The organism is Arthrobacter sp. TMS2-4 (assembly GCF_054511075.1).
The window spans coordinates 340,580-455,922 of the sequence record NZ_JBTNDI010000001.1 but is presented as its reverse complement, the minus strand read 5'-3'; the positions used below and the strand labels follow the sequence as shown (position 1 = coordinate 455,922).

The following is a 115,343-nucleotide window of genomic DNA, read 5'->3' as shown; positions in this document are numbered from 1 at the left end:
GGAAGGCAGCGGTCCGCGTTTAAGGGGGTCCGCGGCGTCCGACGGGGCAGGCAGTGCGCCACCGTGGTCGGAATCGGCGTCCACGACTCGCCCGGAATCGGCTCCGGGCAGCGGGTGGGCATGAGGGGAGGGTGCACCGGCATCGAGCCGGCCCCTGGAAGGACTGTCCATAAGGCTCCCAGTTTACGTGCCGGGCCCGCGACCGGCGGACGGAACCGGCCACGGCACCCCGTGTTCTTCGCTCACAGCGCAACGGCCGGTCTGTGGTCCCGGGCGCGCGGGCGCCCGGGACGGGCCGTCACCAGCTCTGCGGGAGGGGGCGCCCCTCCTCGTAGCCGGCGGCGGACTGCACGCCGACCACGGCACGCTCGCGGAACTCGGCCAGCGTCGTCGCCCCGGCGTAGGTCATCGAGCTGCGGACCCCGGCCGTGATCAGGTCGAGCAGGTCCTCGACACCGGGCCGCGCCGGGTCGAGGTACATCTTCGAGGTCGAGATCCCCTCCTCGAACAATCCCTTGCGGGCCCGCGCGAAGACGTCGTCGCTCCGGGTCCGGTTCTGCACCGCCCGGGCGGAGGCCATGCCGAAGCTCTCCTTGTAGCGGCGTCCGCTGCTGTCGGTCTGCAGGTCGCCCGGGCTCTCGTAGGTCCCGGCGAACCAGGAGCCGATCATGACCTGGCTCGCGCCGGCCGCGAGGGCCAGGGCCACGTCGCGCGGGTACCGCACACCGCCGTCGGCCCAGACGTGGGCGCCGAGCTCCGCCGCTGCCTGGGCGCACTCGTGGACGGCGGAGAACTGCGGGCGGCCGACCGCGGTCATCATGCGCGTGGTGCACATGGCACCGGGGCCCACGCCCACCTTGATGATGGACGCCCCGGCGGCGACGAGGTCGCGCACCCCCTCGGCGCTGACCACGTTCCCGGCGACGATCGGCACCGTCGGGTGCAGGCCGCGGACGACGGCGAGTGCGTCGAGCATCTTCCGCTGGTGGCCGTGGGCGGTGTCGACGACGAGGACGTCGACGCCGGCGTCGAGCAGCGCCGCCGCCTTCGCCTCCACATCACCGTTGATGCCGACGGCGGCCGCCACCCTGAGCCGGCCCCCGGCGTCGAGCGCGGGCTCGTAGATGGTGGAGCGGAGTGCCCCGGTGCGGGTGATGACCCCCTGCAGCGCGCCGTTCCGGACCACGGGCGCCAGCGAGACGCGGGATCCGTCGAGGTCCTCGAAGGCCTTCTGCAGCGCCGCCGCGGGATCGGCGTCGAACATCGACGCCTGGAACGCGGCGGGCGCCGGTCGCATCACCGACTCCAGGGAGGCGAAGCGGTCCACCTCCTCGCAGTCGTCGGCGTCGACCACGCCGACGCACCCGCCGGTGTCGTCCGTGACGAGGACCGCTCCGTGCGCGCGCTTGTGCATGAGGTGCAGCGCATCCACCACGGTGTTTCCCGGCTGGAGCTGCAACGGGGTCTCGAACACGGGGTGGCGGTCCTTGACCCACGAGGTGACCTCGGAGATGACCTCGACGGGGACGTCCTGCGGCAGGACCCCGATGCCCCCGCGCCGTGCGATGGTCTCGACCATGCGCCGCCCGGTGACGGCCGTCATGTTGGCCACGACGAGGGGAATCGTGGTGCCCGTGCCGTCGTCCGAGGAAAGGTCGACATCGAAGCGGGAGACGACCTCGGACGCGGAGGGAACGAGGAAGACATCCGAGTAGGTGAGGTCGGTGGCGGGCGGGTTGATGAAGCGCATGGTTCTCCTTGATAGACAGCCGCAGAAAGTCTAGTGGGTGCGGCCCGGCTGATTGGATTGTTCGTTACTCCTGTCACTACACTTGGACAGGGTCTGGGCACGGCTTCGCGCCGATCCTGCAGACCGCAGAGCGCTCACGGCGATTCACGGAAGAGGCGTATACCAAGTGCCAGAACAGACCAGCCACCGTTTACCTGAGGAATTCGGCGGAAACGAGTGGCTTGTTGACGAGCTCTACGAGCAGTTCCAGCGCGACCGCCACTCGGTGGACCGCAAGTGGTGGGAGCTCTTCGACTCGTTCGATGCCGAGGGCACGCCGTCCGGCAACAGCAAGCCCGCCGCAAACGCACCGGCCGACAAGGCCGCGTCGCCGGCCGTCACCAAGCCGGCCGCTCCCGCACCGGCCGGACCGCCGTCCGTAGCCCCGTCCGGCGGGAATCCCCCCACACGCGAGCTGCCGGTCGTGGACGCGCAGGCCGCAGCACCGAAGGCCTCCGGGGAGTCCCCCGCGAGCAGCCAGCAGAGCGGGAAGCCTCCCGTTGCCAACGAGCCGGCGAAGAAGCCCGACTCCTCGCGGGAGGACAAGCCCGCCACGAAGCCCATCCCCGCCCAACTCCCCGCCTCGGACCGCACCGCCGAGATGGACGAGAACAAGGTCAGCGTGCTGCGCGGCCCGGCGAAGGCCATCTCCACCAACATGGAGGCGAGCCTCAGCGTCCCGACCGCCACGAGCGTCCGGGCCATCCCAGCGAAGCTGCTCATCGACAACCGCGTGGTGATCAACAGCAACCTCGCCCGTGCCCGCGGCGGCAAGGTGTCCTTCACCCACCTCATCGGATACGCGATCATCCGCGCGCTCGCGCAGTTCCCCTCGCAGAACGTCTACTACGACGTCGTCGACGGCAAGCCGTCCGCGGTGCAGCCCGCGCACGTGAACTTCGGCCTGGCGATCGACATGCCGAAGCCGGACGGCACCCGCTCACTCGTGGTGCCGAACATCAAGAAGGCCGAGACCATGAACTTCTCGGAGTTCTGGCACGCCTACGAGGACCTCGTGAAGAAGGCGCGGGCCGGCAAGCTCGGCGCCGACGACTACGCCGGCACCACGGTGTCCCTGACCAACCCGGGCGGCATCGGCACGGTGCACTCCGTGCCGCGCCTGTCCAAGGGCCAGGCCTGCATCATCGGCGCGGGCGCCCTCGAGTACCCCGCCGAGTTCCAGGGCTCGAGCGAGAAGACGCTCGCGAAGCACGCCATCAGCAAGACCATCACCCTGACCTCGACCTACGATCACCGCGTGATCCAGGGTGCCGGCAGCGGCGAGTTCCTGCGCATCATCCACCAGCTGCTGCTGGGCGAGCAGAACTTCTACGACGACATCTTCGAATCGCTGCGCATCCCCTACGAGCCCGTGCGCTGGAGCGCGGACATCCAGGTCGATCCGATGGACCAGATCAACAAGGTGGCCCGGATCCAGCAGCTCATCCATGCCTACCGCGTGCGCGGCCACCTCATGGCCGACACCAATCCGCTCGAGTACGTCCAGCGCAAGCACGCCGACCTCGACATCCGCACGCACGGCCTGACCCTGTGGGACCTCGACCGCGAATGGCCCACCGGCGGGTTCGGCGGCCAGCCGACCCTCAAGTTCCGCGACATGCTCGGAGTGCTCCGTGACGCCTACTGCCGCACCACCGGCATCGAGTACATGCACCTGCAGGACCCCGAGGAACGCCAGTGGTTCCAGGACGAGCTGGAACACCCGTACTCCAAGCCGAGCCGCGAGGAGCAGCTGCGCATCCTGCACAAGCTGAACTCCGCCGAGGCGTTCGAGACGTTCCTGCAGACGAAGTTCGTGGGCCAGAAGCGATTCTCCCTCGAGGGCGGCGAGTCCCTGATCCCGCTGCTCGACGCCGTGATCTCCGGCGCGGCCGACGACGGCCTCGACGAGGTCGCGATCGGCATGGCACACCGCGGCCGGCTCAACGTGCTCACCAACATCGCCGGCAAGACCTACGCGCAGGTCTTCCGCGAGTTCGAGGGCACGCAGGATCCGCGCTCGGTCCAGGGCTCGGGCGACGTCAAGTACCACCTCGGCACCGAGGGGACGTTCACGTCCGACGCCGGCAACGAGACCAAGGTCTACCTCGCAGCGAACCCGTCCCACCTCGAGGCGGTGGACCCGGTCCTGGAGGGCATCGTCCGCGCCAAGCAGGACCTCCTGGACCAGGGTGGCACCTTCCCCGTCCTGCCGATCCTCATCCACGGCGACGCGGCCTTCGCGGGCCAGGGCGTCGTGGCGGAGACCCTCAACCTGTCGCAGCTGCGCGGCTACCGCACCGGCGGCACCATCCACGTCATCGTGAACAACCAGGTCGGCTTCACCACGAGCCCGACGTCGTCGCGCTCCTCCGTGTACTCGACCGACGTCGCAAAGATGGTCCAGGCGCCCATCTTCCACGTGAACGGTGACGACCCCGAGGCCGTGGTCCGTGTGGCCCAGATGGCGTACCAGTTCCGGCAGCGGTTCAACAAGGACGTCGTCATCGACATGGTCTGCTACCGCCGGCGCGGCCACAACGAGGGCGACGATCCCTCGATGACGCAGCCCATGATGTACAACCTCATCGAGGCGAAGCGCTCGGTCCGCAAGCTGTACACCGAGGCCCTGATCGGCCGCGGCGACATCACGCAGGAAGAGGCCGAGCAGGCCCTGCGCGACTACCAGGAACGCCTCGAACGCGTCTTCGCCGAGACGCACGCGGCGCAGACCTCGCCCATCCCGGTCATCGCCAAGGACCCGCAGGCGGTGTCCGACCTCGAGCGGCCCTACGCGCAGCAGTCCGACGGCGATACCGCCGCGGCACCACAGACCGCGATCAGCACCGGGACGCTGGCACACATCGGAGCGGCGCACACTGCGATCCCGGACGGCTTCACGGTCCACCCGAAGCTCAAGGCACTGCTCGACAAGCGCGAGCAGATGTCCCGTGAGGGCGGGATCGACTGGGGCTTCGGTGAGATCGCGGCCTTCGGCTCACTCCTGCTGGAAGGCGTCCCCGTCCGGCTCGCGGGCCAGGATTCGCGCCGTGGCACCTTCGTGCAGCGGCACGCCGTCTTCCACGACCGCGCCACCGGGAACGAGTGGCTGCCGCTGGACGACCTCGGCGAGGACCAGGCGAAATTCTGGATCTACGACTCCCTGCTGAGCGAATACGCGGCCATGGGCTTCGAGTACGGCTACTCGGTCGAACGTCCCGATGCCCTCGTGATCTGGGAGGCGCAGTTCGGTGACTTCGTCAACGGCGCGCAGACCATCATCGACGAGTTCATCAGCTCGGCGGAGCAGAAGTGGGGACAACGGTCCTCCCTGGTCCTGATGCTGCCCCACGGCTACGAGGGACAGGGTCCCGACCACTCGTCCGCCCGCATCGAACGCTTCCTGCAAATGTGTGCGGAGGAGAACATGGTCGTCGCCAACCCGAGCACCGCCGCCTCGCACTTCCACCTGCTGCGCCGGCACGCCTACACACGGCCGAGGAAGCCGCTGATCATCTTCACACCCAAGCAGCTCCTGCGACTCAAGGCCGCTGCGAGCTCGGTGGAGGACTTCACCCAGGGCACGTTCCAGCCGGTCATCCCCGACACGCTCGAGACTCCGGGGAAGGACGTCGAGCGGGTCATCCTCGTCTCGGGTCGGCTCTACTACGACCTGCTGGCCTCGCGCCAGAAGCTCGACGACGGCAGGACGGCCATCGTGCGCGTGGAGCAGCTCTACCCCCTGCCGGTGGAGGAGATCCGCGCCGCCCTGGACACCTACCCCGGGGCGGAGATCGTCTGGGCGCAGGACGAGCCGGCCAACCAGGGGCCGTGGCCCTTCATCGGGCTCAACCTCCCGCAGGAGCTCGACCGGCCCCTCCGGCTCGCGTCGCGTCCCGCCTCGGCCTCCACGGCGACGGGTTCGGCCAAGAACCACGCCAAGGAGCAGGAACTCCTGGTCAAGCGGGCGTTCGGCCGGGACTAGCAAGCCATCAGTATGATGTCGGGTGGGGCTCGAGGCCCCACCCGATGTCTTTAAGGGCCTGTCAGCGGCACGTCCGGGCAGCCATGCACCTTCGACGAGTACACCGAGGAACCAGTGGAACAACGCAAAATCCGGCTAGCAGCAGTGGGCGACGAACTCCTCGCAGGGCTCGGTGATCCGCGGGCCCTCGGCTGGCTCGGTCGCGTGATGGCGAGGACCAGGCCCGACAACGTGTCGGTCGAGGCCTACAGCCTGGCCGCCCCCGGCGAGGGAACCGAGGCCCTGGCGAACCGCTGGCTGCAGGAGGCCGGGCGCCGCTTCGCCGACGGCTGCGACAACCGGCTGGTGATCGGCCTGTCCGACCGCGACCTCGACCTCGAGCTGTCCACGGCGAGGAGCCGCCTCAACCTGGCGAACATCCTCGACGGCGCCTCGCAGTCGAGCGTCAAGGCGCTCGTCGTCGGACCTCCGCCCGGGCTCGACGCCGAACGCAACCGCCGGCTCGCCGACCTCTCCGCCGCCTTCGGCGACGTCACCACGCGCCGCAAGCACGTCTTCGTGGACACCTTCACCCCGCTGCTCGCCCACGAGCAGTGGCGGCACGACCTCGCGGCGAACGGCGGGACACCGGGCCAGGCCGGGTACGGCCTGATGGCCTGGCTCGTGCTGCACCGCGGCTGGTTCCAGTGGCTGGAAGTACCCGCGCCAGAGTAGGGCACGCGAGAGCCGAAGAGGCCCCGGGACACGCTGTCCACGGGGCCTTTTCGCTTGTTCAGGGCCCTTATGTTTCACCGGGGTAACAAATGGGTTAGACACGCCTTACTGAGTGTCTAGAGGCAACGATCTGTGGCTATGCTGTGCGAGTGTGATTGCCGTCACTACAGCAATCCGCCTCGTGGGACCTATCTCCGTCCCTCGCGCCCAGCACAGTAAGGACTATCGAATGCGTAATAAGCGCACAATGTCGCTCGCCGCACTGTCCATCGGAGCGCTCATGCTGAGCGCCTGTGGATCGGCGGGTGGGACGGCTGAAACCCCGGCGTCCGAGAATGCCGAGGAGAACCTGGCATCGACGATCAACATCGCGATCAGCCAGGCTCCGACCGGCTACAACGGCAACACCGCCGCCACGAACGCCGTCTACAACACCTACGTGGACAACCTGACCTCGAGCGGATTCGCTGACTTCACGGCGGCCGGGGAGCTCGTCCCCAACGAGGACTTCGGGACCTACGAGAAGACCAGCGACGATCCGCTGACCGTCAAATACACCATCAACGAAGATGCTGTCTGGTCCGACGGAACGCCGATCGACTACGACGACGTCCTGCTCAGCTGGGCGAGCCGCTCGGGAACCTTCCCCAGCGGTGAGAAGGACCCCGAGACCGGCGCGGAGAGCGACCTCTTCCTCGCCGCGTCCACCAACGGCTTCGACCAGATGGAGATGATCGAGGGCGAGCCCGGCGACAAGGAGTTCGAGGTCGTCTTCGCCGAGCCCTACGCCGACTGGGAGGCCCTCTTCGGAGCGGGTGGCTTCATGCCGGCCCACATCGCCGCCGAGCAGGGCGGCCTGTCCGTCGACGGTGACGGCGCCGAACTGGTCGAGGCCCTCAAGGCCAAGGACACTGCCGCCCTGGCACCCGTGGCCGAATTCTGGAACACCGGCTGGAACTACGAGGCAGACCTGCCCACCCTGCCGGACACGGCCCTTCTCCCCGCCTCCGGTCCCTACAAGCTCGACAACGCCACAGAGGGCACGCTGACGCTCGTCAAGAACGACCAGTACTGGGGCGAGGAGCGCGCCGGCAAGACCGACACCATCGTCTTCAAGACCATCGTCGACGAGGAGGCCGTCCAGGCCCTTCAGAACGGTGACGTCGACGTCATCGATCCTTCCAGCCCCACCGTCGACACGAAGGCGGCCCTCGAGCAGATCGGCGAGACCGTCACGGTCGACACCGGCACGTCGCTCACCTTCTCGCACATCGACCTCGACCAGCGCCCGGGCGCCGTCTTCGAGGACCTGCGGGTCCGACAGGCCTTCCAGGCCTGTGTCCCCCGCGCTGACATGGTCGACAAGTTCGTCACGCCGATCGATCCCGAGGGCACCGTGATGAACCTGCGCGAGTACCAGCCCGGACAGCCCGACTACGACACCGTCCTCGAGGGAGCGCCCGCCGCGCAGGGCGACGGCACTGCCGACATCGAGGGCGCCAAGGCCCTCCTCGCGGAAGCCGGCAAGACCGAGCCCGTCAAGGTCAGCCTGATGTTCGCCTCGACGAGCCAGCTGCGCGCCGACATGGTCGCACTGGTCAAGGACTCCTGCGACAAGGCCGGCTTCGAGATCATCCCGCAGCCCGAAGCCGAGTGGTCCTCCAAGCTCTCGCAGCCCGGCGCCTGGGATGCCGTGGTCTTCGGTTGGGCGGGCTCCGGCCTCGTCGCTTCCGGCCAGTCCATCTACGTCTCCGACGGAGAGCAGAACTTCGGTGGCTACGCCGACGAAGAGGTCGACCGCCTCTGGGATGAGATCGCCTCCAGCACGGACGCCGAGCAGGTCGTCCCGCTGAAGACCGAACTCGAGCAGCGCCTCGCCGAGACGCAGTACAACGTGGTGCTCTACGCGAACGCCGACATCATCGGCCACTCCTCGAAGCTCGAGGGCGTCGAGATGAACCCGACGCAGACCGGCATCACCTGGAACGCCTACGACTGGACGAAGCAGAACTAGTTGCTTCTGCCGGCCGACGCATGAGGACGGGCAGGCCCTCGGGCCTGCCCGTCCCTGTGCCCGGCGCTGCTATGTCCTGCACCGCTTCCTAGGAGCCCCCACGTGTTCTACTTCATCGCCAAGAGAACGATCATCTCGTTCTTCATCATGCTCGCAGCGACCACGCTGATGTACTTCCTCACCATCTCGTCGGGCGATCCCTTCGAGGACCTCGGTGAGACGAGCGGCCCCGAGAAGGCCGCCACGATCGCGGCCCGTACCGCCGCCATGAACCTCGATGTCCCGCCCATCCCCCGCTACTTCCTGTGGCTGCAGGAAGTGGGCCACTGCCTCGTCCCCGGCGGTGTGGGCTGCACGCTCGGCATGGACCGCACCGGCGCCGCCGTGCTCCCCCAGCTCGAGAACGCCATGGGATCGACGCTGCGCCTCGTCGTCGTCGCGACGATCCTCGCGCTCATCCTCGGCGTCGTCGTCGGCATCGTGACGGCGATCCGCCAGTACAGCACCTTCGACTACTCCGTCACCTTCATCTCGTTCCTGCTGTTCTCGCTGCCGCTGTTCTGGCTCTCGACGCTGCTGAAGCAGTACCTCGCGATCGACCTGAACACGTGGCTGGCGAATCCGCAGTTCTCGTACCTGGCGATCGCCCTCATAGGGGTGGTCTCCGGCGTCATCTGGGCCGTGGTCGTCGGAGGCGACCGGAAGCGGCGTCTGAGCACCTTCGGCATCGCCGCCGCGGTAACCGCCGTCGCGCTCTACCTGCTGCTGGTCACCGGCTGGTTCGTCAGCCCGGGCCTCGGGGTCGTCGGCATGCTCGTCTCCGCCGCGGGCATCGCCGTCCTCTGGACGGCTCTCCTCGCGGGCTTCCGTCGGAAGCGCGTTCTCAACGCCGCGCTCGCCGCCGCCGGCGTCAGCTTCGTCGGCTACCTCGTCTCACTCTTCCTCTTCGAGGATCCGAACTGGCTCGTGGTGCTGGCACTCGTGGTCGTCACGGCGGTGCTCGCATACGTCGTCGCCGGCGTCGTCGGTGGACCGTTCCGCGCACAGGCAGCGAAGATCGGAGCGGTCATCGCGGTGTCCGTGAGCCTCCTGGTCGTTCTCGATCGCCTCCTCCAGGCGTACCCGACGCTGTCGGCCAAGTCCGGCGGGCGGCCCATCCCGACCACCGGGTCGCAGTCGGCCAACCTGGAGGGAACGTTCTGGGAGATCAACCTCGACTACGCGCTGCACCTGATCCTCCCGACCATCGCGCTGACGCTCATCTCCTTCGCCACCTACACCCGGTACACGAGGGCAAGCCAGCTCGACGTCATGAACCAGGACTACATCCGGACCGCACGCGCCAAGGGCCTCAGTGAGCGGACCGTGCTCGTGAAGCACGCCTTCCGCAACGCGATGATCCCCATCACCACCCTGATGGCGTTCGACTTCGCCGGCGTCCTGGGCGGCGCAGTCATCACCGAGCAGGTCTTCGGCTGGAACGGCATGGGCAAGATGTTCATCGACGGCATCAACAACGTGGACCCCGGACCGGTGATGGCCTTCTTCCTGGTCGTCGGCACCGCGGCCGTGCTGTTCAACATGCTGGCCGATATCGCCTACGCGTTCCTCGACCCGCGCATCACCCTGAGCTAGGACCAACACCATGAGTGAGAAGAAGTTCGAACCCAACGACTCGCGGGCATCGGCCGAGTTGTCCGAGATGACCCTGCAGAGCCAGGACACCGACATCGTGACCGCCGCCCCCACCCGTGAGCAGACGGACCGCATCGGGACCACGGCCGCCAAGAGCCAGGGGCGCCTGATCCGCGAGCGGTTCTTCCGCCACAAGGGCGCGCTGGCAGGTATCACCCTGCTGGTGATGATCGTGATCCTCGCCTTCAGTTCCATCGGCTTCGCCGGCATCCCCGGCTGGTGGAACAAGGAGTACGACGTCCTCGCGGCACGCTTCAACGAGGGCCGGCCCACGCTCACGCTGTGGCCGTTCAGCCTCGGCGAGCATCCGTTCGGGCAGGACGTCCTCGGCCGTGACTACTTCGCGCTGACGATGCGTGGGACCCAGACCTCGCTCATCATCGCCTTCATCGTCGGGCTGGTCGCGATGGTGATCGGCACCACCGTCGGTGCGATCGCCGGCTACTTCCGCGGCTGGACCGAGGCGTTCCTCATGCGGATCACCGATGTCGTCATCACCATCCCCACTGTCGTCATCGCCGCAGCGGTGGCCGGGATCGTCGCGAAGGCGGGCATCATCCCCTTCGCCGTGTTCCTCGGCGTCGTCACGTGGACCGGACTGGCGCGTCTCGTGCGCGGGGAGTTCCTGTCCCTGCGCGAGAAGGAGTTCGTCGAATCGGCGAAGTCCGTGGGCGCGAGCTCGTTCCGCATCATCTTCCGCCACATCCTGCCGAACACCGTCGGCGTCATCATCGTCTCGACGACGCTCGCCATCTCCGGGGCAATCCTGCTGGAGACCGCCCTGAGCTACCTCGGGCTCGGCGTCGTCGCCCCGGACACCTCGCTCGGCAAGGCCATCAACGACAACCGCTCCGCCCTCACGGTCCGGCCGTGGCTGTTCCTCTGGCCCGGCGCGTTCATCATCGGCATCGCGCTGGCCGTCAATTTCATCGGTGACGGCCTGCGCGACGCATTCGATCCCAAGCAGACAAGGGTGAAGCAGTAATGAGTTCCAGTACCGTCACCATCACGGACGAACAGGCACCCCCCGTCAACGGCCCGATCCTCGCGGTCGAGGGCCTCGGCGTCGAGTTCAACGTGGACAACGAGTGGGTCATGGCCGCCGAGGACGTCTCCTACGAGATCCACCCCGGCGAGATCCTCGCGATCGTCGGCGAGTCCGGCTCCGGCAAGAGCATGTCCTCCATGGCCCTGCTCGGCCTCCTCCCCCGCAACGGGCGCGCGCACGGCAGCGCCAGGATGCTCGGCAAGGAACTCATCGGCGCGCCGCAGAGCACGCTCCGGCGCGTGCGCGGCAACGAGATCGCGATGATCTTCCAGGAGCCCATGACCGCGCTGAACCCGGTGCTCACCGTGGGCGAGCAGATCCGCGAAGCCGTCGAGCAGCACACCGAGCTCTCCCCCGCCCAGGCGAAGAAACGCTCCATCGAACTCCTGCGCATGGTGGAGATCCCGGAGCCGGAGCGCCGCTACGACAACTTCCCGCACCAGTTCTCGGGCGGCCAGCGCCAGCGGGCCATGATCGCCATCGCGCTGGCCAACGACCCGATGCTGCTCATCGCCGACGAGCCGACGACTGCGCTCGACGTCACCGTGCAGGCCGAGGTCCTGGACCTCCTTCGCAAGCTCAACAAGCGGCTCAACAGCGCCGTACTCCTGATCACCCATGACATGGGAGTGGTCGCCGATCTCGCCGACCACGTGGTCGTCATGGAGCGGGGGCGGATCGTCGAGGCCGCGCCGACGGCACAGCTGTTCGCCGCCCCGGCAGAGGCCTACACCCGGCAGCTCCTCGGGTCGGTGCCCCACCTGGGCTCGAAGGTGGGAGGTGTCCTCACGGACGTCGAGGTCGTCGACGGGCACGTGAGCATCCACGAGGAGTACGCCGCGCAGGCCCTGCGCACGCGGGAGTCGCATACCGCGTCCGGCGTCGTCCCGGCGCTCGAACTCGTCGATGTGGACATCGAGTACCCCGGGCGCTTCCGTCAGCCCGCCTTCAAGGCGGTCTCGGGCGTCTCGCTCACCATCAACCCGGGCGAGGTCCTGGGCCTCGTCGGGGAGTCGGGCTCCGGCAAGTCGACGATCGCACGCGCCGTCACCGGCCTGATCAAGACGTCCGGGGGTACGGTCAGCATCGGCGGCACGGACATCACGAAGCTCAGCGCCCGGCAGCTCCTGCCGCTGCGCAAGCGCTTCGCGATCGTGTTCCAGGATCCCGCAGCATCCCTCAACCCGCGCATGTCGATCGGGGAGAGCATCGGGGAGCCCCTGTTCCTGCACGAGAAGCTGAAGCGTGCGGAACTGGATCAGCGTGTCGCGGCGCTGCTGGAGGACGTGCAACTGCCGGTCGCCTTCCGCAACCGGTACCCGCACGAGCTCTCCGGCGGCCAGCGCCAGCGCGTCGGGATCGCCCGCGCACTGTCGCTCCAGCCCGACCTCCTCGTCGCGGACGAGCCGACGTCGGCGCTGGACGTGTCCGTGCAGGCGAAGGTCCTCGACCTGCTGCAGGAACTGCAGCGGGAGCGGGGCTTCGCGTGCCTCTTCGTCAGCCACGACCTCGCCGTCGTCGAGCTGCTGGCCAGCCACATCGCGGTGCTCAACAAGGGCGTGCTCGTCGAGCAGGGCAGCACGGAGCAGATCCTGAAGTACCCCCGCGATCCGTACACGCGCCGTCTGCTCGCAGCGGCGCCCGTGCCCGACCCGGCGGAGCAGGCGGTCCGGCGCCGGCAGCGCTCGGCCATCCTGGCGGCCGGCGTGTCCGAGTAGCCGGACCCTGCACGACGACGAAGGACCCCTCCTTTCTGAACTGCTCTCCGGAGGGGTCCTTCGTCGTGGGGCGGGGCCTCCGCTCAGTGGCGGAAGACGATCTTCCCGAAGAGGTCGCCGTCGAGCATGCGCCGGAACCCCTGCGCGGCGTCGTCGAGCGGGAGGACGGCGTCGATGACGGGCCGGACGCCGGTGGCCACGAGGAAGCGCGTCAGCCGGACGAGCTCGTCCCGCGTGCCCATGGTGGAGCCCAGCACACGCAGCTGCAGGAAGAAGACCCGGTTCAGGTCCGCGGAAGGGGCCGCGCCGCTCGTCGCGCCGCACGTGACCACGGTGCCGCCCGGCACGAGGGACTTCAGGGAGTGCGCCCAGGTGGCCTCCCCCACGGAGTCGAAGACGACGTCGACGCGCTCGGGCAGGCGCGCCCCGGCGTCGAACGCCTGCTCGGCCCCGAGGTCGAGGGCACGCTGCCGCTTCTCCCCGCTGCGGCTCGTCGCCCATACCCGGTAGCCGGCCGCCGAGGCGAGCGCGACCAGGGCGGAGGCGACCCCGCCTCCAGCCCCCTGGACGAGCACCGTGGAGCCGGGCGACGCGGGAGAGACCGTGAACAGCATGCGATACGCCGTCAGCCACGCCGTCGGCAGGCACGCCGCCTCCTCGAAGGACAGCTCTGCCGGCTTGGGCACCAGGTTGCGCGCAGGAACCCAGACGTAGTCGGCCATCGTGCCGGGGTACCGCTCGGAGAGCAGGGAGCGCTTCGGGTCGAGGGTCTCGTCACCGCGCCAGCCGTCCGAGGAGACCACACCGTGCACGATCACCTCGTTGCCGTCGTCGTCGATCCCGGCGGCATCGCAGCCGAGCACCATCGGCAGGCTGTCCTCCGGCAGTCCGACGCCCTTCAGGGACCACAGGTCGTGGTGGTTGAGGCAGGAGGCCACGACCTTCACCCGCACGAAGCCCTCAGGAGCCGCGGGGACGTCGAGGTCCCCGACGGTGAGGCCGGCGAGGGGCGTGTCCGCGGACTGGGTTGCGGCGTAGGCAGCGCGCATACATAAGCTCCTTCGATCATGGATGGTTCCCCAATCCTAGGCGGCGGCCCTGTTTAGGTGGCGCCCGTCGCCGTGTGGGAGACTGGGGTGCAGTTCTGCACTGTATACAGTGCCTGAAGAAGAAGGAGGCAGCCATGAGCAAGCGAGCACGCAAGCGTCGCGACCGGAAGCGTGGTGGCGCGAACCACGGTAAGCGCCCCAACACCTGAGTCCAGGCGTACACGGCGTCCCTGCTGTTCGGGGATGCACCGACAGAGAACCTCCGGCCCCTGAGGGTGCCGGAGGTTCTCTGTCTATCGGGCTCTGCGTCGGCTGCTCAGTGGTCCACGGTCTTGAGGTGGCTGATCCGGTCCAGGATGCTCGCCTTCAGGGTGGACGGCGCCACCTCGGTGCAGGACCGCTTCACGACCGACCGGATGACGCACTCGAGGTCATGCTCCTCGGCGCACTGGGGGCAGTCGTTCAGGTGGTCCTTGATCTCCACGAGGTCCTGGTGGGACAGCGCACCGTCCAGGTACTCGTACAGCCGCTCGATCCTCGCATCGGCGCAGTCGCCCATGTTCCCGCAATCGCTCATTTCTCCATCTCCTGTTCCTTACCCTTACCCTTCGCCCCCGCTGCGACCGTGGCCTTCGTGCCAGCTCCGGTGCTGACACCCAGCCCCCGGTCGCGCGCATATTCCGCGAGATGCTCGCGGAGTAGCTTGCGGCCGCGGTGCAGCCGGGACATGACCGTCCCGATCGGCGTGTTCATGATTTCCGAGATCTCCTTGTACGCGAAGCCCTCGACGTCGGAGAAGTACACCGCGAGCCTGAACTCCTCGGGGATCGCCTGCAGCGCGTCCTTCACGTCCGAATCGGGCAGGTGGTCGAGCGCTTCGACCTCGGCCGAGCGGAGCCCCAGGGAGGTGTGCTCGGCCGCCTTGGCCAGCTGCCAGTCCTCGATGGTGTCCGAGTGCGACTGGAGGGGCTCGCGCTGCCTCTTCCGATAGAGGTTGATGTAGGTGTTGGTGAGGATGCGGTACAGCCACGCCTTCAGGTTCGTGCCCGGCTTGTACTGGTGGAAGGCAGAGAACGCCTTGGTGTAGGCCTCCTGCACCAGGTCCTCCGCGTCGCTGGGATTGCGGGCCATGCGCATGGCGGCCGAGTAGAGCTGGTCGACGTACTGCATGGCGTCGCGTTCGAAGCGCGCCTTGCGGTCCGCTTCCGACTCCGTGGACACGTCCAACTGTGCATCTTCTGCCGGGCTGCTGCCTGCGGGGGCTGTGGTATCCATCGAGCGAAAGTCTACGCGCCCCTGCTGTCGCGACGCCGTGGTGTCAGCCCGCCTGGGAGAGGTCGACAACTGGAACTCCGGTCTCTCGGCCGTCGCGGTCCGTGCCCCTGCCATCCGAATTCCTCTCACCGTCCTGCTGTCCGTTACGCCTGTTCCAACCCGTCGCCGCATCCCCTTATTCCTGTCCGTTCTCCGGTCCGCGACCAGCGTGCCGCCCCGGCGCCGTCCGCAACCCACCCGCCGGCCCGGGTCGAGGATCGTGCCCGGTGGGAGGGCATGCAAAACTAGAGCCAGCGTGCTTCGTACTCGAAACCCATGTCCGGCCGACGCGCCGGCACCCAGGAGGCAGTCATGACCCTTGTCCGCGTAATCGCCCGACCCCTGATCGCCAGCAGCTTCGTCGTGAGCGGCGTCGATCGGCTCCGCACGGCGGGTGCCACGGCTCCGCAGCTCAAGCCCGTCCTGTCCGGCGTCGCGAAGATGGTCCCGTCGGCGGGCGCGATCACCGGCAACGAGAAGCTCGTGGGCCAGGTCCTCGGCGCCACCCAGGTCGGCGCGGCCGTGCTCCTCGGCATCGGCCGGTTCTCCCGGCTGGCGGCGCTGCTGCTGACCGTCACCACCACGGTAAACGCGCTCGTCGACTACCGCTCCGCGGATTCGTCGACCCCCGAGGGCAAGAAGGCCCGCCGCTCCCAGCTGCTCAAGAACCTCTCCCTGATCGGCGCCGTCCTGCTCGCCGCCGTCGACACCAACGGACGCCCCGGCATCGCCTGGCGCGCCGAGCACCTCGCGACGGACGCCCGGAAGCAGCTGAAGAAGGCGGACAAGGCCGTCCGCAAGACCGCGTCCGACGTCGTGGGTTCCTAGGCTCCATGGCAGCGACATCAGGCGGGGCGCCCCACCGGACCGGGTGGAAGGCACCCCGCCTGACCCGTCCCGTGGACGCGGACCTCTCGGTCCCCGGCTCCAAGTCCCTCACCAACCGCTATCTCGTGCTCGCGGCCCTCGCCGACGGCCCCTGCCGCCTGCGACGGCCCCTGCACTCGCGTGACTCGGCCCTCATGATCGCCGCGCTGCGCGTCCTCGGCGCCGTCATCGAGGAGGTCCCCGGCGACGGCGACTTCGGCCCCGACCTCCGCGTGACCCCCCTGCAGAGCGGTGCGTCGGCGTCCCGCGCGGTGGACTGCGGCCTCGCGGGCACCGTCATGCGCTTCGTGCCCGCGCTGGCGGGCCTGGTCACCGGCACCACCACGTTCGACGGCGATCCGCACGCGCGTCGCCGCCCCATGGGCAGTATCATCGACGGCCTCCGCGGTCTCGGCCTGCGGATCGACGACGGCGGCGCGGGGGCCCTTCCGTTCTCCGTCCACGGAGAGGGCCAGGTGCGCGGTGGCCGCCTGGTCATCGACGCCTCCGCGTCCTCCCAGTTCGTCTCGGCGCTCCTGCTCGTCGGCGCGCGCTTCACCGACGGGCTGCACCTCGAACACGTCGGCAAGCCCGTGCCCAGCCTCGACCACGTCCGGATGACCGTCGAGACCCTCCGGGCCGTCGGCGTCGCCGTGGACGACTCCGTGCCGAACCACTGGCGCGTCTCCCCCGGCCCGGTCGCCGCGTTCGACGTCGCCGTGGAACCCGACCTCTCCAATGCCGGCCCCTTCCTCGCCGCCGCCGTCGTCACGGGCGGCACCGTCCGCGTACGGAACTGGCCGGAGGGCACCACGCAGGTCGGTGACGCCTGGCGGCGCATCCTGCCCCAGATGGGCGCGACCGCGGACCTCCGCGGCGGCGTGCTCACCGTCACTGGCGGCCCGACGATCACCGGCGGGACGTTCGCCGATACCTCGGAACTCGCGCCCACCGTCGCCGCGCTCTGCGCGCTGGCCACGACGCCGTCGACCCTCACCGGGATCGCCCACCTCCGCGGACACGAGACCGACCGGCTCGCGGCGCTCGTCACGGAGATCACCAACCTCGGCGGGGACGCCGAGGAGACGGCTGACGGCCTCCTCATCCGACCGGCTCCGCTCCATGGGGGCCTGTTCAGCACCTACGACGACCACCGGATGGCCACCGCCGGCGCGATCATCGGCCTCGCCGTGGACGGCGTGGAGGTCGAGAACATCGGCACGACGGCCAAGACGATGCCGGAGTTCCCCGAGCTGTGGGCCGCCGTCGTATGCCCCGCGGGCGAGCCTGCGTCCGACGGTGAGCCGGCCGCCACTGCGCCCGTGGCCCGGGCATGAGCGAGGCCGGCACCCGCCGCGGCTCGCGGGCCTGGGACGAGTCCGACGTCCGGATCCGCCCCAACAAGAAGGGGACCCGCCCCCGCACGAAGAACCGCCCCGCCTACGAGGACGCCGTGACGGGACGCGTCGTGACGGTCGACCGCGGTCGGTACACCACCGTGGTCGACGAGGGTACGCCCGACGAGCGGACGGTCATCGCCGCCCGGGCGCGCGAGCTGCGCCGCAACGCCGTCGTCGCCGGGGACCTCGTGGCCCTCGTGGGTGACCTCTCGGGCGGCCCGGACTCCCTCGCGCGCCTCGTGCGCATCGAGGAGCGGACGACGGTCCTGCGCCGGAGCGCGGACGACACCGACCCGGTGGAGCGCGTGGTGGTCGCCAACGCGGACCAGCTCGTGATCGTCGTCGCCGCCGCCAACCCCGAACCGAGGACGGGCTTCATCGACCGGGCGCTCGTCGCCGCCTACGACGCCGGGATCGAACCCCTGCTGTGCATCACCAAGGCCGACCTCCGCGACCCGGCCCCCCTGCTCGCCAACTACGAGCACCTGGACCTGCGCGTCATTATCAGCGGGACGGACGAAGGCACCGGCATCGCCGCCACCTCCGACGACGGCGAGTCCGCGCAACTGTCCTCCGCCGCCGTCGACGCCCTGCGCGAGGAGCTCGACGGGCAGGTGAGCGTCCTCCTGGGCCACTCCGGGGTCGGCAAATCCACCATGGTCAACGCGCTGACCGGGTCCACGCGTGCCACCGGCGGCGTGAACGCGGTGACAGGCAGGGGACGGCACACGTCGTCCTCGGCACTCGCGCTGAAGGCCGCCGACGCCGCCCCCGGCACGTGGATCATCGACACCCCCGGCATCCGGTCCTTCGGGCTCGCGCATGTGGAGGCGGACAGGATCCTCAAGGCGTTCCCCGACCTGGAGCCGGGGACCGAGCGCTGCGAACGGGGCTGCCGGCACGACGACCACGCCGTCGGATGCGGCCTCGACAGCTACGTGGCCGAGGGACTCGCGGGCGACTCCGGGCCGGTGCGCCTGGCGTCGCTGCGCCGTCTGCTCAGCGCAGGGACAGCCGACGCGCGAGGCAGCTCACATGACGCCAAGGAACTCGGACACCAGTGATCGGCCCGATCACTGGTAGGGTCGATCCTGTTGTTGTTTGCGCATTACATCTCTAAGCCTTGACCCTCCACCTGGAGTTCGACAGCTTTTTTGATAAGCGGGTAACGAACTGCACGATGAGCCCCGAACGTCGGGACGCTCTCACCTGGTAAGGAAATCTCAATGGCTACTGGCACTGTGAAATGGTTCAACGCCGAAAAGGGCTTCGGCTTCATCGCTCCCGAGGACGGCGGCGCTGACGTGTTCGCCCACTTCTCCGCGATCAACTCGAACGGCTACCGTTCCCTCGAAGAGAACCAGAAGGTCAACTTCGAGACCACCCAGGGTCCCAAGGGTCCCCAGGCCGAGAACATCACCGTTCTCTGATTCTTCCGACACCGCCTGGCGGTGACGGCCGGAAAGCCACCGTGCGGCGCAAGCCCCCGGTGGCTTTCTGCTGTTCCGGGCCACTCCCCGCGCCCCGCACGGGATGCGCCCACCGAGACGATAGGTTGAACGGTATGAGTTTCACGCAGGGCTACAACGACGACCTTCGTCTCGCCCACATCATGGCCGATTCGGTGGACGACCAGACGATGTCGCGTTTCAAGGCGCTCGACCTGCGGGTGGAGACCAAACCCGATCTCACTCCCGTGACCGACGCCGACAAGGGCGCGGAGGAGGCCATCCGCGGGCAGCTCTCCCGTGCCAGGCCCCGGGACGCTGTCCTCGGCGAGGAGTTCGGCAGCACCGGGTCCGGCTCACGCCGCTGGGTGATCGACCCGATCGACGGCACCAAGAACTTTGTGCGCGGCGTCCCGGTCTGGGCCACGCTCATCTCGCTCGTCGACGACGGCAAGCCCGTCGTCGGCCTGGTCAGCGCCCCCGCGCTGGGCAAGCGGTGGTGGGCGGCCCAGGGCACCGGCGCCTACACCGGGAAGTCCCTCGCCGCCGCCCAGCGCCTCCGGGTCTCCAACGTCTCCCGCCTCGAGGACGCATCGCTGTCCTACTCCAGCCTGTCCGGCTGGCGGGACCGCGGGACGCTCGCCGAATTCGTGAACCTCACGGACCGGGTGTGGCGCACGCGCGCCTACGGGGACTTCTGGTCCTACTGTCTCGTGGCGGAGGGCGCGGTGGACATCGCCTGCGAGCCGTCACTGAACCTTTACGACATGGCCGCGCTCGTGCCGATCGTCACCGAGGCCGGCGGCCGCTTCACCTCCCTCGACGGCGAGGACGGACCCCACGGCGGCAACGCCCTCGCAACCAACGGCACCCTGCACAGCGAAGTGCTGCGAACCCTCAACCCCGATGTGGATGACCTGCTCTAGCAGCGGGTGCCGCACCCTGGACCCCGCACGGTGAAGGGCGGGCCCCGGCTCGCCGAGGAACGCCGCAGGGACCTGGCCGCCGCCTACCTGTCGGGGGCCGGCCGGTACGACCGTGTCCGCCCCGGCTACCCTGCCGTCGTCGCCGACTGGATCACGCCTCCGGATGCCCCCCACGCCGCCGACCTCGGGGCCGGCACCGGCCTGTTCTCGGAACTGCTCGTAGCGCGTGGACTCGCCGTGACGGCGGTGGACCCCTCCGAAGACATGCTCGCCGTCCTCGGGCAGCGGTTGCCCGGGCTGCCCACGGTCCGGGGCACGGCCGAGGAGTCGCACCTCCCGGATGCCTCCATGGATCTGCTCACCCTGGCCCAGACCTGGCACTGGTGCGATCAGGCCGCCACGGTCCGGGAGGCCGGCCGGGTCCTGAGGCCGGCAGGCCGGCTCGCCCTGCTCTGGAACCAGCTCGACGTCTCGATCCCGTGGGTGCACCGCCTGTCCAGGATCATGCACGCCGGCGACGTGTTCTCGCCCTCCTACCGCCCCTGGTTCGGGGACGCGTTCGACGCCCCGGAGGAGCTGGTGGTGCACTGGACCCAGGAACTGGACGTCGCCGGCGTCCTCGACCTCGCACGGTCCCGGAGCTACTACCGCCGGGCGGCGCCCGCGCTGCAGGCCCGCGTCGAGGCGAATCTGCGGTGGTACCTCACCGACTATCTCGCCTTCGCCCCGGATGCGTCGCTCCGGCTGCCGTACTACACCCACGCCTGGCGGGCATCCCTCCGGACGACCTAGATTTCGCCATGCCTAAACGTTAGATTTAGGCATGCCTCAAATTCTGCGGCGCGCTCGCCTCCTGGCAGTGATCCTCTCGTGCCTCGCCCTCGTCGTCGTGACGACCGGTTGCGCCCGGCAGACACCGGCATCATCCGCCACGGACGACCGACCGCTCGTGCTGACCACCTTCTCGGTCCTCGCGGACCTCGTCGACACCGTCGGTGGCGGGCACGTCCGGGTCGAGTCGATCACCAAGGTGGGAGCGGAGATCCACGGGTACGAACCCACGCCGTCGGACCTGGTCCGGGCGCAGGACGCCGACCTCATCATCGACAACGGCCTGGGCCTCGAGCGCTGGTTCGAGCGGTTCCTGAACTCCGTCGACGCGCCCCACGCGGTCCTGTCCGACGGCGTCGAACCCATCGACATCCGGACCGGCGACTACCGCGGCCGGGCGAACCCCCACGCGTGGATGTCCCCCATCGCCGCGCAGACCTACGTGGACAACACCGTCGATGCCCTCTCGGGGCTCGCACCGGAGCACGCCGCCGACTTCGAGGCGAACGGCCTCCGACTCAAGGCCGACCTCGCCGACCTGCTGGCCGACTTCCGGGAGGACCTCGCGGGCGTCGAGACCGCGGCGCTGGTGACCTGCGAAGGGGCCTTCTCCTATCTCGCCCGCGACGCTGGGCTCCGGGAGGCGTTCATCTGGCCGGTCAACGCCGACTCCGAGGGGACGCCGCGGCAGATCCGCGAGGTCATCACCTTCGTCGAGGACAACCGCGTGCCGACACTCTTCTGCGAGTCCACGGTCAATCCCTCCGCCCAGGAGCAGGTGGCCCTCGCCACCGGGTCGCGGCTCGGCGGGACGCTGTACGTCGACTCGCTGTCCGGGCCCGAGGGCCCGGTGCCGAACTTCCTCGACCTCATCGAATACGACCTGCACACCATCGCGGAAGGACTCGCCCGATGACCACCCATCCGGAGGCAGGGCCCGTGCCCGTCATCGACGTACGGCACCTCACCGTCCGCTACAGCGACGTGCTGGCCCTCGACGACGTCAGCATGCAGCTCCTACCCGGGAGGATCTGCGGGCTCATCGGCGTCAACGGGTCCGGGAAGTCGACGCTGTTCACCTCGCTCATGGGGCTCCTCACGCCGCAGGCGGGCTCCATGGAGCTCTTCGGGACCTCCATCGCCCGGGCGAGGAAGAGCGGGCTCGTCGCCTACATGCCGCAGTCGGAGGGCGTCGACTGGACGTTCCCGGTGTCGGTGGCCGACGTCGTCGGTATGGGCCTGTACGGCCGGCTCGGGACCGCGCGCCGCCTGCGGGCGGCCGACCGGGCGGCCGTCGACGACGCCATCGAGCGCGTCGGCCTGTCCGAGCTGAGGAGGCGCCAGATCGGGCAGCTCTCGGGCGGGCAGCGCAAGCGCGTGTTCATCGCCCGGAGCATCGCCCAGGACGCCCGGCTCCTGCTCCTCGACGAACCGTTCGCGGGGGTCGACCAGTCGAGCGAGCACACCATGACCGCCCTGCTGAAGGCGCTTCGGGACGAGGGTCGGTCGGTGCTCGTGTCCACGCACGATCTCGCGGGCGTCCCCGAACTGTGCGACGAGGCGGTCCTCCTGCAGCAGCGCGTCCTCGCCCACGGCGATCCGTCGCAGGTCCTGACCCACGGCAACCTCGCGCTCGCCTTCGGTCCCCCGCCCGCCGGCATCTCCTCCCCCGCCCCCGGTGCGGCCCCCTCCTCCCCGAACGGTGCATCCTGACATGGACGTCCTCGCGTTCCTCCTCGAACCGCTCCAGTACGGTTTCCTCACCCGGGCCCTCGCCGTCACCGTCGCGGCGGCTGTCGTCGCCGCGGTGCTCTCCTGCTGGCTCATCCTCATGGGGTGGTCGCTGATGGGCGACGCCGTCTCGCACGCGGTCCTGCCCGGCGTCGCCCTCGCCTACATCCTCGGCATCCCCTTCTCCATCGGGGCCTTCGTCTTCGGCGTCGGGGCCGTCGCGCTCATCGGGCTCGTCCGGTCGACCACCAAGCTGAAGGGGGACACCGTGATCGGCGTCGTCTTCACCGGCCTCTTCGCCGCCGGGCTGGCGATCGTCTCGGCCACGCCGTCCCAGATCGACCTCATGCACATCCTGTTCGGGAACGTCCTCGGGGTGTCCGCGGGCGATGTCCGGCAGGTGCTGATCCTCGGCGTGCTGACCCTGGCCATCCTGCTGGTCAAGCGTCGCGACCTCACCCTCCTGGCCTTCGACCGCACGCATGCCCATGTGATCGGCCTGAACACGCGGTTCCTGTCCGCGCTCCTCCTCGGCCTGCTCGCCCTGACCGTCGTCGTGGGCCTTCAGGCCGTGGGCATCATCCTCGTCGTGGCCATGCTGATCACGCCCGGAGCCACCGCGTTCCTGCTCGCCCGCAGCTTCGACCGCATGCTGGTGATCGCCGTCGTCCTGACCGTGGCGGCATCCGTGGCCGGGATCTACGCCAGCTACTACCTCGATATCTCCACCGGCGCCGCCGTCGTGCTGTGCCAGGCTCTCGTGTTCGCCGTCGTCTACCTCGTCGGCAGGCCGGACGGCGTCCTGTGGCAGGTACGACGACGGCGCCCGGCAGCCGCTCCGCCCAGCCCGGCGGCCGGTCCCTCCGGCACGCCGGGTGCTTCGGGCGCGCGACTGCGGGACGCCTGATGGCGGGCCGCCGGGGCGCCGTGCTCAGTATCGAATCGACCAGCGTGCAGGACTACGTGAAGGCCATCTACGCCTTCACGGAATGGCAGGCGGAGCCGATCACCGCATCGCACCTCGCCGCCCGCCTGATGGTCGCGAACTCGTCCGTCACCGGGATGGTGGGCAAGCTGGTGGACCTCGGCCTGGCCGAGCACCGCAAGTACGGGCCGATCAGCCTCACGCCGTCCGGCCGGGTGCTCGCCCTCGCGATGGTCCGCCGCCACCGGCTCATCGAGACGTTCCTCGTCACGGAACTCGGCTACGGCTGGGACGAGGTGCACGACGAGGCTGAACTGCTCGAGCACACGGTCTCGGATGCCTTCGTCGAGCGGCTCGATCTGAAACTGGGCCGCCCCGCACGGGACCCGCACGGCGATCCGATCCCGGGAGCGGACGGCCGCGTCCGCTACCCGCCGGCACATCGTCTCGACGGCCTGGACGAGGGCCACCTCGGCAGGCTCTGCCGGGTCAGCGACGACGATCCTGACGTGCTGCGCCTCCTCGACCGCCACGGCATCACCCTCGACGCCGACGTCCAGCTGGCGCGGCGTGGCGAGGGTCCGCTCATCGAGCTGCGCCTCCGCGCGGACGCCTCCGCGCCGAGCCTGCCCGTGGACGGGACTCTCGCGCGGTCGCTGTGGATCGAGAGCACGGCTCCGCACGCGGGGTGCACTGTCGACACGGAATGACGGGAGCGCGTCACGCCCTCCTAGACTGGTCGGGACCTGTAATGCGCCGCGTCCTGCCATCTGAACGGAGTGCCCCGATGACCACGCTCGGACTTGAGGAGGAGTACCTTCTCCTCGACCCGCAGTCGGGACTGCCGATCCACCGCGCCGCCGAGGTGGAGGGCATCCTCGCCTCCCATCCCGAGGTCGGCCCGGACGAGATCCAGCGCGAGCTGCTCTCGTGCCAGATCGAGACGGCCACACCGGTCTGTTCCACCCTGACGGAAGCCGAGGAGTCGCTGCTGAACTTCAGGAGGAGGTTCGCGGACGCAGCCGCACGCACCGGAAGCCTCGGCGCGGCGACCGGCACGGCCCCGCAGATCCCCCAGGCGTATCCGGAACTGACCGACAAGCAACGCTACGAGGACCTCAGGGCCAGTGCGCCGGGTATCGTCGGCGACCAGTTCGTCAACGGTCTGCACGTCCACGTGGGCGTACCGGATCCGGAACGGGGCGTGCAGGCGCTCAACCGGATCCGGCCATGGATCCCCCTGCTGGCGGCCCTCAGCGTGAACTCGCCGTACTGGCTGGGTCGCGACAGCGGGTTCGACAGCTGGCGGGTCATCCATTACCGGAGGTGGGCGGTCCAGGGGATCGCCCCGTACTTCGCGGACGCCGCCGACTACGAACGCCGGATCACGCGTCTCGCCGCGACGGGCGCGATCCTGGACCGCGGTGTCCTCACCTGGGTGGCGCGGCTCTCCGACCACTACCCCACCCTGGAGCTCAGGGCGTGCGACGTCCAACTCGAGGCCCAGGACTCCGTGCTGCTCGGCGCCCTCACACGCGCACTCGTCGTCACCGAACTCCAGGCGGTCGAGGCCGGTACCGCTCCCCTCGTCCCGGATCCGGAACTGCTGGACGCCGCCCTGTGGCAGGCCGCACGCGACGGCATGGGACGCCACCTCATGGACCTCGCGACGGCGGAGCCCGTGCCCGCCGAGCAACACCTCGCCGCGTTCATCGAGCACGTCGGCGCCGCCCTCGAGGCCGAGGGCGACACGGAATGGGTGAAGGCGGGCCTCGAGACCATCGGCGAACGCGGCACCGGTGCGCAGCGCCAGCGCCGCGCCATGCACGAGGGCGGCACCGCGGCACTGCTGTCGCTCTACACGGAGACGCTCACCTACGAGCCGTAGGGGGTGAGGCGCTGGTCTACGCGTCGACCGCGCGGAACTCGATCAGCAGGCTCTGCTCGGGCAGCAGCACGGGGGCCTGGACGCCGGCCTGGGCCAGGGCGCGGCCGGACAGGCGCACCGGCTCCCCTTCGAGGGCCAGCTGCAGCCAGGCCAGCGGGGACTGTCCGTTACCGGGATGCCCCTCCTCCGGAACCGCGGGACACACCTCGTACAGGGTCTCGGGGTCGAGGCCGGGGAACGTCAGGGGGCCGGGCGGGTAGCTTGCACTGGACGCGGTGAGCGAGTAGCCGAACAGGGCGCGGCGCCGGTCCTCGGACACGATGCCCCGCAGGTCCATCGCGGGGTCCGGACACTCGGCGTGCACCACGCTGCCGCGGTGCAGGTCGTCACGCCAGGAGCGGTGGAGGTCCACGTAGCGGCCGAGGATCTCGTACTCCGCCTCCGTCAGGTCCGAGATGTCCCACTCGATGCCGTAGTGGCCGAAGATCGCGGTGGCGGCCCGGAACGGCAGCGTATGGGCCCGGCCGGTCGAGTGCGAGACCGGCCCGCCGATGTGCATGCCCAGCAGCTCCGGCGGTACGACGAGGCCGGTGTATTTCTGGTTCACGAGCCGTTCGATCGGATCGATGCAGTCGCTCGTCCAGATGCGGTCCGTCCGGGCGAGAATCCCCAGGTCCACGCGTGCACCGCCCGAGGCGCAGCTCTCGATCTCGAGGTCGGGGTGCCTGCTGCGCACCTCGTCGAGCAGGCGGTAGAGCGCCTCGACGTGCCGGTGGACGGCGGCCTGGCCCGTCCTCGCGTCCGCGGCCTCGAGGAGGTCCCGATTGTGGTCCCACTTGACGTACGCGATGTCATTGGCCGTGAGGATGTCGTCGAGCCGTTCGAGGATGTACGCGTAGGCGTCCGGGTTGCCGAGGTTGAGGACCTGCTGCTGGCGCCCCGGCAGCGGCAGGCGCCCCTCCGCCTGCAGGATCCAGTCCGGATGGGCGCGCGCCAGGTCCGAGTCGGGGTTGACCATCTCGGGTTCGAACCACAGGCCGAACTCCATGCCGAGGTTCCGCACGTGGTCGATGATCGGCGCCAGCCCGTCGGGCCACACCGTCTCGTCCACGTACCAGTCACCGAGGCTGGAGGTGTCGTCGCGCCGCCCGCGGAACCATCCGTCGTCGAGCACGAACCGTTCGACGCCGAGGGACGCCGCACGGTCCGCGAGGGCTCGCAGACGTGGGAGGTCCAGCGCGAAGTAGACGGCCTCCCACGTGTTGAGCGTGACCGGGCGGGGACGCCGCGGGTGGGAATCGCGGGCCCTGACGTCCCTGTGGAACCGACCGGACAACTCGTTCAGCCCGTGTCCCCAGGAGCCGACGGCGGGCGGGGTCGTGTAGCTCTCCCCCGGTCCGAGGACGACCTCGCGGGGGGACAGCACCTCGCCCGCGGCGAGGAACACGGAGCCGGCGGGGGTCTTCTCGGCGAGCACGTGCTGGTTGCCGCTCCACGCGAGGTGGATGCCCTGGACGAGGCCGTGCTCGAACCCGAACCCTGGGGTGCCCGCGGCGAGCAGGACCGTGGCGTCAGCGCCGGGCCTGCCGCGCCGGCTCGTCCGCGAGTAGGTGCCCGTGGTCAGGTCGTGGCGCTGCGGGGACCGTTCGCGCAGGTGCCGACCGGTCGTGTCCAGGATCTCCGCCGCCGTGTGGTGCAGCGGGAAGAACAGATTGAGGGCGCGCACCTCGTAGTCGTCGTCACCCGTGTTCGTCAGCTCCAGGCTCTGCGTGAAGAGACCCGCCTCCGTGAGGGCCAGGCGCGCGCGCACGGAGAGCCCGGCGTCGTCGTCGCGCGCCTCGACGAGTGCACCGTCGCCTCGGCGGTCCATCGAGGTCACGGTGAACCGGGGGTAGAGCTGGGCGCCGGTGCGGTCACCCGTGAGCCCGGGTGTCCCCTGCCAGCCGGACGATTCGAGCGGCAGGACGGTCAGGAGGGCGGGGACGTCGATCCCGCCGGACACGCGCTGCGGCTGATGTGCGGTGGTGATGCCGCGCAGCTCGGCGGGGCTCACGTCGCCGAGGGCCGGACCCCAGTACGCGATGGTCGGCATGCCGTGCGGATGAGGGTCGAGCACCACGCTGGTGCCGCCGCGCGAGAGGTGGAGGGGTTCGGAGGTCATATATTATTTTTAGCGTGTAAATAACTCCTCGGGCAACACGCCTACCGTGCGCGGGTGTCCCTCCGAAGCAGGCCCGCGATCAGGCAGAGGAGACCGAGCAGGAGGGGAATGAGGGTGTAGAGCGTGTGGGTTCCCCCGACGTAGCTCATGACGAAGATGTACACGAAGGTGCTCCCCACGAGGATCCAGCCGAGCACGATCAGGCCGCGGCCCCGACGGGGCGGCGGTAGCGGCGGGAGCCACGACGGCGTCCTGTCAGTCCAGCTCATCGCCCCAGTGTAGTTCGCGCTCCCGGCTCCCGGTCGGCGGGTGATCGGTCAGTAGGTCGGCGCCGCGGGGATCGACATGTAGTGCTCGAGCGTCGGCAGTCCGTGGGTGCGCATCTCCGAGGAGATCGTGGTGCCGACATAGCGCAGGTGCCAGGGCTCGTACGCATAGCCGGTCACCGAGGTCTGGCCGCGCGGATAGCGGATGATGAACCCGTACCGCCATGCGTTCTGCGCCGCCCATGCCCCCGCCGGTGTGCCCGCGAAGCATTCCTGCAGACCGCACGCCCCGTTGCTGTTGCCGATGTCGATGGCGAGGCCGGTCTGGTGCTCGCTGTAGCCGGGACGCGCCGAGATGAGGTCGGCCGTCGCCCGCCCGTACTGGTTGACGTAGGAGGTGTAGAGGGAGGCCTGCGTGTCGTACGAGCGGTACCCGCTCACCGGCACCATCGCGATCCCGGCTGCCCTCGCGTCGGCGAGCAGCCGGGTGAACTGCTGCGCCGCGTCGCTGCGCAGCACCGGGCCCCCTACCCCCACCAGCGGGCCGGGCGTGTACCGCGCGGGGTTCAGCGGACGCCGCTTGTTGACCACGACCACCGACGAGGACGCGACGTCGATGTCGCGCCTCAGCACCGTCCCGCCCCTCGCGGTCCATGTGATGAGGCCACGCTGGTAGCGCTGCGTACAGGTCCCCGCGCTGCACGACTCGTTCGAGACCGGATAGCCCAGGGCGCCGTTCTCGTAGTTGGTCGTAGCCCACCGGGCCCTGATGGCCCCGACGGAGATCCGCGCTCCCGTGGTCGGCGACCAGATGATCGATCCGCCCTGGTAGTTCTGGAAGCAGCCGCCACCACGCAGGCCGCAGACCTCGCGCCCGATGGGATACCCGAAGCGGCCGTTCTCGGAGCCGTATGCCCGCCAGGTCTGACGGATGGCACCGTACGAGGGCTGGGCTCCGGTGGCCGGCGACCAGACGATGACACCGCGCTGGTAGTTCCGCTGGCATCCTCCATTGCGGAGCCCGCAGAACTCGGCGCCCACCGGAGGCCCGAGACGCCCGCCGGCGCCGCCGAGCTGCGCGTACCGCGCGTCGATCGCCGTCAGGGCGTGGCCCGGTGGGGCCGTGGCAAGACTGCCGGAGGCCATGAGGGCGCAGCAGAGGGCTATCAGCAGGTGCTCGAGTGTGCGGTTCATTTTTTCCCCCCGGACGTCGGCGTCGCTCAAGAGTAGACGCGACGGTCACGCGGGAGAAGGGGCCGCAGGCCCTGGGAACGACGAAGCGCCCCGCCGGGGACCGGCGGAGCGCTTCGTCGTTGGTGGAGATGGCGGGAATTGAACCCGCGTCCGATGCAGTGTAGTCAGGGCTTCTCCGGGCGCAGTTCGCGTCGGTTTTTCTCGGCTCCAGTCATCGTGCGAACAAGTGACTGCCGAGCCCAGTTGTATAAGAGTCCCCCCGGTCCCTACAACGAGGACCGGGAGCAGTGGCCCTCTAAATGACGCCAGTATCCGGGGCGAGAGCAAACCCGGGCTGACGGACTAGCTAGGCTGCTTAGGCAGCGAGAGCGAAGTCAGTGCGCTTTTGTTCGGCACTTATTGTTTTACAAGGAGCGTTTACGAGATAACCCTGTATCCTCGGCCCGCTTCCCCTGTCGCGACTAACATCGTCGAAACCTGTCATCCCCATGTTCAGTTATCAAGTGATTCCTGCTCTGGGTGGCCCATGGACCGACCAGTTCCTTCACTGTACCGCACCCGCGGGGTCGGCCGGCAGGGCTTCGCCCCTGGTGAACGGGTCATCGACCCAGCGTGATGCCCAGGATGACGACGGGCGACTGCCAGAGACGCACGATCACGAAGGCGAGGGTGACGAAGGCGATGCCGAGGGCCGCCAGCGCGGTGGTCGCGGCCTGCTTGCGGCGAAAACCCCACCAGAAGATGGCTGCGTTCAGGATCAGCAGAACGGGTGAGATCCAGACGAGGACCTGCGCGAAGAAGACGTAGATGAGGAAGACGAACGGGATCAGGGAGAGGATCCCGACCGGCACCACGATGAGCAGCAGGATCAGGTCCACGAGGGCCCCGAGCGTCACCCACCAGGGCCGCCTGTACTTCAACTCCGACGGCTCCGGACCGTCGTCCTCCTGGGTCTCCCAGAAGATGTCGCTCACGCGCCGAGGTTCTTCTCACGCATGGCGCGCAGCGCTTCCCTGTTGTCCTGCTTCTCGCGCAGGGTCTGCCGCTTGTCGTAGTCGCGCTTTCCCCGGGCGACGGCGATCTCGACCTTTGCCCTGCCGTTGAGGAAGTAGAGCTGCAGCGGGACGAGGGTGAAGCCGGACTCGCGGATCTTCTGCGAGATCTTGGTGAGCTCCTCGCGGTGCAGCAGCAGCTTCCTCCGGCGACGCGCGGCGTGATTGGTCCAGCTGCCCTGCGAGTACTCGGAGATGTGGATGCCTTCGAGCCAGAGCTCGTCGTTGTAGAAGACCGCGTAACCGTCGACGAGAGAGGCGCGCCCCGCCCGCAGTGACTTGACCTCGGTGCCCATCAGGGCGATCCCCGCCTCGTAGGTGTCGAGCACGGCGTAGTCGTGGAAGGCCTTCCGATTGGTGGCCACCACTTTCCGGCCACTTTCCTTCGGCACGGCGTTACTCCTTCTCGCGACACTGCTGCGGACGGCGGCCCGCGGGTGGGCAGTGCCTTCCATCCTACGACCCGAGCAGACCGAGCGGGTCCACGAGCGCACCGTTCAGCATCGTCTCGAAGTGGAGATGGCAGCCGTCGGAGTTGCCCGTGCGGCCCGTGTGGCCGATCAGCTGGCCGGCACTGACGCGCTGCCCCACCGAGACCACGGAGCTCGTGAGGTGGTAGTAGTTGGTCGCGAGGGCGTTGCCGCCGACCACGCCGTGGTTGAGGACGATCCGGTTGCCCGCGCCGGGCAGGACCCCTGAATCCGCGTACCAGACCTCGCCGGCGGCCGGCGCGTACAGGGGCGTGCCGCAGCCCACCGCGTAGTCGATGCCCGTGTGCACGTAACCGCCGGCGCCGTTGAAGTCGATGGTTCCCAGCGGCGTCGGGCGGAACCCGAAGCCGGACGAGATCGGGGCGCTGACCGGAGCCCTCAGGCCGAAAGCGGTCGGGCCCGATGGTGGCGCGACGGGAGGGACAGGGATGTCGGGAGGGTCCGGGATGACGGGCGCGACGGGAGTGACGACCTGCGGCTGCACGGGCGGGGGCGCCGGCTTGTTCGCGGCCGCCGCTTCGGCGGCGCGGCGTGCCGTCTCTGCTTCGGCTGCTGCCTCGGCCTCGGCTCGCCGGCGGGCCTCCTCGGCGGCGGCGGCTGCCTCGGCCTCCGCGCGGACGCGTTCCTGCTCTGCCTTCTGGCGGGCCTGCTCGGCTTTCTGGCGGGCCTCCTCGGCCTTGCGAGCCTCTTCGATCTGACGGCGCTGGCGCTCGGCGATGTCCGCGTTGACCTTTTGCTGCGCCTTCTCCACGCCTGCCAGCTTCGCCTCGATGACGGGCTTCTGGTCCTGCAGCTTCGCGGACAGGGCCGAGGTGTCGGCCACGAGCCTGTCGACTTTCGCCTTCTCGCCCGCCGCGGCGTCGCGCGCCGACTGCTCCGCGGCCAGGGCGGCGTCCGCCTTCTCCTTGAGCTTCGCGATCTCGGCCTCGACGGCGACGAGGCGCGCCTGGCTGTTCACGTTCGTCGCGTTCTGCTCGGACAAGCGTGCCATCGCGGCGTTCTGGCTGCGCAGAGCCTGGTCCACCATGTCCATGGACCGGGTGAAGTCCTCGACGCCGTCGGCCCCCAGAAGCAGCGACACGTTGGTGGGGACACCGCCGTTCTTGTAGGCCTCGGCGGCGATCTGGCCGATCACCTCGCGGGTCTCGTCCATCTCCTCCCGGTCGGCGCGGAGCTCCTCGGCGATCTTCGTCTTCGTCTCCTGCGCCAGGTCGACACGCACCGCGAGGGCCCCGACGTCGTCCGCCGCCGTCTCGACCCGGCCCTGGGCGTCCGCCAGGGACTGCTGCGCTTCAGGCAGCTGGTCCTGGTAGGTCCTGAGCGCGCCGATGGTCTCCGCGATGTCCTCGTCGAGGTACTCCATGGACTGCTGGACCTCGGCGACCTCCTTCTCCAGTGCGCTCTTGCGGTCCTCGAGCTCGTCCGCCGCCACCGGCGCGCCGGACCCGAGGGTGAGGACCGCGGCGAGCGCGATCGACACTCCCGCCCTGCCGCGGTGGGCATGGGGCCGCTTGTCCTGCTGCGCACGCCACGATGATCCTGGCGTGCGCATGTGTCCCCGGGCGCGGAGCGTCATCGCTGTCAGACCTTTACGTATCGTCGAAGAGTGAGCAGGGACGAGATCCCCGCAAGGAGGGCGCCCAGCAGGATGAGTGCCGGGACCAGGAGCAGGACCTGCTGGGAGGAGATGAACGCCGTCTGCGGGAAGGTGGTCACGAGCCAGCCGTCGATCAGGAAGCGGGAGGCCCCCCAGAGCGTCGCCGATGCGAGGACCGCCCCGATCACGGCGGCGATCACTCCCTCGAGGATGAAGGGCAGCTGGATGACCGCCTTGGACGCGCCGACGAGGCGCATGATGCCTGTCTCCCGGCGGCGGCTGAACGCCGAGAGCCGGATGGTCGTGGCGATCAGCAGGACGGCGCAGAACGTCATGACGCCGGCGATGCCGAGCGCGACGACGGACGCCCAGTTCATGTAGCGGAAGATCGCCTCGAGGAAGTCGCGCTGGTCGCTGACCGCGTCGATGCCGGGCTCCGAGGAGAACGCCTCGCTGATGACCTCGTACTTCTCTGCGTCGACGAGGCTGACGCGGAAGGATTCGGGCAGTTGATCGGCGGTGACGGAATCGACGATCGGCGAGTTGGCGAACTGGTCGCGGAAGTGGGCGAGTGCCTCCTCCTGCGTCTCGTGCGTGACGGTGTCGACGTAGGGGGCGAACTGCTCGGACTCGAGCTTCGTCTCGATGGCGGCACGCTGGTCGTCCGTGACCGGCCCGGCGGCGCAGCTCGCCTCCGAGGAGTTGTCCACGCAGAGGTAGATGGTGACCTGGACGCGGTCGTACCAGTACCCCTTCATCTGGTTGATCTGCAGTTGGAACAGGCCGGCGGCACCCACGAAGGTCAGCGAGATGAAGGTCACCAGGATCACGGAGGTGACCATGGACAGGTTCCGGCGGATGCCCGAGCCGAGTTCGGACAGGACGAAGGCGACCCTCATCCGGCGAGTACTTCGGACCGGCCCACGTAGATGCCCTGGGCGTCGTCGCGCACCACCGACCCGCTGCGGAGCTCCACGACGCGCTTGCGCATCGTGTTCACGATGTCGTCGTCGTGCGTGGCCATGACCACCGTGGTGCCGTTCTGGTTGATCGTGTCGAGGATCTTCATGATGCCCATGGAGGTGGTCGGGTCGAGGTTGCCGGTGGGCTCGTCGGCCAGCAGGATACCGGGGCGGTTCACGATCGCGCGGGCGATCGCGACGCGCTGCTGCTCGCCGCCGGAGAGTTCGTGCGGCATGCGGTTGTCCTTGCCCTCGAGGCCCACCGTGGCGAGGACGTCCGGCACGGTCTCGCGGATGACGGCCCGGCTCCTGCCGATGACCTGCATCGCGAAGGCGACGTTGGCGAAGACCGTCTTGTTGGGGAGGAGGCGGAAGTCCTGGAAGACGACGCCGATGCCCCGGCGCAGACGCGGCACACGCCAGCTGGGGATGTTCGCGACGTTCTGGCCGGCCACATAGACCGCTCCCCGCGAGGCGCGGTCCTCCTTGAGCACCAGGCGGATGAACGTCGACTTGCCGGAGCCGGAAGCGCCCACGAGGAAGACGAACTCACCGCGGTCGATGTCCAGGGAGACGGCATCAAGGGCGGGATGCGACGTGTGGTCGTAGGTCTTCGTGACTTCGTCGAATCGGATCATGATCACTCTGCGCCCGCGCTCGCCGGGGCACGGGCACTGGCTCGGGAAAGGGGGCGCCGGCTCCTCGACTATAACGACTGGCCGGAAAACGCCTACTACCTCTGCGGTGTGTCGTGAGCAAGAGCAACGTCGGAAAACAAGTAATTCTCGCTGAAAGACGCGTAGCGCTTAGCCTGCGTCGTTGCGGTTGTTCGTGCGCCACCGGATACCGGCGTCAATGAAGTCGTCGATCTCGCCGTCGAACACGGACGACGTGTTGCCGACTTCGTGATTGGTGCGCAGGTCCTTGACCATCTGATACGGGTTGAGCACGTAGGAGCGCATCTGGTCGCCCCACGAGGCCTTGACGTCGCCGGCGAACGCCTTCTTCTCGGCGTCCTCCTGTTCCTTCTTGAGCAGCAGCAGCCGGGACTGGAGCACCCGCATGGCTGCGGCGCGGTTCTGGATCTGCGACTTCTCGTTCTGCATGGAGACGACGACGCCCGTGGGCAGGTGCGTCAGCCGCACCGCGGAGTCCGTGGTGTTGACGGACTGGCCTCCGGGTCCCGAGGACCGGAAGACGTCGACGCGGATCTCGTTGTCGGGTACCTCGATGACGTCCGTCTGCTCGATCAGCGGGATGACCTCGACCGCGGCGAACGAGGTCTGGCGGCGGCCCTGGTTGTCGAAGGGGCTGATGCGGACGAGGCGGTGCGTTCCGGCCTCCACGGACAGCGTGCCGAAGGCGTAGGGCGCCTTGACCTCGAACGTGGCGGACTTCAGACCGGCCTCCTCCGCGTAGGAGGTGTCGAGGACCTGCGTCGGGTAGCCGTGGCGTTCGGCCCAGCGCAGGTACATGCGCAGGAGCATCTCGGCAAAGTCGGCGGCGTCCACGCCCCCGGCGCCGGAGCGGATGGTGACGACGGCCTCACGTTCGTCCCACTCGCCGGCCAGCAGCGTGACGATCTCGAGGTCGTCGAGGGACCTGCCGAGGGACACGAGTTCCCGCTCGGCCTCGGCGAGAGTGTCCTCGTCGCTCTCGTCCTGCGCCAGCCCGACGAGGACCTCGAGGTCGTCGATCCGGCTCTCGAGGGTTTCGAGGCGCTCGAGGGCCGACTGCCGGTGGGACAGTTTCGAGGTCACCTTCTGGCCCGCCGAGGGATCGTCCCAGAGGTCCGGGGCTCCCGCTTCCTCGCTCAGTTCCTCGATGTCCTTGCGGATCCCCTCGACGTCGGAGACCTGCTCGATCGACTGGTACTTGGCGCGCAAGGCGCGGATCTCTGCGGGAAAATCAGTGGTTGCCATGGTCCGTCCAGCCTACGTCATGGCCTCTCCCGCCCGTCCACCCGACGAGCTCGGCGCGGGCGGCGGCGGGCGCCGTGGTGAGGAGGACGCTGCCCGAACCCGCTACTGTCCGGGTGCCCGATACGACGGTGTCTTGCTTGCTGCTGCGTCGAGGCCCTCAGGCGTCAGGAGGGGGTGAGCCGCAGATTCACGGCGCCGGTGGAATTGATCATCAGTGACAATGACACTGCGCTGGGTTGATCGGGGACGTCGAGGACCCCGAGGACATCCGTGTCACCGAATGCGTAGTAGAAGCACTCCAGTGATCCCCCCACGGACTCCAGGGCGTTGACGACCGCGTCCCGGCGCTTGGACCCGCCCTCCTGCATCAGACCTTCGATGCCCGCACCCACATAGTTTCCTTGGAACAGATACTTGGTCATGGTTCGTTCCTATGCTGCTCAGGCCAGAACAGAAACCCATGCGTACGCCCAGTTCATCCGATGAGTGACGGGTTCTGAAGTTCTCCGCGGCGGGGTTGCACGCCGAGTGTAGGCCCCTGTCTCGGGACTGACTACGGGCGGCATCCCCCTCTCTCCACACATGGTGTGCAACCGTCGCGGTGACAGCACTGAGCGACGTCGGCGCCCGCCCATCTAGCGCACGAGCTCGGCCCGGGCGTCCGCCTGCGCGATGATCGGAATGCCGCCGGGCACGAGGAAGTTCACGATGGGAGGGCGTACGACGGCGGTGAGGACCACCCGCGCGGTCCGCCCGTCCTCCGCGCCCGTGGCCGGGTCGACGGACAACTGCTCGAACCGGTCCCCTGCCCCGGTGGCGGCGAGGTAACCCGCCGCCGATTCCTCGACCCCCGAGTCCTGCAGTGTCGGAAGCGGCGTCGTCGTGTCCACTCCTTCTCCGACGTCGATGCTGTAGTTGTCGGCCGCCGCGAGTGCCGCACCATCGGCCGCCGACAGAAGCTTCTTGTGTTCGATGTAGACGGCCGATACCGCGAGGACGACGGTGACGACGAGGAGACAGACGAACAGGTAGCCGATGACGAGGACGCCGATCTGCCCGTCCTCCGAGAACCCACCGTCGCCGCCGGCCGCGCGTGCTCTTCCTGCGGTCCGGGTCATCCGAAGCGCTCGACGATCTGCGTCGACGTGGCGTCGACGGTGGCGGCCGAGGGATGGGTCCCCGCGATGTCTGGGACCAGCGGGAGAGGGACTTCCAGGCGCACGACGACGGTCACGGCTGTCCCTGGCGTGAGGCACTGCCCGCTGCACGCGATGTCCACCATGGCCTGCTCCGGGCTGAAACCGAAGTCGGCGAGTGCGATGCGGACCGCGTCCCGCGCCCTCGCGTCGGCTTCCTGCGGCGTGGTCGCGTCCACGTAGACCTTTGCCGCCTGATCGGCGGCCCCGACGACAGCGAAAGACCCGCCCTGGAGCTGCCCGACCGTCAGGACGAGGTAGACGACCGGTACGAGGAGCAGGACTCCCAGGAAGACGAATTCCACGACGGCGCTGCCACGCTCCTCCCCGAGACGGCAGAATCGCTGGCCCCTGCGACAGCCGACTCCCGTCCACTCACGGCGGTTCGACGGACCAGGCTCCGTTTCAGGACGGGAGCGCCGCATGACCGCGCACCTCAATGATTCCCGCCGGTCCGACGAGTCCGATGACGGGCAGCGGAGCGCGGACGACCACCTCGAGGGTCCTGACGCCGCCGACCGTACTCTCACCGACCGAGACGTCGGATCCGTAGGAATCGGCGAGCGAGCCGCGGATGAGCTCTTCCGCGCGTCCGACGGCATCCTGCGGCGAGCGGTCCGCGAGTGCACCGTACCGTGCTCCCGAGGCAGCGGCGTCTATGAGGGTGTTCCGCACGTGCAGGACGAGCGTCAGCTGGATGACCGCAATGAAGACGACCGTCAGCAGACCTCCGACCAGGGCGAAGTCGACGACGGCAGCACCGCGTTCCCGGTCTTTGCAGTGAGAGCGACCGGAGCATGGACAGTGCAGCGTCACGACCATGACCTAGGGCGATACCTGATCGATCGCCTGATTGAACAGGCCCTCGAGGGCCGGCCCCGCGATCGCCAACAGGGCGGCGACAAGGACCGCCGACATCAGTGTGATCATCACCCAGCCCGGCACGTCCCCCCGTTCCCGGTCCCCCGATCTGGCCAGCAGGAGCGCCAGGGCATCCAGGAAGAATTGGGTGAGGCGCGAGGTGCTGGTGATGACCTTCATGGCGTTTCCCTTCGTTTGCGTGATTGCGGTGTCAGAAGCCGAGGTTGATCAGGGCGATACCCGGGTAGACGGCGAAGAGGACAGTCAGCGGAAGGACCCCGAAGACCAGCGGGACCATCATCGCGATCTCCTTCTTGCCGGCGGACTCCATCAGTTCGCGCTTCGCCAGGTCACGGACGTCCTGGGCCTGTGCGCGAAGCACGTCCGCGAGCGGTGTGCCGCGCTGGACCGCGACCGTGATGCCGTCGACGAAACGCGCGAGCGGCGCGATGCGGGTCCGGTGCGAGAATTCCTGCAGAGCCTCCACGAGCGGCTTCCCCGCACGCGTCGCGGCGAGCACGAGGGCGAACTCGCCGGCCAACTCCCCCGTCGCCGTCCTGCAGATGCGTTCGAGCGCGCCGGTCGTGCTCTCCCCCGCGGAGACGGCCAGGGCCATGAGCTCCGCGAGGCTCGGGAACTCGGCGAGCATGCGCGCCTCGCGTCTCCTGATATCGGACGACAGGACGTAGTCGCGGCCGACGAACCCCAGAACGGCGCAGCCGAGGACGATCACCACGGCCAGCGGCACGCTGATCGACCCTGAAGCCGCCAGGAGCACCATGACCAGCGTCGATGCGGCGAGCCCACCCGCAGCCCACAGCAGCTGTTGGGCCCGGAAGTCGGCGGCGGTCTGCTCCCGGCCGGCCTGAGCGAGCCTCCTCGCGAGGGTCGCCGCCGCCGGGTTGAATCGGTGCGACCACACGACGGCGTCGGCGAGCAGGGGACGCACAATACGCTCGAGCGGCCCGAAGGGTGTGACGTTGCCCGCGGGTTCCGCGAGCAATCGGGACCGGATGTCCACTGCGCGCAGCTGGGGCGCGATGCGCTGGGTCAGGGTCGTAGCACGCATGACCGGCAGACGGACGACGACCAGCCACAGACCCGCACCCAGCAGCAGACCGCACAGCATTCCCAGCGCGAGCGTCGGCGTCATCGAAGCACCCGCTCGTCCTCGGGCAGCGCCCCGATCCGGAGCATGACGCGATAACAGACGACGGAGACCACAAGGCCTCCCAGCAGCACGACTGCGCCGCCCGCCGTGTTGTATGCGCGCACGGCCTCGGGACGGGTGGCGAGGAGCAGAAGGACGAACCAGGGTGCCGCGACGGCCAGGCGCGCAGCGTTGATGGTCCAGGACTGCCGCGCCTCCAGTTCGCTGCGCGTGCGGGCGGCGTCGCGCAGGAACTCGGAGAGTGTGCCGAGCAGCCGGCCGAGGTCCGATCCACCCACCTCCCTCGTCATGCGGAGCGCCTCGACGATGCGGTCCGCGACCGGGTCCGCCAGGCGCTCCTTGAGTCTGTTGAGTGCGTCGTCGAAGCGTCCGCCCGCGCGGTAGTCCGAACCGAAGGCCTGAAAGGCCGACCTCAACTCGACGGGTCCCTTTTCACCCAGCTGGATGAGCGCCTCGGGCAGCGACAGTCCGGCCCGGATGGCCGAGCGGAGGTGGTCCACGACGTCGGGCCACAGCTCACGCAGGGAGGCGCTGCGTTTCGCAGCCCGCCATCGAATGACGGAGAACGGCAGGAAACCCCCGAACAGCGCGAAACACAGCGCGATCGGCACCGAGCGGGTCAGGACGAACCCGATGAGCAGCACGACGAACCCCGTAGCGCCGCAGGTGGCGAGCAGCCCGTAGGCCGACACCCGCTCGACCCCCGCCCGCAGAAGGAGATCCTCGAGGGGCTGCCGCCGCGCCGGAGCCCGACGTTCCCTCGGGGGCCGCTCCCAGCACGACCACCAGATCAGGAACAGGCCGACCCCGAGACCGACCCCGGCCGCCGTGTTCACCTGCGCGCGCCCAGGATGGACGAGACGTCGACGCCCGCGGCCGCGAACTTCTCCTCGGCGGGCATGCCTGTCGCCGTCAGCTCCAGGCTCCCGTCGATCCTCCGAAAGACCGGGGAGGACTCGATGACACCGTTCTCCACGCGTCGCCCGAGGGCCATGATCTCGGTGACCCGGCGCTGGCCGCCGGGAAGCCGGGCGCAATGCACCACGAGGTCGATGCAGGAGGCGACCGTCGGCACCACGAAGCTGCTCGAGATGTTCTCACCGGCCAGGAGAGGCAGCGTACAAATCTTCGTGATGGCGTCATGAGCGCTGTTGGCATGGACGCTGCACATCCCGGGCAACCCACTATTGAGGGCGATGAGCATGTCCAGGCTTTCGGCCTCGCGTACCTCGCCGACAATCAGCCGGTCCGGCCGCATCCGCAGCGCCTCCTTCACAAGGCGCCGCAGCGGGATCTCCCCGTGCCCTTCGAGGTTGGGCTGGCGGCACTGCAGCCCGACGACGTCGCGCAATGGCAGCTGCAGCTCGAAGATCTCCTCGACCGTGATGACACGCTCCCGCGGGCCGATGGACGCTCCCAGGCAGTTGAGCATCGTCGTCTTGCCCGCCTGGGTGGCGCCGGAGACCAGGATGTTCAACCCGGCGGCGACGGCCACCCCGAGGAACCGTGCAGCGTGAGGCGACAGCGTACCGAGCTCTACGAGGTGCTCCAGCCTCGAGGCACGCGCAATGAACTTCCGGATGTTCACGGACCAGTGGTTCCGGGTCACGTCCGGGATCACCACGTGCAGCCTGGAACCATCGGGCAAGGAAGCGTCGACGAACGGGGAGGACAGGTCGAGCCGCCGTCCGGAGGACTTCAGCATCTTCTCGACGAGGTCCCGTACCTGCTGGTCGGTCAGCGACAGGTCCGTGAGCTCGGATTCACCGTTGCGTGCGACATAGACCTCGGAGGGCGCATTGATCCAGACCTCCTCGACGGTCGGATCGTCGAGCAGGGGTTGGAGGGCCCCGAATCCGGCCACGGCGTCGTAGATCTGCTTGCGGGCGGCATCCAGTCGCCCGAGCGGAGGAAGGACACCGAGTACCGAGCGCTCCTCGTAGTCGGCAACGGCGTCATGCACCAGGAGCTGCACCTCACCGATCTGCCGGGCGGGATCGAGCCCGCGCCGGCGGATGAGTTCCCGCACCTCGCCCTCGACAAAGTGAACAGCATCCATTGATGTCCCCCATATGTCCGCCCGCGACGTCGATATGGCGCTCGGGCCCGGAATTGCTTCCGCGACCCTCACCCTACTGAACGCAAGCGTGCCCGGATAGGGCAGGCGACCTATGTGCGTAAATGCCAGTGATCCCACTCGGCTGACGGACCGGTCAGATCCAGCTCACTGAGCGGGTTGCCGTAAAGACCACCCTCACACCCAGCGGACCGTTGCCACCGGCCCGACCGTCGACCTGGCGCAACCCCGCTCGCCGCCGGTTCGCCGCTACCGCCATCGGAGGAAAACCACCGATCACACAGTTAACCAACCTGCCTAGGCAGTACACCTCGTGCATCCAAGGCGAACTCGGACTGTCTGGCCGACGGCCCCGCCGCGCACCCTGCAAGGAAGCCTTCGAGATGGACGAGAACGAGCTGCCGAACCTCAACGAGGAACGCCACAAGCACTACGCCAGCGTTGTCGGCTCGTAGTCCAAGCTTCGGACGGAGCCGTGGGCGCCAGGTTCAACGGGATCCTCCGCCGGTCCGATCGGGACAGGATTGGGCACCCGGACCCTGCTCGAGACCCCCGCCGAGGAAGAGCGCCTGAATTGCTACCGGCGGTACTGCCCGACCTGCCCGACGACGCCAAGCCACGCTCACCCGCGAGTATACGAAGCGCATCGCCAGGCGGACCGGACCCGGGCCCAGGGACTACCCGACGTGGACGACACACGGCATCGAGCTACCCGCCACAGGGCAGTGCGACAACTGCGGCTGAGCCCTCCGGCGAGGGCTTCGTACAGACGGTGGTCCATGTGCCACGCCTGCCGTACACATGTGAACCATGCGCTTGGTGGATGGAGTCCGACCGACCATGCCCGTTGCTGTGCGGCACTCGGGCAATGCCACACAGAAATCCCTCGGGCGCCCACCCACGGTGGGCGCCCCGAGGCTCAGATGACGTCGTTGAGGCGGTAGAGGAAGGCCGCCATGACGTCGCGGGTGACCGGGATGTGCGGCCGGTATTCCTTCGTTCCTCCCACGGCCCAGCCCCCTGAGATTTCCGATGCCGCCATCCAGGACATCTCCTTATAGAAGGTGGTCTGAGGGATGACGTCTGCGAACGATGAGGTCGTCGGTGCAGTGAAGGCTGGCGATCCCGCCATGCGGTAGAGGAACGCGGCCATCACATCACGGCTCACCGCGACATGCGGGCGGTACTCCTTCTTCCCGCCGGGAGCAGCCCATCCCGTCGAGATTCCCGATGCCGCCATCCACGAGATCTCCTTATAGAAGGTTGCCTGAGGGGTGACATCGGTGAATGGCGACGTCTTGGGTGCCGTGAAGGCCGGCGATCCCGCCATGCGGTAGAGGAACGCGGCCATCACGTCGCGGCTGACTGCGACACTCGGACGGTACTCCTTTGTCCCGCCGGCAGCGGCCCAGCCTCCGGAGATACCCGAGGTCGACATCCAGGTGATCTCCTTGGCGAACACGTGGCTGGCTGCTACGTCCCGGAACGGTGTCGGGGCGATGACGGGCTGTGGGGCTGCTGCCCCTGCCGGCGCGCGTCCGCCAAGAGGCTTGTAGAGCGGGTTCCTAGCCAGATCGTCAAGCTGGGCCTGAGTGCCTCCGAAGACGTTGGAGTCACCTCCGGCGGTACCAACGAAGGGCCCGGAATCCGAGTACTGCCAGAGGTCGTAGGTGGACCAGCCGTTGGGGTACCAGAGCGGGGAGGAGACACCGTAGGAGGCCAGGTGCAGCGGGTGGTCGTTGAACGCCGGAGTGTTACCGGTGCAGGTGCGCCACCAGTCGGCGGTGGTGTAAATCATCGGCAGGCGGCCGGTGCGTGCCTTGTACTGCGTGGAGAAGTCCTTGATCCACGTGTTCAGCTGGATCGGGGACATGTTGTAACAGCTGTTGCCATAGTAGGTCGGGTAGGGGTTGTACTCGATGTCCAGCAGGCCGGGCAGCGTCTTGCCGTCGGCCGACCATCCGCCGCCGCTGTTGACGAAGTAATCGGCCTGGGCGGCCCCCGAGGACGCTGCCGGGATCGCGAAGTGGTAGGCGCCGCGGATCATCCCGGTCTGGTAGGACCCGGTGTACTGGTCGGCGAAGGCTGGGGACTTGTAGAAGTTGCCCTCGGTGGCCTTCACGTAGGCGAAGCGTGCGCCGCGGTTCCACTCCAGCGTCCAGTTCATCTGTGGTTGGTGGGAGGAGACGTCGAGGCCCTGGATCCCGTTCGGCCGCCACGGCGAGTAGGCTGCGGCTCCTGCCATGTGGGCTTGGTCGACGAACTCCTGTAGGGAGGAGGGTGCCGGCGCGCCGAAGTGCTCGGCGGACTTGGCGGTCTGGTTCATCATGGCGCCGGCGGACCGGGGGTCCTCGGCGGGGTGGACGCCGAAGGTCCCGGGGTCGTAGCCGGCCGGCGCTCCGGATGCCTTGTCGGTCAGGGTGGAGACGACCTGGTCGTCGACCTGCGTGAGAGACGACGCAAAGGTGTCGGCGGTGGTCTGGCCCTGAGGCGCAGCGGAGGCCGACCCTACTGTTGCCGTCACCAGGGTGACGGTTGCGACCAGGGCGCAGGAGAGTCGTGTGAGAAGCGTTATCATTGAGGCGTCCTTATGGGCGTCGTGGAGCGGGCGGAGCCATTAGGGGCGTGGCTGTTCTACCTCGGGTGCCGCCAGGAGGCACGCGCTGAGGTCGGGCAGAGGACGTAATACCGGACGTGCCGGCTCGTGTTCCGATGGCTGATCGCCAGCGCTGGACGTCACGCTAACAACGGACGGCGCGGCCCCCATGCAATCCGAGGCCTAAGGCCTTAATCCTGCGGATACGCTGAGGATTAGCGGCCCGGAGGGCCCAGGTATGGGGCAGTCCCGAAGTCCTATCGCATAGGGAGCGGTAAACACTCCGAGAACTGACCCATCGGTGCACTTTGACGGAATCTGCGCCGGATTGACTGAGATCCGAAGCCATAACGTGGACCGATTACTGTCGACTCTCAACGGAGCAGAAGAGTGATTTCTACCCGGACAATCTGTCCGGCCCAGCTGGTATGGGTTACGCTCTCATGACCCGGCGTATTTCTGCGCTTGTGGCAAGCATCCGACCGCTCCTTTGATGCATGCCCGAGTGCGTCTCACGGAAGACGTCACGCACCTCGGCGGCGCGACTTGGGTTGGAAATGGTCTCGGAGCATTCACCTGGGGAAACAATGACTGCACCACCTTGGGCACCCGTGCCCCGATCCCGCACGCTTGCCGTCCGCCCGCCATCCCGACGGCGCTCCGACCGGCTAGGAGCCCACCGCAGAGCGCTGGCGGCTGTGCTTACCGCCGCCGCCATCCTTGGCGGGTCTCTTCCGCCGGCCGCCGCTCAAGAAGCGCCCTCGGCACCCGAAACCGGCGGTCAGGTGCTCGCCCCGGTGCCCTCACCATCCTCGTCGCCGGAAGCGTCGTCAGCCGAGCATCCCGAACTGGGCAGCGAGACGCCCACGTACGAGCCCTCACCGCCGACAGACCTCCCACTGTCAGCCCCATCTTCCACCACCGTCGACGAGGCCATTGCCCGGTTCAACGCTGCACGGGATGAGTTGGGCTTTGCACCGGTGGTTCTGAACGATAAGGCGGGGCACTTCCTCCAGGTCATTCAGAACCTGGAGGACGAGGAAAAAAAAGTCCATACTTCTACGCTTGAAGTAGAACACAACCTTAGTCCACTGGTCCTGTCTCACATGGAACAGGAGGATGTTCAACCAGTCTCGGCGCCGGAGCTCCTCGATGCCTACTTCACGTCACTCCTTGAACCTCCGCTCTCCGAGGAACCGGGCTGGGAGGAGGCGATGAAGTCTGCAGTAGCGGTAGGTTTGTTCACGGAGGAGGAGACCGTACCCGAAGAGCCGAACACCCAAAACAGCGTATTGAGCCTTTTCGGCAAGCCGACGCCTGTTTTCTCCGCAACGCCACCCCGTCTGGACGGGGTAAGTCAGGTCGGGCAGACTGTCGTCTTCGAGCAATCCGGGTTCACCGCGGGGGCTGTTCTGTCACTGCAGTGGTTCCGGGATAGCGTGCCAATTGACGGAGCTTCAGGTGTGGCATACGAGTTGCTGGGGGAGGACCTTGGCCGCGAGGTCTCGGTTCAAGCGACATTGACCCGAGAGGGCTGGAACAGCACAGTCTCGGTTTACGCCCTGCCCGAGGTCGTGCAGCCAGGAACTCTCGTGGCACCAATCGTCTCGATCGCCGGCACTCCGAAAGTTGGCAGCACACTCATTGCCCTCCCCGGCGTCCCGGGTCCGGTACCTGCGACTATCACCTATGAATGGAAGCGCGGCGGCAGCCTCGTTGCGGGCTCCAAGACCAGCACATACTCACTCACGTCTGAGGATGTAGGGCACCAGCTCACTGTCATCGTGACGGCATCGGCACCCGGGTATGAGTCGATCTCAGCAAGTTCCGCTCCCACGCCGCAGATAGAGGGAGTGCTAACCGCTCCGACTCCGGTCATCAACGGCACGGCCACCGTCGGATCGAAACTGACTGTTTCCCCAGGCTCCTGGACTCCTGGGCCCGTCGACCTCGCCTACTCCTGGTTTGCGAACGGGCTACCGATCTCGGGTGCATCGTCGGCCACCTATGCCCCTTCCACTGCCGTCGTCGGCAAATCGCTGACCGTCCGGGTGACCGGTCAGAAGCCCGGCTACCCGCCTGTCAGCCGTACGTCGACACCAACTTCTCCAGTCACATTGCCGCCGCTCGTTTCTCCGGTGCCGAAAATCATCGGCCCGGTGCTGGTCGGTTCAAAGCTGACAGTGTCGACCGGCGCTTGGGGTCCGGCACCGGTCGCGCTCACCTACGCCTGGTACGCGAATGGCGTCCGGATAACCGGCGCGTCCTCCTCGTCCTATGTCCCCACGCCCGCCATGCTGGGGAAGCGACTCGCGCTGCGGGTGACCGGGACCAAAGCAGGATTCGCCAGCGCGGGCAAGCTGTCCGCGACGACGGTTCCGGTAGCCAAGGTCGAAGAAATTCCACCAACTCCTACCGAAGCAGGATCACGCAGTGGCTGGAACTCCATCGCCAGGGACATGTTCCACCGAATGGAAAGCGATCCGGACGGTCAGCCGGAGTACGCTTCGTGGACCTATGCCTATCAAGCGCGTATGTCGGCTGAATACCGAGGGTGGAAGCACCCAACAACCCAGCAGTACCTTACAAAGGTCTACAGCCTCCGGAAAGCTGACGGGGGCTACGGGCTTGGCAAGTCCTGGGACGCCTTTTCGGACGGCTCCGTCAACCCCGTCTCGACGACGTACACGGTCTCGACGGCGGATCACGTTGGAGAAGTCCTGCTCGCTGGATACCTTGCCGGCGCCGTACCAAGGGCAGAACTTGTCAGTGCAGTGGATTCACTCCTGAGTACGCCGATCGACGACACTCCCAACGGCAAATGCATGGCTTATTCCACGAGCCTGCCGGACCGTCCCTCGAAATCTGGCTGCGTGGTCAACGTCTCTCTAGGGGCCGCAGCATTCCTCAGCAAGGTGGCGGACTCAGGAGCCCTGGAAGGTGACCCCCCCAAACTCGTCAAGGTATTTCAGGTAGTTTCCCAGCTAAAATGGCTGGGAATCGAGACGTACAATGAAAAGGGTGGCGGATGGGCCTACCTTTACCTCCCCTCTGGCAATACCCCATTCGGGCGCCCCCCCGTCCAGGACGCAAATCATAATGCCTATACCTTTGAGTCGGCGGTGACCCTGTACGGCAGGAAATGGCTTAGTGAAGGAATGGCGACCTGGCTCGCGAAACCTCCCACGTATCCCGCGTACTTCGACATTACGGGTCGCGTCCGGCAACAGTCCCTCTCCCCTTCGGTCTACGGTCAGAACGCACTCCGGGATGCCGCTTTCGTCAGTGCAAATGTCACCCTGCGCACTCAGTACGCGCAGTTGGGGATGTGGTCCATGCGCCTGGCGAGGACAGCGACCTTGCACTCCATGCAGTGGCGTCCGACCGCGGCCCTCAGCCCTATTGGCGTCTTCAACAGTAACGGTGCCCGGCTTTCCACAACGGTTCGGAAGGGATCCAGGGTGTCCCTGCGGTCGACGGTCCTTTCCGGGAACGGCGGTCACAACATTAATCAGACCGTGAAACTTGCCGCTAATAGCACGTACAGCACCCAAAAGACTTCGGGCCATCAAGGCAACATCGCGTTTTCGGTCATCGTCAGTCGGAATTCCTGCTATTCGCTGTCGGTCAGCAAGGAATACACCACAACAAAATCCCCGGCCGTCAGAACCATCTGCTTTAAAGTCACCTGATGCTCACGCGCGCCCTTAGGCAATTGTGTGTCGCACACCGTTCAGCACCACTTCCTCGCATTGGCTGACCACAGCAGTTGCATCCGGGCACCATCGTCAGACGATTACCATTCATGAGCCGGTTGCAGCTACCTCAGGCGGCTCTTCGTACCTGAGGTAGCTCGGACCATTCGGCAACCATCGGGCTGTTGTGAAGCAGAGCGCTTCCGGCGCCCGGGGGTGTGCCTTTCGATACGCTGCCAACACCGGTCCAGCCTGTGGAGAGGACTTCAGCATTCTCTCCACGAGGTCCCGTACCTGCTCCTCAATCAGCGACAGGGTCGTGAGCTCACACTCACCGTCCGCTGCGACATAGATGTCGATTGGCGCATTGATCCAGACCTCTTCGATGGTCGGATCGTCGAGCAGGGGTTGGAGGGCTCTGAGTCCGGCCACGGCGGCAAGATCTGCTTGCGGGCGGCATCCAGCCGTCCGAGCGGTGGAAGGACTACGAGGATCGAGCGCTCCTCGTAGTCGGCGACGGCGTCGTGCACCAGGAGTTGCGCCTCGCCGACATGGCGGGCGGGGTCGGGTCCGCGCCTGCGGAGGAGTTCCCGCACCTCGCCGTCGACAAAGTGAACAGCATTTATTGATGTCCCCCATACGTCCGCACGCGACGCCGTCGGTACGACGGTAGTGCTTGAGCAACCTCAGTTGTGCTTCAGCATATGGAACGGAAGCGTGCCCTGGATGCGGCAGGCGGCATAAGTGCGTAAACGCAGGAACACGATCTAAAACACGGCGTTAAGTGGCGCGCGAGCAACACGCCGAGACCGATACGGACAGAAGCGCAGGTTTTGCTTAAGATTCCACTTTCACTTCCGAAACGTTAGTCACGTTCGTAACAGAACTGTAGTCTGCACGGGAATTCACTCGCCTGGCTGACGCCCGGAATCTGCTGGAGAAACCTGTGACCCTGACCTCCCCCGCTCGGCTGTTGTGCGCCGCCCTGTTGTCCGTCGGACTTCTCGGTAGCGCGGTTCCCGCAGTAGCGACCAATACTGTGACCGCCCCGTCGCCGCCCGCGACGGCCACTCCTACCGTCTCGCCGACGGCTCCCGAGCCGGCGACCACTTCGGCCCCAGCCGCGACGGCGGCCCCCGCTCCCACAGCGGCCCCTGCCCCGGTTGCAACGACCGCACCAACAACTCCAGAACCCACGCAGGACGTGGCTCCTGCGGAGCATCCTGCGGCCCAGGACGAAGTGACGTCCTTCGTCCCTGATCTGGACTGGAATCCCCTCGAGGAGCCCGGCTCGAACGCCCGTTACGGAGAGCATTACGCGGAGCCCGTCACCCCCCTGAAGACCGCCGCACCGTTGAACCTCGACGGCAGTGCCGGCACCGCGGCGATCGCCCCCCGGACCGGAACGTTCAATGTCACCTTGGTCACCGTGCAACTGTCGGGGAAGACAGTTGCCGATACCGATGCGATCAACATGACGGCGGCGCGCAATTCCATCACGAACGCCAACGCGTACTGGAAAGCAGCCTCTGCCGGGCGCCTGTCGATAACGAAGGTCAACGAATACCGCCACAAGTCGGCCGCGAAAATCACCGACTCCTACGGCACGATCATGGCGACCGTGACGAAGGAACTGAGCTGGCAGTACCGGTCCTACGAAGCCCTGGTGGTCTTCGTTCCGCATGCGGACCTCAATTACAACGGATCCTGGGGCATTCTGGGGGGCGGGTTCACGGACAGTGCCACCAGCGGTCGCGTAATCATGCCCTACCCGTCGGCGCTGACGAACAACGTCGTCACACACGAGTTCGGTCACGTCCTGGGACTGCACCATGCGAACTCGCTGGCCTGTAACAACGCCCGCTCGGACGTCCCGCGCTCGGGGGGCTCGTGGGCCGACCCCGCCTGCTACTCCGCCGAATACAGCGACACCTCGGACCTCATGGGCTATGCCCAGGTCAGTTCTCCACGGATCAACGCTTTCCTTTGGGAGTACGGGGGGTTTGGCACCGGACAGGACATTCGGAACATCGGCACGCCGTCCAGCGCCACCAGGATCACCCTCAAGCCTTGGGCAGGCGCTGAAGCGGGACGGGCAATCAAGTTCACCGACCCGGTCAGCAAGGAGGTCTACTACGTCGAACTTCGCCTCCCGATCGGAGCCGACTCGGCCACCGCAACGGGCGGCAACAAGGGAGTCAAAATCACCAAGAAGGACGTTCTAGGTTGGAGCGGCAACGCGTCGATCGTCCTTACTCCCAACAGCCTCCGGTCGGGGTGGGGCAACACGTCCCTCACCTGGCAGGTGGGCCAGACTTTCCGGACCCATGCGGGAACGACAGTCAAGATCGATTCCGTGGGGACAACCAGCGCTTCCGTCACCATCACACCCGTAGCCACGGCGGAGGCGATTGTTCCGGTGGTGTTGGATAAGTCGTTGGCTGCTGTGAATGCCGGGGATTTCAACGGTAACGGCACCCATGACCTGGTTTCGCGGCGTGTCGATGGCACGTTGTGGTTCCATGACGGCACGGGGACTGGTTCGTTCCGTACTGCTGTGAAGATCGGTTCCGGGTGGGGCATCTACAGCCAGATCATCGGAGGCCAGGACTTCAACGGCGACAAGCGCCCTGACCTGGTCGCCCGCAAGACCGATGGCACGCTCTGGTTTTACGCCGGCACCGGCGTCGTCGCCGCCGGCCAGCAAGGGTACAAAGCCGCTGTCAAGGTCGGGTCGGGCTGGAAAGCCTTCGACATCATGGTGTCCCCGGGCGACTTCACAGGCGACGCCAAGGCGGACCTGATCGCCCGCAAACCCGACGGTACCCTCTGGCTCTACCGCGGGACCGGTACCAGTCCGGGCATCGTCACCAGCTCAATCCGCATCGGCACTGGCGGCTGGACCGGCTTCGACATGATTACCGGCGCCGGAGACTACACCGGTGACGGACGCGCGGACCTCCTCGCCCGCAAACCCGACGGAACACTCTGGCTCTACCAGGGCACCGGCACTGTCAGCACCACCAGTAGTGGTTACCAGCCAGGGCGCAGCATCGCCAGCGGCTGGTCCGGCTACGCCGACGTCGTCGGGGCCAGCGACTTCAACCGCGACGGAAAAACCGACCTTGTCGGATACAAGACCGACCTGAGCCTGTGGTTCTTCGCCGGGACCGCCATGACCGACAACGGCTACAAGCCCGCCACCCGCATCGCCACCACAGGCTGGCAAAACTACAGCACCGTCCTGTCCCCCGGTGACTACAACCGCAACGGCACCAAAGACCTCATCGCCCGAAAAAAGGACGGCACCCTCTGGTTCTTCAACGGTGACGGTAAGGGCGGCTACGGAAGCCCCCTGAAAATCGGCTCAAGCGGCTGGAACGTCTTCACACAGATCCTGGCCCCGGGAGACTTCAACGCCGACGGCCGAGTCGACCTCCTGGCCCGTCACACCGACGGCAGCCTCTGGTTCTACGCCGGCACCGGAACCGTCAACGCCACCAACGAAGGCTACAAACCAGGCCGCAAAATCGGTAACGGCGGCTGGCAGGCCTTCACCCAGCTCATGACCCCCGGAGACTACACCAGCGACGGAAAACCCGACCTCCTGGGCCGCAAAACCGACGGAACCCTCTGGCTATGGGCTGGCACGGGAAGCATCACCAACACCGCCGAAGGCTACACCTCGGCGCTGAAGATCGGGAACGGCGGCTGGCAGAACTTCAACCACGTCATCACCCCCGGAGACTTCAACGCCGACAAACGCGTTGACCTCATCGCCCGGAAACCCGACGGCACCCTCTGGTTCTACGCCGGCACTGGAACAGCCTCCACCACCCAGACAGGCTACAAACCAGCCCGCAAGATCGGCACCGGATGGAACATCTACTCCGACATCTTCGGCCCAGGCAACTTCACCAACGACACCAAAACCGACCTGCTCGCCACCCGCACCGACGGATCCCTCTGGCTCTTCACCGGAACCGGCATGCCCACCAACTCCGGATACACCCCCGCCACCACCGCAGGAAAACTCTAACCACCGGCCACAAGCCAACATCAGCGAAATTTACCTGGAGACCCGATTGTGAAACACCACAGCCGAACGGCCGTCCTCTCAGCGAGCATTCTTGCCCTAACCCTGATGAGCGGAGTCGCACCGGCCGCCGGCCTCACTGGCCCGATTGGGGACAACACGTCGACCTTCACCTCGGAGGGACCCACGGCGACGGATCCGATCGAAGTGGCGACGCCGGCGCCGTCGTCCTCGGAGAGGTCGGACCTCGCTCCGGAAAGAGAGCCTGCCACGGGGAGTTCCTCCACCGTAGTGCCCGTCCAGCCTCAGTTGCCTGCCGAGGAATACGACGAGGCTGCTTTGCCTGCGGAACTCACGCCGGAGGAACTGGCGCGCAACAGGGAGGCGTTGGCTCAACTCATAGGCCCTCTCGGCGCGAGCCTTGGCCAGGGCGTCGATCGGATAGCGGAATCGGGTGACCCGCAGGTTCCGACAGCGGACGAGCTGAACCAGATTGCCACAGAGGAGAAGTTCCCCCTGGAGGCCGGGACTACGTCCCTCGTCGATCCGTCACCCGAAGCCGACCCGGCTGGTCGCCTCAGCACTTCTCCGCGGGCTGACGAACCGTCCGCGCTTTCGGCCTTCCAGCCCATGATCAATTACTGGAAGCCTGTAGGCATTTTGGGAGTTGACGTGAGCAGCCATCAAGGCAACGTCGATTGGGCGGCTGCGTGGAGACAGGGCTCCCGATTCGCCTACACCAAAGCAACCGAAGCGCTGGTGTATAAGAATCCTTACTTCGGTGGCCAGTATCGTGGAGCTGAGACATCGGGGATGGACAGGGGCGCCTATCACTTCGCTATTCCGAACGTGTCAAGCGGCGCTGCCCAGGCTGATTACTTCCTCCGGAATGGCGGCGGCTGGTCCGCGGACGGCAAGACCCTCCCTCCCCTCCTCGATGTCGAGTACAACCCGTACCCAGAGTTGGGCAACACCTGCTACAACATGAGTCCTGCCCAGATGGTCAGCTGGATCCGCGATTTCTCCGACACGATGCGCAAGCGAACTGGTCGGGTTCCCATGATCTATACGACAACCGACTGGTGGAACCGCTGTACCGGGTACAGCACGGCCTTCGCCGACCACCCACTCCACGTCGCTTCGTACAACAACTGCTGCACAGGCGCTCTGCCCGCTGGCTGGCGCGCAGACAGCCTGTGGCAATACACCAGCGAAGGGCCCGTCGTCGGGGACTGGAATCGCTGGAACGGTAATGCTGACAGCCTCGATCGTTTCGTGCGCAACGCCACGGCGCCTTCTTCCGTTCCGGTGGTGTTGGATAAGTCGTTGGCTGCTGTGAATGCCGGGGATTTCAACGGTAACGGCACCCATGACCTGGTTTCGCGGCGTGTCGATGGCACGTTGTGGTTCCATGACGGCACGGGGACTGGTTCGTTCCGTACTGCTGTGAAGATCGGTTCCGGGTGGGGCATCTACAGCCAGATCATCGGAGGCCAGGACTTCAACGGCGACAAGCGCCCTGACCTGGTCGCCCGCAAGACCGATGGCACGCTCTGGTTTTACGCCGGCACCGGCGTCGTCGCCGCCGGCCAGCAAGGGTACAAAGCCGCTGTCAAGGTCGGGTCGGGCTGGAAAGCCTTCGACATCATGGTGTCCCCGGGCGACTTCACAGGCGACGCCAAGGCGGACCTGATCGCCCGCAAACCCGACGGTACCCTCTGGCTCTACCGCGGGACCGGTACCAGTCCGGGCATCGTCACCAGCTCAATCCGCATCGGCACTGGCGGCTGGACCGGCTTCGACATGATTACCGGCGCCGGAGACTACACCGGTGACGGACGCGCGGACCTCCTCGCCCGCAAACCCGACGGAACACTCTGGCTCTACCAGGGCACCGGCACTGTCAGCACCACCAGTAGTGGTTACCAGCCAGGGCGCAGCATCGCCAGCGGCTGGTCCGGCTACGCCGACGTCGTCGGGGCCAGCGACTTCAACCGCGACGGAAAAACCGACCTTGTCGGATACAAGACCGACCTGAGCCTGTGGTTCTTCGCCGGGACCGCCATGACCGACAACGGCTACAAGCCCGCCACCCGCATCGCCACCACAGGCTGGCAAAACTACAGCACCGTCCTGTCCCCCGGTGACTACAACCGCAACGGCACCAAAGACCTCATCGCCCGAAAAAAGGACGGCACCCTCTGGTTCTTCAACGGTGACGGTAAGGGCGGCTACGGAAGCCCCCTGAAAATCGGCTCAAGCGGCTGGAACGTCTTCACACAGATCCTGGCCCCGGGAGACTTCAACGCCGACGGCCGAGTCGACCTCCTGGCCCGTCACACCGACGGCAGCCTCTGGTTCTACGCCGGCACCGGAACCGTCAACGCCACCAACGAAGGCTACAAACCAGGCCGCAAAATCGGTAACGGCGGCTGGCAGGCCTTCACCCAGCTCATGACCCCCGGAGACTACACCAGCGACGGAAAACCCGACCTCCTGGGCCGCAAAACCGACGGAACCCTCTGGCTATGGGCTGGCACGGGAAGCATCACCAACACCGCCGAAGGCTACACCTCGGCGCTGAAGATCGGGAACGGCGGCTGGCAGAACTTCAACCACGTCATCACCCCCGGAGACTTCAACGCCGACAAACGCGTTGACCTCATCGCCCGGAAACCCGACGGCACCCTCTGGTTCTACGCCGGCACTGGAACAGCCTCCACCACCCAGACAGGCTACAAACCAGCCCGCAAGATCGGCACCGGATGGAACATCTACTCCGACATCTTCGGCCCAGGCAACTTCACCAACGACACCAAAACCGACCTGCTCGCCACCCGCACCGACGGATCCCTCTGGCTCTTCACCGGAACCGGCATGCCCACCAACTCCGGATACACCCCCGCCACCACCGCAGGAAAACTCTAACCACCGGCCACAAGCCAACATGCCGTATCGCGGGAAGGGGTACTGCCACTTCTAGTCCAGGGAAGCGGAAGAGCTGCTTCTAGTAAGCTGAAGCACAGAATGAATAATCTCCTCGCAACTCTTCGACCTCTCCTCAAGACGCTTCCTGCCGGAAGCCGCAGATTCCTCATCGGTTACGGAGCCGCGACGGCCTGCCTCTCCCTGCTGGACATCGTCTCGCTTGGACTCATCGCGGTTCTCCTTCCGTCCCTGGTCGGAGGCGCGTCCGTCGAACTGCCTGTAATCGGAAGCGTCTCCAGCCAGAGTAAACTGCTGACCCTGCTGGGCATTGCGTGCGCTTTGGTTGTCGCCAAAGGAGTCTTCGCCGTGGTGATCTTGCGGTCCGCGACCGCGCGGTTCGCGAAGCACGAGGTGGCCATCGGGGACCGGCTTCTGGCGTCTTATCTTTCCTCGCCGTGGGAGAGACGCTTGCAGAAGAACTCGAGCGAGCTCGTCAGAACCGTCGACGTCGGAGTCGGTCTTTCGGTAGCAGGTGTGCTCATCCCGGCGATGACGTTGTTCGGTGAAATAGGGACGCTCATCGCAGTCGGCGTCGTGCTGGTTGTTGCTCAACCGGTCATCGCGGTCGTCAGCATCGTCTATCTTGCACTCGTTGCGCTGCTCCTTGCGCGGGTCATTTCACCCATGTCTGTGCGCATGGGCCAGAGGAATCTGACCTGGTCCGCGAAGACCGTCAAGATCCTGACCGAGGCTCTTGGAGCACTGAAGGAGATCACTTTGGCCGATCGCGCCTCGGAGGTTCGTGCGCAGGTCCACGAGACACGGAGCCACAGTTCAACCGCACGGGCCAATTCCGTTTTTCTCGCCCAGGTTCCCCGGTACGTGCTCGAGTCCGCTCTGATAGTCGGCTTCGTTCTCGTCGGAGGGGTAGGGTTCGCTACTGGGGGCACCGAGGGCGCCGTCAGCGCAGTCGGCCTGTTCGCCGTCGCAGGCTTCAGGCTGGTTCCTTCCCTCACTCGACTCCAAGCGGTGCAGTCGCAGGTTAACTCAAACTCTGCCTTCGCGCAGCAGGTGGTGACTGACATCCGGGAAAGTGAAGAACTACTGGCGGAAACCTCGAGAGAACACCCGCAGCACGACCTCAGTTCTGATCGGGTCGACATCGTTCTTCATAACGTCTCTTTCACCTATCCCGGTGCAGGGCATCCTGCGCTACGCGAAATCAATGCAACGATTCCTGCGGGTAGCCATGTGGCCTTCGTTGGCTCGTCTGGGGCAGGCAAGTCAACGATCGTCGACATTCTTCTCGGTCTACTCAAACCCACCACGGGTCACGTCGAGGTGGACTCCGAGCGCATGGACCGGGTAATGAAATCCTGGCGCAAGCGTATCGGGTACATTCCCCAGGACGTGTCCCTCTTCGACGCCACGGTCGGTCAGAATGTGGCGCTGACCTGGGATCCGGACAAGGTCGACCACCTTAAAGTGGAGGCGGCCCTGCGCCGGGCCCAGATGTACGACGTCGTGATGAACCGCGAGGGCGGGCGGGATGCCCTGATTGCCGAGCGCGGTCTTGCTCTCTCTGGCGGGCAGCGCCAGCGCCTCGGGATAGCCCGTGCTTTATACAACGAACCCGACGTGCTGGTGATGGACGAAGCGACAAGCGCCCTCGATACGGCAACCGAGGCTGCCGTCACTACCGCCATTCGTGAGCTTCACGGTGAGGTCACCGTCATCACGGTCGCCCACCGCCTCTCGACGATCCGATCGGCAGACATCGTTTTCTTCATGCACGATGGTCGGATCGTGGCGCAGGGAACTTTCGATCAAGTAGTCGCTGCCGTGCCAGATTTCGCCCATCAGGCACAGCTGGCCGGCCTCAACTGATTTCCGAGGAACTCAGAACCCGCAAGGCCTCCTCGGGCTGGCACCCCGATTTCGTTGGATACCCCTGACCTTACGTCGAGTCCTTTGGACGTAGATGACGGCAATCTCAGCGAGGAAGACCGACGATCGGGCCTGGTCCCCGGTACGGGCGTTCCTCCCGCTCACAGCATCACCAGGTTACCCGCGGCGAGACCGACGACGGCGCCACATATCGGAAGAATCTCCCCGGAAAAACCAGGCGACCGCGGCCTGTCTTCAATGCATTTGGACGCATATGCGGAAGGACAACGGCAAGGTCAAGCGCTCCAACTGACCCCTTTCTGACGGGCTGCCCGACGTTCGGGAAGGACGTCAGACCCGAGGCGTCGCAGCGATCACAAGCTAGCCCAACCAACAGCTACCATCAAGACCACGCTGCAGTCGGGCACCAACTCAGCCGCACGCCTCTCGCAGGGCGTCACCAGAGTTATGGCCCCGAGCTCTTCACTGCGGCAGCATAGATCTCTCGAAGGCGCTCAACGCTTCTCACGGGGTCATGGTGCTGTTTGATCCATTGCCTACCGGCACTACCACGCCGCATCAGCACCGCCCGGTCGGGCAACTCCGACGCGATGAGTTCGGCCATCGCGCGCGGAGACCTGCTGGCCTCGTGCCCCACCGGGATGTCCGACGGATACAGCCCCGCAGTCAGGCCAATATAGAGTGGCACCCCGAGCGCCATGGCCTCCAGCTCGCTTGCAGCAAGGATGCCAGCGGATTGTCCCACCGCGACGTCCGATGCGTTGATGAATGCGAGGTACTCCGGATGGCTCATCCTCGGGACGAGCTGTACGCCGGCTCTCTCGGCCGCGTGTGCGGTCGGCCCCCAGTCCAGGCCGACGACATCGAACGCCTCACCTCGTAGCTTCAGCAGTTCAGTCGCTATCTCCAGCTGGGCGCTCGCATTCTTCGAGTCGTCCCAACGCGACACGAAGAATACCCTCGGCTTACCTTTCCTCTCGACTGTCGGCTCGGGCAATCGGCCGAGGTCGATCGAAACGGGCAGATACACCGCATCGGGCCGGTGAGGCAGGATGTGCTCCCGAAGGTCAGGGGTGGTGTACATGACCGCCGCCGCCTTGCGTACACCGTCAAGAATGGTCTTCCGCCAACGCGCGTCGTACTGAAGAGTGCGTATATCAGTACCGTGGAGCGTCAGGACATAGTTCTTCGGAACGAACTTCGTATGCTTCGTCGTTCCGCCCGAATGGATATGCAAGAGATCCGCAGTCATCGTCCGTCGGGACAGGCCAGCCAGCCAGCGGGCACCGTCCATTGCGTATCGTAAGCGGCCACCGAGACCCGATACCGAGTAGTCTGCGACAGCCCGGGGGTAAAAGCTCCAGGGAAGTTGTTGCTCGGATGCTACGGTCAGGAGGCGCTCGGCGTAAAAGGCGCAGTCGTTGACGTGCACCACTTTGATGTCCGCAGAGGTCGCCCGAAGCGCGGCCTCCATTGATTCAGGATCTGCCATCGTTCATCCTCGAACCCGCCCTGCCTTCCCAAGGTCTCGCGGCCTCGTCAAGGGCTATGCGGCGCGACAGCTTTGTGAGCGTCATCTCCATCAAACGGAACCGCTGATGCGTCGTTGACATGTACACCAGAAAGGAGACGATGAAGGCGTAGAGCATGAGGTCTGTTCCACGACCGACTCCGACAAGTTGAGCGAGCCATGTCAGGAGCGATGGAAAGAAAATCGACAACACGGCGGCGACGGCGAACAGAAGGATCATGATCCTGCGGACTGCCATGTGTTTCGCGTTCGATCCTCCCCGGATCAGGACGAGCGAAAATCCTATGACGACGAGCACGAGCACGATTTGAACAACAATTAGCATGATTATTACCTAAAAAGCAGGTCCGCCACGATGTTGACGGAATTGAGAAGGGATTGCCCTTTGGACTTCGAATACTCGGTGTAGATGATTTCGACGGGGTGTTCGGTCCACCGTGGTTTCATCGCCGAAATCATCTCGATCAACTCCGAGGCGTGTGCCATTCGGTTCTGCGTAATCTGAATATGGCTCGCGACGTGCCGATCAAAAGCGCGTAAACCGTTGTGGGCGTCCGTCAATGGGAGCCCTGTACTCCACCGTATCTGCAGGGCGGCGGTTCGCAACACCAACCGCTTCAGCGGCCCGATCTGCGTGCGTGAGTCCAAGAACCGAGAACCGAGGACCACGTCGGCCTCACCTGATTCGACTCTTCCCACCATTGCCGCTGCGTCGGTCACCCGATGCTGACCGTCGGCGTCGAAGGTCACGACACTCGTCATCTGTGGATCCTGAAGCGCGTACTCAATCCCGGTCTGGAGTGCGGCGCCTTGGCCCAGATTTACCGGGTGCTCCACAACGATCGCCCCGGCACGACCCGCGGCATCGGCGGATGCGTCCGTGCTGCCGTCGTCCACGCAGACGACGTTGGGGAACGTCAGCAGAAGCTCCTCGACCACTGAGCCGATGATAGAGGCCTCGTTGAACAGCGGGATCACAATCCAGGTACGACTCACCTGTCCAGTATCGCATAGGGGCTGCCACGAAGTGCCCCCTGCGGCTGCAGTGCCAGACCAAGTACGCTGGAATCATGAATATCGCAATTGAGTTGGGGCACTGACGAATGGCGCTCCGAATACTATGCATCTCCTTCTCGAATATCTCCGCGGACTCCCGTGTCCTCCGCCAATTGAGACTACTGTTCGAAGCCGGCGAAGTGACGACTGTCGGCTACGGACAAGCCCCTGCCGGTGTGCACGAACATCTCGAGATCGACGCGGCCCTCCCTTCCCTGCCGCAGACGCTGGGAGGCGTGGCCCGGTTGGCGATCAGGCGACACCGCTCCGTCGAACTCACTGCACCGGCGGTCGAAGCCGCTCTGCGCTTGCTCGAAGGTCGACAGTTCGACCTCGTCATCGCGAATGAGGCAAGGGCCCTCCCGCTTGCTCATAAAGTCTCCAAGGGAGCGCCGATTTGGGGTGACATGCACGAGTGGGCGCCAGAGGAGCGCACTCAGATATTATCCTGGCGCATTCTTGTCGCGCCCCACATGCGCTTCGTTTGCCGCACTTATCTTCCGAGAACCGACGCTGTCACCACCGTCAATCAGGCCATCGCGGACCTGTACGATCAGCAATTCGGACTGCACACCGAAGTGGTCCGCAACTCCCTTCCCGATGCCCGACTAACTCCAACACCACTCGCTGCTGACAAAATTCGGCTCGTCCACAGTGGTGGAGCGGTGCCAGGACGGAACATCGAAAGCATCATCGGCGCAGTGAAGGAGCTCGATGACCGGTTCACCCTCGACCTTTTCCTCGTGGAAGCGCGCGACGGTGGTCGCTATCTGGCGAAATTGAAACAGCTGGCGGGTGATTGCGAACGAATCACTTTCCATCCGCCTGTACCCCCCAGCGCCCTGCCCGCAACGCTCAACGCCTTCGATATCGGTGTCTACCAACTTCCGCCTGCAACGACGAACCAGCGGCTAGCCCTTCCGAACAAGTTCTTCGATTTCGTGCAGGCGCGCCTCGGCATGGTCTTCGGCCCCTCGGAGGAGATCGCACGTCTGATCCGACAGTTCGATCTAGGGAGGATCGCCACCGACTTCGGTGCTGAATCACTGAAGGCCGCACTCGCCGAACTGACAGCTGAACAGGTCGCCGAGTTCAAACAGAATGCAGACCGGGCGGCACCCCTGTTGAGTTCGGACACCGACGACGCCGTTGTGCGAGGCATACTGCACCGCCTTTCACAGGGAACTGTCCATTGAACGCCTCGTGCCCAGAGCACAGAACCTTTGACGCGATAGGAGTGCGGGTCGTCGACATCCACCATCGAACCCATAATTGCTGTGGATGATGATCCGCCCGTCGGTTGCTCCCTGTCTGGCGCTCTTCCGATCCCGCGCCGTCGGTTTCCGCCCCTCCCGAACTCCAGCGAGCTCGGTGAATGGCTTGCAGCTCAGCCTCGGCCGCGCATTCCAATGCAGGTCAAGGCGGCGCAGGAACGCTCCTGCCCAACGCTAAGATTGAGACCATGCGTATTTTGAGTGTTGTCGGTGCCCGTCCCCAGTTCGTGAAACTCGCCCCCATCGCCCAAGCAATGAGAGGAAAGGCCGAGCACCTGATCGTGCACACGGGACAGCACTACGACGAGATGATGTCCGACGTCTTCTTCACGGATCTCGGCATCCCGGCCCCGGACTACAACCTGGGCGTCGGGTCGGGGAAGCACGGGAAGCAGACCGGAGCCATGCTCGGCGGGCTCGAGGAGATCTTCGAGGAAGTGCGGCCGGACTGGGTGCTCGTCTACGGAGACACCAACTCGACGCTCGCCGCCGCCGTCGCGGCCGTGAAGATCCATGTCCCGCTCGCGCATCTCGAGGCCGGCCTGCGGTCCTTCAACCGCCGGATGCCCGAGGAGCACAATCGGGTCCTCACCGACCACGCCTCGGATCTGCTGCTCGCGCCCACGACGGTCGCGATGCAGCACCTCGCCACCGAAGGCCTGGCGGATCGCAGTGTCCTGGTGGGGGACGTCATGACGGATGTGCTCTTCAGGACCCGGACAGCCGTGCAGTCGCGCAACGAACCGCTGCCGAGCAGTGTGGAGTCCGGCGACTACTACGTCAGCACAATCCATCGCCCGGACAACACCGATGACCCGGAGCGGCTGAAGCAGATCGTGCACTCCCTGGCGTCACTGGACAAGCCGGTCGTCCTGCTCGCGCACCCCCGGCTGGTCGACCTCGCGCGACGGCACGGTCTCGATCTCGAGACCGGAGCCATCCGCGTTGCCTCCCCCCTGGCCTATCCGCAACTGATCAACGCCGTCATGAACAGTGCGGGAGTGATCACCGACTCGGGGGGACTGCAGAAGGAGGCGTTCCTCCTGCGGGTTCCGTGCACCACGATCCGGCCGGAGACCGAATGGGTCGAGACCGTGGAGCTGGGCTGGAATGTGCTGGTCTCGGAAGACCTCACCTCCCTCGCCTCCGTCGTGCAGCGCCCGACCCCGGACCCCACGACGGCGGCGCCCTACGGCACCGGAGAAGCAGCAGACGCGGTGGTCAGCGCGCTGCTGGAACAGCGCTGAGGATCACCTGTGCAGCGCGTCGTCCCGACAGGCGCAACGAAGCATTCTCCTCGGCCCATGTGGAGCGCTCCGCGCGTTGATGATCCGTCTCCTCGAGGAAGCGCGTCATCGTCTCCGCGACATCGGTAGCAGAGTAGCTGCTCGCTGCCCCAAGACCGTTCTCCGTGACCATTTGTGCGCCGTCACCGACCCCCGCGTAGACGACGGGGGTCCCGCAGGCCGCAGCGGCGTAGATCTTGGTGGGTTTCGCAAAATCGTAGCCCTGGCCGGGCACAATGCTCACCAGAGCGGCCGTAGCACCACGTAGCCAGCGGGCCGCCTCCGCCGGGGGCACGACGCCGTTGAAGGTGACGCGTTCGGGGGCGAGCTCGTGCGCCCGGGCGCGCAGGGCAGCCTCCGCTGACCCCTGACCGAAAAAATGGAGCCTGGCGTCGGGGAAGCGCTCGAGGACCAGGGCCATCGCATCGATGAAGATCTCGGCACCCTGCCACTCGGACATGGTGCCGGTGTAGACGAAGTAGCGGTAACCGGGCGCGGCCATGGGCCCCTCGGCGGAGAAGACATCGGTGTTCACGCCATTGCCGACGACGGCCACCTGGCCGGGGTCGACATCGAACTGCCGGGTCTGCTCGGCCACCCCGCCCGAGATGGCGATGACCTTCTCCGACCGCCGCAGGGCGATCCCCTCGAGACGCGCCATCAGCTTTACGATCGGAGCGGGAGCACCCGTTGCGGCGAGGGCATCGGTCCAGATATCCGCGGCGTAGTAGACGTAGGGGCGCCGCCGCAGCATCGACGATGCAGCCACCATGAGTCCCGTCGTCGGCGGCGGTTCGGCGACCACGACGTCGGCCCGATGGGCGAGGAGCCTGAAGAAGAGCGGGACGTCGAAGCTCATGTACTGCACGTATCCGCGGACGTTCCCGCCGCTGTCGCGCAGCACGGGCCACCGTTTCACAAAGGGAGTCGCCGCCACGGCCTGACCGGGAGGCCGGGTGGTCAGCACCGTGACCTCGGCCCCGCACTCCCTCAGACCGCGGACGAGAGCTTCAAGCCGGAAGGCCGCGGCGCCGACCTCCGGTGGATAGAGTCGGGTCGCGACGAGAACCTTCAGCGCCACGCAGACAGCCCGATCGTCGAGTTGCTGTTCGCCGCCTCGATCATCGCCTCGGCGACCCTGAGCGTGGCGAGTCCGTCGCGCATCGTCACCGTGTTGTCGGCGCCACCGAGAGCAGCGTCTCGGAATGCCTCGAGCTCAGAGCGCAGGGGCTCCCGCTTGGTCAGGGCCAGACGGGTGATGTTCCCCTCCGAGACGCCCCTGAAGTTGGACACGGCCTCCCACTCGGTGGTGAAGGTCCCGTTCTCGTAGAACGTGAGGTCCGCGGTGAGCGTGTCGGCCACGAAGGCGCCCTTCTCCCCCGTGACGACCGTGAGGCGTTCCTTCATGGGCGACAGCCAGTTCACGAGGTGGCTTGTGATGACGCCGTTCTCCAGCTGTCCGGAGGCGGTCACCATGTCCTCGTGGGGCCGGCCCGAGCGGGTGCTCGTGCGAGCGGAGACGGAGGTGAACGGCGACTGCGCGAGCCAGGACGTGAGGTCGATGTCGTGGGTACCGAGGTCCTTCACGACACCGACGTCGGCGATCCGCGCAGGGAACGGCCCCTGCCTCCGGGTCGCGATCTGGTAGACCTCGCCGAGGTCACCGGCCTCCAGCCGACTGCGCAATGACTGCAGCGCCGGATTGAACCGCTCGATGTGTCCGACCGCACCGACCAGACCGGCACTCTCGAAAGCCTCGACCAGGCGGCGACCGGCGTCCACGGTGTCGGCGATCGGCTTCTCCACCAGCGTGTGGACGCCGGCGGCCGCGAGGGTCAGCCCGACGGCCTCGTGCAGGCCCGTCGGTACCGCGCAGACCGCCATGTCGATGCCCTGATCGATGAGCTCCTCGATCGAACCGCACAGGGGCAGGCGGCCCCCCACGTTGTGGGGGTCCCCGTAGGCGTCCGCCACGGCGACGAGCTCGAGGCCGTCGACTTCCCTCAGGGCCCTGGCGTGGTGCCTGCCCATCATGCCCAGGCCGATGAGACCGACTCTCAGATCAGCCATGTCCTACGCCCCCGCCTTCGCCAGCGCGTTGACAGCGGTGACGATCCGGTCGAGGTCCTCGTCGTCCAGGGACGGATGCACCGGCAGGGACAGGACCTCCCGGGCGGCGATCTCCGTGTTAGGGAGGTCCTCGCTGCGCCTGAACGAGGGCAGCCGGTGGTTCGGGATGGGGTAGTAGACCCCGGACCCGATGTTGTACTCGTCCTTCAGGGCTGCGGCGAACGCGTCCCGGTCCCCGTCGATGCGCACGGTGTACTGGTGGTAGACGTGGACCGCGCCGTCGGCGACCTTCGGTGTCTCCACGCCGTCGATGTTCTCGGTGAGGAACGCCGCATTGGCCTGGCGCTGGGCCGTCCAGCCGCCGACCTTGGTCAGCTGGACCCTCCCGATCGCGGCGTGCAGGTTGGTCATGCGGGCGTTGAACCCGACGATCTCGTTCTCGTACTGGCGCTCCATACCCTGGTTGCGCAGCAACCGGAGGCGGCGTTCGATCTCGGGATCGCCGGTGGACACCATGCCGCCCTCTCCCGAGGTCATGTTCTTCGTCGGGTAGAGGGAGAACATGGCGAAGTCACCGAACGTGCCGACCTGTCGCCCGGCGAACGACGCCCCGTGGGCCTGGGCCGCGTCCTCGAAGAGCGCTATGCCGTGCTGGTCGGCGAGGGCGCGGAGCGCGACGACGTCTGCCGGGTGCCCGTAGAGGTGGACCGGCATGATGCCCTTGGTCTTCTCCGTGATGAGCCCGGCGACGTGCTCGACGTCGAGCGCGTAATGATCGAGTTCGATGTCCGCGAAGACGGGGGTGGCTCCGGTGAGCGCGACGGAGTTGGCCGTCGCCGCGAAGGTGAAGGATGGGACGATGACCTCGTCCCCGGGACCGATCCCGGCCGCCAGGAGTCCGAGATGCAGACCTGCCGTACCGGAGTTCACGGCGACGGCACTCCGGCCGTCGAGGAGGACCTCCGAGAACTCCTTCTCGAAGGCGGCGACCTCGGCCCCCTGCGCGAGCATGCCGGACAGCAGCACGGCGTCGACGGCCTTCCGTTCCTCGTCCCCGACGATCGGCTTCGCCGCCGGGATGAATTCCTTGCTCATGCGTCTACCTCTACTCGTGTCAGAGTTTCGTCGTTTTCCTGGTACCGTTCCCCGGTCTGGGGGCAGACCCACAGGTCGCCCTCGGCGCGCAGCGGCTGACCCGCCCGGCCCACCCACGCGATCCGCCTGGCGGGGACGCCGGCCACGAGCGCATGCGGGGGGACATCCTTCGTGACGACGGCGCCGGCGGCGACGGTCGCCCAGGCCCCGATCGTGACGGGAGCCACGCAGACCGCGCGGGCGCCGATGGCCGCACCCCGTTCGATCGTCACGCCGACGGGAACCCAGTCGTGGGCACTCTTCAGCTCTCCGTCAGGAGTGATAGACCGTGGGTAGGTGTCGTTCGTGAGAACCACGGCCGGACCGATGAAGACGCCGTCCCCCAGCACTGCCGGCTCGTACACGAGTGCGTAGTTCTGGATCTTGGAGTTGGCGCCGATCCGGACACCGGTGCCCACGTAGGCCCCGCGTCCTACGATGCAGTTCTCGCCCAGGAGCGCGTCCTCCCGGACCTGGGCGAGGTGCCAGATCTTCGATCCCTGCCCGATGACGGCGTCGGGCGAGACATCGGCCGTCTCAGCTATGTAGCTCACGTCGCTTCGCTTCCTATCTCTTCGTGCCGCGGAGCAACCCGCGCGCCGTCTTCCAGGACCCGGGCGGGTCGGCGGCTCAAGCCTTGCCGATCACACGGTAGGTCACGCCGGTCCACTGTTCGGCGCTGCTCACCCGCCGACCGTCGATGAACGTCCTGACACCGGGAAGGTCGGCCGGCGCCAGGGAGACGTACTCCGCGTGATTGGCCTGGACCACGGCGGCGTCCACGGGGTCCCCGAGGTGGTACGGCGCGAATCCGAGCTTCTCGAGTTCCTCGTCCGTGTACATCGGGTCGTGGACCAGGGCTGTCGCCCCGCGCGAGGTCAGCGCATCGACGGCGGCGAAGACTCCCGAGAAGGCCGTCTCCTTGACTCCCCCGCGGTAGGCCGCGCCGAGAACCACCACGCGTTCTCCCTCGAGCGATCCGTGGGCACCCTCGAGCAGCCCGATCGTGTAGTCGGGCATCCCGGCGTTGGCTTCGCGCGCCGCGCGCACGACCGTGGCGGCCGGGTCGTTCCAGAGATAGAGCCGCGGGTAGACGGGGATGCAGTGTCCACCGACGGCGATGCCGGGCTGGTGGATGTGACTGTAGGGCTGCGAGTTGGACGCATCGATGACCTGGTAGATGTCGATGCCGACCGTCGCGGCGTAACGGGCGAACTGGTTGGCGAGCCCGATGTTCACGTCGCGATAGGTCGTTTCCGCGAGCTTGGCCAGTTCGGACGCCTCCGCCGATCCGAGGTCCCACACACCGTTTCCGCGCTGCAGGTCCGGGCGGTCGTCGAAGTCCAGAACGGCTTCGTAGAACTCGACGGCGAGCTTCGCGCCTGCGGGCGAGAGACCTCCGACCAGCTTGGGGTACTTGCGCAGGTCCTCGAACACCCGGCCGGTCAGGACCCGCTCGGGAGAGAAGACGAGGTGGAAGTCCTTCCCCTCGACGAGACCGCTTCCTGCCTCGAGCGCCGGCTTCCACCGATCGCGGGTCGTGCCCACCGGGAGCGTCGTCTCGTACGACACCAGGGTGCCCGGCGTGAGGTGCTGGGCCAGTTCAGCGGTTGCCGCGTCCATCCAGCCGAAGTCAGGCTTGGCGTCGGCGTCCACGAAGAGCGGGACCACCAGGACGACGGCGTCCGCTCCTGGCACGGCGTCGGCGTAGTCGGTCGTTGCCCGGAGCCTTCCGGCCGGCACCAGCTCGGACAACTTCTCCTGCAGGTGCGCTTCACCGGGAAACGGTTCCGTTCCTTCGTTGACGGCGTTCACGATGGTCGGGTTCACGTCCACCCCGACAACCTCGTGCCCCTTCGAAGCGAACTGCACCGCCAGCGGAAGCCCGATCTTACCCAGGGCAATGACGACAATCTTCACGTAAGGCCTTTCATGTTCGCGTCTGGCGGTCTCCCGTTGGTCCCGCTCAAGCTTATAGGTTGTTAAGCCAGCCCCCGCTGCCTGATCACGAGTGACGCATCACGGTCCGCATGCCTCGATCTCGTAGATCCTCGCTCCGTCACCGCTGTCGTCGATCAATTGGAGGGTTTCGGGAGCGACGCCTATGGTGGTCAGGCCCTCCATGTCTTTGCGGTGCACGATATCGGGGAGGTAGCGGCTGTCGTCGTCGTAGAAATGGGTCACTCCGTACTCGGTCAGCAATCGACAGATCCGCGGGTCCGTGTCGATGTCGTTGAAATGCCTGCCGAGATACCGCGCGTCCGCATCCCGGGATCCGGACATCGTCCTGAAGAGGGTTTCTGTTTTCCCCAAGGAGTAGACGAGCGCCGCGCCGGAGGTTGGATCTCCCAGCACCACGGCATCATCGGGCAATTCGGCGCTGATTCGCTCGATGAACTCCAGTTCGGCGAGGCTTGCGATCCCGCCGTCCCACTCGAGGTGCTGCCAGTAGTCCGCCGACAAGCGGTCGGTTCGCTCGTTGGTCCTCAGGCTGTCCGTCTGCGGGTACAGCGGCGCTGCAATGCCGACGAGAAGGACCAACGACATCGCGGGAGCGACTGCGGGGCGGCGTAGTTCAGTCCGCGAACGCGCAACCAGCGATACCAAGGCATCGATGGTGCGAAGCACCGCGTACGAGGCCAACAACGAGGTGAAGATCGGGACCAGCCCTCCGAGTCTCACCGGGTCGGAATACCAGAGTCCGACCAACGGACGAAGAACTGTCTCCTCTCCCGCTGCGACTGTGTAGAGCACGATACTGATCGCCCAACTGGCAGATGCCCAACGGTACTCCCGAAGCGCAAGCGTCATGACGACGCCGGCGAGAGCGAGAAGACCGCCGATCCAGAACGGCTCGGAGTTCCCGTGGCCGAGAGGCATCAGCATCGTGTCAAAGATCGCGGCGCCAACGGCATCGGTTGCTGGACCTACCGCATCCGTCTTGAAGAAGAAAACAGACCGTATGCGGGGGACGATCATAACGGCAACACAAGCCAGCGCGATGCCGAACACCGGGACTGCAATAAGTGCTGCTGCTCGGTTCTTCGTGCCCCGTTCGACAGTTGCGGCCACTATCGCCGCGTACCGGTAGACGAGGATAGGCAGGGAGAGGAAGACAGCCGCAATGGGTGCGGTGGGATGGCATAGGGTCGCGCCTGCAAGAGCGACCACCAGCAGTAGGGACAGGTGGACCCTGCTCGCACGGGTTGCTCCCGGGGCGGTGACCATGAGGATCAGCGCGATGAGCGCAGGCACTAGTGCCGTCCCCATCGCTGCGGGCCACACCGTCCCATAGGAGATCATGCGGGCGGGAAAAGCGACGAAACCGGAAGCGACGACCGGTGCGAGCAGCGGCATCCAGATCAGTCGGGGGAAGGCAACCCGCGCCAGATAGGCCATGGACAGTGGCCAGACGACGCACGCCATCAGGAGGGCCGCAACATTGAGGCTGACCGTGATGGGGAACTGGCCGACCGTCAAGCTGACCAAATCGTGCCATGCCCCCGGGTAGAACCGTGGTTTGTCGGTCGTCGTCGACACGCCTCCGAGGTCGAGGCTCGACCCGTTTCCCGTCTCGATGATGTACCGGACGGCACTATGATGGAAGACGGAATCCCAGGTCAGTGCGGGGAAGTCCGGTTTCCTCATCCCGTCCCGCAGCGGCGCAAAACTGACCACGCCCGCCATGAGGACGCCGATGAACGGGGCAGCGCCGCGCAGCGCGCCCAGCCCGCGCGCTTCTCGGGCCTCATCGGCATCGGACGCGGAAGTACTGTCTCCCCCAGGGGGAGGACGACGCCCTCCGAGAGGCACCCGGACCAGGATCGCGAGTACGAGGACCGCCACGGCGGAGAAGCCCAGGTAGCTCCAGAGACTCCACGGGACAGCTATGAAGCCGAGAGCCAGGGCGCCGACGCCTCCCAGCCCGAGAGACAGAGCCGGCGCCAAGGCGATCGCCGCCAGTCCCCGCAATCGGCCGACCATCGCCACGGCGAGTCCGGGCAGGAACAGGCAGGCGAGCATCGCCGCTGCAACAGGGGTCGCGTCGGCCCAGCTCATCGGGACCGGCACTCGCCTTTGGTCCTCGCCCTAATGATGACTCCTCAGTCTTGCCACGGCGTCCTCGACCGATCCGTCGAACACCACCCTCCCGTGTTCCAGAAGGATGCCTCGTCGACAGACCTTGGACACGAGGTCCAGGTCATGGCTCACGACGACGAGGGTCTTGCCCGCCGCCCCCAGTTCCTTGATCTTCTCCAGGCATTTCTTCTGGAAGGGCTCATCTCCCACAGCGAGGATCTCGTCGATGAGGAAGATTTCCGGATCGGTGTGGATGGCGACGGAAAACGCCAGCCGGAGGTACATGCCCGAGGAGTAGAACTTCACCTCGGTATCGATGAACTGCCCGATCTCGGAGAACTCGAGAATGCTCTCGAAGCGTTCGTCGATCTGGTCCTGCGTCATGCCGAGGATGGCACCGTTCAGGAACACGTTGTCGCGACCGCTCAGGTCGGGATGGAAGCCGGCGCCGACCTCGATCAGACCCGCGACCCTTCCTCGCGTCCGCACGACGCCCGAGTCGGGAAGCATGACACCCGAGATGTGCTTGAGCAGCGTGGACTTGCCGGACCCGTTGAGCCCCAGCAAGGCGACCGCCTCGCCCTGATCCACCTGAAGGGAGACAGCATCGAGGGCGTGGAACTTCTGGGACAGGTCGCCCTTCCGCCCTTTCATGATCCAGACGAAGGCCTCCTTGATGGACCGGGTGTGCCGGAGGACGAACTGCTTGGAGATCGACTGCACGTCGACTGCGATGGCCACTGGTCCTACAACTCCTGTGCGAATCGGCCCTCAAGGCGCCGGAAGGTGAATTGGCCCGCAATGATCACCACGAGGGCGATACCCAGCCCGATCGGAGTCCAGACGTCGAGCAGGTTCGGGGGGACCGCCAGGAGCGGGTCGGTGCGTGGCGCGGTTGTCGTCGGCATCCAGAAGGCGAAGTGGAACAATTCGACCGCGATGGTCAACGGATTCGTCTGGTAGATGGTGAGGAGCACCTGTCCTGTGGCAGCTCCGAAAGCGTCGATCAAGCCGTCTCGCACCATGATCCAGGAGTAGAGGACGGGCGACGCCCAAGTGGCGATCATCAAGAGCATGTCGACGAAGTTCTCGGAATCGCGGAAATAGACGTTGACTGCCCCGAAGAAGAGGCCGAGCCCCACCGCAAGGAGAGTAACGATGAGAAAGCCCGCCACGGCTGCGGCAATGTGCACGAAACCGGGCGACCACCCGCCGATGAAACAGGCTATGAGCAGCACGATCAGTTGGGGAACGAAGTGGACGGCGGAGACCCAGACCGACGCGACCGGGAACAGTTCACGCGGAAGGTAGATTTTCTTGATCAGCCCGCCATTGCCCACGATCGACCGTGCGGCGTTACCAAGTGCTTCATTGAAATAGTTGATGAGGACGATGCCTGAGAACAGGTAGATCGGGTAATTCTCGGTGTTGCGATTCATGCCGAGAAATATCCCGAGCGCAAACCAGAACACGACGAACTGTACGCCGGGTTTCACGTAGGACCATAGGAGACCGAGAACGGATCCCCGGTACCGCACCTTCAACTCCTTCGCGACCAGTAGCCGCAGAAGGTAACGCGAACGCAGCACATCCCGCAGACCACCGCCGAAGCCCGGTGTGGTCATCTCGATGCTGGTCACTTCACTGGTCTTTTGACGAGTGGGACTCAAAGGTCTTCTTCCATGATTCAAAGGAGGTGATCTCTTCCAACGCATCGCGGTACTGCTCACGCAGACTCGGCCAGCGACGGAGAATTTCCGCATTGAGGCGAGCAGCCTCGGCTAGCAGCGTGCGCATTTCCCGAGGATTACGCCGATACCAGGACGCCCCGGTTCCCTCGGCGTTGGAGACAATGGCGCTGTCGTACTGCGACATTCGCCACCACTTGTTGTCCTGGTGCGCGATGGACGCCTGCGGGCGCTTTTCGCTCGAGGACGACACGGGCATACTGAGCTGTCGGACGATCGTTTTCACCGCCCACGGCACGAGGGTCTTGTAGGACGGCGCCTTAAAGCCCTGGCCGTGCCGCGGCGGCTTGTCCATCTTCGGCGTTGGGAAGGTGTCAGGGTCTGACTCGAGCTGCGCGTCCGGATATCCCTTGGCCATTGCGCGGATCTCCGGCAACTTGGTGGCAAGGATCTCGTGCAGCTGGTCCGGACCTTTGAGCACGTCGCTCATAGCCATGACGCGCCCGCGTGCTGTGTGATACTGCATGGACACGAGGTGCTTGACGTCCGAGTAACCCGATTCCCGCACCACGCGTCCCCCACGTTCGTAGGGGCTGTGCAAGAGGGCGGCGACCATCCGATTGCGGGTGTGGAAGTAGGCTTGCCAGCCGACCATGTCGTCCTTATCGATCCACGACACGTGCCAAACCGCCGCGCCGGGCATGGATACCGTGGGATAGCCGGCCTTCTTCGCGCGAAGGCCGTACTCGGCGTCATCCCATTTGATGAAGATTGGTAGGGATAGGCCGATGTCGCGGATGACGGCGGTGGGTATGAGACACATCCACCAGCCGTTGTAGTCGACGTCGATCCGTCGGTGCAGCCATGGAGTCTGACGGAGGTTCGCGCGTGCGAAGTCGTGTCCGAGGACTTGATCTGCGACGGGCTGATCCGGCTGGAACCGGTAAGGGTTAACGATCTCACCGAAGGTATGGAGAACGGTCTGGTTGTAGAGGTCGAACATGTGGCCGCCGACGATGGTCGGCGACTTGCAGTGCGTTGCGAAGGACAGCAGGCGCGGGATGCTCTCGGGCTCCATGACGACATCGTCGTCGAGTAGGAGCGCGTAGTCGCTGCCGTTCTCGACTGCTTCGTACATGCCGCGGGCGAATCCGCCCGAACCTCCCAGATTGTCCTGGTCGATAATTCGAAGCTTGGCACCCAACTCGTCCTTCACGGCGTCGAAGCCGGGCTGTGATGCCACCTTCTGGGTACCCTGATCAACGATCAGAATTTCCTGGACGTCTTCGATCGCACCGGGATTTTCAGCCAATATGCGCAGGTTGTTGAGGCAGAAGTCTGGCTTATTGAGGGTTGTGATCTCGAGTGTGATGCTGCCGCGTCGAGGCCCTTCACCGCTTGCCAGCCAGTCGGCGTCGTGGAGGACGAGGCTCTTGTTACCGGCCACGAGATCGAACCAGTACCAGCCGCCGTCACCGAAAGGCTGGAGGGATAGATCGAAAGAACTGGTTGCAGTTCCATCCACTCTCGCGGTTTTCACGTGCTGCAGTGCCCCTCGGGCGTTCGACTTGTACACCGTCACCACACCGGAGCCCTCGGTACGGACCTGTAGACGTACCTCGCGGAGACTCGTCCACCTCCGCCAGTAACTGGCAGGGAACGCGTTGAAGTAGGTGCCGAAGGACACACGCTCACCCGGGCGAACCGAGGTGGAACGCCTAGATCTGAAGTCTTCGACGTGAAGATCCTGAGTCGAGTCGTTGGCCCCGGTCGACGAATCTACTGTCGTCCCATCCGTCGTATTCAGATGCGTGCCGAATGCGCTTCCGGTGTCTACATAGAGGCCAGCCGTGTCCATCTGGTTCTGCTGAGGTAGGACAACACGTTGCAGCGTGTGCCACTGCGGGACCTCGCCATCGACTTGATCCGCCACGGTCGTGCTCGTTGAAATCTGCGTCATGCGTCTACTCCGCCGCTCTCGAGATTCTGCCCGCCGGTGAAGTGCGGGGTGATCTTGTTGTCGAACATACTCAGTGCGGAACCGATCGCCATATGCATGTCGAGGTACTTGTAGGTTCCGAGGCGACCGCCGAACAGCACGGACTTCTCGCCTCTCGCCAGGTCCCGGTAGGCCTGCAGCTTCGCGCGGTCGTCAGAGGTGTTGATCGGGTAGTACGGTTCATCGCCCTTCTCGGCGAAGCGCGAGTACTCCCGCATGATCACCGTGGCGTCCTTGGTGTAGTCGCGCTCCGGGTGGAAATGGCGGAACTCGTGGATGCGGGTGAACGCGGAGTCCTCGTCGGGGTAGTTCATGACCGAGCATCCCTGGAAGTCCTCGACCTGCAGCACTTCCTCCTCCAGGTCGATGGTCCGCCAGGAAAGATCCCCCTCCGCAAAGTCGAAGTACCGGTCCACGGGTCCGGTGTAGATGACCGGGACCTGGCCGAGCGTCGACGAACGCGAGTACTCGTGGCCCTCGTCGAAGAAGTCGGTGTCGAGATGGACGTCGATGTTCGGGTGGTCGGCCATGCGCTCGATCCACGCCGTGTAGCCGTCGACCGGAAGCCCCTCGTACTTGTCGTTGAAGTACCGGTTGTCGTACGTGTACCGGACGGGCAGCCGCGAGATGATCTCCGCTGGCAGGTCCTTCGGGTCGGTCTGCCACTGCTTGCCCGTGTAGTGCTTGATGAACGCCTCGTACAGCGGGCGGCCGATCAACTGAATGCCCTTGTCGTTGAGGTTCTTAGGGTCCGTACCAGCGAGCTCCCCCGCCTGCTCCTGGATCAGCGCACGCGCCTCCGCGGGGCCCAGGGCCGAGCGGAAGAACTGATTGATGGTGCCGAGGTTGATCGGCATGGGATACACCTCGCCCTTGTGGCGGGTGTACACCTTGTGCACGTAGTTCGTGAACTCCGTGAAGTTGTGGACGTAGTCCCACACGCGCTCGTTGGACGTGTGGAAGAGGTGTGCCCCGTACCGGTGGACCTCGATCCCGGTGCGGGCCTCATTCTCGCTGTACGCGTTACCCCCAATGTGGTGACGTCGGTCGAGCACAGCTACCTTGAGGCCCAGCTGGGTTGCGGCCCGCTCAGCGATGGTCAGGCCGAAAAAGCCGGAGCCGACAACTACGAGATCAACATTCACTACATCTCCTGGGTGTTGGGGCAGGGGCAGAGGACTGCAATCTGCCAGTCAAGGCTACCTGACGTTGCTCTACGATCTGGCGCAGAGCCTGCCGCTCCACAAGCAGGCCGGTGCGAGTGATCCTTGCGAAAGGGTTGTCGCTTCGCCGGGGATTCCTTAGGAGACCTCTACCACCCCGCGGCTGCCTCGAACTGTCGCGAGAACTCGGGAAGCGTAGAAGAACCGTAGCTGCGTGTCATGTGGTTGTCATCAATGTAGACATAGATGTTGCCTATGATCCCCTTGCACTGATCTATCGTGCAGAACAGATCCGTGAGGTCCATGAGTCCGACGCTCGGAGCCTCCTGTCGAAGCAACGGCAGTGGCGACTCCACCTGCAGTACATCAGCGCGCGCGGCGATGCATTCTTCCGCCGTATCACCATGGGTTTCCAGGCACTCAGTGACCGCAAAACCCATCCTCGGCGTGTCGCGGATGGCGACCACCGAGACTCCGTCATGCGCGAGGATGTTTGCGGCCTCGGCCAGTCCTGGAACGACTTCATCCTGCGCAGATCCGGATTTGGCTTTCGTGCCGATGGTGAACACGACGTCGGGCTTCACCTGCTGAATCAAGTCGAGGGCCTGGTCATTGAATCTGTTGCAGACGTCCGCACGGGAAGCATCCTCCGTCCCGAAGGTGCATTCGCCGAGCAGGAGTGATGTGCCCTTGTAGTCCCTCTCGACGAGCATGGGACCGAGCGCGCTGATCCATTGCTCCGCGTGCGAGTCGCCGACGACCATCACGTGCTTGGCTCCTGGAGCGTTCGAGGCAGTGGTACTGCAGCGGTCCCTCAGCTCTGGGTAGTTGGCGGCGGGCGCCGTTCCGCTGCATCGTTCCTCGAAGTTGGTCCACTCTCGATTGAGCGCCGTCGGATCGGGAATGGGGCGACTGCCGGCAGGAATGGACCCGGTCCATCCCGGCAACATCACGGTTGCACCGGGATTGTTCACGTCGGTCTGTGCCATAAGTTGGAGGCTCTTTTGGCGGAGGTTGTCCTGCCACAGAGCCAGTGGCGCCGCGACCAGGCCGACACATACGGCCAGGACGATCACGGCGCGACGACGACGCTTGTCCGCCCAGGCCAGGGCCCGCATCGGGCGCTCAACAAAGCGCATCGTCAGATACGCCAGCACGAGCGACACCGCGATGATGATGAACCCGCCCAGGACCCCCGGGGAGGGCCTGTCACGCCAGATCAGGGCCAGCACCAGGACCGGCCAGTGCCACAGGTACAGGGCGTAGGACAGATCCCCGACCCGGACCAGGGGCTTGGCCGACAGAAAGCGGTCGGCGCCGACCGCGCTGCCGGTCTGGCCCGCGACGATCACCAACGCCGCCGCCAGTAACGGCCATAGCGCGACATACCCCGGGAACTGGCCCTGGACATCGAGGATGAAACCGCCGCTGAGCATCGCGACGACACCCACCCAACCGGCGAGGATGCGAACCGCTCGGGGCAGTCGGAGAAACGGCAGGGCCAGGGCCAGCAGGGTACCGAGGGCGAACTCCCAGAGGCGGGCACGGGTGTCGAAGTAGGCGTACGCCTGGTTCGTGTACGTCTCCCACACCGAGAACGCCAGCGAGGCGATGAACACGACCCCGAACACGAGCAGGACGGCCCCGCGCACCTTCAGCCGGAACCTGCGGGCCAGCAGCGCGCTGGCGAGGAACAGCAGAGGCCACAGGATGAACACCTGACCCTGGACCGAGAGGGACCAGAAATGCTGAAGAGGACTCGCGAGGCTGTGATCGTCAGCGTAGTAGTCGACGGCGTTCGAGGCCAGCACCCAGTTCTGCACGTAGAACAGGGACGCCCAGGACTGCTCGATGATGTCCGGCCACCGCGACTGCGGCACCAGGACGTAACTCGCGCCGAGGACACCGACGATCACCACGACGACGGCCGGCAGCAACCGCTTGAACTGATGCAGCCAGTGCCGCACGAGATCCAGGGGCTTCCCCCCCTCGATCCTCCGCAGGAAGGACAGGGACAGAAGGAAAGCGGAGATCAGCAGGAAGATGTCCACACCACCGGAGACCCGACCGAACCAGATGTGATACGACACCACCATCAACACCGCAAGCGCACGAAGCCCCTGCACCTCAGGACGGAAACCCCGATCAGAGCCGCCACCCCGACCCCGCGGGGCAACAGAACGACTCGCCTCAACGACCGCCATGAACAATTCTCACGTTAGACACGATCCGCTAGCTTACGGGGTCATTCGGCCCTCCCCAGCCATAATCCGTCCGGCGCGCCGGGCGCGGTACTGCACCGCCCACTGATGGCAGACCCGTTGTCCACAACGGACGCCACGCCGGCGCTGCCGACTGATGACACTCCTAGTCTGGGCTCTGCCACTACACCAGGAGGCCCCGGATGGATCTGCACGTCACCCTCGCGGGTGCTCCCCCGAGCGCCTTTCCACCCCGGGAGATCGTCGTCGACACCGGCACCCTCCGCACCGGCGCAGCGCTGGCGGACCGGCTCGCAGCGGACGGCTACCGGGGGCCGTTCACCGTGGACGGGCACCCACTCGCTGACCTGCGTCCCCACTCCGGCAGCTTCGTGCAGGGCGCCGTCATCGTGTGCGGCGCGGCGTCGGGTCACGCCGCCCCGGTAGCGCTCCCCCACCTCGCGTTCGTCGTCCACACGGGCCCCGACGCCGGCCAGGTCATCCCGCTCACGCGCGGCAGCTACGTCGTCGGACGCGCGGCGGCCGACATCACCATCGCGGATCCCGCCCTCTCCCGACGGCATGCGCTGCTCACGGTGACGGAGGACTCCATCCTCCTCGAGGACCTCGGGTCCGCGAACGGGACCTTCGTCGACGACGCCCGGATCACGAGGGCGGACATCACCGGCGTGGCGGAGCTGCGGGTCGGAGCGAGCAGGTGCGGTATCGAGCTGATCGACGATCCGGGCTGGACCCCCGGGGACCCGCGGGACGTCCTCGAGCCGTTGCCCGTCGATGCGGTGCTACCGGGCGCACCGTCGCGCCTCCTCGTCCTGACAGCGCTCCTGCCGCTCGTCCTCGGGGTCGTCCTCGCGCTGACCACCGGCATGTGGTTCTTCCTCGCGTTCAGTGCCCTCTCCGCCGTGACCGGACTCGTGCCGTTGATGACGTACCGCCAGAAGGCGGCCGTCTTCGCCGGCGAGGTGCGGGACGCCGCCCGTCGCGACGGCGCCAGGCGCTCGAGCGCGACGCCCGATCCGGGCCAGACGGGACTCGATGCCCTCCGCGCGCCCCTCCACCAGTCGTCGGGGGCGGCCCGTGCCGGGAAACAGGACCGGGATCTCGTCCTGCTACGCCTCGGCAGGGCCGACCAGCCGGCGCACCTCTCGGCACCCGGGGCTGCGTCCCCGTTCGAGCCACCGATGCTGGACGGTGTCCCGCTCCTGCTCCCCTGTCCGGGAGCCCCGCACCCCGGCGCGGCCTCCTGCACCGGACCCTTCACGATCAGCGGTGACAGCGGGGCCGTGCACGGCGTCCTGAGGGCACTGCTGCTCCAGGCGGCCCATCCGCGGTCCGCAGCCCCCCACCTCGTGTGCTGGGGTCCGGCGCGGGATCTCCCGCTCCACGCCCGCTTCCTGCCGAACGTGCACCTGACTCACGACCCGCACGTCCTTGCCTCGCTCGCAGCACAGGCTCCTCTCCTGCTGGTCTTCCAGCTCTCCGAGGACCTGCCCGGACTCGCCGGTGCGGCGAATGTCGTCGTCCTCCGCTTCGCCGCCGGTTCACGACCCGGCCCGTCCGGCTCCGAAGGTGCTGCGCGGTCCGACGACCCGGGGATGGTGCTCACGGCCGGAAGGGCCCGGGCCCGCCTGGGGGGCCGCGACGTCGAGGTGCTCCCGGACGGGGTCTCGGCGCGGACCTTCGAGTGGACCGCCCGGGCGATCGCCCGGGCGGCGGCACGGGCTCCGGCATCCCCGACCGACGGTCCGCGGACCCTGCTCACGCCGTCGTCGGCCCTGCCGGAGTCGGTCTCCCTCTGGTCGGAGGAGCTGATGCCCGACACGCTCGTCCCGACGGTCACCGGCCTGTGGTCGGCATCCGACGGCAGGCACGCCACCGCCCGCGTGGGCCGGTCCGTCGCCGGCCCGCTGTCGATCGACCTGGTGACGGACGGTCCGCATCTGCTGGTCGCCGGCACCACCGGGTCCGGAAAATCGGAGTTCCTGAGGACCCTGGTCCTGGGCCTCGCCCTGCATCAGCCACCCGAGCACCTCACCCTGCTCCTGATCGACTACAAGGGCGGATCCGGCCTCGGTCCGCTGGCCTCCCTCCCGCACTGCGTCGGCAGCCTGACCGACCTCTCGTCCGAATCGACCGGGCGGGCCCTGACGTCGCTCCGGGCGGAGCTTCGCCGGCGGGAACGGCTGTGCTCCGAGTACCGCGTCCGCGACCTGGACGAACTGCGCGGCACCGCACCGGCGGCCTGCCCGCCACGACTGGTGATCGTGGTCGACGAGTTCAGGATGCTGAGCGACGACGTACCGTCCGCGGTCCCCGACCTCATGAGGATCGCCGCGCTCGGCCGGTCACTCGGCGTGCACCTGGTCCTGGCCACCCAGCGGCCCCAGGGCTCCGTGACGCCGGACATGAGAGCGAACATCACCGCGTCGGTGCTCCTCAGGGTCCAGACCCCGATGGAGTCGCAGGACCTCCTCGGGACGTCGGCGGCCGCCGACCTGCCCATCGACATCCCGGGCCGCGCCTTCCTGCGCCGCGGGTCCGAGGCTCCCGTCGCCTTCCAGTCCGCATCGTCCTCGGCAGTATTCGCCGTGGACCCCGGGGCGGGCTGGCAGGACGTCGCCACCCACATCGGCGGCCCCTCCGCAGGCCCTGCCCCGGCGCCCGACGACGGGGACGATGCCCGCCAGCAGCCCTCCGACACCGTGCTCGACCAGGCGGTCGGTGCGCTGCGGTCCGCCGCCGGCGGCGAGTCCGCCCCGCGCCCCCCGGTCCTGCCGCCCCTGCCCGCCGCGCTCACCCCGACGGCGTGCACGGCCTTTCCTCCCGCCACACGCGGGCACGACACCCCGTCCACCGGTCCCGGCCGCGGCATCGCCCTCGGCGTCGCGGACTTCCCCGACCGCCAGGACCAGCGGCTCCTGCTCTGGCGGCCGCAGGAACACTCCCATCTCGCGTTCATCGGGCTCCCGGGCAGCGGGGCGACGCAGGCCCTCGCGGCGGTCGCCACCGCCGTGCCCGGCGCGGACCCCGATCTGCACCTGTACCTCCTCGACGGCGACGGCAGCCTCGACGGCGACGGCAGCCTGGCCGGCTGCTCGACGTACCCGCAGACGGGTGCCTACGTCCGCCCGGACGAGACGAAACGCGCCGGGCGCGTCCTGGAGAGACTCGTGGGTCGGTCGGGCGGTCCGCCCGGCGGTCCGGGGATCGTCCTCGTCATCACGGGGTGGGGGCGGTGGAGCAGCCAGTTCCGGCAGGGCCGCGTCTCCCGCGCGGAGGATGATCTGCACACGCTCGTGCGCGATGGGGCCTTCCGCGGTGTCACGGTCTGCATCGGCGGGGATCGGGAACTGACCGCGGCACGGTTCTTCGCCCTCCTCCCGAACCGCGTCTACCTCCCGCTGGGAGCCCAGCAGGAGACGACACTGACCTGGCCGAAGCTGCCGCCCCTGGATGCTGTTGCAGGCCGTGGCTTCGCCCAGGGCCGGATTACCGGCGCCTGGGGTGACGGCACCTGCCAGCTCGTCCAGGACGGCGCGCGCCCCGGCCACCCCCTTCCATCCCCTGCGCGGGCGCCGTTCCCGGTCCATCCTCTGCCACGCACCGTTGATGTGGCCTGCCTGCATCGTCGATCCCTGGCGACGCCACGCCAGGGGTCGGTCGACCTCCCCGTGGGTCTGTGCGGGGACGATCTCGATGCGTATGCGATCAGTCTCCGGCCCGGTGAGGTCTTCCTCGTGCTGGGCCACCCGGGGGCGGGTCGCGCCACGACGATCCGCGTGCTCAGGGATTCGGCAGCCAGGCTCCGGCCGCCTCCTGCCGTGGTTGCGCCGCCGGACGGCGCCTCGACCTCGGCGTCGATGGGCTTCTGGAGGGATCTCGCCGCGCACGCTGCCCGCCCTCCGGCAAGGGACTGCCTCCTGCTCGTCGACGACGCGGACCACCTTCCCGCCGACGTCCATCAGCTGCTCGCCGGCCTGGTCGCGCAGGGCGCCGCAGCGGTGCTCACCGCCGCACCGGGGCCGGCCCTCGCGATGCGGGTCCCCCTGGCCGGCCAGGCGCGAGGATTAGGCCGCGGTCTCGTGCTGTCCCCGAGGGCACCGGGCGACGGCGACTTCCTCGGGGTGCGCCTCGAACCGGAAGGATCCGCGATTCCTGGCCGCGGGTATGCCTGCGACACGTCGGGGGTCCTGGAGGTCCAGGTGGCGCAGCGACCGGTCCATCACGACGGGAAGGATCTCCCTGGGGCGGGAACGGGCCCTCCCGCGGCGACTCCTACAGCGTTCTTTCGGGCCCCGTCACACGGGTCGTGAAATCGACGACGGGCTTCGAGAAGAGGGTGACGATCACGGCCGCGGCCGGTATGAGGAGCAGGAAACCGATGAGGGGATTCCCCTCCGTGAAGAAGGGGAAGGCCAGGATCACCAGGAACAGCTGGACCACGAGCGACGGCGATCGCGGCCAGCGGAAGCCCGCCGCGAGTTTCCTCGCCATGGCCACCAGTCCCGCGGCGACCAGCAGGAGCAGGACGGTCATGAAGACCGATCCCCCGAGGGACACCGGATCCCCTCCGACGATCGACCGCAGGAAGCCGACCGCCAGGGCGAGGAGGGCGAGCGCCTCGAGCACCAGGACCGCGGCGATCAGAAGGACCCCGGGAGGGCGGGTTGCCCGCTGCGGAGCTGGATCGGTGGCCACCCTCGAACCCTACCCGACCCGCTGCTACGCGACCGGGGGGCCTCCGGCCGCCCATAGCAGGCATCGTTGTGACAAACCACTCACTCCTCATGCCAATCAGACCGGTCAGGCCCTTGTTTACCGAATGTTTACGTGTCAGCCTTAAAGCCAGTTGAAACCCGGGGGGCCGAAATCGGCCCCTTTACTATGAGTCCCCTCGTGAATGTTTTCACAAGCACACGATGAGCGAGGCTGAAGGAGAATGTGATCACATGGATTGGCGTAGTCGCGCGGCCTGTCTGGACAAGGACCCGGAATTGTTCTTCCCGGTCGGCAATACCGGACCGGCCCTTCTTCAGATCGAGGAAGCGAAAAGTGTTTGCCGCCGCTGCCCGGTGCAGGATACCTGCCTGCAGTGGGCCATCGAATCCGGCCAGGACGCGGGGGTATGGGGCGGACTGAGTGAGGACGAGCGTCGGGCGCTGAAGCGCCGGGCCGCGAGGGCCCGCCGCGCCTCATAAGGAGCCCGGGCCGATGCGTCGGTCCGGCGCCGACCGAGGCCTGGACCGTGCAGGCTCCGGTTGATCGATGAAGGGCCGCCCCGGGGCGGCCCTTCGTCGTCGGGGCCGTCGTCGGGGCACGACGGCCGGCCGGCAGACCTATGATCCCTGGTTGAGGCGCAGTCCCAGTTCGAGCGCGACCGACGTCCCGCCGCCGGGACGCGTGCTCCAGGTGATCGTCCCGTCGAGCTCGCTCGTGACCAGCGTCCTGACGATCTGCAGGCCCAGTCCTTCTGCGTGTCCGCCGATAGGCAGGCCGACGCCGTCGTCCTCGATGGTGACGCGGAGGATCTCCTGGCCGTCCTCCTCCGTCCGACGGTTTGCCCGTAGCCACACGGTCCCGGCCCGGCCGGACAGACCGTGCTCGACGGCGTTGGTCACGAGTTCATTGATCACCAGCGCGAGCGGCGTCGCGAGGTCGCTCGGAAGCTCCCCGAAGTCGCCGCTCCGTTCGGTCCGCACCGCCTGGGACGGTGATGCGACCTCGGCGGACAGACGGAACTGGCGGGAGATGAGCTCGTCGAAGTCGACGCTCTGCGCGAGGCCCTGCGACAGCGTCTCGTGCACCAGGGCGATCGTGGACACGCGCCGCATGGCCTGCTCGAGGCCGAGCTTCCCCTCATCGCTGACCATCCTGCGCGACTGCATCCGCAACAGCGCGGCCACGGTCTGCAGGTTGTTCTTCACGCGGTGGTGGATTTCACGGATGGTGGCGTCCTTCGACACGAGTTCCATCTCGCGGCGCCGGAGCTCCGATACGTCCCGGCATAGGACCAGGGCCCCGAAGCGCTCCTTCTCGTCCCGCAACGGGATGGCCCGCAGGGACAGGCTCACGCCCCGGGACTCGATCTCCGTGCGCCACGGCATCCTGCCGGTCACCACCAGGGGCAGCGTCTCGTCGACCATGCGCCGGTCCTTCAGGAGGCCCGTGGTGATCTCGGCGAGGGGCCTCCCCTCGAGCGTCTCCACATCCCCGAGGCGACGGAAGGCCGACACCCCGTTGGGGCTCGCGTACTGGACGATCCCGTCGACGTCGAGCCGGATCAACCCGTCACCCACGCGGGGGGCGCCACGGCGGGACCCGGTCGGCGTGGCGAAGTCGGGCCACAGACCCAGCGTGCCCATGCGCAGGAGGTCGTAGGCGCACTGGCGGTAGGTCAGTTCGAGCCGTGACGGCATCCTCGAGCTGGACAGGTCCATGTGGGTGGTCACGACGGCGAGGGTGCGGCCGTTCCGCACCATGGGGACGGCCTCGACCCGCATGGCCATCTCCGTGGTCCAGTTGGTCTCGCCCGAGCGCTCGATCTTCTGCGACGACCAGGCGACGTCGACGAGCGGCTGGAGGTCGGCGCGGATCCGCTCGCCCACGAAGTCGCTGTGGAAGACGGTGTGCGACGTCGACGGTCGGGCATGCGCCAGCGCGACGTACCCGCCGCCGTCGAGCGGGAACCACAGCGCGAGGTCGGCGAATGCGAGGTCGGCGACCATCTGCCAGTCCCCCACCAGCAGATGCAGCCACTCGGCGTCGCCGGGCTCGAACCCGGCGAACTCTCGGATCGGATCAGTGAAGATGGCCATGAAGTTCCTCTGTAGCTCGGGCAGGCACGGCATCGCCCCGGGGCGTCCCGCGCGGCGAACCAAGCGCAGGGCCGACCACCGTCGGCTGCAGGAGCTGCGCGGGGATGCCGGTGTCCAGTCTGTCACTCCCGGTGGGGAGCGCCCACCGGGAGGACCATCAGCGGACGATCGAGCGGAGGAGCCGCAGTGCGACCGACAGCGACGAGATGTCGTCCTGCTCCAGCATGTTCACCTCGGCGAACATGGCGCTGGCCCGCTGGAGCTGGTCCTCGTTCTGGTCCTGCCAGGCCTGCAGCCGCTCCCCTGCATCGCGACCCTGCAGGTCCTGCGACGCCCGCATGACTGCCACGGTGATGTCCGCTGCCGTGGAGTAGAGATCATCACGCAGCGCCGCACGTGCAAGCGCCTGCCAGCGGTCCTTCCGCGGCAGCTTCGTGATGCGCTCCAGCAGGTCGTCGACCTCGAAGCGGGCGTACACGGCGTAGTAGACGCGGGCGATGTTCTCCACGGGCTCGTCGATCCTGCGCGTGCAGTGCGCGATGTCGAGCAGGGCGAAGGATTCGAACTGTTCGGCCCAGCGCCGGCCGAGCTCGTCCGGAAGCTGCCACTCGGCGGCCCGCTCCCTCCAGCGGAGCGCCCGTTCCAGGTCGCGTCCGCGCAGGTACTCGCTGAGGTGCAGGCGGAACGGTGCGATCAGAGGCTTGAACGCCTCGACGTCCTGATCGACGGACGTGCCCACCTCGACGTGGTTCACGAACCAGCGCACGGCGCGGTCCAGGAGCCGGCGCAGGTCGAGGTGCACGGTGCACCAGTGCTCCGTGGGGAAGTCTGCCGGCAATGCCGCGAGCGCGTCGACGGTCTCGTCCAGCGAGTAGATCTCGCGCAGGGCGACGAAGGCGCGGGCGATGACCGTCTCGGGAACGGAGGTCTCCTCCATCACACGGAAGGCGAACGTGATCCCGCCCAGGTTGATGATGTCGTTGGCGACGACGGTGGAGATGATCTCCCGGCGCAGGGGGTGCGTGTCGAGCAGGTCGTCGAACTGCTCGACGAGCCGGCGGGGGAAGTACCGCCGCAGCGTACCGCTGAAGTAGGGATCGTCGGCGAGGGTGCTGGCCGACAGTGCCCGGGTGAGTTCGATTTTCGCGTAGGCCGCGAGGACGGAGAGTTCCGGCGAGGTGAGGCCCTGGCCCGCGTCGATCCGTTTCCGCAGCTCCGCCGTGGTCGGCAGGGCTTCGAGGTCCCGGTCGAGATCGGCCTTCTTCTCCAGCCAGTCCATCATGCGCTCGTAGCTCGGGCCCCATTCGACGACCCGCTGGCGGTCGTTGAGCAGCAGCACGTTCTGGTCGATGTTGTCCTGCAGCACGAGGCGGCCGACCTCGTCGGTCATCGACTGCAGGAATTCCGTGCGTTCCTCCGGCTGAAGGCGCCCGGCGCGCACCATGCGGTCGACGAAGATCTTGATGTTGACCTCGTGGTCCGAGCAGTCCACGCCGGCGCTGTTGTCGATGGCGTCGGTGTTGAGGATGACCCCGGACAGCGCGGCCTCGATGCGCCCGCGCTGGGTCATCCCGAGGTTCCCGCCCTCGCCGACGACGCGCGCGCGCAGTTCGCTGCCGTTCACGCGGATGGCGTCGTTGGCACGGTCGCCGACCTCGGCGTTCGTCTCGTCCGAGGCCTTCACGTAGGTGCCGATCCCGCCGTTGTACAGCAGGTCGGCGGGGGCGCGGAGAATGGCGCGCAGGAGTTCGGGCGGGCTCAGCCGGGTGACCCCGGTCCCGAGGCCCAGTGCCTCCGCCACCTCGGGCGAGATGGGGACGGACTTGGCCTGCCGCGGATACACGCCGCCGCCGGAGCTGATGAGCGAGGCGTCGTAGTCCTCCCAGCTCGATCGGGGGAGCTCGAACAGGCGCCGCCGCTCGGCGAACGAGGCCGCGGCGTCCGGATTCGGGTCGAGGAAGATGTGGCGGTGGTCGAAGGCCGCCAGGAGGCGGATGTGCTCGGAGAGGAGCATCCCGTTCCCGAAGACGTCACCGCTCATGTCTCCCACGCCGACGACGGTGAAGTCGTCGGTCTGGGTGTCGACGTCGAACTCGCTGAAGTGCCGTTTCACGGATTCCCAGGCACCGCGCGCGGTGATGCCCATGGCCTTGTGGTCGTAGCCCACGGATCCACCGGAGGCGAAGGCGTCACCGAGCCAGAAGTCGTACTCGGCGGACAGCTCGTTGGCGATGTCCGAGAACGACGCCGTGCCCTTGTCCGCCGCGACCACGAGGTAGGTGTCGTCGTCGTCGTGCCGGACCACCCGGGGCGGTGGCGCCACGGTCTCTGTGGTCCCGTTCGTGATGATGTTGTCCGTGATGTCGAGCAGTCCGCGGATGAAGGTGCGGTAGCTGGCCTGGCCCTCACTGATCCAGGCCTGACGATCGAGTGAGGGATCGGGCAGCTGCTTGGCGAAGAAGCCACCCTTGGCCCCGGTCGGCACGATCACCGCGTTCTTCACGGTCTGGGCCTTCACGAGGCCGAGCACCTCGGTCCGGAAGTCCTCGCGCCGGTCCGACCAGCGCAGACCGCCGCGTGCCACCTTGCCGAACCGCAGGTGCACTCCCTCGACCTGCGGGGAGTAGACCCAGATCTCGAACTTCGGCCGGGGGAACGGGGCGCCGGTGATGCGGGACGTGTCGAACTTCAGGCTGATGTGGCGCTTGTCCTGGAAGTAGTTGGTCCGCAGCGTCGCCTCGATGAGGTTGGCGAAGGTCCTGAGGACGCGGTCCGCGTCGAGGGTCGGAACCTGCTCGAGGCCCTCCTCGAGCGTGGCCCGGGCGGCGTCCGACGCCGCGTCCCGGTCACCCTGGAGGTCGGGATCGAAGCGCGCGGTGAACAGCGCCACGAGGGCCCGGGTGACGCCCGGGTTGCGGAGCAGGGTGTCTGCCACGAAACCGTAGGAATTGGCGTTGCCCATCTGGCGCATGTACTTCGCGTAGGCCCGGAGGATCACCACCTGGCGCCACCCGAGTTCCTCGGTGAGCACGAGCCGGTCGAACTGATCGGACTCGCTGTCGCCCATCACGGCCGCTGTGAACGCGTCACGGAGCAGCGGCGCGGTGTCGAGCGGGGAGACGCCGGACGGTAGCTTCAGCCCGAGGTCGTACAGGAAGAACGACCGGTCGTCCGAGCGGGTGATCTCGAAAGGCCGCTCGTCCAGCACCTCGAGACCGAGGTTGTGGAAATAGGGCAGGATCTGGGTGAGGCTCTTCGCCTCGGTCAGGTAGAGCTTGAGACGTGCATCCTCCCCGTCCTGTCGCTGCGGCACGTACACGTGGAGCTGCGGGGCTCCGTCGCCGGCGTCGGCCAGCTGCTCGAACCGTGAGATGTCCTCCAGGGCGTCCTCGACCTCGTAGTCGACGCGGTAGCTGGGAGGGAAGGACTCCGCCCACAGTGTCGCCAGACGCTCCGCCCTGTCCTGCTCGAACCTCTGCTGCGCTACCTCGACCACGCCCTCGGACCAGGAGCGGGCGGCGCGGACGAGTCGTTCCTCGAGCTCGGCGGCGTCGAAGTCGGGGATCTCCACGCCCCGCTGGATCCTGATGCGGAAGAACAACCGCGCGAGCGCGGACTCGCTCATCCGCGCCTCGAAGTCGATCGACTCCGCCCTGAGTGCCGTGCCCAGCTCGCCTTCGATGCGCTGCCGCACATTGGTGGTGTAGCGATCCCGGGGAAGATAGACGAGGGCGGACATGAAACGGCCGTACACGTCGGGCCGGAGGAACAGCCGGGTCCGCCGCCGCTCCTGCAGGCCCAGGATCCCGAGCGCCGTGGACACCAGATCCGCGACGTCGACCTGGAACAGTTCGTCGCGCGGGTAGGTCTCGAGGATGGACAGCAGGTCCTTGCCCGAGTGCGAGTCGGAGGGGAATCCGCAGCGGCGCAGCACCTCGGCGACCTTGTCGCGGACAACGGGCACGTTGAGGACCGACCCGGTGTAGGCGCTGGTCGCGAACAGACCGATGAAGCGGCGCTCACCGTCCACGTTGCCCTGCGCGTCGAAGCTCTTGATACCGATGTAGTCGAGGTACGCCGCGCGGTGCACGGTCGACCGCGAGTTCGCCTTCGTGATCACCAGGACCCGCCGTTCGCGCGCCTTCGCGCGTCCGGCCGCAGTGAGCTGCTGCAGGTGCGAAGTGCCGTGCCGGAGCAGTCCGAGACCGCTGCCTTCCCGGACCAGGAGCGCATCGGCCCCCTCCTCGTCCTTCACGAGGTCGTACTCCTTGTAGCCGAGGAAGGTGAAATTGCCGTCGTCGAGCCATTGGAGGAGTTCCTGTGCCTGGCGCAGGTCGGGAAGCTGCTCGGCACCGGCGACCGATCCGAGCGACGCCTCGATGGAGCGCGCCGTGTCGCGCATCACGGGCCAGTCCTCGACCGCGGCGCGGACATCACCCAGTACCCGGTGCAGGCCTTCGATGAGTTTTTCCTTCGCTGCGGCGTCGGACGTCCGTGTGATCTCGACGGAGATCCATGACTCGATGTGCGTGGTACGTCCGTCCAGGCCGACGAGGTCCCCGATGTCGGGCAGGGCCGCGGTGTCCCCACTGGATGCCCCGGCGGTCGAGGGCACGCGCTCGAGCGCCGTAAGGGCGTGGGATTGGTCCTCCCGTACTGCGAGGAAGGTGGGGTGCACCACCAGCCGGATCGCCGCGTTCTGGCGGACCAGCTCGGCCGTGACGGAGTCGACGAGGAACGGCATGTCGTCGGTGACGATCATGACGATGCTCGAGGTGCCCTGGTCCATGACGCCGACGGCGGCTGTTCCCGGCTCGCGGGATTCGGCGAGATCACGGTGGGCGAACGCCCGCTGGCGGAGGTCGGTGGGCGAGTATCCGGCGGCGTCCTCCGCCGCGAGGTGTTCGAAGTAATGCTCTACGTATTCCTCCCGTGACGTGTCCGAGCTTGACTGATCCGTTGTGCTGGATCCAGACGACATGGGAAAGGCCTCCGTAACGAGATGAAAGGCCGCTCCATTGCGACCTCTTACCGTGGAAGCCTAGCCGGGATGCCCGGAAACTTCACGTTCCGCGGCCGCCATCCGGCCCGCCGCCGCCGCGCCTCCCCGGCCGCTGGGACGTCGGCGAGAACAGCGATCGCGAGCCTCAGCGGCGAGCCCGGCGCGGTCTCGAGCAGGGCCGTTCCGGCGAGCAGCGCACGGTCGGCCGCCGGATGGTCCACAGGCAGGAGAGCGGAGATCTCGATGGACGGCCCGAAGCGCTCCCACGCCTCCCGCAACTGCGTCTCCGGAGCGCGGCCCACTGCCTCGGACCGCACCTTGTTGAACACCACCCGGGGTCTCACGGTCGGAACGGCGTCGCCGAGTTCCGCGAGCGCCTTCACCAGGCGCGGCACGCCGATGGTATCCGCTGCTCCGATCGCGAAGACCGTGTCCGCGACCTCCAGGCAGCGCAGGGTCGCCCCGTTGCGGCGTGGCGCGAGAGTGTCGAAGCTGAGCTCCTCGTCAGCCTCCAGGCAGAATCCGCAGTCGACGACGATCACCTCCGCGAGGGAGCGCCCGGCCTCGAGGACCTTGCCGAGGGCCGCGGGCCGCACCTCGGGCCACCGGTCCGGGCGGGTGATGCCCGTCAGGACCCGAAGGCGGCCGCCCTTCACCGCGACGCTCACCGCGATCCTACCCAGCGCCGGGGCGTCGAACCACCCCTGGTCCGCGATGCGGCAGGCCTGCGCCAGCCCGGCCGATTCGTCCAGCAACCCGAGCGAGGCACCGATGCTCGCCCCGTAGGTGTCGGCATCGACCAGCAGGACCGAACTGCCCGCCGCGGCGAGCTCGGCGGCCATGTTGAGGGCCAGGGTGGTGCGCCCCGGGGCGCCGGGCGGTCCCCATACGGCAACGACGCGCCCTGCACCGGGCTCTTCTGCCGCGGCGGCGGGCAGGGCCGCCACGGCGTCGGGCAGGTCCAGCGGATCGGAGTAGGCGAGGGACCCCTGCACGCGGGCAGGCTCCGCCTCGAACCGTCCCACCGCCGCGGTGACGGCTGCCGCCAGCGCCGCCGGCTCCGCCGTCACCTCGACGTACTCGATCCCGTCGATGACGGTCCCGCCCGGTGCCGGGAGCCGATCGCAGAGCGCGACGACGACAGCGCCGGTGAAGCGCAGGCGGTCGACGAGGGACGTGGTGAGGTCGGCGGCGCCGGGGGCGATGATCACCGCACGCGCGAGTCCGCTCTGGCAGAGGGCGACGAGCTCGGTGAGGTCCGTGCAGCGGCGCACGACGGTCACGGGTCCGCGCAGCTGTTCCAGCCCGGGCACATGGGCGTTCGCCTCAGCGCCGAGGGTGACGACCGGGATGCTCACGAACCCGCCCCCGGGTTCAGGACGACGGCGATCCGGGCGTCGTTGGACAGTGCGCCCAGCAACTCGGGCATCGCGTCGTCGTCCACGAGGACCTGGACGAGCGTGGAGGAGCTCGCTCCGAGGGCGGACTCCCCCACGGTCAGTTCCGCCACCTCGGCGGCCTCGAGGAGCAGCCGGGGTTCCTCATAGGAATTGGTGTCGGTCCGCAGAGAGACCCAGACATCCACCCGGTCGCCTGCCGCGGTCCCGCTGGGCAGCGGGTCCTCCACGGTGAGCCCGACCGGTTTGCGATCGAGTCCGTCGGTCCGGCCGACCGCGGTGACCGGGACGAGCTCACCCCGGGTGACGAGCCGTGTGGCGACCGCTCCGTCGGGGATGCCGTCGGCGACGGGCAGGTAGGCGCCGGACGCGTCCCCGAGACGGACCGGTACGGCGACCAGGTCCTCCTCGGTCAGCTTGGACCCCACGGGGAGGTCCTCCCGGGCCGAGTACACCTGCGTGGTGGTGTTCTGGCTCTCCAGGAGCGCAATCACCCCCGCAGTGGACGCGAGGACCAGGAGGAGTCCGATCAGCAGTCTCGGATCCTTCCAGGACGGTTTCCGCAGACGCGGAGCCTCACTCGGCAACTGCACGGTGCGCATGTCGGTGCTCACTGTCGTCCCCCACTCGACCGGCGGGGTCCCGATCGGGCCCCACTCCCCGCACGTCATTGTTGTGCACGGCAGGCGCCAAGGGAACCGGTCGGCCACAAATAGGATCGAGGTGTGGAGAACTGCTGCGATGGAGGACGGCGGTGGCAGACTGAACGTACACCCGCAACGATCAGGAAAGGCGGTCCCGTGGCCGAGCGGCGCTTCCTCACCCTCACCGACGTGGGCGAGGTGCTCAACATCAGTTCGTCCCAGACATACGCCCTCGTCCGATCGGGGGAACTCCCGGCCATCCAGGTGGGGGGCCGGGGTCAGTGGCGCGTGGAGACGCGGGTCCTCGAGGAGTACATCGCCCGGGCCTACGAGAAGACGGCGGCAGCAGTGAAGAACGACGCCACGAGCGCCCCGCCGGCCTGACCGCACCCGCGGGGTCGTAGGGCGCGGTCCTCAGTCCGCCGTTCCGGCCGAGTCGACGGTGTCGATGGACGCGAGAGGGACGGTCAGGATGTCCCGGCCCTGCGCCGGTCGCCTCCCACGCTCGGGTCCGGCGGTCCCGAGGTCCACGAAGTCCGTGCCGACCCTGTGGATGAGCCCTGCGTGGCGGGACGGGGGCGCCACGGTCCACAGCATCACCTGCGCCCGGTCGCGGGACAGGACCCGGAGCGCCGATCCCAGTCCCAGTCGGGCACCGACACCCGACAGCGGCCGGCCGACCTCGCGCCCGAGGCCCCGCAGCAGGTGCAGCGACGACAGCGGCACGATCACGGAGCGCCCCTCCACCGCGACGGCGATCCACTCCGACCCTACATTCGTGAGGATTCCCTCGAGCGACCGGCCGCCGCGTGTGGACAGCCCCAGCGGCCGCCCGACCTGGCCCAGCAGCCTCTGCACCAGGGTCAACCGCGACTGCTCCGCCCTCGTGCGCTCCCTGATCTCACTCTCCTGGACGACGACAGCAGCCGTCCGGAGCTGCGATTCGAGGTCGTCGAAGAGGGCATCCCAGCGCATCTTCCCAACCTAGGACCGCTCAACCGGAGCGTCAATGACACTTGTTCGGAATCAGAGAAAGCGAGTATGGACAAACTACATCAAACGCCATCAAACTGATGTTCTCGTTGAGGAGCGATGCCATGCAGACGTCAGACACGATCCAGGCCGGACTGATCCTCGGGTGCGGGGTCGTCACCTCAGGGGCGGGTGCCGCCCTCCTCGTCGGTGGGCGGCAGACACCCCGACCGGCCGTGGAGGGCGTTCTCGGCGTGGCCCTGTCGGGGATCGGACTCACCGTCGTCGGGACGTGGATGCTCCTGTTCCTCGTCGCGGTGCTCGCCGAACTGCTCCGGCGACGCGGCCCCTCCCCGATGGCGGCCCTCGCCTCCGCATGCACCCCTGCGCTGATGCGACGCCTCGCCGTCGCACTCCTCGGGGTCAATCTCCTCGCCGTCCCCGCGGTGGCGCAGGCCGCGGCCCACGGAAGCGAGGGCGGGGCGGCGCAGGCCCTGACGGCGACCGCAGCGCATGGCGACACCGAACGGGTCGCCGACCTCCGTGCGTCCGTGGATGGTCCCTGGTTCCTGGAGCGGGCTGCTCGCGCGGACGCCGACGGTCGCGACCCGCGGCGGGGCGAGGAGCGGCCCGCACCCGCTCCGGGCTCCGGGGCTCCGGGCTTCAAGGCGCCGGACCCGGCCGGCCCCGTGTCACCGGCGTGGAAGCCGGAGCCCATGCCGGTGGAGGGTGGGCCCCTGCTGCGCGGGGAGAGCCGCACCGTCCTCGAAGCGGAGGAGGCGGTCGTCGCACCGGGTGATTCCCTGTGGTCGATCGTCGCCGCCCGCCTCGGACCCCTGGCGAGCGCGGCGGACATCGCCGAGACATGGCCCCTCTGGTACCACGCCAACCGCGCCGTCATCGGGGACGATCCGTCCTTCCTGCTCCCCGGCACGGTCCTGCAGGCGCCTCCCGCGTAGCCCTCCGGTGGCACCCCCACCCGTCCTCCAGCCCATCCACGAAGGGAACCAGCATGAACCCCGTCACCCAGCTCCGTCCCGCCGCCGCCCAGCTCGCGGAGGCCAGCGGCGCGCCCCGACCACTGCTCGGATCACCGCCCCGTCCGCCGGACGCCCGGGCCGCCGTGATCCCGCTCAGGTCGACGGCAGAAGCGGCGGTACCCGCGGAAGCGGCCCGCGAGCCTGCGGCAGCCCCCGGGCCGGTGCGGGACGAACACGCCATGGGCAGTGCCGATCCGGAGGTCGAGCGCAGGATCGCGAGGATTGCACGGTCCGTCTGCCAGGGAGCGCTCGAGGTGCTGGCCGGATCACGTCCCCTGCAGCAGATGTCCCGCTGGCTCGATGCAGAGAACTACGAACGGCTCCAGCTGCGCGCCAACCTGGTGCGCTGCGTCGGCGCATCTCCGGCCGGGCTCGACGGCCTCGAGAGTGCACACCGGCGCGTCGTGGTCCGTTCCGCCCGAATCTGCCCGATCAGCCCGGGCGTGTACGAAGCCGCGGTGGTCGCGTTCGACCGGAAACGCGTCCGCGCCGTCGCTCTTCGGATAGAGCAACGGCGCGGAGCGTGGCGGGTGACCGCCCTCGAGATCGGCTGACTACTTCTTCTTGTTCTTCCTGCCGTTCGACGGCGCGGCCTGCGTCCTGCTCCGCTCCACGTGCACCTCGGCGTCGCCCTGGGCATTGGGGGCGATGAAGTTGAGTGTGGCAGGCTTGGCGGGCGCTTCGAGTCCGGCCGCCTTGATCGTCGGCGCCTGGACCAGTCCGCGGCCGTCGGTGACTCCGGGGAGACCGGTCCGGGCCGGCGCGGAGACCTCCACCTCCAGGTTGAAGAGGTAGCCGATGCTCTCCTCGCGGATCGACTCCATCATCGCCTGGAAGAGGATGAAGCCCTCACGCTGGTACTCGACCAGGGGGTCCCTCTGCGCCATCGCGCGGAGTCCGATGCCCTCCTTGAGATAGTCCATCTCGTAGAGGTGCTCCTGCCACTTCCGCCCGATGACCGACAGGACCACGCGGCGCTCGAGTTCGCGCACGGTCTGCTCCCCGAGTGCCTCCTCCCGCGCCTGGTAGGCGAGCTTCGCGTCGGAGAGGATCTCGTCGTGCAGGAAGTCGCGGGTGATCTTGGACGTACCGCCGGCCTCCTCGATGACCTCGTCGGCCGTCAGGGTGATGGGGTACAACGTCCTGAGGTTCGTCCACAGCAGCTCGTAGTCCCAGTCGTCGCCGTGTCCCTGCTCCGTCGCCTCGTCGACCATCGCCGTGACGACGTCCTCCAGGAAGAACTGCACCTTTTCCTTGAGGTCGTCGCCCTCGAGGATCCTCCGGCGGTCACCGTAGATGGCCTCGCGCTGACGGTTCAGCACGTCGTCGTACTTCAGGACGTTCTTGCGCTGCTCGGCGTTGCGGCCCTCGACCTGACCCTGCGCACTCTCGATCGCCTTCGAGACCATCTTCGACTCGAGGGCGACGTCGTCGGGCATCGTCGCACTGTTCATGATGCGCTCCGCACCGCCCGAGTTGAACAGGCGCATGAGGTCATCGGTCAGGGACAGGTAGAAGCGGGACCGACCGGGATCCCCCTGGCGGCCCGAGCGGCCACGCAGCTGGTTGTCGATGCGGCGCGACTCGTGACGCTCCGTCCCGAGCACGTACAGCCCGCCGATCTCGCGGACCTCGTCCTGCTCGGCCTTGACCGCTTCCTTCGCGGCCTCGAGGGCCTCGGGCCATCGGGCCTCGTACTCCTCCGGATTGTCCGCGGGGTCGAGCCCCATCTTCTCCAGGGCCGCGACGGCGTTGAATTCCGCGTTGCCTCCGAGCATGATGTCGGTGCCGCGGCCGGCCATGTTGGTGGCGACCGTGACGGCCCCCTTGCGGCCGGCCTGGGCGATGATTGCGGCCTCACGTGCGTGGTTCTTCGCGTTCAGGACCTCGTGACGTACACCCGCCTTGGCGAGCTGCTTCGACAGGTACTCGCTCTTCTCGACGCTCGTCGTACCGACGAGGACGGGCTGTCCGGTCTCGTGGCGCTCCACGATGTCCTTGACGACGGCGTCGAACTTCGCGACCTCGTTCTTGTAGATGAGGTCGGAGAGGTCCTTGCGCGCCATCTCCCTGTTGGTGGGGATCGGGACCACTCCCAGCTTGTAGGTCGACATGAACTCGGCGGCTTCGGTCTCGGCGGTACCGGTCATGCCCGAGAGCTTGTCGTAGAGGCGGAAGTAGTTCTGCAGGGTGACGGTAGCGAGGGTCTGGTTCTCCGCCTTGATCTCGACGCCCTCCTTCGCCTCGATCGCCTGGTGCATGCCCTCGTTGTAGCGCCGTCCCGCGAGGATGCGCCCCGTGTGCTCGTCGACGATCATGACCTCGCCGTTGAGGACCACGTAGTCCTTGTCCCGCTTGAAGAGTTCCTTGGCCTTGATGGCGTTGTTCAGGAACCCGATGAGGGGCGTGTTCGCCGACTCGTACAGGTTCGTGATGCCGAGGTAGTCCTCGACCTTCTCGATGCCGTCCTCGAGGACGCCCACCGTGCGCTTCTTCTCGTCGACCTCGTAGTCGGCGTCGACGGTGAGCTTCTGGACGACCTTCGCGAATTCGTTGTACCAGCGGTTCACGTCACCCGACGCCTGGCCGCTGATGATGAGAGGGGTGCGCGCCTCGTCGATGAGGATCGAATCGACCTCGTCGACAATCGCGAAGTTGTGGCCCCGCTGCACGAGCTCCGCGGCGCTCCACGCCATGTTGTCGCGCAGGTAGTCGAACCCGAACTCGTTGTTCGTGCCGTACGTGATGTCCGCGGCGTACTGCTCACGGCGTGTCGCCGGGTCCTGCTTGGAGAGGATGCATCCGCTGGTCAGCCCGAGGAACCGGAAGACGCGTCCCATCAGGTCCGACTGGTACTCGGCGAGGTAGTCGTTGACCGTGACCACGTGGACGCCCTTGCCGCTGAGGGCGTTGAGGTAGGCGGGCGCCGTCGCGACCAGGGTCTTGCCCTCGCCGGTCTTCATCTCGGCGATGTTGCCCAGGTGGAGGGCTGCACCGCCCATGAGTTGGACGTCGAAGTGGCGCAGGCCGAGCGTGCGGCTCGACGCCTCGCGGACCGCGGCGAAGGCCTCGGGGAGGAGATCGTCCAGGGTGGCGCCGTCGGCGAGGCGCTTCTTCAGCCGCTCGGTCTCCCCGCGCAGCTCTGCGTCGGACATCTCGCGGAATTCGTCCTCCAGCACATTGATCGCGTCAGCGTAGTTCCGGAGTCGCTTCAGTGTCTTCTTATCGCCGGTGCGTAGAACTCGTTCAAGAAGTGATGGCACTGGTATTTGCTCCCAATCTGATGCTGCCCAAAGATGGCGTCTCTAGTGTACGGGAGGGACGTTCGGCCCCCGGGTTCCAGTTCCCTCACGGCACGCCGGGGCGACGCGGAACTGCGTATCCGCTCACAGTAGCGTGCCGATCTGCGAAGAGAGCGCGTCTGCAAGGTTGCCACGGTCCTCGACGACGACGTCGTCGAGCCCCAGCCATTGCGCCAGCAGGCGCAATTCGTCGGCGAGCTCGGCCGCCGTGTCGGCAGGAGCGCCGGGCTGCGCGTGGGCGGTGCGGACCAGCAGCCGCGCTGTTGCGCGGTCCGCCTTGAGGTCCACCCGCGCGGCGAAGGAGTCGCGCAGCAGGAAGGGCAGCACGTAGTACCCGTGTGTGCGCCGTTCGGCGGGAGTGTAGATCCCGATGCGGTAGTGGAAGTCGAAGAGCCGGTGGAGCCGGTCCCGCTCGAAGACCAGCGAGTCGAAGGGGCTGAGGAGCGCCCTCCCCTGTGCCTGGCGCGGGCGGGCCGCCGCGGGGTGCAGGTACCACGGCTCCACCCCGGCGTCGACGGTCACGGCCTCCAGCGCCCCGGCGCCCACCAGGGCGTCGAGGACGGACCGCGTCTCGCGGACGGGGGTGCGGAAGTAGTCGGCGACGGAACGCGCGGACGCGACGCCGAGCGCTCCCGCTGCCCGTTCGGCCAGCACCGAGAGGGACCGTGTCCTGTCCGGGACGGCGGCGGCGAGGTCGGGGTCGGGCAGCACGCGCGCGATGGGGGCGTACAGGCGTTCGAACTGGTCCGTCCGCCCTGCGGAGCCGATCTCGCCGCGGGCGAAGAGATCCTCGAGGACGCGCTTCGTGGCGGTCCACCGCCACCCCCACCCGTCGGCGGGGCGCACGGCGTCCCCACCGAGCAGCCGCTGGACGTTCGAGGCACTGAGTGGCGTGCCCTCACCGAGGAGGTCGAGGACCGCGGCTTCGAGGGATTCGCGCAGGGCCGCCGGTACGCTGCCCGCTCCCATCCAGGTCCGGCGCTGCCATGCGCGCAGGTGCGGGAAGAGCTCGGGAGGCACGAGGCTCGCCTCGTGCGCCCAGTACTCCATGAGCCTGCGCGGGGACCGGGAGTGGAGCGCATCGAACCGCGCACGGTCGTACGCTCCCAGGCGCGAGAACAGGGGCAGGTAGTGGGACCGGGTGAGGACGTTCACCGAATCGATCTGGATGACCTGCAGGCGCCGCGCGGCGCTCGCGACGGCGCGGGTGGACGGCGGCCCGTCGAGGCGGGGACGATGCAGGCCCTGGGCGGCGAGAGCGATCCGCCGTGCCTGGGCGAGGGTGAGATTCGGCATGGGCTCCTGCACGGAACTGCCTCCACGCGGGGCGCGGAGGCAGGTCCGTGAACGTCGATGGAGAAACACGGCCGGCGGGGGCCGGCCGTGCCGGTGGCGGCTAGGCGGAGGCCGCCTCCTGGGCGCGGTAGGCCAGGAGCTCCTCGGTTCCTTCCGCTCCGTTGGAGTCGAGGGTGATGACTCCGTAGGTCCAGGCCTGGCGCCGGTACACCACCGAGGGGGCTCCGGTGGCGGAGTCGACGAAGAGGTAGAAGTCGTGGCCGACGAGTTCCATGCTGTCGACGGCGTCGTCCAGGCTCATGGGGACGCCGGAGAAGACCTTGCGGCGGATCAGCACCGGCGAGTCGCCCGCGGGAACGTCCTCGGGCAGGGCGTAGGCGTCGGCGTCGTCCGGCTGCGCGGGGGGTTCCTGCTCGGCGGACGTGTTCGCCATCGCCTCGAGGTAGAGGGGCTTCGCAGGATCGGCCGGTTCGAGATCGGCCGTGGCGACGCGGACGGCCACCGGGGTGTGGCGGCCGTGGTGGACCTTGCGGCGGTCCCGGGCACGGCGCAGGCGCTCGAGGAGTTTCCCGTAGGCGAGGTCGAACGCGGCGAACTTGTCGGCTGCCGATGCCTCGGCCCGGACCACCGGCCCCCTGCAGATCACCGTCAGCTCGACCGTGAGGGAGGTCTCCGCCATGCGGGCACTGGGCTCCTTGGTGATTTTCGCATCGACGCGCTGCACCTTGTCGCCGAGTTGCTCTATCTTGTCGATCTTCTCCGTCGCGTACTCACGGAAACGGTCCGATACCGCAAGGTTCCGACCATTGATCACGAATTCCATGGTGCCCTCCACATCACTAGGTGATACGACGGCGGCCGAGGCGTTTCCCCAGAGCCGCCACCGACGGGTACGTATCGTCACTGTGTTGTACCCGTACTTCACGGTAGTTCACCCCCCTCCGTTATTCATCCCTCGCCGCTCCGAACTTTCCGGTACTCCGCCCCGCGAGTGCTGTGTAGGGTGGCCGATCCCGTTATCTGCCCGGCCCGGTCCGGGCAGGCGGGGCCGTCGCCGCGACGACGACGGCGCCCAGCACCCGGGCACCACACCCGCGCAGGACGCGGTGCAGCTCACCGATTGTCGCCCCGGTGGTGAGGACGTCATCGACGACGATGCAGTCGCGGCCCGCGAGCAGCGCCCGCGCATCCCTGACGCCGCGCATCGAGTACAGGACATTCGTGCGGCGCCGGGTACGGTCCAGGGCCTTCTGCCCGCCGCGCGTCCCGGACAGCGCGGCGGCAGCGGCCCGGAGGGTCGCTCCGGGTCCTCCGCGGGGGGTATCGGCCAGGCGCGCGACCGGGCCCACGTGGCGCGCCCCCGCGGCGATCATCGCCCCGGCCGGGAGGCCGCCGTTCCGGTCCAGGCGGGACAGCAGCAGCCTGAGCGGGTCGTAGCCGCGCCGCCGCCGCGACGAGGCGCGGCCCGGCACGGGGACGAGCAGGACCGGGCGTGCCGCACCGTACCCCGCCCCGCCCGCCCGCAGCTGCGCCACGGCCTCGTGCAGTGCTCCGGCCAGCGCCGCCGCCACGGGGGCCGCGAGGTCGACGTGCCCGTGATTCTTGTAGGCCAGCAGGACGGCCGACACGGCGTGCCGGTAGCGCCCGGCGGCGATCACGGGAAGCGGGCCGTAGGCCGCTCCGTCGTCGAACGCACCATCGTCGGGTTCCGGTACCCCGGCCGGGCCCAGAGCGACGTCGGGCAGGAATTCCGCTCCCGACTCAGCGCGGAACGGCCGCGACGTCGCACGCCGGAAGACCGCGCCGCACCCCGGGCAGAGGGACGTGTCCCACTGCCCGCAGACCACGCAGGACGACGGCAGGACGAGCGCCGCGAAAGCGGTGGCCGCCCGCGCGGCACGCCGGTAGGGCGGTGCGAAGACGATCCGGTCCAGCATGGACCAGGGGTCGGTGACGTGCATTCCTCCAGACCATCATCAGGCGCCGCCGCCCCGACGCCCGACGGCCGCCATGTGGATATCCGCCTACCCGGGGAACGACGGGTCCATCACCTCGACCTGCTCGTCCACCCAGCTGCCGCCGATGCGCCGGTACAGGGTGCCGGCGGCCTCGGCGTACAGGGTGTCCTCCGCGTCGGATCCCGCGCTGAGGCCCAGGACGCCGGCGAGCGCGGCCATGGACTCACGGTCGCCGTCGAGGTGCAGGATCACCGGGGTCGCCTCACCGGGCCCGACGGACGAGGCCACGATCACGCTCTGGCCGGCCCACGTGGCCGTGTCGATGGCCCCGTCCGTCGGCAGCGTCAGGGGTGTGGTGAGTGACTGGGGAACGCCTTCCGTCGACCGGGTGATGCCCGTCAGCAGGACTTCGTCCTTGCCGTCGCGCTCGGTGACGATCAGCGCGCGCGATCCGTCGCGGGCCACGAGCAGCTCCTTGACGCTCCTGTCCCCCAGCCACCCGGCCGCGAGGACGGCGGCGTTGGCCTCCGTCCCTCCCGGCGGGACGGCCAGCACCTCGCGCTGTCCCCCGGCCGAACGTGTGGTCCACAGCCAGTTGTCGGGATCGAACGACGGTTTCGTGAGGGCGCTGCCCCGCAGGACGACGCGTGCCTCGCTGCCCGGTGCCGTGACGTACAGGGCCTCCCGGTCGGCGTCGAGGAAGGAGTAGGCGCTGCCCGAGATGGACGTGGCGGGATCGCGCGGTGCGAGCGCCCGCACGGGGTCCAGCCCCTCGATCTCGGTGACGGCACCGTTGCGGACGCGGACGAGTTCGCCCTGCGCGATCGCCACCTGCTCGCCGCCGACATCGGGGGTCAGATCGGGGACGATCAGGTCCGGGTCCGGCGGTCCGAGCTGGATGGGCTGGTCGCTGGCCATCTCCACCGACGTGACATCGTTGAGGCCCACCAGATTCACCTGGAGCTGCTGGTTCATCTGCTGGAGCCTGAGGTTGGTGGCGTTCTCCAGGACCTCCGGTGAGAGTTCGACCGACGCCTTGCCGGAGGTGATCGGAACGGAATCGCGGGCGAGCGTGACGCCCTCGGGGAAGGCACTCGTGACTGACCCCTGCAGGTAGGGCGCGGGCCCGGCGAGCATCGCCCCGACGATCCGCGCCGTCACCCCGGTGCGCCGGACGAACCAGCGGGCGTCGGGCACCCAGAACCGGTAGTTGCTGCTGTAGAAGTACAGGCTGTGCGAGATCAGCAGGTCACGGGCGCTGCTCTGGGCGAGCATGATGCCGTCCGGGATCTCGTCGATCCGCCACTCGCCGTCGAACTGGACCATCCGCACGCCCAGGGTTTCCGTCGCGGGGACGACGGTGTTGGTCCGCACCCCCCGGGCGTCCACGGTCCCCGCGGTCTCGAGCTGGATCTGGTAGACGCCCTCGTTCCCGCGCTTCTCGACGCGCGGATTGGACCGGAACAGGACGATCCGCTCCTCGGGCTGCCAGGTGGCGCGCAGGTCCGGCGTCAGGAACTGGCGTGCCACGCTGTAGCCGTCGCCCGCGCCCGTCCCGGCCGTGATGAAGTCGCGAAGGATCTGCTCGGGTGTCGCGCCGGGCGCGGGCCCCTCGGGGTCGAACACCGGAGCGACGACGTCCGGGTCCCCGTCGGTCGCCTCGATGACTCCCACGGGGCCCGTGGTCGGAATCGCCGAGCACCCGGTGAGCACGAGGAGACAGGCGACGAGCAGCACGGCGAGGCGGGCGCCCCAGGTACCCGTGCGGGCGCGGGGATCGTCGCGGACGCGCTGCCCCCGCCGGACGGCCATGGCCTGATCTGCCACTATTCTCCCTCGCTCACTTCATGTGGTCGTTCGGCCCGCGGCTGCGGGTCGGCCCGGTGCGGCCCGGGTCCGCCGACGGGCGGCGGCAGGGCAAGGGGCGACGACGTCAGTTCCGTCCCCTGGGTCCGGGGCAGCGTGAGGCGGAAGCAGGCTCCCTCCCCCGGCATGCCCCAGGCCTCGAGCCAGGCGTTGTGCAGCCGGGCGTCCTCCATGGCGATCGAGAGCCCGAGCCCGCTGCCCCCGGTGGTCCGCGCCCGGGCGGGGTCGGCGCGCCAGAAACGGTCGAACACCCGCGAGGCCTGCACCGTCGTCATCCCGATGCCATGATCCCGGACCGCCACGGCGACCGCCTCGGGACTGCTCGCGATGTGGACCTCGACGGGCTTCGCCTCGCCGTGTTCGAGGGCATTGACGATCAGGTTGCGCAGGATGCGGTCGATCCGGCGCGCGTCGGCGTCCACGATGAACCGCGTCTCCACCGACACGATGCCCAGCTCGGAGCCGAGCCGGTCCGCGAGGGGCCGCGCGCCCTCGATCGCGTGCTGGACGAGCTGGACGAGGTCGACCGATTCGGCCTCGAGGACGGCGGCTCCGGCGTCGAACCGGGAGATCTCGAGCAGGTCCGCGAGCAGGTCCTGGAACCGCTCCACCTGATCGAACAGGATCTCGGCGGACCGCTTGTTGATCGGGTTGAACTCGGCGCGCGCGTCGTGCAGGACCTCCGCGGCCATCCGGACGGTGGTGAGCGGGGTCCGCAGTTCGTGGGAGACATCCGAGACGAAGCGCTGCTGCATCTGCGACAACTGGGCGAGCTGGGTGATCTGGTTCTGCAGGCTCGCGGCCATGTGGTTGAAGGAGACGCCGAGCCTGGCCACCTCGTCCTCCCCGCTCACCTCCATGCGCTCCTGCAGCTGCCCTGCAGCGAGCTTCTCGGACACGGACGCCGCATGGCTCACCGGCCGCACGACGCTCCGCGTCACGTACCAGGCGATCGCACCGACGATGAGCAGCAGGACGACCCCGGCCAGCCACAGCACCCGGTGGATGTCGTTGAGGGTGGACTGCATCGCCGACAGGTCGTAGTAGACGTACAGCGCATACGAGGCCTGGTCCGGCGGGAGCTGCACCTGCGTCCCGAACGCGATGCCGGGCGCGTTGGTTTCGCCGCTCTCCGTGACGGGGATCTTCATGGGGGCCCAGTGGATGTCCGGGCCGTCGACGATGGCGTCCTGCAGGTCCTGGGGGAGCATGCTGGCCGTCACGCCCTCCTGGCTCACCGTCGTCGGGATGAGGACGTCCCCCGAGATCGGCACCAGGATCGCGTGGCGCGGCGCGTCGGTGTCCAGGCTGACGAGGGCCTGCACGGAATCGAGGACGAGGCGGCTGGTGGTGTCGCTGTCGGTCGCGGAGGATTCCCTGAAGACCGCCTTCGTCCGGGTCAGCTCCTCGGTGGCCTCGGCGCTGAACTGGTCGAAGCGCTGGTCGTAGAGGGCACCGGCGATCTGGTTCGACAGGAATCCACCGACGGCGACGAAGGAGACCGAGGTCAGCAGCATCGTGGCGACGACGGTCCTGAACTGGAGGGAACGGCGCCAGTGCTGCGCCACCGACTGCAGCAGCGGGCGGGCACGCCCCGACACGGCGTGCCATCGCGCGGCGACGGGACCGGGCTCCACGGACCGCCCGCCCCCGGACGGGGTGTTCCCGGAGGTGTCCCCGGGAGTTTCCCCGGAGGTGTCCGCGGGGGTGTCCCCGGCGGCGGACGTCGGGGCGGACACGCCGGCGTCCCGCTTCCCCGCCGCGGCGGGGAAAAGATCGGGGAGATCGGCCCGATCGACGGGTGGGGGCGGTGCAGCCGGTGCCGGCGTCACGTGGCGGGCCACGCCGACGGTGCGGCCCGGAGTGGAGCCGCGGGGCCGGGCGTCGGAGGGAGGAGCGTGGGAGCCGGAGGAAGGGCTGTCCGCACTCCCCCGATCAGCCCTGTCCGGCCTTGTATCCGACACCACGCACCGTCAGGACGATCTCGGGTGCCTCGGGATCGCGTTCGATCTTGGAGCGAAGCCGCTGCACATGGACGTTGACGAGACGCGTGTCGGCCGCATGCCGGTACCCCCACACCTGCTCGAGGAGGAGTTCGCGCGTGAAGACCTGCCACGGCTTGCGGGCGAGCGCCACCAGCAGGTCGAATTCCAGCGGCGTCAGCGATACCCGTTTCCCCGCGCGTGCCACCTCGTGCCCGGCGACGTCGATCGTCACGTCGCCGATCCGCAGCGTCTCCGGCGCCTTGGATTCGGCGGGCCGCAGGCGCGCTCGGACGCGCGCCACCAGTTCGGCCGGCTTGAAGGGCTTGGGCACGTAGTCGTCGGCCCCCGATTCGAGACCGCGCACGACGTCGGAGGTGTCCGCCTTCGCGGTCAGCATGACGATGGGGAGGTCGGACTCCGCCCGGATCTGGCGGCACACCTCGATCCCGTCCATGCCCGGGAGCATCAGGTCCAGCAGCACCAGATCGGGGTGCGACGAGCGGAAGACGCCGAGAGCGGCCGCCCCGTCGGCGCAGAACACCGGGTCGAAGCCGTCGTTGCGCAGGACGATGCCGATCATTTCGGACAGGGCCTCGTCGTCGTCGATGACCAGTATGCGTGCCTTCATGCTCCAATACTGTCGTATCGACTCCGCAATGTCCCATCCGCCGCGGGGTACGGGAGGTCGCGTCGGAATTGATCGTGCGCGGCTGCCTCGAACGGGCGTCCGCCTCACTATGATTCAGGAGGGGGCCGCTGACGCCATGCCCCGGCGAGCATCGAGCGAGGGGACGCCATGAACGATCAGGTGGAGGGCGAGCCGGACGGCCGCAGGGCCGGCGACGGCACACCACCCGGCCGGACGCCCGATCAGCCCCAGGACCCGAACCGCGCGCCGCAGGCTCCGGCCCCGTGGCCGGCGCCGGCTCCGGCTCCGTGGCAGGCTCGGACTCCCGTGGACTCTCCATGGCAGTCCCCCGGACGGCAGCACCCTCCCGCCCCCTCCTGGGGAACGCAGCAGACCGGTCCTCCCGTCCCCGCCAACCCGTGGCAGCAAGCTACCGGCCCGGCACAACCTGCCGGCCCGGCGCGCCCGGGTGGGCTCGGTGGCCCCGGGTTCGATCGGCGCGCCGGTTACCAGGCTCCGCCGAAGCCGGGTGTCATCCCGTTGCGCCCCCTCGGTCTGGGAGAGATCCTCGACGGCGCGTTCCAGGCGTGCCGCAGGAACCCCCTGGCCACGTTCGGCATCGCCATCCTCCTGCAGGCCGTTGTCGCGCTCGTGACCGTGCTCCTGCTCGGCAACCTCATGTCCTCCCTCGAAGGCCTCGAGTCGGCGAACCCCACCCCGGACAGCCTGATCACCGCCGTCGCCGGCCTCGGGACCTTCGCGTCCATCGCCGGAGTCGTGTCCGGAGTCTCACTGCTCGTACTGCAGGGAATCCTCGTGATCCCGATCGCCCGCGCGGTCATCAACCAGAAGACCACCTTCGGCCAGGCCTGGAGGCTCGCCCGAGCGCGTATCCTCCCGTTGCTCGGCTTCGGCCTGCTCGCCTTCTCCGCGGGGCTCGTCGGACTCGCCCTCCTCGTGGGCATCTCGGCCCTCGCGATCCTCGGGCTCGAGGAGTACTCGGCCCTCGTCATCATCCCCCTCGTGCTCGTCGCGCTCGTGGTCATGGTGTGGGTGAGCACCAAGCTCGTCGTCGCCCCCGCCGCACTCATGCTCGAAGGCGTGGGACCCTTGACCGCCATCACGCGCTCCTGGCAGCTGACCCGGGGCAACTGGTGGCGGACCTTCGGCATCGTGCTCCTGACGAGCATCATCGTCTCGATCATCACCTCCGTCATCTCGGCGCCGCTCTCCTTCGCGGTGACACTCCTCTTCGGCTTCAGCACCAGCGCGTCCGCCGCACCCGATGCGCTGGATTCGCTCCCGGTGCTCGCCGCGTCCCAGGCCATCACGGCCCTCTTCACCGCTGTGGGCTACGCCTTCCAGGCGGGGGTGACCGCCCTGCTGTACGTCGACCTCCGCATCCGCAGGGAAGGCTTCGACGTCGCACTCATGCGCGAGCACGAGCAGGCCGGTACCGGCCGGACGGACGTCCTTCCCGGCGGCACCACCTCGTTCGGCCACCAGCCGGGCGGACCGGCCTGATGCCGGACGGCCCCGGCCGCCGCTCCGAGGGATGCCCATGAGCGGCGGCGTCCGCTTCCTCCTCGCCCCCGACGCGGAGGAGGCACGGCGCCTGCTCGAGGAGGAACTGGCGGGACGCGCGTACGTCGAGGCGCAGCCGGGCCTCCTCGAGCGCATCCTCACGGAGGTCCTCCGCAGCCTCGGCCGCCTCCTCGACGGGGTGGGCGGGCTGGCGCCGGGGCCCGGCACCCTCGTGCTGGCCCTCGGTGCGGCGCTGCTCATCATCGTGGCCGTGGTGCTCATCAGGCCACGGCTCAACGCGCGCGGAAGGAACCGGGAGTCGGCCGTGTTCGACGACGCCCTGACGCACTCCGCCGATCACCATCGCAGCCGGGCCGCCGCTCTCGCCGCCGGCGGGGACTGGAACGGGGCCGTCGCCGAGACGCTGCGGGCCGTCATCCGGTCGGCGGAGGAACGCCTCGTGGTCGCCGACCAGCCCGGCCGGACGGCCACGGAAGCCGCCGCCCAACTCGGCGCCGTGTTCCCGACGCTGTCCCTCGACGTCGCCTGGCTCGCCGAGGTCTTCAACGAGACGCACTACGGCAACGGCACCGCATCCGGGGGCGACTACCGGCGCGCGGCCGGGATCGACGCGCGCCTCGTCGCGGAACGCCCCGTCACCCCCGCGGACACGGCGACGCCGGTGGCGCCCCGGTGACGCGCGGGCCGCGGACTCCCGCCCCGGACCGCGCCGACGGCAGCCCGTACGGTGCGGGCGTGCCCGATCCCCGGGGACCCGTCCCGACCGGACTCGCGGCGGGCGGCGAGGTCATGGGCGACGGCGGGAGCGCGCTGACGACCGCCCGCACCGGGCTGAGGCGCGCCCGTCCCCTGATCCTGGGGGCGCTCGTCCTGGCCCTGATCCTCCTGGTCAACCTCGTCGCCGGCCAGGACGAGGACACCGGTCCGCTGTCCCCGGCCAGTGCAGCGCCCGGCGGTGCACGCGCGGTCGCGGAGGTCCTCGCCGCGGAGGGGATCGACGTCGTTCGTGCCGACTCCTACGACGAGGCGGTCTCCGCCCTCGAGGAGGGGCCCGCGACACTGTTCCTCAACGACGCGCAGCAGTACCTCAGCGCCGGCCAGGTGGGAGACCTGACGGTCCTCGCGGACCGCGCCGTCCTCGCCGCGCCGGGAGAGCGCCAGCTGGCCGCCCTCGACGGTGACGTCGCGCAGGTCGGCGCCGTGCCCCTCGACCTGTCCGGTGACGCCCCGGCCGTGCCCGCCGAGTGCCCGGACACGGACGCCACCGCGGCAGGCTCGCTCACCGCGACGGGGGTCGCCTACTCCGGCGCCGTCGAGTGCTTCCCGGTCGAGATCGAGGACGCGACGGGGAACGCCACGGGCGGCCTGTACACCACGAACGACGACGGATCGGTCGCCGTCCTCGGTGCCCCCGCGATCCTGTCCAACGATGCCGTTCCGGACGAGGGCAACGCGGCCCTCGCACTCCGGGCTCTCGGGTCCTCGCCCACGCTGGTCTGGTACGAACCGACCGGCGCGGACGTGGTCTCCACCGGGGAGGGCATCGACCCGAGGACGCTCCTCCCGCCCTGGGTGGATCCCCTGCTCGTCTGGCTCCTCGCCTGCGCTGTCCTCGCCATGCTGTGGCGGGGACGGCGGATGGGTCCGCTGGCCACCGAGCCGCTGCCCGTCGTCGTCCGCGCCGCAGAGACCGCGGAGGGCCGCGCCCGCCTCTACCAGGACTCCCGGGCCGTGGGCCACGCGGCAGCCATCCTGCGCGCAGCGAGCCTCACGCGCATGGCCCGGCGGCTCCGCGTGGACCGGACGGCGTCCGCCGCGGACGTCATCGACGCAGCCGCCCGCCACAGCGGCCGGTCGCGGACGGAACTCGAGCAGCGCCTGCTGTTCGTCCCCACCACCAACCACCAGCTTGTGCTCTGGGCACAGGAAGTCCTCGACCTCGAGAAGGAGATCACGCCGTCATGAACCAGACCCGACGCTGGCAGGATGAGCCGGCCGGACCCGCAGAACCGGACGCAGCATCCGGAGGCGCACACCCGGCGACCCGCGTCGAGGACCGGGGCGCGCCGGCGGACGACCAGGACGACCGGGCCGCCGTCGACGGTGCCTCGGCGCGGGCGGCCCTCCTGCGGGTGCGCGCCGAGGTGGGCAAGTCGATCGTGGGCCAGGATGCGGCCGTCACGGGCCTCCTCATCGGGCTGCTCGCCGACGGGCACGTGCTGCTGGAGGGCGTGCCCGGCGTCGCCAAGACCCTGCTCGTCCGCACGCTCGCCACCGCCCTGGACCTCGACACGAAGCGCGTCCAGTTCACCCCGGACCTCATGCCGGGTGACATCACGGGCTCGCTCATCTACGAGTCGAAGACCTCGGAGTTCACCTTCCGCGAGGGCCCCGTGTTCACGAACATCCTGCTCGCCGACGAGATCAACCGCACCCCGCCCAAGACCCAGGCGTCGCTGCTCGAGGCGATGGAGGAGCGGCAGGTCTCCGTCGACGGCGTGTCGCGGCGCCTGCCGACGCCGTTCGTCGTCGCCGCCACGCAGAACCCCGTGGAGTACGAGGGCACCTATCCCCTGCCCGAGGCCCAGCTCGACCGCTTCCTGCTGAAGCTCACCCTCCCGCTGCCCGGGCGCGAGGACGAGATCGAGGTGATCCGTCGGCACAGCGTCGGATTCGACCCCCGCAACCTCGGCGCGGCCGGTGTACGGGCCGTCGCGGGCGCGGCAGACATCGACCGGGCCCGGGCGGCGGTGTCCCGCGTCGCGATCGCGCCCGAGGTCCTCGCCTACATCGTGGACCTGGTCCGCGCCACACGCTCCTCCCCCTCCTTCCAGCTCGGCGTCTCGCCGCGCGGCGCCACCGCGCTGCTGAACACCTCGCGCGCCTGGGCCTGGCTCTCGGGCCGCTCCTTCGTGACGCCCGACGACGTCAAGGCCCTCACCCTGCCGGCCCTCCGGCACCGGGTCGCCCTGCGGCCGGAGGCGCAGATGGACGGTGTCGGCGTGGACGACGTGCTCGGCAGCATCCTCGGCTCCGTCCCCGTCCCGCGGTAGGCCCACCACCCCGCCCGCCCCGGGTGCGCCGCAGCCCCCGGGGTCCGAGAGGAGCTCTCCCATGGTCATCACCGGCCGCCTGGTCCTGCTGGCACTGCTCGGCGTCGTGCCCGTTCTCGTGTACCCGGGCGCGACGGCGATCCTGCTGTGGGCCCTGCTCCTGGCCGCGGTTCTGGGTGTCGACCTCGCGCTGGCCGCGTCTCCCCGACGCGTCGGGATCCGCCGGACCCTCCCGGACAGTGTGCGGCTCGGCGAGTCGGGCACCAGCATCGTGGTCCTGCGCAACGACACCCCGCGCACCCTGCGCGCGACGGTGCGCGAGGCGTGGCAGCCCTCCGCGGGAGCCGCGGACCCGGAGCAGTCCGTCGTCGTGCCCTCCGGCGAGGCGCGGCGCCTGACGCTCCTCCTCCGGCCCACGCGCCGCGGGGTCCTCCGCGTGGAGACGGTCACGGTGCGGAGCGCCGGCCCCCTCGGGCTGGCGGCGCGGCAGGTCACCGTGCCGGCGCCGGGCGACCTGCGGGTGCTGCCACCCTTCAACTCCAAACGGCACCTCCCGTCGAAGCTGCGCCGCCTGCGCGAACTCGACGGCCAGGCCGCCGTCCAGATCCGGGGTGCAGGCACCGAGTTCGACTCCCTGCGGGACTACGTCCGGGGCGACGACGTCCGCTCGATCGACTGGCGCGCCACCGCGCGCCGCCGCGACACCGTCGTGAGGACGTGGCGCCCGGAACGGGACCGGCGTGTAGTCGTCGTGCTGGACACCTCCCGCACCTCCGCGGCGAGGGTCCTCGACGAGCCCCGGCTGGACACCGGGATCGAAGCCGCGCTGCTGCTGTCGGTGCTGGCCGAGCGCGGCGGCGACAAGGTGCACTTCCTCGCCTACGACCGCAGGCTCCGCGCCCGGGTCGATTCGACCGCCAAGGGGAACCTGCTGGCCTCGCTCGTGACGGCGATGGCCCCGCTCGACGCGGAACTGATCGAGGCCGACTGGACCCGCCTCCCGGCCCAGGTGCGCGCCGTGTCCCCCCACCGATCCCTCGTGGTCCTGCTCACCTCGCTCGATGCCGGGGCCGTGGAGGAGGGCCTCCTGCCCGCCCTGCCCGGCCTGACCGAACGCCACGTGGTCGTGGTCGCGTCGGTACGCGACCCGCGGCTCGACGAGATGGGCGCGGACCGCTCGACGGCGACGGCGACGTTCCGGGCGGCCGCCGCGGAACGCTCACTCCTGGACCGCGGCGCCGTGGCGCAGCAGATCCGGCTGCTCGGGGCGGAGGTCGTGGACGCGGCACCCGCGGACCTGCCGCCACTCCTCGCCGACACCTACATCAGGCTCAAGGCCACCGGGCGCCTCTGACGTACGACGGCGTCCCGCCCGGACCGGTCCGCCGGGGCGCTCAGGGCTTCCGGGCGATGATCGTGTAGGTGCAGGGCACGAGATCCTGCTCTGCCTCGGGCCAGGCGAAGCCGTCCGGGACCTCGACCATGCGGGGCGAGAACCTCCACGGGAGGGTCTTCCCCTCCTCGAGGCGGAGGAGCTGCAGGCCCGCACCGAGGAGCGCGGTGACGATGGCGGAGAGCGGATGCGGCCACTCGTACGTCCGGGCGTGCGCAACCGTGCCGTCGCCCGCGTATGTGGAGTCCTCGTCCCACACCTGCGCCTGACCGGTGCTGAAGTACGGGTACCTGAGCTGCAGGCCGTCGGCCGTCTCGTCCAGGGCGTAGAGCACGGGATGACCGTCCCGGATGTAGAACGTCCCCCCGGCCCGGAGGAGCCCGGCGACCTGCCGGGCCCAACGGTCCAGGTCGGGCAGCCACGTGATCGTCCCGATGCTCGTGTACACGAGGTCGAAGTCCCCGCTCACGGCCGCCCGGGCGTCGAGGACGTCGGTCTCCACCCACGTCGCGTCGAGGCCGAGGCGCCGGGCGAGCCCGGCCGCCGACCGCAGGGCCGCCGGGGAGAAGTCCACGCCGGTGACGCGGGCGCCGGCGCGCGCGAGGGACACGGTGTCGGTGCCGATATGGCACTGGAGGTGGCAGACGTCCAGTCCGGCCACCGAGCCGTCCGGGAGGAAGGGCGCCAGGACGCCGAGGTCCGTCCGGACCACGCTGCTCAGGTGCTCCGGATCGTCGAGGTCCCGGATCGCGTACGCCGTCTCGTGCAGCGGCACCCGGTCCTCCCAGTTAACCCGGTTCGCCGCGCGCGCAGCGTCCCAGCCGATCGCACTCCGTCTGTCACCCATGGACCGAGCATACGAGGTGGGGGCCGCACCGCCGCCGTGGTTGACTGGGGTCCGGACGACGGAAGCGGGCTGACATGACCTCGATCTACCAGCAGGCGATGGGCAGCGAGTTCGGCCGCCTCCAGCCGGAGCTGCGCGACTACTTCGGCCTGCACGCGGAGAGCGGGCTCTCGGGCCACGGCCGCGGGATGTTCGACGTCGCCGGGTGTCCCGCCTGGTTCGCCCGCCCGGCCTTCCGCCTCACCGCCCTCGAGAATGCGTTCTTCCCCGAGTACGACAGCAACGTCCCGTTCACCATCCGCAACTACCCGCACGTCGACCCGTTCGGGCGGCCGGCCCTCACGGCGCGCCGGGAACTGGACTTCGGGACCGCCCTGCGCGTCTTCGAGGACACCACGTCCCTGCGCGACGGCGTGCTGACCGACTACGTGGGCCGCCACCGGCGCATGGCCACCCTCCTGACCTGCACCGCCACCGACGACGGCCGCATCCGCATGGTGTCCTCGCAGACGCGTCTTTTCGCCGGCCTCCGGCTGCCGCTGCCCGACGCCCTCGGCGCGCTCGCCTATGTGGAGCAGTGGTGGGACGACGACGCCGGCCGGTTCAGGATCAGCACGCGGGTCGTCCACCGCCAGCTGGGGACCCTGCTGGTCTATGCGGGGAGCTTCGACTACGTCCTCGAGGACTTCGATGGTGTGCTGCCGCCCGAGGTCCGGCCACGGCGCTGGGAAGAGCGCGTCTGACCCGTGCCCGCGCAGGGTCACCCCTCGGCGCGGATCTGGTCCAGGGCGTCGGCGGTCTGCGTGAGCCTGGTCAGGGCCTGCGTGGCCCCGGCCGGGGTGATCGTGTCGAGGCCGGGCAGGGCGGTGACCGTCAACGAGGAGAGTGCGCTCGCGGGGAGTCCGACCCGCCGCCAGGCGGCGAGCACCGATTCCGCGAGGACCCGGACCTGGGGTGTTCCGGACCGGGCGTCGAGGATTCCCAGCCAGAGCTGTCGCCCTGACTCGATCTCACCGGCGAGGTCCTCCCAGCGGCGATCGGAGAGATTGCGCAGGTCCAGGGACAGGGCGTGCGCCGCACTGGACCGCGCGGCGTCGACCGCCACGTCGCCGTGCCCGGGCGCCAGGACCGTGCGCGCCGCGCCGGCAGCGACGACGGACGCCGTGACGAGGTCCCATGCCTCGGTCGCCTCCCGGCGGTCCAGTGCGCGGAGGGTCCGGTAGCCGCTCGCGGTGGGCACACGGCCCGTGAGGACGTCGTCGGCGTCGGGCTCATCGAGCTGCAGCAGCACCTCGGCTCCCCGCGCGACCGCCGACACCCGACGGACGAGGTCCGCGGCGCCCACGGCGAGCGACTCGTAGAGCTCGCGCCGCGCGCCGTGGTCGATGAGGACGCGCTCGCCGGCGTGCAGGTGGACGCCGGCCGCCAGCGACAGCGGTCCGTGGAGGTGCAGCTTGATGCGCGGCGCGGGGCTCTCCTCGGCGCCGGCGATGTCGCCCAGGGCGTTGAGGTCGGAGGACAGGGCCGATTCGGCACGCCGCTGGTCCTTGCCTGGCCGCTGGACGAGGCGCCAGCCGTGCGGCTGGAGGTCGAAGGGCAACTCGACGAGCACCCCCAGCGTCCGCCCGATACCATCGCTCCCCGGCCCCCGCGCCGGCAGGGAGGGCAGGAAGGGAAGATTGGCTCCCCCGAACTCGCCGCGCACGGCACGGTTCGCCTCGTGCGGATCCGTCCCCGGCCAGGTCCCCGGCGCCGTTGCCCCGACCGCGGAGTCCCGCGTCGCGTCAGGCACGGGGGCCCTGTGCCCCGGGCCCGGCGGGCGCTTCCGGCGCCTGACCGGCAGGCGCCCCGGGTGTCGGATCGGCAGGATCGGCGGCCGGCCTGCGGTTCTCGGAGATCGCCTGGTGGTGGCGGATCACCTCCGAGATGATGAAGTTCAGGAACTTCTCGGCGAACGCCGGATCGAGCTGCGCCTCCTCGGCGAGCATGCGGAGGCGGGCGATCTGGGCCGCCTCACGCTGCGGATCGCCGGCGGGGAGGTCGTGCTCGGCCTTCAGGTGTCCCACCCGCTGCGTCGCCTTGAAACGTTCGGCCAGGAGGTACACGAGGGTGGCGTCGATGTTGTCGATCGAGCTCCTCACCGAGAGCAGCTCGGCCATCACCTCGGGGGCGACGCCTCCGGCGAGGGAACTGGCTGCCGGGTCGAAGCCGCTGCATGGATGCGTCATGACTCCAGTCAAGCAGAACCCCGCGGGGCTCCGTGAACTGCGACTAGACCTGCGCCGCTGCGGGGCGGAGTGCGGAGCGTGCCGAGTCGATGGTCGCCTGGCCGAGCACCCGCGTGCCCTGGTACAGCACCACCGTCTGCCCGGGCGCCACGCCGCGCATCGCCTCGACCAGCCGCACGAGGAGCTGCTGGGCGCCGCCGTCCGCCTCGACCCTCGCGCGGGCCGCCACGGGATCGCCGTGCGCCCGGACCTGGGCCGTGCACTCGAACTCGTCGCCGGTCAGCACGTCGTCGATGGGCACGCCGGCCCAGGACACCTTGATGCCCCGGATCTCGTCGATGGCGAGCAGGTGCTCGGGCCCGACGACGACCTCGTTCTGCTTGGGCCGGATCTCGAGCACGAAGCGGGGCTTGCCGTCGGCGGCCGGGGTACCGAGCTTGAGGCCGCGCCGCTGACCGACCGTGAACGCGTTCGCGCCCGGGTGGCTGCCGATCTTCCCGCCGTCGACGTCGAGGATGTCCCCCTCGGTCATGTCGATGCGCTCCTCGAGCCAGCCGCGGGTGTCACCGTCGGGGATGAAGCAGATGTCATGGCTGTCGGGCTTGTTCGCGACGGACAGGCCGCGGCGTTCGGCCTCGGCACGGACCTCGGCCTTCGAGGGCGTCTCGGCCAGCGGGAACATCGAGTGCCGGAGCTGCTCGTGCGTGAGCACGCCGAGCACGTAGGACTGGTCCTTGGCCCAGTCGGCGGCCCGGTGCAGCTCGGGGTTGCCGTCGGCGTCCTCGACGACCTTCGCGTAGTGGCCGGTGCAGACGGCGTCGAACCCGAGCGCGAGCGCCTTCTCGAGCAGCGCCGCGAACTTGATCCGCTCGTTGCAGCGCATGCAGGGGTTCGGGGTGCGGCCGGCGGCGTACTCCGCGATGAAGTCGTCGACGACGTCCTCCTTGAACCGCTCCGAGAAGTCCCAGACGTAGTACGGGATGCCGAGGATGTCGCAGGCACGCCAGGCGTCCCGCGAGTCCTCGATGGTGCAGCAGCCGCGGCTGCCCGTCCTGAGCGTCCCGGGCATGCGGGAGAGTGCGAGGTGGACGCCGACGACGTCGTGCCCCGCCTCCACGGCCCGCGCCGCCGCTACCGCGGAGTCGACGCCGCCGCTCATCGCTGCCAATACCCTCATGAGAATCCTGTTCCTGCCGTCTGGATGGTCGATGCGTGCCCGGCCATGCCGGCCCTGCGGGCGCGGGCGTACGCCTCGCCGATGGCACCCACCACCGCGTCAACGTCACCGGGGGTGGATGTATGCCCCAGGCTGAAGCGCTGGGCGCCCCGGGCCTCGTCCTCCGTCAGGCCCATGGCGAGCAGCACGTGCGACGGCCTGGGGACACCCGCGGTGCAGGCGGACCCCGTGGAGGACTCGATGCCCGCGAGATCGAGGAGGAACAGGAGGGAGTCGCCCTCGCACCCGGGGAAGGTGAAGTGCGCGTTGCCCGGGAGCCGCGTGCCCTCGGGGGCGGGGTGCGGAACGCCGCGCACCACCGCCGCCGGGACCTGGTGGAGGACGCCCTCGATGAGGCGGTCGCGCAGTGCGGCCAGGCGCGGCGCCTCGTCGCCGAGGTGGGTGACGACGTCGTCCGCCGCGGCGGCGAACGCGGCGATGCCCGCGCCGTCGAGCGTGCCCGAGCGGATGTCCCGCTCCTGGCCGCCACCGTGCTGCACGGGCGTGAGCGTCACCGCGCGCCCCACGAACAGCGCGCCGACCCCCACCGGACCGCCGATCTTGTGGGCGCTCACCGCCATGGTCGCGAGTCCCGAGTCGGCGAAGGACAGCGGGAGGGAGCCGAAGGCCTGCACGGCGTCGCTGTGGACGGGGACCCCGTACCGGGCGGCCTCCGCGGTGATCGCCGGGACGGGCTGCACGGTCCCGACCTCGTTGTTGGCCCACATGACCGTCACCAGCGCGGTGCGCTCCGGTGCCTCGGCGAGCGCCGTCCGCAGCGCGGGGAGGGACACGAGTCCGGTGGCATCGACGGGCAGCCACACCACGTCGGCGCCCTCGTGCCGTTCGAGCCATTCGACGGTGTCCTGCACGGCGTGGTGTTCCACGGCACTGCAGAGGATCCGCGTGCGGGACGAGTCCTCCGCGCGACGCGCCCAGAAGAGTCCCTTGATGGCGAGATTGTCCGCCTCGGTCCCGCCGGAGGTGAAGACGACCTCCGAGGCGTGGGCACCGGCGGCCGCCGCGATCGTCTCCCGGGCCTCCTCGACCGACCGCCGGGCACGCCGACCGGAACCGTGGAGGGAGGATGGGTTACCGCTCCGGGTGAGTTCGCGGGTGAGGGCGGCGAGCGCCGGCGCCGAGATCGGCGTGGTCGCCGCGTGATCGACATACACGGGCATGATCCGATTCTACCGGCGCCGCGCCGGGACGCCGACTCCGGTGGTGCCCGTCACGTCCCGCCGCACGGGCGGGGCCCCCAGCCGGCAGTGGTAGAAAGACAGGGTGGACAGTCAAGCAGCGGCTCCTTCCCCCTCCGGTCCCTACCTCCCTGATCTCCGGCACGCGGTGCATACCTTCGGTGCACGCACCCTGGACTTCGACCGCCAGGTGGCGCTCATGGCCGTGATCAACCGGACGCCGGACTCGTTCTACGACGACGGCGCGACGTTCGCGCTCCAGGCCGCTGTGGACGCATCCCTGCGGGCGGTCGCCGACGGCGCGGACTGGGTGGACATCGGCGGAGCGCCCTTCTCACCGGGGGACGCCATCCCGGCGTCGGAGGAGATCGACCGCATCGTCCCCGTGATCAGCGCCGTGCGCGCGGCATCCGACGTCATCATCTCCGCGGACACGTTCCTGCCGGAGGTCGCCCACGCGGCGCTCGCCGCCGGGGCCACCGTGGTCAACGACACCACGGGGCTGCGCGACCCCGACATGGCGGCGGTGGTCGCCGACGCCGGCGCCCACCTGGTCATCACCCACAGCCTCGCCGCGCCGCGGACCGTGTACCCGCGGCCCACCTACGACGACGTGGTCGGCGAGGTCGCCGACTTCCTCCTCCGGAAGGTCGACGACGCCGTGCGGCTGGGCATCCCGGAGGACCGCATCCTCCTCGACCCCGGGCACGACCTCAACAAGAACACGCTGCACTCGCTCGAGATCACGCGCCGGTTCCCCGAGATCGCCGGGCTCGGCTTCCCCACCCTCGCCGCGGTGTCCAACAAGGACTTCATAGGCGAGACGCTGGACCGTCCGAAGGGCGAACGCGTGGAGGGCTCGCTCGCCGCGGCGGTGATCTGCGTCCTCGGCGGCGCCCGCGTGGTCCGCATGCACAACGTGGCCGCGTCGCGGGCCGCGCTCGACCTCACCGGGGCCGTCCTCGGGTGGCGGCAGCCCGCCTATCTCCGACACAACATGGGCGAGTCCAACGCGCCGGTGATCCGATGATCACCTCGCTCATCCCGCCCACGGGTGCAGCGGTCGACGACGACGCGCTGCACCGCATCTACGCATACCCCGCCGCCGACCGGCCCTACGTCCGGTTCAACTTCGTGGCAGCCGCGGACGGCGCCGCCACGAGCGGCGGGTATTCCGCGGGCCTGGGGAACGACGGCGACAAGCGGATCTTCGCGGTCCTGCGGCGCCTCGCCGACGTGGTGCTCGTGGGAGCCGGCACGATCCGCGCGGAAGGGTACGGCGGCGACCTGGTCGACGGCGCCGCCCGTTCGTGGCGCACCGCCCACGGCCTCGCCGCGCACCCCGCCGTCGCGGTGATCTCCGGCAGCCTCGGCCTCGACCCGGCCACCGACTTCTTCCGGAAGGCGCCCGTCCGCCCGCTCGTCCTCACGAGCGCCGCGGCGCCGGCGGACCGACGCGCCGCCCTCGGGCGGGTCGCGGACGTCGTCGACTGCGGCGTCGACACGGTGGAGGCGCACGCCGTGCTCGCCGAGCTCGGCCGGCGCGGACTGCCGAGGGTCCTCTGCGAGGGCGGACCGGCCGTGCTGGGCGACTTCACCCGGTCCGGGGCCGTGGACGAGCTGTGCCTGTCGATCAGTCCGCTGCTGGTCGGCGGTGACGGACCGAGGATCGCGGCGGGGAACGGCCCGGACGACGCCCTGGGTCTGGAGCTCTGCTCCCTGCTGACGGAGGACTCCGCCCTGTACACGCTGTACCGACGCGCGGGCTGAGCCGCGACCGCGACGGGACCGCCGGAGCGGGTCGGCGAACTTCTCCGGCCGCCGCGGCGTTGTATCAGGGCCTGCACCCGCGGGCGGTCCCGCAGGGGCCGCCGGGCGAATGGCCGTCCGGACGACCGCTTTTGTCCGGGCCCGTCCGTGCCCCTAGTGTCAGGTGCAAGCGCAGGACGGCCGCCCGGGTCGCGGCTCCGGGAGTGGCTCCTGGTCCCCGGGACGCCGG

General features: G+C 68.1%; 92 protein-coding genes and 1 other RNA gene. 37 read left to right on the top strand and 56 right to left on the bottom strand.

Going from position 1 to position 115,343, the window contains the following annotated elements:
• Window positions 1-298 precede the first annotated feature (298 nt).
• Window positions 299-1,750, bottom strand: coding sequence for a GMP reductase (gene guaB1, locus ACX80F_RS02080; RefSeq protein ID WP_459334717.1), 1,452 nt, complete (start codon window positions 1,748-1,750; stop codon window positions 299-301).
• Between the two features lie 166 nt (window positions 1,751-1,916).
• Here guaB1 and ACX80F_RS02075 point away from each other — a divergent pair, with 166 nt between their 5' ends.
• The 6 genes from ACX80F_RS02075 to ACX80F_RS02050 all read left to right on the top strand — a co-directional run bounded on the left by ACX80F_RS02075 (window position 1,917) and on the right by ACX80F_RS02050 (window position 12,963).
• Window positions 1,917-5,774, top strand: a complete 3,858-nt coding sequence (locus ACX80F_RS02075; RefSeq protein ID WP_459334716.1) for a multifunctional oxoglutarate decarboxylase/oxoglutarate dehydrogenase thiamine pyrophosphate-binding subunit/dihydrolipoyllysine-residue succinyltransferase subunit — start codon at window positions 1,917-1,919, stop codon at window positions 5,772-5,774.
• 114 nt (window positions 5,775-5,888) lie between these two features.
• Entirely contained in the window at window positions 5,889-6,488 is a 600-nt protein-coding gene (locus ACX80F_RS02070) for a GDSL-type esterase/lipase family protein (protein ID WP_459334715.1), read from the top strand.
• 229 nt (window positions 6,489-6,717) lie between these two features.
• Window positions 6,718-8,502, top strand: a complete 1,785-nt coding sequence (locus tag ACX80F_RS02065; RefSeq protein ID WP_459334714.1) for an ABC transporter family substrate-binding protein — start codon at window positions 6,718-6,720, stop codon at window positions 8,500-8,502.
• A 102-nt stretch (window positions 8,503-8,604) separates the two neighbouring features.
• Window positions 8,605-10,137 carry an ABC transporter permease gene (locus ACX80F_RS02060; protein ID WP_459334713.1) on the top strand — a complete coding sequence of 511 codons (1,533 nt, stop codon included), beginning with the start codon at window positions 8,605-8,607 and terminating at the stop codon, window positions 10,135-10,137.
• 10 nt (window positions 10,138-10,147) lie between these two features.
• Window positions 10,148-11,182, top strand: coding sequence for an ABC transporter permease (locus ACX80F_RS02055; protein ID WP_459334712.1), 1,035 nt, complete (start codon window positions 10,148-10,150; stop codon window positions 11,180-11,182).
• A complete protein-coding gene (locus ACX80F_RS02050) occupies window positions 11,182-12,963 on the top strand; it encodes an ABC transporter ATP-binding protein (RefSeq protein ID WP_459334711.1) in 1,782 nt (593 codons plus the stop codon). Before ACX80F_RS02055 ends, ACX80F_RS02050 begins: the two co-directional genes overlap by 1 nt.
• A gap of 83 nt (window positions 12,964-13,046) precedes the next feature.
• Here the strand turns inward: ACX80F_RS02050 and ACX80F_RS02045 are convergent, their stop codons facing one another.
• Window positions 13,047-14,012, bottom strand: coding sequence for a zinc-binding dehydrogenase (locus ACX80F_RS02045; RefSeq protein WP_459334710.1), 966 nt, complete (start codon window positions 14,010-14,012; stop codon window positions 13,047-13,049).
• A 134-nt stretch (window positions 14,013-14,146) separates the two neighbouring features.
• Between ACX80F_RS02045 and ACX80F_RS02040 the strand changes: the two genes are divergently transcribed.
• Window positions 14,147-14,221, top strand: coding sequence for a 50S ribosomal protein bL37 (locus ACX80F_RS02040; protein WP_369299106.1), 75 nt, complete (start codon window positions 14,147-14,149; stop codon window positions 14,219-14,221).
• Window positions 14,222-14,328: 107 nt separating this feature from the next.
• Here ACX80F_RS02040 and rsrA read toward each other — a convergent pair whose 3' ends face one another.
• A complete protein-coding gene (gene rsrA, locus ACX80F_RS02035; protein ID WP_043446197.1) occupies window positions 14,329-14,589 on the bottom strand; it encodes a mycothiol system anti-sigma-R factor in 261 nt (86 codons plus the stop codon).
• Complete coding sequence (locus ACX80F_RS02030; protein ID WP_459334709.1) at window positions 14,586-15,287, bottom strand: sigma-70 family RNA polymerase sigma factor; 702 nt, start codon at window positions 15,285-15,287, stop codon at window positions 14,586-14,588. Before ACX80F_RS02030 ends, rsrA begins: the two co-directional genes overlap by 4 nt.
• Before the next feature lie 351 nt (window positions 15,288-15,638).
• On the opposite strand from ACX80F_RS02030, the gene ACX80F_RS02025 reads away from it, so the two are divergent.
• The 11 genes from ACX80F_RS02025 to ACX80F_RS01975 all read left to right on the top strand — a co-directional run bounded on the left by ACX80F_RS02025 (window position 15,639) and on the right by ACX80F_RS01975 (window position 25,342).
• Window positions 15,639-16,154, top strand: coding sequence for a DoxX family protein (locus ACX80F_RS02025; protein ID WP_459334708.1), 516 nt, complete (start codon window positions 15,639-15,641; stop codon window positions 16,152-16,154).
• 5 nt (window positions 16,155-16,159) lie between these two features.
• Window positions 16,160-17,530 carry a 3-phosphoshikimate 1-carboxyvinyltransferase gene (gene aroA, locus ACX80F_RS02020; RefSeq protein ID WP_459334707.1) on the top strand — a complete coding sequence of 457 codons (1,371 nt, stop codon included), beginning with the start codon at window positions 16,160-16,162 and terminating at the stop codon, window positions 17,528-17,530.
• Complete coding sequence (gene rsgA, locus ACX80F_RS02015; RefSeq protein WP_459334706.1) at window positions 17,527-18,657, top strand: ribosome small subunit-dependent GTPase A; 1,131 nt, start codon at window positions 17,527-17,529, stop codon at window positions 18,655-18,657. Before aroA ends, rsgA begins: the two co-directional genes overlap by 4 nt.
• Before the next feature lie 162 nt (window positions 18,658-18,819).
• Window positions 18,820-19,023, top strand: coding sequence for a cold-shock protein (locus tag ACX80F_RS02010; RefSeq protein ID WP_043446208.1), 204 nt, complete (start codon window positions 18,820-18,822; stop codon window positions 19,021-19,023).
• A gap of 134 nt (window positions 19,024-19,157) precedes the next feature.
• A complete protein-coding gene (hisN, locus tag ACX80F_RS02005; protein WP_459334705.1) occupies window positions 19,158-19,967 on the top strand; it encodes a histidinol-phosphatase in 810 nt (269 codons plus the stop codon).
• A gap of 30 nt (window positions 19,968-19,997) precedes the next feature.
• On the top strand, window positions 19,998-20,759 hold the full coding sequence (locus ACX80F_RS02000) for a class I SAM-dependent methyltransferase (RefSeq protein WP_459334704.1): 762 nt from the start codon (window positions 19,998-20,000) through the stop codon (window positions 20,757-20,759).
• Window positions 20,760-20,790: 31 nt separating this feature from the next.
• Window positions 20,791-21,714 carry a metal ABC transporter substrate-binding protein gene (locus tag ACX80F_RS01995; RefSeq protein WP_459334703.1) on the top strand — a complete coding sequence of 308 codons (924 nt, stop codon included), beginning with the start codon at window positions 20,791-20,793 and terminating at the stop codon, window positions 21,712-21,714.
• A complete protein-coding gene (locus tag ACX80F_RS01990; protein ID WP_459334702.1) occupies window positions 21,711-22,511 on the top strand; it encodes a metal ABC transporter ATP-binding protein in 801 nt (266 codons plus the stop codon). Before ACX80F_RS01995 ends, ACX80F_RS01990 begins: the two co-directional genes overlap by 4 nt.
• Window position 22,512: 1 nt before the next feature.
• Window positions 22,513-23,436 carry a metal ABC transporter permease gene (locus ACX80F_RS01985; RefSeq protein ID WP_459334701.1) on the top strand — a complete coding sequence of 308 codons (924 nt, stop codon included), beginning with the start codon at window positions 22,513-22,515 and terminating at the stop codon, window positions 23,434-23,436.
• Window positions 23,436-24,164 (top strand): metal-dependent transcriptional regulator, encoded by a 729-nt coding sequence (locus ACX80F_RS01980; RefSeq protein WP_459334700.1) that lies wholly within the window; start codon window positions 23,436-23,438, stop codon window positions 24,162-24,164. The genes ACX80F_RS01985 and ACX80F_RS01980 overlap by 1 nt, the downstream gene beginning before the upstream one ends.
• Window positions 24,165-24,241: 77 nt before the next feature.
• Window positions 24,242-25,342: a carboxylate-amine ligase gene (locus tag ACX80F_RS01975; RefSeq protein ID WP_459334699.1), complete on the top strand. Its 1,101-nt coding sequence runs from the start codon at window positions 24,242-24,244 to the stop codon at window positions 25,340-25,342.
• Between the two features lie 16 nt (window positions 25,343-25,358).
• Here the strand turns inward: ACX80F_RS01975 and ACX80F_RS01970 are convergent, their stop codons facing one another.
• The 19 genes from ACX80F_RS01970 to ACX80F_RS01880 form a co-directional block, all read right to left on the bottom strand.
• Window positions 25,359-27,503 (bottom strand): alpha-galactosidase, encoded by a 2,145-nt coding sequence (locus ACX80F_RS01970; RefSeq protein WP_459334698.1) that lies wholly within the window; start codon window positions 27,501-27,503, stop codon window positions 25,359-25,361.
• Window positions 27,504-27,544: 41 nt separating this feature from the next.
• Window positions 27,545-27,772, bottom strand: coding sequence for a hypothetical protein (locus tag ACX80F_RS01965; RefSeq protein WP_459334697.1), 228 nt, complete (start codon window positions 27,770-27,772; stop codon window positions 27,545-27,547).
• 48 nt (window positions 27,773-27,820) lie between these two features.
• Window positions 27,821-28,963 (bottom strand): D-alanyl-D-alanine carboxypeptidase family protein, encoded by a 1,143-nt coding sequence (locus ACX80F_RS01960; protein WP_459334696.1) that lies wholly within the window; start codon window positions 28,961-28,963, stop codon window positions 27,821-27,823.
• Window positions 28,964-29,083: 120 nt separating this feature from the next.
• Window positions 29,084-29,451: a transfer-messenger RNA gene (gene ssrA, locus ACX80F_RS01955) on the bottom strand.
• A gap of 111 nt (window positions 29,452-29,562) precedes the next feature.
• On the bottom strand, window positions 29,563-29,937 hold the full coding sequence (locus ACX80F_RS01950; protein WP_459334695.1) for a hypothetical protein: 375 nt from the start codon (window positions 29,935-29,937) through the stop codon (window positions 29,563-29,565).
• A complete protein-coding gene (smpB, locus tag ACX80F_RS01945; protein WP_434993748.1) occupies window positions 29,934-30,407 on the bottom strand; it encodes an SsrA-binding protein SmpB in 474 nt (157 codons plus the stop codon). Before smpB ends, ACX80F_RS01950 begins: the two co-directional genes overlap by 4 nt.
• Window positions 30,408-30,471: 64 nt before the next feature.
• Window positions 30,472-32,058: a peptidoglycan DD-metalloendopeptidase family protein gene (locus ACX80F_RS01940; protein WP_459334694.1), complete on the bottom strand. Its 1,587-nt coding sequence runs from the start codon at window positions 32,056-32,058 to the stop codon at window positions 30,472-30,474.
• A gap of 29 nt (window positions 32,059-32,087) precedes the next feature.
• Window positions 32,088-33,002 (bottom strand): permease-like cell division protein FtsX, encoded by a 915-nt coding sequence (gene ftsX, locus ACX80F_RS01935; RefSeq protein ID WP_459334693.1) that lies wholly within the window; start codon window positions 33,000-33,002, stop codon window positions 32,088-32,090.
• Window positions 32,999-33,703: a cell division ATP-binding protein FtsE gene (gene ftsE, locus ACX80F_RS01930; protein ID WP_459334692.1), complete on the bottom strand. Its 705-nt coding sequence runs from the start codon at window positions 33,701-33,703 to the stop codon at window positions 32,999-33,001. Before ftsE ends, ftsX begins: the two co-directional genes overlap by 4 nt.
• Window positions 33,704-33,871: 168 nt before the next feature.
• On the bottom strand, window positions 33,872-34,987 hold the full coding sequence (prfB, locus tag ACX80F_RS01925) for a peptide chain release factor 2 (protein ID WP_459334691.1): 1,116 nt from the start codon (window positions 34,985-34,987) through the stop codon (window positions 33,872-33,874).
• 164 nt (window positions 34,988-35,151) lie between these two features.
• Window positions 35,152-35,409, bottom strand: a complete 258-nt coding sequence (locus ACX80F_RS01920) for a GYD domain-containing protein (RefSeq protein WP_459334690.1) — start codon at window positions 35,407-35,409, stop codon at window positions 35,152-35,154.
• A 213-nt stretch (window positions 35,410-35,622) separates the two neighbouring features.
• Window positions 35,623-36,105, bottom strand: coding sequence for a pilus assembly protein TadG-related protein (locus tag ACX80F_RS01915; protein ID WP_459334689.1), 483 nt, complete (start codon window positions 36,103-36,105; stop codon window positions 35,623-35,625).
• The gene (locus ACX80F_RS01910; RefSeq protein ID WP_459334688.1) at window positions 36,102-36,488 is read right to left on the bottom strand and encodes a hypothetical protein; all 387 of its coding nucleotides are present in this window, start codon (window positions 36,486-36,488) and stop codon (window positions 36,102-36,104) included. Before ACX80F_RS01910 ends, ACX80F_RS01915 begins: the two co-directional genes overlap by 4 nt.
• Before the next feature lie 100 nt (window positions 36,489-36,588).
• Complete coding sequence (locus tag ACX80F_RS01905) at window positions 36,589-37,005, bottom strand: TadE family protein (protein WP_459334687.1); 417 nt, start codon at window positions 37,003-37,005, stop codon at window positions 36,589-36,591.
• Between the two features lie 3 nt (window positions 37,006-37,008).
• Entirely contained in the window at window positions 37,009-37,224 is a 216-nt protein-coding gene (locus ACX80F_RS01900; RefSeq protein ID WP_459334686.1) for a hypothetical protein, read from the bottom strand.
• 31 nt (window positions 37,225-37,255) lie between these two features.
• Window positions 37,256-38,197: a type II secretion system F family protein gene (locus ACX80F_RS01895; RefSeq protein WP_459334685.1), complete on the bottom strand. Its 942-nt coding sequence runs from the start codon at window positions 38,195-38,197 to the stop codon at window positions 37,256-37,258.
• The gene (locus tag ACX80F_RS01890) at window positions 38,194-39,051 is read right to left on the bottom strand and encodes a type II secretion system F family protein (protein ID WP_459334684.1); all 858 of its coding nucleotides are present in this window, start codon (window positions 39,049-39,051) and stop codon (window positions 38,194-38,196) included. Before ACX80F_RS01890 ends, ACX80F_RS01895 begins: the two co-directional genes overlap by 4 nt.
• Window positions 39,048-40,274, bottom strand: a complete 1,227-nt coding sequence (locus ACX80F_RS01885) for a CpaF family protein (protein WP_459334683.1) — start codon at window positions 40,272-40,274, stop codon at window positions 39,048-39,050. The genes ACX80F_RS01890 and ACX80F_RS01885 overlap by 4 nt, the downstream gene beginning before the upstream one ends.
• Window positions 40,275-41,211: 937 nt before the next feature.
• Window positions 41,212-42,870, bottom strand: a complete 1,659-nt coding sequence (locus tag ACX80F_RS01880) for a GH25 family lysozyme (RefSeq protein WP_459334682.1) — start codon at window positions 42,868-42,870, stop codon at window positions 41,212-41,214.
• An 815-nt stretch (window positions 42,871-43,685) separates the two neighbouring features.
• On the opposite strand from ACX80F_RS01880, the gene ACX80F_RS01875 reads away from it, so the two are divergent.
• Entirely contained in the window at window positions 43,686-46,580 is a 2,895-nt protein-coding gene (locus ACX80F_RS01875; protein WP_459334681.1) for a hypothetical protein, read from the top strand.
• 111 nt (window positions 46,581-46,691) lie between these two features.
• Here the strand turns inward: ACX80F_RS01875 and ACX80F_RS01870 are convergent, their stop codons facing one another.
• The gene (locus tag ACX80F_RS01870) at window positions 46,692-47,015 is read right to left on the bottom strand and encodes a hypothetical protein (RefSeq protein WP_459334680.1); all 324 of its coding nucleotides are present in this window, start codon (window positions 47,013-47,015) and stop codon (window positions 46,692-46,694) included.
• 808 nt (window positions 47,016-47,823) lie between these two features.
• On the opposite strand from ACX80F_RS01870, the gene ACX80F_RS01865 reads away from it, so the two are divergent.
• The 3 genes from ACX80F_RS01865 to ACX80F_RS01855 all read left to right on the top strand — a co-directional run bounded on the left by ACX80F_RS01865 (window position 47,824) and on the right by ACX80F_RS01855 (window position 55,434).
• A complete protein-coding gene (locus ACX80F_RS01865) occupies window positions 47,824-50,622 on the top strand; it encodes an FG-GAP-like repeat-containing protein (protein WP_459334679.1) in 2,799 nt (932 codons plus the stop codon).
• Between the two features lie 288 nt (window positions 50,623-50,910).
• Complete coding sequence (locus ACX80F_RS01860; protein WP_459334678.1) at window positions 50,911-53,547, top strand: GH25 family lysozyme; 2,637 nt, start codon at window positions 50,911-50,913, stop codon at window positions 53,545-53,547.
• 99 nt (window positions 53,548-53,646) lie between these two features.
• Window positions 53,647-55,434 (top strand): ABC transporter ATP-binding protein, encoded by a 1,788-nt coding sequence (locus ACX80F_RS01855; RefSeq protein ID WP_459334677.1) that lies wholly within the window; start codon window positions 53,647-53,649, stop codon window positions 55,432-55,434.
• 466 nt (window positions 55,435-55,900) lie between these two features.
• Here the strand turns inward: ACX80F_RS01855 and ACX80F_RS01850 are convergent, their stop codons facing one another.
• From ACX80F_RS01850 to ACX80F_RS01840, 3 genes are read right to left on the bottom strand one after another with little or no spacing between them, the layout of a single operon-like run.
• Window positions 55,901-56,947 (bottom strand): glycosyltransferase family 4 protein, encoded by a 1,047-nt coding sequence (locus ACX80F_RS01850; RefSeq protein WP_459334676.1) that lies wholly within the window; start codon window positions 56,945-56,947, stop codon window positions 55,901-55,903.
• Window positions 56,934-57,311, bottom strand: coding sequence for a DUF2304 family protein (locus ACX80F_RS01845; protein WP_459334675.1), 378 nt, complete (start codon window positions 57,309-57,311; stop codon window positions 56,934-56,936). The genes ACX80F_RS01850 and ACX80F_RS01845 overlap by 14 nt, the downstream gene beginning before the upstream one ends.
• A gap of 5 nt (window positions 57,312-57,316) precedes the next feature.
• The gene (locus ACX80F_RS01840) at window positions 57,317-57,982 is read right to left on the bottom strand and encodes a glycosyltransferase family 2 protein (protein ID WP_459334674.1); all 666 of its coding nucleotides are present in this window, start codon (window positions 57,980-57,982) and stop codon (window positions 57,317-57,319) included.
• 200 nt (window positions 57,983-58,182) lie between these two features.
• Here ACX80F_RS01840 and ACX80F_RS01835 point away from each other — a divergent pair, with 200 nt between their 5' ends.
• Together ACX80F_RS01835 and wecB are read left to right on the top strand one after the other, a co-directional pair.
• Complete coding sequence (locus ACX80F_RS01835; RefSeq protein WP_459334673.1) at window positions 58,183-59,238, top strand: glycosyltransferase family protein; 1,056 nt, start codon at window positions 58,183-58,185, stop codon at window positions 59,236-59,238.
• Between the two features lie 266 nt (window positions 59,239-59,504).
• Window positions 59,505-60,563 carry a non-hydrolyzing UDP-N-acetylglucosamine 2-epimerase gene (gene wecB, locus ACX80F_RS01830; RefSeq protein ID WP_459334672.1) on the top strand — a complete coding sequence of 353 codons (1,059 nt, stop codon included), beginning with the start codon at window positions 59,505-59,507 and terminating at the stop codon, window positions 60,561-60,563.
• Here the strand turns inward: wecB and ACX80F_RS01825 are convergent.
• The 11 genes from ACX80F_RS01825 to ACX80F_RS01775 form a co-directional block, all read right to left on the bottom strand.
• A complete protein-coding gene (locus ACX80F_RS01825; RefSeq protein WP_459334671.1) occupies window positions 60,538-61,683 on the bottom strand; it encodes a glycosyltransferase family 4 protein in 1,146 nt (381 codons plus the stop codon). The two genes, wecB and ACX80F_RS01825, sit on opposite strands and share 26 nt — an antisense overlap.
• A complete protein-coding gene (locus tag ACX80F_RS01820; protein ID WP_459334670.1) occupies window positions 61,674-62,672 on the bottom strand; it encodes a Gfo/Idh/MocA family oxidoreductase in 999 nt (332 codons plus the stop codon). Before ACX80F_RS01820 ends, ACX80F_RS01825 begins: the two co-directional genes overlap by 10 nt.
• A 3-nt stretch (window positions 62,673-62,675) precedes the next feature.
• Window positions 62,676-63,767: a DegT/DnrJ/EryC1/StrS family aminotransferase gene (locus ACX80F_RS01815; protein ID WP_459334669.1), complete on the bottom strand. Its 1,092-nt coding sequence runs from the start codon at window positions 63,765-63,767 to the stop codon at window positions 62,676-62,678.
• Complete coding sequence (locus ACX80F_RS01810) at window positions 63,764-64,360, bottom strand: acyltransferase (protein ID WP_459334668.1); 597 nt, start codon at window positions 64,358-64,360, stop codon at window positions 63,764-63,766. Before ACX80F_RS01810 ends, ACX80F_RS01815 begins: the two co-directional genes overlap by 4 nt.
• Before the next feature lie 76 nt (window positions 64,361-64,436).
• Window positions 64,437-65,726, bottom strand: a complete 1,290-nt coding sequence (locus ACX80F_RS01805; RefSeq protein ID WP_459334667.1) for a nucleotide sugar dehydrogenase — start codon at window positions 65,724-65,726, stop codon at window positions 64,437-64,439.
• A 99-nt stretch (window positions 65,727-65,825) separates the two neighbouring features.
• Complete coding sequence (locus ACX80F_RS01800; RefSeq protein WP_459334666.1) at window positions 65,826-67,865, bottom strand: DUF6541 family protein; 2,040 nt, start codon at window positions 67,863-67,865, stop codon at window positions 65,826-65,828.
• 30 nt (window positions 67,866-67,895) lie between these two features.
• The gene (locus ACX80F_RS01795) at window positions 67,896-68,627 is read right to left on the bottom strand and encodes an ABC transporter ATP-binding protein (protein ID WP_459334665.1); all 732 of its coding nucleotides are present in this window, start codon (window positions 68,625-68,627) and stop codon (window positions 67,896-67,898) included.
• Between the two features lie 5 nt (window positions 68,628-68,632).
• Window positions 68,633-69,511, bottom strand: a complete 879-nt coding sequence (locus ACX80F_RS01790) for an ABC transporter permease (protein WP_459334944.1) — start codon at window positions 69,509-69,511, stop codon at window positions 68,633-68,635.
• A gap of 16 nt (window positions 69,512-69,527) precedes the next feature.
• Window positions 69,528-71,534, bottom strand: a complete 2,007-nt coding sequence (locus ACX80F_RS01785; protein WP_459334664.1) for a glycosyltransferase — start codon at window positions 71,532-71,534, stop codon at window positions 69,528-69,530.
• Complete coding sequence (glf, locus tag ACX80F_RS01780; RefSeq protein ID WP_459334663.1) at window positions 71,531-72,718, bottom strand: UDP-galactopyranose mutase; 1,188 nt, start codon at window positions 72,716-72,718, stop codon at window positions 71,531-71,533. The genes ACX80F_RS01785 and glf overlap by 4 nt, the downstream gene beginning before the upstream one ends.
• Window positions 72,719-72,885: 167 nt before the next feature.
• Window positions 72,886-74,940 (bottom strand): acyltransferase family protein, encoded by a 2,055-nt coding sequence (locus ACX80F_RS01775; protein ID WP_459334662.1) that lies wholly within the window; start codon window positions 74,938-74,940, stop codon window positions 72,886-72,888.
• A 200-nt stretch (window positions 74,941-75,140) separates the two neighbouring features.
• On the opposite strand from ACX80F_RS01775, the gene ACX80F_RS01770 reads away from it, so the two are divergent.
• Entirely contained in the window at window positions 75,141-79,271 is a 4,131-nt protein-coding gene (locus ACX80F_RS01770) for an FtsK/SpoIIIE domain-containing protein (protein ID WP_459334661.1), read from the top strand.
• Here ACX80F_RS01770 and ACX80F_RS01765 read toward each other — a convergent pair.
• On the bottom strand, window positions 79,234-79,656 hold the full coding sequence (locus ACX80F_RS01765) for a hypothetical protein (RefSeq protein ID WP_459334660.1): 423 nt from the start codon (window positions 79,654-79,656) through the stop codon (window positions 79,234-79,236). The genes ACX80F_RS01770 and ACX80F_RS01765 overlap by 38 nt on opposite strands.
• Window positions 79,657-79,907: 251 nt before the next feature.
• Here ACX80F_RS01765 and ACX80F_RS01760 point away from each other — a divergent pair, with 251 nt between their 5' ends.
• A complete protein-coding gene (locus tag ACX80F_RS01760; protein WP_043441485.1) occupies window positions 79,908-80,156 on the top strand; it encodes a WhiB family transcriptional regulator in 249 nt (82 codons plus the stop codon).
• A 138-nt stretch (window positions 80,157-80,294) separates the two neighbouring features.
• Here the strand turns inward: ACX80F_RS01760 and ACX80F_RS01755 are convergent, their stop codons facing one another.
• The 4 genes from ACX80F_RS01755 to ACX80F_RS01740 form a co-directional block, all read right to left on the bottom strand.
• Window positions 80,295-81,773: a sensor histidine kinase gene (locus tag ACX80F_RS01755; protein ID WP_459334659.1), complete on the bottom strand. Its 1,479-nt coding sequence runs from the start codon at window positions 81,771-81,773 to the stop codon at window positions 80,295-80,297.
• A 157-nt stretch (window positions 81,774-81,930) separates the two neighbouring features.
• Window positions 81,931-86,754 (bottom strand): NAD-glutamate dehydrogenase, encoded by a 4,824-nt coding sequence (locus tag ACX80F_RS01750; protein ID WP_459334658.1) that lies wholly within the window; start codon window positions 86,752-86,754, stop codon window positions 81,931-81,933.
• A gap of 47 nt (window positions 86,755-86,801) precedes the next feature.
• Complete coding sequence (locus ACX80F_RS01745) at window positions 86,802-88,133, bottom strand: AAA family ATPase (RefSeq protein WP_459334657.1); 1,332 nt, start codon at window positions 88,131-88,133, stop codon at window positions 86,802-86,804.
• Window positions 88,130-88,786, bottom strand: a complete 657-nt coding sequence (locus tag ACX80F_RS01740) for an SAF domain-containing protein (RefSeq protein ID WP_459334656.1) — start codon at window positions 88,784-88,786, stop codon at window positions 88,130-88,132. The genes ACX80F_RS01745 and ACX80F_RS01740 overlap by 4 nt, the downstream gene beginning before the upstream one ends.
• A gap of 186 nt (window positions 88,787-88,972) precedes the next feature.
• On the opposite strand from ACX80F_RS01740, the gene ACX80F_RS01735 reads away from it, so the two are divergent.
• Window positions 88,973-89,200: a helix-turn-helix domain-containing protein gene (locus ACX80F_RS01735; RefSeq protein ID WP_459334655.1), complete on the top strand. Its 228-nt coding sequence runs from the start codon at window positions 88,973-88,975 to the stop codon at window positions 89,198-89,200.
• A gap of 30 nt (window positions 89,201-89,230) precedes the next feature.
• On the opposite strand, the gene ACX80F_RS01730 is transcribed toward ACX80F_RS01735, so the two are convergent.
• Window positions 89,231-89,791, bottom strand: coding sequence for a hypothetical protein (locus ACX80F_RS01730; RefSeq protein WP_459334654.1), 561 nt, complete (start codon window positions 89,789-89,791; stop codon window positions 89,231-89,233).
• Window positions 89,792-89,913: 122 nt separating this feature from the next.
• Here ACX80F_RS01730 and ACX80F_RS01725 point away from each other — a divergent pair, with 122 nt between their 5' ends.
• Together ACX80F_RS01725 and ACX80F_RS01720 are read left to right on the top strand one after the other, a co-directional pair.
• Entirely contained in the window at window positions 89,914-90,747 is an 834-nt protein-coding gene (locus tag ACX80F_RS01725) for a LysM peptidoglycan-binding domain-containing protein (RefSeq protein WP_459334653.1), read from the top strand.
• A 53-nt stretch (window positions 90,748-90,800) separates the two neighbouring features.
• Window positions 90,801-91,382, top strand: coding sequence for an Rv3235 family protein (locus tag ACX80F_RS01720; protein WP_459334652.1), 582 nt, complete (start codon window positions 90,801-90,803; stop codon window positions 91,380-91,382).
• On the opposite strand, the gene secA is transcribed toward ACX80F_RS01720, so the two are convergent.
• The 7 genes from secA to mtrA form a co-directional block, all read right to left on the bottom strand.
• Window positions 91,383-94,091, bottom strand: a complete 2,709-nt coding sequence (secA, locus tag ACX80F_RS01715) for a preprotein translocase subunit SecA (RefSeq protein ID WP_459334651.1) — start codon at window positions 94,089-94,091, stop codon at window positions 91,383-91,385. It abuts the gene before it with no gap.
• 123 nt (window positions 94,092-94,214) lie between these two features.
• Window positions 94,215-95,426: a winged helix-turn-helix domain-containing protein gene (locus ACX80F_RS01710; RefSeq protein WP_459334650.1), complete on the bottom strand. Its 1,212-nt coding sequence runs from the start codon at window positions 95,424-95,426 to the stop codon at window positions 94,215-94,217.
• Between the two features lie 100 nt (window positions 95,427-95,526).
• Window positions 95,527-96,249: a ribosome hibernation-promoting factor, HPF/YfiA family gene (gene hpf / locus ACX80F_RS01705; RefSeq protein ID WP_459334649.1), complete on the bottom strand. Its 723-nt coding sequence runs from the start codon at window positions 96,247-96,249 to the stop codon at window positions 95,527-95,529.
• 193 nt (window positions 96,250-96,442) lie between these two features.
• Window positions 96,443-97,387, bottom strand: a complete 945-nt coding sequence (locus ACX80F_RS01700) for a ComF family protein (protein WP_459334648.1) — start codon at window positions 97,385-97,387, stop codon at window positions 96,443-96,445.
• A gap of 63 nt (window positions 97,388-97,450) precedes the next feature.
• Window positions 97,451-99,211: an LpqB family beta-propeller domain-containing protein gene (locus ACX80F_RS01695; protein WP_459334647.1), complete on the bottom strand. Its 1,761-nt coding sequence runs from the start codon at window positions 99,209-99,211 to the stop codon at window positions 97,451-97,453.
• A complete protein-coding gene (gene mtrB / locus ACX80F_RS01690; protein WP_459334646.1) occupies window positions 99,211-101,082 on the bottom strand; it encodes an MtrAB system histidine kinase MtrB in 1,872 nt (623 codons plus the stop codon). The genes ACX80F_RS01695 and mtrB overlap by 1 nt, the downstream gene beginning before the upstream one ends.
• A gap of 103 nt (window positions 101,083-101,185) precedes the next feature.
• Window positions 101,186-101,863 (bottom strand): MtrAB system response regulator MtrA, encoded by a 678-nt coding sequence (gene mtrA / locus ACX80F_RS01685; protein WP_459334645.1) that lies wholly within the window; start codon window positions 101,861-101,863, stop codon window positions 101,186-101,188.
• 168 nt (window positions 101,864-102,031) lie between these two features.
• Here mtrA and ACX80F_RS01680 point away from each other — a divergent pair, with 168 nt between their 5' ends.
• The 5 genes from ACX80F_RS01680 (at window position 102,032) to ACX80F_RS01660 (ending at window position 107,815) form a co-directional block, all read left to right on the top strand.
• A complete protein-coding gene (locus ACX80F_RS01680; protein WP_459334644.1) occupies window positions 102,032-103,387 on the top strand; it encodes a DUF7847 domain-containing protein in 1,356 nt (451 codons plus the stop codon).
• 37 nt (window positions 103,388-103,424) lie between these two features.
• Window positions 103,425-104,084: a DUF4129 domain-containing protein gene (locus ACX80F_RS01675; RefSeq protein ID WP_459334643.1), complete on the top strand. Its 660-nt coding sequence runs from the start codon at window positions 103,425-103,427 to the stop codon at window positions 104,082-104,084.
• 59 nt (window positions 104,085-104,143) lie between these two features.
• Window positions 104,144-105,373 carry a DUF4350 domain-containing protein gene (locus ACX80F_RS01670; RefSeq protein ID WP_459334642.1) on the top strand — a complete coding sequence of 410 codons (1,230 nt, stop codon included), beginning with the start codon at window positions 104,144-104,146 and terminating at the stop codon, window positions 105,371-105,373.
• The gene (locus tag ACX80F_RS01665) at window positions 105,370-106,461 is read left to right on the top strand and encodes an AAA family ATPase (protein ID WP_459334641.1); all 1,092 of its coding nucleotides are present in this window, start codon (window positions 105,370-105,372) and stop codon (window positions 106,459-106,461) included. The genes ACX80F_RS01670 and ACX80F_RS01665 overlap by 4 nt, the downstream gene beginning before the upstream one ends.
• 61 nt (window positions 106,462-106,522) lie before the next feature.
• Window positions 106,523-107,815 (top strand): DUF58 domain-containing protein, encoded by a 1,293-nt coding sequence (locus ACX80F_RS01660; RefSeq protein ID WP_459334640.1) that lies wholly within the window; start codon window positions 106,523-106,525, stop codon window positions 107,813-107,815.
• 40 nt (window positions 107,816-107,855) lie between these two features.
• Here the strand turns inward: ACX80F_RS01660 and ACX80F_RS01655 are convergent, their stop codons facing one another.
• A complete protein-coding gene (locus tag ACX80F_RS01655; protein ID WP_459334639.1) occupies window positions 107,856-108,701 on the bottom strand; it encodes a class I SAM-dependent methyltransferase in 846 nt (281 codons plus the stop codon).
• A 74-nt stretch (window positions 108,702-108,775) separates the two neighbouring features.
• Here ACX80F_RS01655 and ACX80F_RS01650 point away from each other — a divergent pair, with 74 nt between their 5' ends.
• Entirely contained in the window at window positions 108,776-109,444 is a 669-nt protein-coding gene (locus ACX80F_RS01650) for a DUF4166 domain-containing protein (RefSeq protein ID WP_459334638.1), read from the top strand.
• Between the two features lie 17 nt (window positions 109,445-109,461).
• On the opposite strand, the gene ACX80F_RS01645 is transcribed toward ACX80F_RS01650, so the two are convergent.
• The 4 genes from ACX80F_RS01645 to ACX80F_RS01630 are packed head-to-tail and all read right to left on the bottom strand — an operon-like array spanning window position 109,462 to window position 113,326.
• Window positions 109,462-110,493, bottom strand: coding sequence for a uroporphyrinogen decarboxylase/cobalamine-independent methonine synthase family protein (locus ACX80F_RS01645; protein WP_459334637.1), 1,032 nt, complete (start codon window positions 110,491-110,493; stop codon window positions 109,462-109,464).
• Window positions 110,486-110,929 carry a chorismate mutase gene (locus tag ACX80F_RS01640; RefSeq protein WP_459334636.1) on the bottom strand — a complete coding sequence of 148 codons (444 nt, stop codon included), beginning with the start codon at window positions 110,927-110,929 and terminating at the stop codon, window positions 110,486-110,488. Before ACX80F_RS01640 ends, ACX80F_RS01645 begins: the two co-directional genes overlap by 8 nt.
• 43 nt (window positions 110,930-110,972) lie before the next feature.
• Window positions 110,973-112,106 (bottom strand): tRNA 2-thiouridine(34) synthase MnmA, encoded by a 1,134-nt coding sequence (mnmA, locus tag ACX80F_RS01635; RefSeq protein ID WP_459334635.1) that lies wholly within the window; start codon window positions 112,104-112,106, stop codon window positions 110,973-110,975.
• Entirely contained in the window at window positions 112,103-113,326 is a 1,224-nt protein-coding gene (locus tag ACX80F_RS01630) for a cysteine desulfurase family protein (RefSeq protein ID WP_459334634.1), read from the bottom strand. Before ACX80F_RS01630 ends, mnmA begins: the two co-directional genes overlap by 4 nt.
• A 103-nt stretch (window positions 113,327-113,429) precedes the next feature.
• Between ACX80F_RS01630 and folP the strand changes: the two genes are divergently transcribed.
• A complete protein-coding gene (gene folP, locus ACX80F_RS01625; protein WP_459334633.1) occupies window positions 113,430-114,374 on the top strand; it encodes a dihydropteroate synthase in 945 nt (314 codons plus the stop codon).
• Window positions 114,371-115,114: a pyrimidine reductase family protein gene (locus ACX80F_RS01620; RefSeq protein WP_459334632.1), complete on the top strand. Its 744-nt coding sequence runs from the start codon at window positions 114,371-114,373 to the stop codon at window positions 115,112-115,114. The genes folP and ACX80F_RS01620 overlap by 4 nt, the downstream gene beginning before the upstream one ends.
• Window positions 115,115-115,343 lie beyond the last annotated feature (229 nt).

Coding starts and splice junctions, on each gene's coding strand:
- ACX80F_RS02030 (WP_459334709.1), bottom strand. CDS start 15,287: ATGGATACCACAGCCCCCGCAGGCAGCAGCCCGGCAGAAGATGCACAG.
- ACX80F_RS01960 (WP_459334696.1), bottom strand. CDS start 28,963: ATGAACCGCACACTCGAGCACCTGCTGATAGCCCTCTGCTGCGCCCTC.
- ACX80F_RS01850 (WP_459334676.1), bottom strand. CDS start 56,947: ATGGCAGATCCTGAATCAATGGAGGCCGCGCTTCGGGCGACCTCTGCG.
- ACX80F_RS02045 (WP_459334710.1), bottom strand. CDS start 14,012: ATGCGCGCTGCCTACGCCGCAACCCAGTCCGCGGACACGCCCCTCGCC.
- ACX80F_RS01700 (WP_459334648.1), bottom strand. CDS start 97,387: ATGCACGTCACCGACCCCTGGTCCATGCTGGACCGGATCGTCTTCGCA.
- ACX80F_RS01855 (WP_459334677.1), top strand. CDS start 53,647: ATGAATAATCTCCTCGCAACTCTTCGACCTCTCCTCAAGACGCTTCCT.
- hpf (WP_459334649.1), bottom strand. CDS start 96,249: ATGGAATTCGTGATCAATGGTCGGAACCTTGCGGTATCGGACCGTTTC.
- ACX80F_RS01725 (WP_459334653.1), top strand. CDS start 89,914: ATGCAGACGTCAGACACGATCCAGGCCGGACTGATCCTCGGGTGCGGG.
- ACX80F_RS01675 (WP_459334643.1), top strand. CDS start 103,425: ATGAGCGGCGGCGTCCGCTTCCTCCTCGCCCCCGACGCGGAGGAGGCA.
- ACX80F_RS01710 (WP_459334650.1), bottom strand. CDS start 95,426: ATGCCGAATCTCACCCTCGCCCAGGCACGGCGGATCGCTCTCGCCGCC.
- ACX80F_RS01785 (WP_459334664.1), bottom strand. CDS start 71,534: ATGACGCAGATTTCAACGAGCACGACCGTGGCGGATCAAGTCGATGGC.
- ACX80F_RS01755 (WP_459334659.1), bottom strand. CDS start 81,773: ATGGCCATCTTCACTGATCCGATCCGAGAGTTCGCCGGGTTCGAGCCC.
- ftsX (WP_459334693.1), bottom strand. CDS start 33,002: ATGAGGGTCGCCTTCGTCCTGTCCGAACTCGGCTCGGGCATCCGCCGG.
- ACX80F_RS01800 (WP_459334666.1), bottom strand. CDS start 67,865: ATGAGCTGGGCCGACGCGACCCCTGTTGCAGCGGCGATGCTCGCCTGC.
- ACX80F_RS01905 (WP_459334687.1), bottom strand. CDS start 37,005: ATGGTCGTGACGCTGCACTGTCCATGCTCCGGTCGCTCTCACTGCAAA.
- ACX80F_RS02025 (WP_459334708.1), top strand. CDS start 15,639: ATGACCCTTGTCCGCGTAATCGCCCGACCCCTGATCGCCAGCAGCTTC.
- ACX80F_RS01620 (WP_459334632.1), top strand. CDS start 114,371: ATGATCACCTCGCTCATCCCGCCCACGGGTGCAGCGGTCGACGACGAC.
- prfB (WP_459334691.1), bottom strand. CDS start 34,987: ATGGCAACCACTGATTTTCCCGCAGAGATCCGCGCCTTGCGCGCCAAG.
- rsgA (WP_459334706.1), top strand. CDS start 17,527: ATGAGCGAGGCCGGCACCCGCCGCGGCTCGCGGGCCTGGGACGAGTCC.
- ACX80F_RS01980 (WP_459334700.1), top strand. CDS start 23,436: ATGGCGGGCCGCCGGGGCGCCGTGCTCAGTATCGAATCGACCAGCGTG.
- ACX80F_RS01760 (WP_043441485.1), top strand. CDS start 79,908: ATGGATTGGCGTAGTCGCGCGGCCTGTCTGGACAAGGACCCGGAATTG.
- ACX80F_RS01985 (WP_459334701.1), top strand. CDS start 22,513: ATGGACGTCCTCGCGTTCCTCCTCGAACCGCTCCAGTACGGTTTCCTC.
- ACX80F_RS01770 (WP_459334661.1), top strand. CDS start 75,141: ATGGATCTGCACGTCACCCTCGCGGGTGCTCCCCCGAGCGCCTTTCCA.
- ACX80F_RS01965 (WP_459334697.1), bottom strand. CDS start 27,772: ATGAGCTGGACTGACAGGACGCCGTCGTGGCTCCCGCCGCTACCGCCG.
- ACX80F_RS01880 (WP_459334682.1), bottom strand. CDS start 42,870: ATGATAACGCTTCTCACACGACTCTCCTGCGCCCTGGTCGCAACCGTC.
- ACX80F_RS01650 (WP_459334638.1), top strand. CDS start 108,776: ATGACCTCGATCTACCAGCAGGCGATGGGCAGCGAGTTCGGCCGCCTC.
- ACX80F_RS02055 (WP_459334712.1), top strand. CDS start 10,148: ATGAGTGAGAAGAAGTTCGAACCCAACGACTCGCGGGCATCGGCCGAG.
- ACX80F_RS01975 (WP_459334699.1), top strand. CDS start 24,242: ATGACCACGCTCGGACTTGAGGAGGAGTACCTTCTCCTCGACCCGCAG.
- ACX80F_RS01660 (WP_459334640.1), top strand. CDS start 106,523: ATGGTCATCACCGGCCGCCTGGTCCTGCTGGCACTGCTCGGCGTCGTG.
- ACX80F_RS01920 (WP_459334690.1), bottom strand. CDS start 35,409: ATGACCAAGTATCTGTTCCAAGGAAACTATGTGGGTGCGGGCATCGAA.
- ACX80F_RS01720 (WP_459334652.1), top strand. CDS start 90,801: ATGAACCCCGTCACCCAGCTCCGTCCCGCCGCCGCCCAGCTCGCGGAG.
- ACX80F_RS01665 (WP_459334641.1), top strand. CDS start 105,370: ATGAACCAGACCCGACGCTGGCAGGATGAGCCGGCCGGACCCGCAGAA.
- mtrA (WP_459334645.1), bottom strand. CDS start 101,863: ATGAAGGCACGCATACTGGTCATCGACGACGACGAGGCCCTGTCCGAA.
- ACX80F_RS01885 (WP_459334683.1), bottom strand. CDS start 40,274: ATGGATGCTGTTCACTTTGTCGAGGGCGAGGTGCGGGAACTCATCCGC.
- ACX80F_RS01895 (WP_459334685.1), bottom strand. CDS start 38,197: ATGACGCCGACGCTCGCGCTGGGAATGCTGTGCGGTCTGCTGCTGGGT.
- ACX80F_RS01900 (WP_459334686.1), bottom strand. CDS start 37,224: ATGAAGGTCATCACCAGCACCTCGCGCCTCACCCAATTCTTCCTGGAT.
- aroA (WP_459334707.1), top strand. CDS start 16,160: ATGGCAGCGACATCAGGCGGGGCGCCCCACCGGACCGGGTGGAAGGCA.
- guaB1 (WP_459334717.1), bottom strand. CDS start 1,750: ATGCGCTTCATCAACCCGCCCGCCACCGACCTCACCTACTCGGATGTC.
- mnmA (WP_459334635.1), bottom strand. CDS start 112,106: ATGAGGGTATTGGCAGCGATGAGCGGCGGCGTCGACTCCGCGGTAGCG.
- hisN (WP_459334705.1), top strand. CDS start 19,158: ATGAGTTTCACGCAGGGCTACAACGACGACCTTCGTCTCGCCCACATC.
- wecB (WP_459334672.1), top strand. CDS start 59,505: ATGCGTATTTTGAGTGTTGTCGGTGCCCGTCCCCAGTTCGTGAAACTC.
- ACX80F_RS01820 (WP_459334670.1), bottom strand. CDS start 62,672: ATGGCTGATCTGAGAGTCGGTCTCATCGGCCTGGGCATGATGGGCAGG.
- ACX80F_RS02010 (WP_043446208.1), top strand. CDS start 18,820: ATGGCTACTGGCACTGTGAAATGGTTCAACGCCGAAAAGGGCTTCGGC.
- ACX80F_RS01915 (WP_459334689.1), bottom strand. CDS start 36,105: ATGACCCGGACCGCAGGAAGAGCACGCGCGGCCGGCGGCGACGGTGGG.
- ftsE (WP_459334692.1), bottom strand. CDS start 33,703: ATGATCCGATTCGACGAAGTCACGAAGACCTACGACCACACGTCGCAT.
- ACX80F_RS01990 (WP_459334702.1), top strand. CDS start 21,711: ATGACCACCCATCCGGAGGCAGGGCCCGTGCCCGTCATCGACGTACGG.
- ACX80F_RS01790 (WP_459334944.1), bottom strand. CDS start 69,511: ATGACCACACCGGGCTTCGGCGGTGGTCTGCGGGATGTGCTGCGTTCG.
- ACX80F_RS01775 (WP_459334662.1), bottom strand. CDS start 74,940: ATGGCGGTCGTTGAGGCGAGTCGTTCTGTTGCCCCGCGGGGTCGGGGT.
- ACX80F_RS01940 (WP_459334694.1), bottom strand. CDS start 32,058: ATGCGCACGCCAGGATCATCGTGGCGTGCGCAGCAGGACAAGCGGCCC.
- ACX80F_RS01995 (WP_459334703.1), top strand. CDS start 20,791: ATGCCTCAAATTCTGCGGCGCGCTCGCCTCCTGGCAGTGATCCTCTCG.
- ACX80F_RS01815 (WP_459334669.1), bottom strand. CDS start 63,767: ATGAGCAAGGAATTCATCCCGGCGGCGAAGCCGATCGTCGGGGACGAG.
- ACX80F_RS01630 (WP_459334634.1), bottom strand. CDS start 113,326: ATGCCCGTGTATGTCGATCACGCGGCGACCACGCCGATCTCGGCGCCG.
- ACX80F_RS02050 (WP_459334711.1), top strand. CDS start 11,182: ATGAGTTCCAGTACCGTCACCATCACGGACGAACAGGCACCCCCCGTC.
- ACX80F_RS01750 (WP_459334658.1), bottom strand. CDS start 86,754: ATGTCGTCTGGATCCAGCACAACGGATCAGTCAAGCTCGGACACGTCA.
- ACX80F_RS01655 (WP_459334639.1), bottom strand. CDS start 108,701: ATGGGTGACAGACGGAGTGCGATCGGCTGGGACGCTGCGCGCGCGGCG.
- ACX80F_RS01730 (WP_459334654.1), bottom strand. CDS start 89,791: ATGCGCTGGGATGCCCTCTTCGACGACCTCGAATCGCAGCTCCGGACG.
- ACX80F_RS02065 (WP_459334714.1), top strand. CDS start 6,718: ATGCGTAATAAGCGCACAATGTCGCTCGCCGCACTGTCCATCGGAGCG.
- ACX80F_RS01845 (WP_459334675.1), bottom strand. CDS start 57,311: ATGCTAATTGTTGTTCAAATCGTGCTCGTGCTCGTCGTCATAGGATTT.
- rsrA (WP_043446197.1), bottom strand. CDS start 14,589: ATGAGCGATTGCGGGAACATGGGCGACTGCGCCGATGCGAGGATCGAG.
- ACX80F_RS01680 (WP_459334644.1), top strand. CDS start 102,032: ATGAACGATCAGGTGGAGGGCGAGCCGGACGGCCGCAGGGCCGGCGAC.
- ACX80F_RS01970 (WP_459334698.1), bottom strand. CDS start 27,503: ATGACCTCCGAACCCCTCCACCTCTCGCGCGGCGGCACCAGCGTGGTG.
- ACX80F_RS01640 (WP_459334636.1), bottom strand. CDS start 110,929: ATGACGCATCCATGCAGCGGCTTCGACCCGGCAGCCAGTTCCCTCGCC.